General features: G+C 50.0%; 72 protein-coding genes and 1 tRNA gene. 27 read left to right on the forward strand and 46 right to left on the reverse strand.

What is annotated here, in order from left to right; genetic code table 11:
* Window positions 1-131: 131 nt before the first annotated feature.
* The 5 genes from B5G10_RS05885 to B5G10_RS05905 all read right to left on the reverse strand — a co-directional run bounded on the left by B5G10_RS05885 (window position 132) and on the right by B5G10_RS05905 (window position 12,938).
* On the reverse strand, window positions 132-1,967 hold the full coding sequence (locus tag B5G10_RS05885; RefSeq protein WP_087423809.1) for a RagB/SusD family nutrient uptake outer membrane protein: 1,836 nt from the start codon (window positions 1,965-1,967) through the stop codon (window positions 132-134).
* Between the two features lie 13 nt (window positions 1,968-1,980).
* Complete coding sequence (locus tag B5G10_RS05890; protein WP_087423810.1) at window positions 1,981-5,184, reverse strand: TonB-dependent receptor; 3,204 nt, start codon at window positions 5,182-5,184, stop codon at window positions 1,981-1,983.
* Window positions 5,185-5,198: 14 nt separating this feature from the next.
* The gene (locus B5G10_RS05895) at window positions 5,199-7,757 is read right to left on the reverse strand and encodes a LamG-like jellyroll fold domain-containing protein (protein WP_087423811.1); all 2,559 of its coding nucleotides are present in this window, start codon (window positions 7,755-7,757) and stop codon (window positions 5,199-5,201) included.
* 85 nt (window positions 7,758-7,842) lie between these two features.
* Window positions 7,843-8,778: a hypothetical protein gene (locus B5G10_RS05900; RefSeq protein WP_087423812.1), complete on the reverse strand. Its 936-nt coding sequence runs from the start codon at window positions 8,776-8,778 to the stop codon at window positions 7,843-7,845.
* 206 nt (window positions 8,779-8,984) lie between these two features.
* On the reverse strand, window positions 8,985-12,938 hold the full coding sequence (locus tag B5G10_RS05905) for a two-component regulator propeller domain-containing protein (protein ID WP_158098786.1): 3,954 nt from the start codon (window positions 12,936-12,938) through the stop codon (window positions 8,985-8,987).
* Between the two features lie 387 nt (window positions 12,939-13,325).
* Here B5G10_RS05905 and B5G10_RS05910 point away from each other — a divergent pair, with 387 nt between their 5' ends.
* The 6 genes from B5G10_RS05910 to tpx all read left to right on the forward strand — a co-directional run bounded on the left by B5G10_RS05910 (window position 13,326) and on the right by tpx (window position 21,870).
* The gene (locus B5G10_RS05910; RefSeq protein ID WP_087423814.1) at window positions 13,326-13,634 is read left to right on the forward strand and encodes a DUF4286 family protein; all 309 of its coding nucleotides are present in this window, start codon (window positions 13,326-13,328) and stop codon (window positions 13,632-13,634) included.
* Between the two features lie 3 nt (window positions 13,635-13,637).
* Entirely contained in the window at window positions 13,638-14,225 is a 588-nt protein-coding gene (gene ruvC, locus B5G10_RS05915; RefSeq protein ID WP_087423815.1) for a crossover junction endodeoxyribonuclease RuvC, read from the forward strand.
* A 245-nt stretch (window positions 14,226-14,470) separates the two neighbouring features.
* Window positions 14,471-18,157, forward strand: coding sequence for a methionine synthase (gene metH, locus B5G10_RS05920; protein ID WP_087423816.1), 3,687 nt, complete (start codon window positions 14,471-14,473; stop codon window positions 18,155-18,157).
* 215 nt (window positions 18,158-18,372) lie between these two features.
* On the forward strand, window positions 18,373-20,052 hold the full coding sequence (locus tag B5G10_RS05925) for a leucine-rich repeat domain-containing protein (protein ID WP_087423817.1): 1,680 nt from the start codon (window positions 18,373-18,375) through the stop codon (window positions 20,050-20,052).
* Between the two features lie 92 nt (window positions 20,053-20,144).
* Window positions 20,145-21,341, forward strand: a complete 1,197-nt coding sequence (locus tag B5G10_RS05930) for a hypothetical protein (RefSeq protein WP_143241076.1) — start codon at window positions 20,145-20,147, stop codon at window positions 21,339-21,341.
* Window positions 21,342-21,363: 22 nt separating this feature from the next.
* Window positions 21,364-21,870: a thiol peroxidase gene (tpx, locus tag B5G10_RS05935; protein WP_087423819.1), complete on the forward strand. Its 507-nt coding sequence runs from the start codon at window positions 21,364-21,366 to the stop codon at window positions 21,868-21,870.
* A gap of 161 nt (window positions 21,871-22,031) precedes the next feature.
* Here the strand turns inward: tpx and B5G10_RS05940 are convergent, their stop codons facing one another.
* From B5G10_RS05940 to B5G10_RS05960, 5 genes are read right to left on the reverse strand one after another with little or no spacing between them, the layout of a single operon-like run.
* Entirely contained in the window at window positions 22,032-23,153 is a 1,122-nt protein-coding gene (locus tag B5G10_RS05940) for a DegT/DnrJ/EryC1/StrS family aminotransferase (RefSeq protein WP_087423820.1), read from the reverse strand.
* On the reverse strand, window positions 23,150-23,572 hold the full coding sequence (locus tag B5G10_RS05945) for an FdtA/QdtA family cupin domain-containing protein (protein ID WP_087423821.1): 423 nt from the start codon (window positions 23,570-23,572) through the stop codon (window positions 23,150-23,152). Before B5G10_RS05945 ends, B5G10_RS05940 begins: the two co-directional genes overlap by 4 nt.
* Window positions 23,565-23,984, reverse strand: coding sequence for an FdtA/QdtA family cupin domain-containing protein (locus B5G10_RS05950; RefSeq protein ID WP_087423822.1), 420 nt, complete (start codon window positions 23,982-23,984; stop codon window positions 23,565-23,567). The genes B5G10_RS05945 and B5G10_RS05950 overlap by 8 nt, the downstream gene beginning before the upstream one ends.
* Window positions 23,974-24,852 (reverse strand): glucose-1-phosphate thymidylyltransferase RfbA, encoded by an 879-nt coding sequence (gene rfbA, locus B5G10_RS05955; protein WP_087423823.1) that lies wholly within the window; start codon window positions 24,850-24,852, stop codon window positions 23,974-23,976. Before rfbA ends, B5G10_RS05950 begins: the two co-directional genes overlap by 11 nt.
* 24 nt (window positions 24,853-24,876) lie before the next feature.
* Entirely contained in the window at window positions 24,877-26,079 is a 1,203-nt protein-coding gene (locus B5G10_RS05960; protein ID WP_087423824.1) for a dTDP-glucose 4,6-dehydratase, read from the reverse strand.
* Between the two features lie 335 nt (window positions 26,080-26,414).
* Between B5G10_RS05960 and B5G10_RS05965 the strand changes: the two genes are divergently transcribed.
* The 3 genes from B5G10_RS05965 to B5G10_RS05975 all read left to right on the forward strand — a co-directional run bounded on the left by B5G10_RS05965 (window position 26,415) and on the right by B5G10_RS05975 (window position 31,194).
* Window positions 26,415-28,121 carry a T9SS type A sorting domain-containing protein gene (locus tag B5G10_RS05965; protein WP_087423825.1) on the forward strand — a complete coding sequence of 569 codons (1,707 nt, stop codon included), beginning with the start codon at window positions 26,415-26,417 and terminating at the stop codon, window positions 28,119-28,121.
* A 67-nt stretch (window positions 28,122-28,188) separates the two neighbouring features.
* Window positions 28,189-29,766 (forward strand): GEVED domain-containing protein, encoded by a 1,578-nt coding sequence (locus B5G10_RS05970; protein ID WP_087423826.1) that lies wholly within the window; start codon window positions 28,189-28,191, stop codon window positions 29,764-29,766.
* Window positions 29,767-29,784: 18 nt separating this feature from the next.
* Window positions 29,785-31,194, forward strand: coding sequence for an arylsulfatase (locus tag B5G10_RS05975; RefSeq protein WP_087423827.1), 1,410 nt, complete (start codon window positions 29,785-29,787; stop codon window positions 31,192-31,194).
* A 112-nt stretch (window positions 31,195-31,306) separates the two neighbouring features.
* On the opposite strand, the gene B5G10_RS05980 is transcribed toward B5G10_RS05975, so the two are convergent.
* Window positions 31,307-32,308, reverse strand: coding sequence for a malate dehydrogenase (locus tag B5G10_RS05980; RefSeq protein WP_087423828.1), 1,002 nt, complete (start codon window positions 32,306-32,308; stop codon window positions 31,307-31,309).
* Between the two features lie 421 nt (window positions 32,309-32,729).
* Between B5G10_RS05980 and B5G10_RS05985 the strand changes: the two genes are divergently transcribed.
* Together B5G10_RS05985 and B5G10_RS05990 are read left to right on the forward strand one after the other, a co-directional pair.
* A complete protein-coding gene (locus B5G10_RS05985; RefSeq protein ID WP_241147725.1) occupies window positions 32,730-33,347 on the forward strand; it encodes a CDP-alcohol phosphatidyltransferase family protein in 618 nt (205 codons plus the stop codon).
* An 18-nt stretch (window positions 33,348-33,365) separates the two neighbouring features.
* Entirely contained in the window at window positions 33,366-33,851 is a 486-nt protein-coding gene (locus B5G10_RS05990; protein ID WP_206396549.1) for a GtrA family protein, read from the forward strand.
* Between the two features lie 209 nt (window positions 33,852-34,060).
* Here the strand turns inward: B5G10_RS05990 and B5G10_RS05995 are convergent.
* Window positions 34,061-34,134, reverse strand: a tRNA-Arg gene (locus B5G10_RS05995).
* Between the two features lie 97 nt (window positions 34,135-34,231).
* Window positions 34,232-36,535, reverse strand: coding sequence for a BamA/TamA family outer membrane protein (locus tag B5G10_RS06000; protein ID WP_087423880.1), 2,304 nt, complete (start codon window positions 36,533-36,535; stop codon window positions 34,232-34,234).
* A 469-nt stretch (window positions 36,536-37,004) separates the two neighbouring features.
* On the opposite strand from B5G10_RS06000, the gene ilvD reads away from it, so the two are divergent.
* The 5 genes from ilvD to ilvC are packed head-to-tail and all read left to right on the forward strand — an operon-like array spanning window position 37,005 to window position 42,956.
* Complete coding sequence (gene ilvD / locus B5G10_RS06005) at window positions 37,005-38,831, forward strand: dihydroxy-acid dehydratase (protein WP_087423881.1); 1,827 nt, start codon at window positions 37,005-37,007, stop codon at window positions 38,829-38,831.
* Window positions 38,832-38,852: 21 nt separating this feature from the next.
* Window positions 38,853-40,565 (forward strand): biosynthetic-type acetolactate synthase large subunit, encoded by a 1,713-nt coding sequence (ilvB, locus tag B5G10_RS06010; protein ID WP_087423830.1) that lies wholly within the window; start codon window positions 38,853-38,855, stop codon window positions 40,563-40,565.
* 4 nt (window positions 40,566-40,569) lie between these two features.
* The gene (gene ilvN / locus B5G10_RS06015; protein WP_087423831.1) at window positions 40,570-41,115 is read left to right on the forward strand and encodes an acetolactate synthase small subunit; all 546 of its coding nucleotides are present in this window, start codon (window positions 40,570-40,572) and stop codon (window positions 41,113-41,115) included.
* The gene (locus B5G10_RS06020) at window positions 41,112-41,876 is read left to right on the forward strand and encodes an acyl-ACP thioesterase domain-containing protein (protein ID WP_087423832.1); all 765 of its coding nucleotides are present in this window, start codon (window positions 41,112-41,114) and stop codon (window positions 41,874-41,876) included. Before ilvN ends, B5G10_RS06020 begins: the two co-directional genes overlap by 4 nt.
* A 33-nt stretch (window positions 41,877-41,909) precedes the next feature.
* Window positions 41,910-42,956, forward strand: coding sequence for a ketol-acid reductoisomerase (gene ilvC / locus B5G10_RS06025; protein WP_087423833.1), 1,047 nt, complete (start codon window positions 41,910-41,912; stop codon window positions 42,954-42,956).
* A gap of 104 nt (window positions 42,957-43,060) precedes the next feature.
* On the opposite strand, the gene B5G10_RS06030 is transcribed toward ilvC, so the two are convergent.
* From B5G10_RS06030 to B5G10_RS06040, 3 genes are all read right to left on the reverse strand, one after another.
* Window positions 43,061-43,609: a hypothetical protein gene (locus B5G10_RS06030; protein ID WP_143241077.1), complete on the reverse strand. Its 549-nt coding sequence runs from the start codon at window positions 43,607-43,609 to the stop codon at window positions 43,061-43,063.
* Window positions 43,610-43,707: 98 nt separating this feature from the next.
* Complete coding sequence (yidC, locus tag B5G10_RS06035; protein ID WP_087423835.1) at window positions 43,708-45,606, reverse strand: membrane protein insertase YidC; 1,899 nt, start codon at window positions 45,604-45,606, stop codon at window positions 43,708-43,710.
* Window positions 45,607-45,633: 27 nt separating this feature from the next.
* Window positions 45,634-47,238 carry a CTP synthase gene (locus B5G10_RS06040; protein WP_087423836.1) on the reverse strand — a complete coding sequence of 535 codons (1,605 nt, stop codon included), beginning with the start codon at window positions 47,236-47,238 and terminating at the stop codon, window positions 45,634-45,636.
* Between the two features lie 477 nt (window positions 47,239-47,715).
* Between B5G10_RS06040 and B5G10_RS06045 the strand changes: the two genes are divergently transcribed.
* Together B5G10_RS06045 and B5G10_RS06050 are read left to right on the forward strand one after the other, a co-directional pair.
* Complete coding sequence (locus B5G10_RS06045; RefSeq protein WP_087423837.1) at window positions 47,716-49,164, forward strand: DUF3078 domain-containing protein; 1,449 nt, start codon at window positions 47,716-47,718, stop codon at window positions 49,162-49,164.
* The gene (locus B5G10_RS06050; protein WP_087423838.1) at window positions 49,164-49,733 is read left to right on the forward strand and encodes a hypothetical protein; all 570 of its coding nucleotides are present in this window, start codon (window positions 49,164-49,166) and stop codon (window positions 49,731-49,733) included. The genes B5G10_RS06045 and B5G10_RS06050 overlap by 1 nt, the downstream gene beginning before the upstream one ends.
* A gap of 15 nt (window positions 49,734-49,748) precedes the next feature.
* Here B5G10_RS06050 and B5G10_RS06055 read toward each other — a convergent pair whose 3' ends face one another.
* The 13 genes from B5G10_RS06055 to B5G10_RS06115 all read right to left on the reverse strand — a co-directional run bounded on the left by B5G10_RS06055 (window position 49,749) and on the right by B5G10_RS06115 (window position 64,837).
* On the reverse strand, window positions 49,749-50,186 hold the full coding sequence (locus B5G10_RS06055; protein ID WP_158098787.1) for a lipocalin-like domain-containing protein: 438 nt from the start codon (window positions 50,184-50,186) through the stop codon (window positions 49,749-49,751).
* A 2-nt stretch (window positions 50,187-50,188) separates the two neighbouring features.
* Complete coding sequence (locus tag B5G10_RS06060; protein WP_158098788.1) at window positions 50,189-51,748, reverse strand: capsule assembly Wzi family protein; 1,560 nt, start codon at window positions 51,746-51,748, stop codon at window positions 50,189-50,191.
* A gap of 204 nt (window positions 51,749-51,952) precedes the next feature.
* Window positions 51,953-52,582 (reverse strand): outer membrane beta-barrel protein, encoded by a 630-nt coding sequence (locus B5G10_RS06065; protein ID WP_087423841.1) that lies wholly within the window; start codon window positions 52,580-52,582, stop codon window positions 51,953-51,955.
* Between the two features lie 45 nt (window positions 52,583-52,627).
* Window positions 52,628-53,263 carry a DUF4136 domain-containing protein gene (locus B5G10_RS06070; RefSeq protein ID WP_087423842.1) on the reverse strand — a complete coding sequence of 212 codons (636 nt, stop codon included), beginning with the start codon at window positions 53,261-53,263 and terminating at the stop codon, window positions 52,628-52,630.
* A 127-nt stretch (window positions 53,264-53,390) separates the two neighbouring features.
* Entirely contained in the window at window positions 53,391-54,476 is a 1,086-nt protein-coding gene (locus B5G10_RS06075; RefSeq protein ID WP_087423843.1) for a glycosyltransferase family 4 protein, read from the reverse strand.
* Window positions 54,477-54,501: 25 nt separating this feature from the next.
* Window positions 54,502-55,566: a radical SAM protein gene (locus B5G10_RS06080; RefSeq protein WP_087423844.1), complete on the reverse strand. Its 1,065-nt coding sequence runs from the start codon at window positions 55,564-55,566 to the stop codon at window positions 54,502-54,504.
* A 57-nt stretch (window positions 55,567-55,623) separates the two neighbouring features.
* Entirely contained in the window at window positions 55,624-56,841 is a 1,218-nt protein-coding gene (locus B5G10_RS06085; RefSeq protein WP_087423845.1) for a glycosyltransferase, read from the reverse strand.
* Window positions 56,842-56,855: 14 nt separating this feature from the next.
* On the reverse strand, window positions 56,856-57,830 hold the full coding sequence (locus B5G10_RS06090; protein ID WP_087423846.1) for an acyltransferase family protein: 975 nt from the start codon (window positions 57,828-57,830) through the stop codon (window positions 56,856-56,858).
* A gap of 9 nt (window positions 57,831-57,839) precedes the next feature.
* Window positions 57,840-58,949: a glycosyltransferase family 4 protein gene (locus B5G10_RS06095; RefSeq protein WP_143241078.1), complete on the reverse strand. Its 1,110-nt coding sequence runs from the start codon at window positions 58,947-58,949 to the stop codon at window positions 57,840-57,842.
* A 60-nt stretch (window positions 58,950-59,009) separates the two neighbouring features.
* Complete coding sequence (locus tag B5G10_RS06100; RefSeq protein ID WP_087423848.1) at window positions 59,010-60,431, reverse strand: lipopolysaccharide biosynthesis protein; 1,422 nt, start codon at window positions 60,429-60,431, stop codon at window positions 59,010-59,012.
* The gene (locus B5G10_RS06105) at window positions 60,428-61,606 is read right to left on the reverse strand and encodes a hypothetical protein (protein WP_143241079.1); all 1,179 of its coding nucleotides are present in this window, start codon (window positions 61,604-61,606) and stop codon (window positions 60,428-60,430) included. The genes B5G10_RS06100 and B5G10_RS06105 overlap by 4 nt, the downstream gene beginning before the upstream one ends.
* Before the next feature lie 101 nt (window positions 61,607-61,707).
* The gene (locus B5G10_RS06110) at window positions 61,708-64,026 is read right to left on the reverse strand and encodes a tyrosine-protein kinase (protein ID WP_087423850.1); all 2,319 of its coding nucleotides are present in this window, start codon (window positions 64,024-64,026) and stop codon (window positions 61,708-61,710) included.
* Between the two features lie 13 nt (window positions 64,027-64,039).
* Window positions 64,040-64,837, reverse strand: a complete 798-nt coding sequence (locus tag B5G10_RS06115) for a polysaccharide biosynthesis/export family protein (RefSeq protein ID WP_087423851.1) — start codon at window positions 64,835-64,837, stop codon at window positions 64,040-64,042.
* Between the two features lie 320 nt (window positions 64,838-65,157).
* Here B5G10_RS06115 and B5G10_RS06120 point away from each other — a divergent pair, with 320 nt between their 5' ends.
* A complete protein-coding gene (locus tag B5G10_RS06120) occupies window positions 65,158-66,291 on the forward strand; it encodes a glycosyltransferase (protein WP_241147726.1) in 1,134 nt (377 codons plus the stop codon).
* A gap of 119 nt (window positions 66,292-66,410) precedes the next feature.
* On the opposite strand, the gene B5G10_RS06125 is transcribed toward B5G10_RS06120, so the two are convergent.
* The 4 genes from B5G10_RS06125 to B5G10_RS06140 all read right to left on the reverse strand — a co-directional run bounded on the left by B5G10_RS06125 (window position 66,411) and on the right by B5G10_RS06140 (window position 69,976).
* A complete protein-coding gene (locus B5G10_RS06125) occupies window positions 66,411-66,836 on the reverse strand; it encodes an Hsp20/alpha crystallin family protein (protein ID WP_087423852.1) in 426 nt (141 codons plus the stop codon).
* A gap of 136 nt (window positions 66,837-66,972) precedes the next feature.
* Window positions 66,973-67,512 carry a hypothetical protein gene (locus B5G10_RS06130; protein WP_087423853.1) on the reverse strand — a complete coding sequence of 180 codons (540 nt, stop codon included), beginning with the start codon at window positions 67,510-67,512 and terminating at the stop codon, window positions 66,973-66,975.
* Entirely contained in the window at window positions 67,509-68,396 is an 888-nt protein-coding gene (locus tag B5G10_RS06135; RefSeq protein ID WP_087423854.1) for a 1,4-dihydroxy-2-naphthoate polyprenyltransferase, read from the reverse strand. The genes B5G10_RS06130 and B5G10_RS06135 overlap by 4 nt, the downstream gene beginning before the upstream one ends.
* A complete protein-coding gene (locus tag B5G10_RS06140; protein WP_087423855.1) occupies window positions 68,393-69,976 on the reverse strand; it encodes a DUF4435 domain-containing protein in 1,584 nt (527 codons plus the stop codon). Before B5G10_RS06140 ends, B5G10_RS06135 begins: the two co-directional genes overlap by 4 nt.
* Before the next feature lie 127 nt (window positions 69,977-70,103).
* Between B5G10_RS06140 and B5G10_RS06145 the strand changes: the two genes are divergently transcribed.
* Entirely contained in the window at window positions 70,104-70,712 is a 609-nt protein-coding gene (locus B5G10_RS06145) for a riboflavin synthase (protein WP_087423856.1), read from the forward strand.
* 6 nt (window positions 70,713-70,718) lie between these two features.
* Window positions 70,719-71,264: a nitroreductase family protein gene (locus B5G10_RS06150; RefSeq protein WP_087423857.1), complete on the forward strand. Its 546-nt coding sequence runs from the start codon at window positions 70,719-70,721 to the stop codon at window positions 71,262-71,264.
* Between the two features lie 146 nt (window positions 71,265-71,410).
* Here B5G10_RS06150 and B5G10_RS06155 read toward each other — a convergent pair whose 3' ends face one another.
* The 6 genes from B5G10_RS06155 to B5G10_RS06180 all read right to left on the reverse strand — a co-directional run bounded on the left by B5G10_RS06155 (window position 71,411) and on the right by B5G10_RS06180 (window position 75,413).
* Window positions 71,411-72,343: a hypothetical protein gene (locus B5G10_RS06155; protein WP_143241080.1), complete on the reverse strand. Its 933-nt coding sequence runs from the start codon at window positions 72,341-72,343 to the stop codon at window positions 71,411-71,413.
* 7 nt (window positions 72,344-72,350) lie between these two features.
* A complete protein-coding gene (locus tag B5G10_RS06160; RefSeq protein WP_232214001.1) occupies window positions 72,351-73,172 on the reverse strand; it encodes a DUF6175 family protein in 822 nt (273 codons plus the stop codon).
* A 60-nt stretch (window positions 73,173-73,232) separates the two neighbouring features.
* On the reverse strand, window positions 73,233-73,688 hold the full coding sequence (locus B5G10_RS06165) for a hypothetical protein (protein WP_087423859.1): 456 nt from the start codon (window positions 73,686-73,688) through the stop codon (window positions 73,233-73,235).
* Window positions 73,685-74,521 (reverse strand): CsgG/HfaB family protein, encoded by an 837-nt coding sequence (locus tag B5G10_RS06170; RefSeq protein ID WP_087423860.1) that lies wholly within the window; start codon window positions 74,519-74,521, stop codon window positions 73,685-73,687. The genes B5G10_RS06165 and B5G10_RS06170 overlap by 4 nt, the downstream gene beginning before the upstream one ends.
* Before the next feature lie 9 nt (window positions 74,522-74,530).
* Window positions 74,531-75,073: a hypothetical protein gene (locus B5G10_RS06175; RefSeq protein ID WP_143241081.1), complete on the reverse strand. Its 543-nt coding sequence runs from the start codon at window positions 75,071-75,073 to the stop codon at window positions 74,531-74,533.
* 130 nt (window positions 75,074-75,203) lie between these two features.
* Window positions 75,204-75,413 carry a hypothetical protein gene (locus B5G10_RS06180; protein ID WP_087423883.1) on the reverse strand — a complete coding sequence of 70 codons (210 nt, stop codon included), beginning with the start codon at window positions 75,411-75,413 and terminating at the stop codon, window positions 75,204-75,206.
* A gap of 536 nt (window positions 75,414-75,949) precedes the next feature.
* On the opposite strand from B5G10_RS06180, the gene B5G10_RS06185 reads away from it, so the two are divergent.
* Window positions 75,950-76,210 carry a thioredoxin family protein gene (locus B5G10_RS06185; protein WP_087423862.1) on the forward strand — a complete coding sequence of 87 codons (261 nt, stop codon included), beginning with the start codon at window positions 75,950-75,952 and terminating at the stop codon, window positions 76,208-76,210.
* Window positions 76,211-76,308: 98 nt separating this feature from the next.
* On the opposite strand, the gene B5G10_RS06190 is transcribed toward B5G10_RS06185, so the two are convergent.
* Window positions 76,309-77,355 carry a T9SS type A sorting domain-containing protein gene (locus tag B5G10_RS06190; protein WP_087423863.1) on the reverse strand — a complete coding sequence of 349 codons (1,047 nt, stop codon included), beginning with the start codon at window positions 77,353-77,355 and terminating at the stop codon, window positions 76,309-76,311.
* A gap of 447 nt (window positions 77,356-77,802) precedes the next feature.
* Here B5G10_RS06190 and B5G10_RS06195 point away from each other — a divergent pair, with 447 nt between their 5' ends.
* From B5G10_RS06195 to B5G10_RS06210, 4 genes are read left to right on the forward strand one after another with little or no spacing between them, the layout of a single operon-like run.
* Window positions 77,803-78,837, forward strand: a complete 1,035-nt coding sequence (locus tag B5G10_RS06195) for an AAA family ATPase (RefSeq protein ID WP_087423864.1) — start codon at window positions 77,803-77,805, stop codon at window positions 78,835-78,837.
* A 1-nt stretch (window position 78,838) separates the two neighbouring features.
* The gene (locus tag B5G10_RS06200) at window positions 78,839-79,459 is read left to right on the forward strand and encodes a DUF3226 domain-containing protein (protein WP_087423865.1); all 621 of its coding nucleotides are present in this window, start codon (window positions 78,839-78,841) and stop codon (window positions 79,457-79,459) included.
* A 7-nt stretch (window positions 79,460-79,466) separates the two neighbouring features.
* Window positions 79,467-80,021, forward strand: a complete 555-nt coding sequence (locus B5G10_RS06205) for a hypothetical protein (protein ID WP_087423866.1) — start codon at window positions 79,467-79,469, stop codon at window positions 80,019-80,021.
* Window positions 80,018-80,941, forward strand: coding sequence for a hypothetical protein (locus B5G10_RS06210; protein ID WP_087423867.1), 924 nt, complete (start codon window positions 80,018-80,020; stop codon window positions 80,939-80,941). Before B5G10_RS06205 ends, B5G10_RS06210 begins: the two co-directional genes overlap by 4 nt.
* Before the next feature lie 72 nt (window positions 80,942-81,013).
* On the opposite strand, the gene B5G10_RS06215 is transcribed toward B5G10_RS06210, so the two are convergent.
* The 6 genes from B5G10_RS06215 to B5G10_RS06240 form a co-directional block, all read right to left on the reverse strand.
* Window positions 81,014-84,970, reverse strand: coding sequence for an Eco57I restriction-modification methylase domain-containing protein (locus B5G10_RS06215; RefSeq protein WP_087423868.1), 3,957 nt, complete (start codon window positions 84,968-84,970; stop codon window positions 81,014-81,016).
* Entirely contained in the window at window positions 84,967-86,001 is a 1,035-nt protein-coding gene (locus tag B5G10_RS06220) for a restriction endonuclease subunit M (RefSeq protein ID WP_087423869.1), read from the reverse strand. Before B5G10_RS06220 ends, B5G10_RS06215 begins: the two co-directional genes overlap by 4 nt.
* 255 nt (window positions 86,002-86,256) lie before the next feature.
* Entirely contained in the window at window positions 86,257-87,459 is a 1,203-nt protein-coding gene (locus B5G10_RS06225) for a site-specific integrase (RefSeq protein ID WP_087423870.1), read from the reverse strand.
* Between the two features lies 1 nt (window position 87,460).
* On the reverse strand, window positions 87,461-87,940 hold the full coding sequence (locus B5G10_RS06230; RefSeq protein WP_087423871.1) for a hypothetical protein: 480 nt from the start codon (window positions 87,938-87,940) through the stop codon (window positions 87,461-87,463).
* A 3-nt stretch (window positions 87,941-87,943) separates the two neighbouring features.
* Window positions 87,944-88,864, reverse strand: a complete 921-nt coding sequence (locus B5G10_RS06235) for a relaxase/mobilization nuclease domain-containing protein (protein ID WP_087423872.1) — start codon at window positions 88,862-88,864, stop codon at window positions 87,944-87,946.
* Window positions 88,861-89,226, reverse strand: coding sequence for a MobC family plasmid mobilization relaxosome protein (locus tag B5G10_RS06240; protein WP_087423873.1), 366 nt, complete (start codon window positions 89,224-89,226; stop codon window positions 88,861-88,863). Before B5G10_RS06240 ends, B5G10_RS06235 begins: the two co-directional genes overlap by 4 nt.
* Window positions 89,227-90,085: 859 nt before the next feature.
* Here B5G10_RS06240 and B5G10_RS06245 point away from each other — a divergent pair.
* Window positions 90,086-90,400: a helix-turn-helix domain-containing protein gene (locus tag B5G10_RS06245; RefSeq protein WP_087423874.1), complete on the forward strand. Its 315-nt coding sequence runs from the start codon at window positions 90,086-90,088 to the stop codon at window positions 90,398-90,400.
* Window positions 90,401-90,511: the final 111 nt, after the last annotated feature.

Here is a 90,511-nt window from a genome sequence, read left to right on the forward strand (position 1 = left end):
CGAATTGTATCACTGCACGACCAAACAATATATTTGCCTCGATGCAAATAGAGAGGAGTCATTGTTTTTGAAGAAGATAATGAATGGTACAGGCTCATGCCTGTCCATTCATTATCCATTCACAATCAAAATCAATACCCATAATTTTGATCAGCTGCCGAAAGCCCGTCGTTGGAGCTAAGCTCCGAGTGCGGGATAGGCAGGTGCAGATTTTTCTTCAAGAAGCTCTCGTCGGTCACCTTACCGTAGAAGGTAGCATCGGGTCCGAAGTAACGGTCGCGGAAACGCTGATCAGGGTTCTGCTGCTGTCTCTCGCCTTCACAGTGCTCATAGGTAATGTTGTGACGGTTTACAATCTCAAGGGCCTTCTTCAGCGTTTCGGTGCCTCCGCGGCGAATGTCGATATACATATCGGGCTCAGCGGCCAATTCGAACAGACGCTCGTAGAAAATCTTGTCTCTTACCTGGTCTTTCGTGAGGTCGGCAGCAAAGTCGGCAGGCTGTGCGGCAGCCGGCGAAACCGAGTTGCGGGCACGCGTAAGCACCTCGTTGACCAACGAAATGGCCCGGCCGGTCTGGTCGAGTTCGTTATAGACGTCGGCCATCAGCAAGAGGAAATCGGCATAACGGTACAGAATAATGTTGTTGTTACTTTGTTGGGCCTGGCAATTGAAATCGATCTGTTTCTTCCACAACGGCCAACCAGCATGGTCGCCCACCGAGGTTGCAAACTGTCCTACCAGGTTGACTACTGTATGCTCACCCGTAGTGGGATTCTCGGTATAGAACTGCTCTTGCAGAGCGGTCAGTTCCTCGACCGTAGGATTGGTAGGATCGGCCATCTGGTCATACGGGATGTAAGCTACGGCATCGGCTACACGACTGGTCGTCTTGCTCTTGTAGCTCTTGTAGGGATAGGTATAGACCGAGTCGCTCACCAAGTGATAGGAGCTGCCGCTCTTCACATCGTACCAACGGGTCAAGAATGTGGCATCGTAACGGGGGTCGCCCGGATAGGTACCCCGGAAGAGGTCGTGGAATGCCTTGGTGGACCGGATGCGTTGATAGGCCACACCCGGAGTTGCATTATCGGCCGAGAAAATCCAGTTCATACGATTCCACGAATAATCTGACGAGGTGGTAAAGTTGATTTGGAAAATCGATTCTGGCGAGTTTTGTACGTGGTTGACAAAGAGGTCGGCATAACGAGTTTGCAAAGAATATTTACCATACACCATATCGCACCACGTTTTAGCATCGTTCAAGTATTTCTGGCGCTGAGTCTCATCAAAATCGGGATTGCAGGAGAGCAACCAGTTCAACTTGGCCAAATAAGCGGCTACACCCATCTTGTCGATGTATCCATCTTCATGCTGACCATCTTCGGGAAGATTGTCATAGGCATATTTCCAATCAATGAAAATCTGCTCGACCACTTTGGTAAAGGGCGATTTCGGCAACGACACGGCTTCGGAGGTCGATGGGTCGATACGCAGAGGCACATCGCCCCACATCATGGCCAAATAGTAATAGCACAAACCACGGATAAACGAAGCCTGAGCCGTATAATTAACTTTCAGTTCATCACTCAGCGTACCGGCATTCATATTCACGATAAAAGAGTTGCACTCCTGTATCGTCTTGTACAAGCCCCGCCAAGCCCACAGCAGAGCATCACCGGCAGGCATTGCGTTCAACGAGGCATAACGGTCGGCCTCTGCACCGTTGGTTTGGCTCCACGACAAACCCGATCCTCCTACCGAAACTTCATAAAGGCCCTGGCCAAAACAATCGGTCGTAGTCAGATAACCATAACAAGCGTCCAAAGCCTGCTCGGCCGTCTCTTGCGAATCGAAGATCACGGTATTGTCCATCGAATATTTGGGATTCTCTTCGAGCCAGTCCTCACACGACGTCATGGCCAGCCCCATAATCCCTGCAGCAAATATATATTTTATCAATTTCATAACCTACTCTATATTAAAATGAAACATTCAGACCAAATATAAACGAGCGGGCATGCGGGAACGAACTCATATCTACACCCGGACGCAATCCGTCGAAAGCGAAGGAATCGACCTCGGGATCGTAGCCGCTGTACTTGGTAATCAGGAAAGCGTTCTTGACCGAAGCAAACACATTGATCGAGTTGAAACCAATCTTCTTCATCAGTTGCTTAGGCAAGTTGTAGGCCAGTGTGATATCGGTGCAACGCAAGAAACTGGCATCCTCGACATAGCGGTCGAGCACGGCCGGCGTAGGCAACGAATAGTTCACACGCGGATAAGTATTTGAGTGGTTCTCGGCTGTCCAGGCACCTTGCCAGGACTCAGTTCGCAAGTTACCGCCCGTGCGGTTGGGAATTGCCTGGTAACGCAGGTTGGTGTTGATGAGGTCTTTGCCATAGACACCGTTGAACTGGGCCGAAAGGCTGATGCCCCGCCACGAAAGGCTGGTGTGGAAACCATATGTAAAGTCGGGGTTGGGATCGCCTATAATCACACGATCGTCGGTATTGATGATACCATCACCGTTCTGATCGACAATCTTGATATCACCGGCCTGAGGAGCGCCACCCGTACTCAAGTCTTGAGTCACATTATACGAACCGCCATTGGCCGGGAGGTCTGACTCTTGCACGATACCGTCGGTCTCATAACCGAAGAAGAGACCCGGAGCATGTCCTACCCAGAACAGGTGGGCGTTGCCGAAGTGATTGCCCAGCGAGTTACCCTCGTAGGCCAGGATGTCTTTATACACACCGAAGTCGCCACGCGATACACCCAGGTCGAGAATCTTGGCATTGTTCTTACCGATGTTTCCACCAAAAGTCCAGGTAAAGTCTTTCGTTTGAATGATATCGGCATCAAGGCTGAACTCAACACCTTGGTTACGCATGTTTCCCGAGTTGTAATAGATGGTCGAGAATCCGGCCGACGGAGGCAATATACGCGAGATGAGCAGGTCTTTGGTCTCCTTGTTATAGAAGTCCAAGGTACCTCTGAAGCGATTTTTGAATACCCCGAAGTCGAGACCTACGTTCCACGACTCGGTCGTCTCCCAGGTGAGGCCTTCGTTTTGCAGTTTATCCACGGCCATGGCAAGCACCTTGTCGCCCACGGCATTGGCATAATCGATTATCTGGCTATAGTTATAGAAGCTGCTATACGGGTCAATGGCCGAGTTACCGGTCTGACCGTAGCCTACTCTCACCTTCAATTGGTCGAGCCACTCGACATTGTCTTTGATGAAATCTTCCTGCTCCATACGCCAGGCCAGCGAGAACGAGGGGAAGTAAGCCCAACGGTGGCCCTTGGCAAAGCGGCTCGAACCATCGGCACGGAACGAAGCCGTAGCCAGATAGCGGCCCTCGAGGAACGACAGGTTCACACGACCCAGGTATGAAAGCAACTGGTAGTCGCGTTGTATAGGCTCGAGGTAAGAGATGCGCTCGGCCATGTGCAGACCGTCGATACCAAAGCTCATGTTGGAGAACTGGCGTCCTTGGGTACGTTTGTTCAGATAGTTGTAGTCGTCGTAGGTGACGGCACCCGTCACATCGAGATCGAGTAATGTGTCGAACGTCTTGTGATAGTTCAACATGTTCTCGACCGTAATATTGTACTGGTTCAAATCGGTAATACCCAAGGAACCTTTATCGTTGTTACCGCGGAAGGTCTCGGTACCGAACCAGCGGGCACGATACTCGTCGCGCAGGTTACCGCCGGTACGCAGGCTGTAGGTGAGACCATCCCAAATGTTCCACTTCAAATCCATCGAAGCACGGAAGGCATTTTCGTTCGTCTGGTCGTCATAGTCGTTCAACCAGCTGAACACCGTAATACGTTTCTCCATACCGTTGGTACCGCTCAGCGAGGGGTCGTCGGCAGGATATTCAAACGGTTGTGAAGTGATGGCTGTTACCGATACCGAGCCTTGTGCACCACCGTTGGCGTTGCTACCCGACATCATGTCGTTCTTTTTGATAGAACCGCTCAACGAGAGGTCAACCGATACCCGCTTCGAGAGGTCCATCGACAGGTTGGCACGCAGGTCTCCCTGTTGCAAGCCGGTCTGTTTCACAATACCGTTAATGTTCTTGAAGGCAGCCGATACAAAGTAACGCACTTTTTCGGAGCCGCCGTTTACCGATACCGAATAGTTCTGCGAGAAAGCCGTGCGATAGATTTCGCGTTGCCAGTCACGCTCTAACAACACCCGATAGGATTCAGGATCTTCTGCATCGTATTTACCACCCGAGAAGATATAACGTACCTCGTTGCCTTCCTTGAAGAACTGACGGTCGTCGGGGCCCGACTGGGCGTTACGATAGTCGGCATAGTCGCTCAAGTTCAACATGTCATACAGACGGGTAGCATTGGCCACCGTAAAGTTGGCATTAACCGTTACCCGAGGTTTGCCGGTCTTACCTTTCTTGGTCGTGATAAGGATTACACCGTTGGCACCACGCGAACCGTAAATGGCCGTGGCCGAAGCATCCTTGAGAATCTCGATACTCTCGATATCCGAGGGGTTCAAGCTGCTCAACGGGTCGGCGGCTGTCTGATAATCATCGTCGCCAAATGCCGAAGCGGCAAATTCGCCGGTCGAGGCCTGAGGTATATTATCGATTACATACAACGGCTGGTTATCGCCACGCAACGAACTGGCACCACGTATCGTAATTGACGAGGCGGCACCCGGCGTTGCACTGGTAGTTCCTACCACCAAACCAGCCACCTTGCCTTGCAACAGATTGTCGAGCGAGAGACTTGTCGAGGCATCACGCTCGTCGGGGCGAATCGAGGCAATGGCACCCGTCACGTCGCTCTTCTTCACGCTACCGTAACCCACAACCACTACCTCGTCGAGCAGCTGAGCGTTATCGCTCATCTTCACGTTTACCACTGTGCGGTTGCCCACGGCAACCTCTTGTTTCTCATATCCGATGTACGAGAACACCAACACCGCCTTCTTGTCGGGCACGGAGATCGTGTAGTTCCCATCCAAATCGGTGGCCGTCGCCTTGGACGTACCCTTCACCTGTACGGTTACTCCCATGAGGGATTCTTTCCCGTCGCTTACATTACCCTTTATCGTGATATTCTGTGCATACAAAAGGTGCACGCCCAGCAGCAATACCGTCAAAAGAGTGAATGTTCTTTTGAAAATATTTTTTTTCATAGAATCTATGTAATTTACTGTTTAACCCGAAATTTAAAAACATCTATCCCCTCGGTCGATTGTACCCGGGCGATATACACCCCCGAGAGAAGGCCATCGGTCGTCATCACCTGTTGAGCCCCCGATGAGATGGTATCGCGTACCATCATGCCCGAGGTCGAGAAGAGCGACACCCGACGCAGTTCGGCATCGCCGGTCGAGGCTACCACAATGTGGCGAGCCTGCTCGTCGTAGATGAGACTGGTATTCTTCTGAGGCTCCTTCGAGAGTTCATGCAAAGCCGATTCGCCCGAAGTCGTAGTAATAATCGTATCGACATTGGCCGAGATGACCAGATTGGCTGCCCGTATCAAACTCAACGGATCGGATACCGACACGTCGTTACCCATATCGAAATACATCACCGTACCGCTGTTCTGCTCGAGAATGAAATTCATCTTGTCCTTTACACAATCGACCCCGTTGAACGTATAGGTCGAACCCGACATCGTGGCCGTATTCATATCGGGGGTAAGGTCGGGATTGGCGGCCACGATATTTTTGTAGCCCGATACCGTGCTACCCGTACTGGCCGTCGTGGGGAACGACATGCCTATCTTCTCCTTGGGGAATCCCCAAGCGATGAAATCGTTGTAGGCCGATACGTAATTGTCATAAGCAAACCAGGTAACTGCCGGCCCGTAAATCTGGAAGGTATAGTAATCGGGCATATTGATGTACTCGGTAGGCAGATAGTAGGCTACCGGGTGCAGCGACACACTGAACACCTTGTCGGAGGGAATGGCTTCGCGTAACTGCTCCACCATGGGACCATAACCGGTATTCCAGCGGGAGTCGCCGCTGTAAAGCCACTCAAAGTCGATATCTATGCCATCGCAATAGGGCAACAACTCTTTCACATCGGCAACCAACTGTTCACGCCAGGCAGCTTCCGATATGTGCGACAGCCATACTTTATTTCCACTATCGTCCTTGTCCGACGAGATGAGCCCGATGCGTATCTTGTATCCGCGATAGCCCGCGTAAAGCTTGCGAATCTCGCCCAGCATCTCTTTCCAGCTGCGGGTATCCTTGCCGGGATTCTCGGCATCGTCGAACTTCCAATAAGACAACAGATAGATGGCTCCGTCACTCCCGCCCGGGAAAGTCAGGTCGCCCGACGTACCGGCAGCATCCTGAGCCACCTTGTCGGCGCTACGAGAGTTACCCCATACCATCACCTCGTCGAGATATCCTTTGAAGTTCTCGCCAATCACGGCATCGGCCGTCGTGCTCAAGAAGGTAAAGTCGTCCTCGGCAGGAATCGTCGATAGTTGGGTTGCATATAACTGATTGGCCCCGCTGTTGGTATAGAGCACGATACGGGCCTGGGCACGACTCGTACTCGAGACGATAGCCACAGCCACATGTTCCCAACCGTCGGCCTTCAACGCATTCTCAAAATTATAGGTATATCCGTTAATCTCTACGATAAGCTCCTTCTTCGACTCGTCGCCCAGCTTCACGGCCAGTTGATGGTTGTCGTCGCTCTTGTTGAAGATAGCGGCTCCCGTGCGCCACTCCTCGATATTCATCCAAGCCTCGATAGTGGCATAGTTAAGCGTAGGCAACCCCAAGTTGTTGTTCAATACCTTGTCGCCCACATTCATGCCGGCACCTTCGCCCTCGAGATGAAGCACGCCACTGCGGCCGTCATACTCGCTCACATAAGAGGCATTGGCAAAAGTACCCTGGTTGTCGGGGTAGGTCATGGTCACCTCGCCCGTGTAGCCCGACACCTGACCGTCGAGGAAGATGACATCGTTGGTGAGCAGGTGCATGTCGCGATCGATCTGCAAGCGGTCGCTATGGCGTACAAACGATGAATAGCCCGACACAACCCGGTATTTGAAATAGGCGTTGTCGGTCACGGCCTCGCGAGTCACATTCACCGTTTTGCCATGATGAGCCAGTTTGTAATCGACAATATCTTCACATTGGTCTTGATCGAACTTGTAATAAAACAGCAGGTTGTCATATTTGGGGTGGAACTTGTTGACCGTGTTGCGGAACATCAGGTTCTCGGGTTCGGCTCCCGGCATCTCGGTGTTCCAAAAACGAAACTCATCGAGGCGCCCCTTGAAATTCTCACCGATGACAAAGGGCTCGGCCGACTCGGGAATCACAGCTCCTGCAGCATTGGCCTTCCAGGCCTTCTCGCCATTGGTCCACACGTCGATACCATTGCCAAAAGCCGAGATTGTAATTTGGGTCCACTCTCCTACCGGCAATTCGGTCGATGCAGTTATCTCTTGACTGCCGGTCTTATAGACAAGTTGCCCGGTCGTACCCAGCCGCAACGAAAACTCCTCGTCGCCACTACCCCGTTTAAATACATAGGAATTCTCCACCCACTCCGATGGATTTACCAAAAACTGTACAGAATACAAACTCAAGTTATTCAGGTCTTGTATGGTCCCGCAATCGACCCGTCCATCGCCATTGAAGCGCAAGGCATAGTTGGTGGTTTGCGAAAACGCCGACCCGGCATATAATATGCCCAGAAAAATAAGCCAAAAAAACTTTGTTTTCATGTATATTCTATTTAAGTGCTCGTTTCAAAAAAAGGGAAAAGCCGGGGACTTGAGTCCCCGGGCTATTGATCAACAGGATGTGTTGTTAAAGAACAACTTTTGAGGTCTTATTACCGTATTTTACAATATAAGCTCCTTGGTTCATAGGCACTTCCATGAAAGAGTCGGTTACTTCGACCGTCTTTACCAAAGCACCGGTGAGCGAATAGATATAGACCGGGGTACCCATCTCCATCTCGTTGAGGTAGATATTCTGGCTATCCCAGGCTACAAAACCATGAGTGGCCTCTACACTCTCTATGGCCGTAGCCGGACTTCCGTCGGGCGTGTCCCAGCCGTCAAAAACAGGGCTAAATTCGGGGCATTCATCCGAGGGATTTGCCGTGAATTTGATCGTGGCAATGTAAAGAGCACGACCGTTGGCATGAGCTGCGGGAATCGAATACTTAATACGCAAAGGTATCTGATCGTCACCTACCACTGTACTGATGTTCAAGTCTTTGATAACCGGCCACCACTTCGTATCGATGGAACTGTAGGTCGTTGTCTCGGGCAGAGGAATGTTTGAATTCGAACCACCAAAATTATAAATAGCCACCTTATAGTCGCTGGTAATGCCACCTACTACCTTAGAAACGAACTGGAAACGCACCGGGGTGTTTACAGGGAAATCGGTTGTCGTGAACATGTTCAGATTCACATATCCTCCCAGAGCATCGCCTGCGGTTAAATCGGGCTCTTCGGTACTGCCGTTACCTTTAATCAGCAACATGTTGCCATAGTCCGAAGAAACAATGTGGCAGCCCTTGTTGAAACCGGCCACACTGGCATTGTCGTTTTTCACCTGGCCTCCGGTGAGAACTACCGTACCTCCCTCTTTCAAATTCTCGGTAGGATACGGGGTTGCCGGATTGGAACCCGTCGAAGAGTAATGTACAAACTCATAGTTCCCGACTTCTTGAGCCGCAAAATTCAAATGAGCAGGAGTCACATCTTCGTCGGCTGCCCACACGCAATTCATCGACACTAACAATGAAAATGATAAAAATAATACTTTTGTTTTCATACGCAAGAATTAAGAATTTAGATGATTAAAGTTTGTGTTTTTACGATTGCAAATATAAAGGAGGCCCCCTCAAAAGGGGGTTCAAAATCGTCTAAACAAAGTTCGAAATCATCTAATTAAAACCTTACAACCTATTGATTCAGAATGTGCGTATAAACTTCTCACGCCTCTTCCTTGTTCTTGTTCTTTTCCCGATACTCTCGGGGCGTAAAGGAGGTAAACTGCTTGAAGCTGGTGCTGAAATAACGCGAGTTGGAGAAGCCTGTTTTTTCGGCAACCTCGCCTATGGGCAAATCGGTCCCAACCAGCAACTGCATGGCCTGCTCGATTCGCATGCGATTAATCAAATCGTTTACCCCCAAGCCGGTCAAAGCCTTCACCTTGTTATATAATGAAGCGCGGCTCATACCCAACTCGACGGTCAGATACTTCACATCCAAGTCGGGATTACCTATGTTGTCGAGGATCAGTTTGTTCAACTTCAACAAGAACTGCTCGTCGGCATTGCTGAAGGACTGATCCTTCGGTACGATGGTAACCGCCCCGGCCTCTCGATAGTAGTTCTTGATTTGCTCCCGGTTCCACAACAAATTGCGAATAATCGAGAGCAGCACGTCGTCGTCAAAGGGCTTCGACAGATAAAAGTCGGCTCCCAGCTTATAGCCGGCCGATTGGCTTTCGGGATTGTCACGAGCCGTGAGCAGGATAACCGGTATATGGCTTATCTGGATATCGCTCTTCAACTGCCGGCAGAACTCAAAACCATCCATGCGGGGCATCATAATGTCGCAAATGACCAAATCGGGCTGATACTGGTGCACGACCATGAGCCCGTCTTTGCCGTCGTCGGCCGTATATATCTGCTTGAACACATCGGCAAACGAACTCTTGACAAACGACTGTATCTCTTTTTCATCATCGATAATCAAAATCGAATACTCCGTCAGCGGGAAATCCTTCTCCGAAACGTCGGGCTCGGTCACATTTTCCGAGAACTTGATGTCGTTCAAGTACATACCCGGGGCACACACCACCTCCTTATCCTTATAGGAGAGCGGCAGTTCAAACCAGAAAGTGGCTCCCTTCGTCTCGTTGTTATAGGCCCCTATCTCACCACCATGCAACTCGAGCAAGGTCTTGGAATAAGAGAGCCCTATACCGCTGCCGCTCAGGCGATGCTCGCCCTGGTAAAACCGGGTGAATAGATGTTCAAAATCGCTATCCTTCAAGCCAATGCCTTCGTCGGTAACCGATACACGCACCCGCTCTTCCCGCAACTGGGTAGAGACTTTTACCGTCGTACCTTCGTCGCTGAATTTCAGCGCATTCATCAACAGGTTCGAAAGCACAATCTCACACTTCGCCTTATCGAACGAAATTTCATCGATACGCTCGTCGGGAACAAATTGCAGATTTATCTGCTTCGCCTTGAACTCTTCGGTAAAATCATCGACTACCGACTCGACCCAAGGGTTCAACGGATGAGGCAACAGGTGCAGCGCCTCATACCCCACCTCCATGCGACGCATATCCAGCACCATATTGATGATGTTGCGCATCCGCCTGGCCTGCTTGAAAATCGACGTCAGCTGTGTTTTCAACGACTCATCGCCCAGGTCGTTGCGCAACAACCGTTTCAGCGGGGCATAGATAAGAGTAAGTGGTGTGCGCAGTTCGTGGCTCACGTTGATTAGGAAACGCACCTTATCCTCATACATCTTGCGCTCCCGCTCCTTCATCTCGAGTTGCATGCGGGAATTCTTCTTCCGGATAGTATAGGCCATCATCAGCACACATACAGCCACCACGGCCAAAACAACCAGCGCAATAAACCACGATCGTTTCCACCAGGGAGGCACTACCTCGATTTGCAGAATACATTGTGCGGGACTCCATCCTCCATCGGCCGTACTACACGAGACCATCACCCTATAAGTACCCACGGGCAGCGAATAGAGGGTGAGCGTGTGGTCATACGACTCGATTGCCGTACGTCCCAGACCTTGTATATCAAACCGGAACATCTTTTTGCGGAAGATATCTTTCTCGCGCACCATTGTCTTGAGAGTGAGCGAAGTATAATTCCAGGGAATACGTATAGACTGATCTTCGGGATCCACCCGATTCAATACCGTTTTCCCGTCGAGATTGACATCTGACAGCAGGACGACCGGTGCCATCACGGACTTGAACTCTTTGTACATCTCACGATCGATGCGCAGCAACCCCGTGATACCCCCCATGTAAATATCTTTTCCACTACGGGAGAGAAGCGTGGACTTGTGCAGATACTCATTGGGAACAGCCCCATCGGAATCGCCATAGATAAAGATACGGTTCTCGGGTATCGAATAGCGGAAGAGCATACCATCGGCCCCCAGCCACAAACAGTTGTCGGCATAGATTACCGAAGTCACCTCGCGGAACATATTGGTTTTTACCTCTTGCAAAGCACGAGTCTGAATATCGTAATGGAGTAAACCCTTGTCGGTCCCTATCCAAAAGTTACCCCGGTCGTCGCAACAGGCGGCATTGATAATATTGCGATAGCCCAGCGAGAGCAGGCAGACCGCTTCGTTACGGGCATGGTCGAGCCGCAGAATATAATTGCGCCCAAAAAGATAGGTAAACACCTTGCTGGAGTAGAACCGCTGTACCGCCCCATAGTAGCGGGTCGAATCGACTACGTGTGCCATCGAAAAGATTCGGTTCGACTTGTCATAGGTATAGATATTATCGGCAAAGAAATGTATCTTGCCGGTATCGAAATAATCGACATTGACCGATATGCCCGAGTGAATAATCTCTTCGTTGCGCCGCTCGTCGAGAAAAACAAAGGGACGCAGGCTACCCGTGCGCTTATCGAAAATATAGAGCCCGCGAGAAAAGAAATACATGAGCAGTTCATGATCGCTGTAACGGGTAATCGATGCCACTTTGGCTCCAAACGTACCCGGGTAGTGGGTAAACTTGTGAGTAGCCGGGTCGAGCCGGTTCAAACCACCGCCATCGGTACCAATCCATACTGCACCCCCGTCGTCTTCATAGAGACACAACACCGTCTTGTCGCTCATTCCATAGGGGTTGCCCGGCGATACATCGCGATAGGTGCGCATAAACACCTCTTTGATACCAAACAGACCTCCCCGTATCGTACCCGCCCACATATTGTTGTCGCGGTCGCGATAGAGACAGAAGACCGAACTGAGAGGAAACGAATAGACATCGCCCGGGACATAGCGTATGTTGGAAAACGTATGCTCTTCGACATTCAGGATACTGATGCCACCCCCATCGGTAGCCAGCCACAACTCGTTGTCATTCTCCTCGATATCGAGAATTACATCGTTGGTTAAAGCCGAGTTAGTAACATCATAGTGCTTCCGTCCACTCCCATCAAGCGAGTAACAATCCAGCCCCTTTCCATAAGGCGAAATCCATAACCGCCCATGACGGTCCACCTCCATGGCCATAATCTCTTTCTCCCGACAAAAATCCGACCGCTCTATCTGTCCTGTTTTACTGTCAAACAACCACAAACCGTTCCATCGCGACGATAGCACCCAGTAACGGTCGCCCCACCGGGCCATGTGGTTGAAAAACGACCGCGAAGGCTCTGTCCAGTGCATGGGCACCGTATCGAGCGCAGCCTGCTTGTAGTCCCACCGATAGACAATGCCCCGACCGCCCAGATAGAGGGCATCATCGGTGAGCATATAGGAGTGAGCCTGAAGAATTTTGTTTCCCCAGTAAACGGGTTCAAAATCGTCGTTCTCCTGCCGATAGACGCATACGCCACGATCGGTCGAAATCCAGATGCGATTCTGCGCATCCTCGACGATAAACTGAATGAGGTTTCCCGGCAAAGTATTCGACGAGTCGGGCACCGCCGTATAGTTCTTGAATTCGTAGTAGTCATATCGACTCACCCCCGACCGTGTACCTATCCACAAGAACCCCTTGTGGTCAAGCATAATCGTGCGCACGAAATTCTGTAAGAGGCCGTCTCGTTGGGAGAGTTGTTTAAAATAGAAATCGGGAGCCGCCTCGGCAACCAGTTGCCCCAGCACGACACACAACAAAAAGACACAACTATATAGTCTGCTCCTTTTCATCCGATTGACAAAATAATACAAAAACCAAGATAAGCCCTTTACATTAATCAAAAGATAAGGCCAAAAGATATTACGCATAAACCATACATATCCTTGCTTCTCCCAATCCTCTCTCTACAAAAAGCCTCTCTCCTACATTTACATCATGGTATTAGCGTTTTGTATCTAATATTCAAAAGATTAATAGATCCGTTCATCGCAATTATCAAAAAACAAAGATAAACATATTTCTTTTCGATCCCACATATTTGGCATTTTTTCATTTTTATTACATCCCGATTCTATTGGCAAACCCTTCCAGTTCGGCTTTTATCCATCCCGACTACGATGTTACTTTCGCAAAATCTTCTTACCTTTGTCTTATATAAACGTTCAACCCTATTCGAGATGATTATCTTCAACACCACCTACCACGCCGACAATGCCCGCAAAGACGAGTTTATCGGCTGGCTCAAAGAGTCGTACATACCGGCCGTTCTGGAACACGGGCTCCTGCAAGACCCTCAGTTGACCCGCATCTTTGCCGACAATGAGGAGGAGGGCACCAGCCTCTCGCTCCAGTTCAAATCGCCCGATACCGACGCGCTCGAACGCTGGCACGAAGAGTGCGGCGAGGCTTTGCTCAATGAGATGCGCCAGCGGTTCGGCGACCAGGTTTTGGGATTCAGCACCTTGCTCGAAGTAATCGACTTGTAATCCATGACACCCGTCAACGACAGAGTAATCATAGGTATCGACCCCGGCACCAACGTGATGGGATACGGTATCTTGCGCATCGTGGGCAACAAACCCGAGGTGGTGGCGCTGGGGGTTATCCAACTCAACAAATTCGAGAGTCACTACCTGCGATTGCGACGTATCTTCGAACGGGTGCTCGGCCTCATCGAGCAGTACCTGCCCGACGAAATGGCCATCGAGGCTCCCTTCTTCGGCAAAAACGTGCAGTCGATGCTCAAGCTCGGCCGAGCCCAGGGAGTGGCCATGGCGGCGGCTCTCTCGCGCGACATACCCATCACCGAATACGCTCCCCTCAAAATAAAGATGTCGATTACCGGCAACGGTGCCGCCTCGAAAGAGCAGGTGGCCGCCATGTTGCAACGCATACTCCACATCCCCGACGAGAATATGCTGCCCCAACTCGATGCCACCGATGGATTGGCGGCTGCCCTCTGCCACTTCTACCAGACCAACCGCCCCCAGGTGGCCAAGAGCTACAACAGCTGGAAAGACTTCATCAGCAAAAATCCCGACAAGGTTTCGACGGGAAAATCTTCGCCCAAGAAATAGGGCCGGCCTGTTCCGCCCACACCAACCTCCCGATTGCATCGGGGCATACATTGTCCATACAGTATATCCAATCCTGGCAGAAAATTCATTTGTTTTATCTATCATTTCATCCTCGAAACAGAATATTTCTCCACCATATCCCCACGAAAGAAGAAATAAATTCGAGCCCTCATACAACAAATAGCGTTATCTTTGTAAAGATGGAATTCTATTTTCCATATTCATCCCATACATTATTATAGGATATGACTACACTGAAACAGCTACTCGACCAACGCATCCTCATACTCGACGGAGCCATGGGGACCATGATACAGCGCTACGGCTTGAGCGAACAGGAGTTCAGGGGCAAACGCTTTGCCCACACCGACGTGGAACTGAAAGGCAACAACGACCTGCTTTGCCTCACTGCCCCGCAGATTATCGACGAGATACACCGGGCCTATCTCGAGGCCGGTGCCGATATCATCGAGACCAACAGTTTCAATGCCAACGCCATATCGATGGCCGATTACCGGCTCGAAGGGCTCGTGCGCGAGATGAATCTTGCCGCGGCCCGCATCGCCCGTCGGACTGCCGACGCCTACTCCACCCCCGAGAAGCCTCGCTTCGTTGCGGGATCGGTAGGCCCCACGAACAAAAGTTGCTCCATGTCGCCCGACGTGGAGAACCCCGCCCTGCGCAGTCTCCATTTCGATACCCTTGCCGCAGCCTACCGCGAGCAGATGGAGGCCCTCATCGAGGGAGGGGTCGATTTGCTGCTTGTCGAGACCATCTTCGACACGCTCAATGCCAAAGCGGCCCTTTGGGGAGCCCGACAGGCCATGGAATCAACAGATCGGGAAGTCCCCATCGCACTTTCGGTTACCGTGACCGAGAGCGGTCGCACCCTCTCGGGACAGACTCTCGAAGCCTTTCTCACCGCGGTATCTCATGCCCCCATCCTCTCCGTAGGGCTCAACTGCTCGTTTGGAGCCCGCGACATGAAAACCTGGCTGCAACGCCTGGCGGCCATAGCCCCCTGTTACGTGAGTGCCTATCCCAACGCCGGGCTGCCCAACCAGCTGGGCGAATATGACGAGACGCCCCAGTCGATGGCGGTACAAATCAAAGAGTTCATCGACGAGGGGCTGGTCAACATCGTAGGCGGTTGCTGCGGTACCACTCCCGAACATATCGCAGCCTACCAGACTCTCGTGGCGGGCACTGCTCCCCGACGACCGGCAGCTAAGGACAACCGCCTGCACCTGTGCGGACTCGACGACCTCATCGTCTCGCGCGAGAACAACTTTGTGAACATAGGCGAACGCTGCAACGTGGCAGGTTCGCGCAAATTCCTGCGACTCATCCACGAGAAGAGTTATGCCGAAGCTCTCGAAATAGCCCGTCAGCAAGTCGAGGCTGGAGCTCAAATCATCGATATCAACATGGACGATGCCATGCTCGACGCCCGCGACGAGATGGTCAACTTCCTGAACCTCATCGTTTCCGAGCCCGACATTTACCGGGTACCCGTCATGATCGACTCGTCGAAATGGGAGGTTATCTCGGCCGGACTCAAATGTCTGCAAGGCAAAGCCATTGTCAACTCCATCAGCCTCAAAGAGGGCGAAGAGCTGTTTCTGCAACACGCCCGCGAAATAAAACAGATGGGGGCCGCCATGGTGGTGATGGCCTTCGACGAACAGGGTCAGGCCGATACCTTCGAACGTAAAATCGAAGTCTGCGCCCGGGCCTACCGCCTGCTCACCGAGGTAGCCGATGTGGCCCCCTGCGACATCATCTTCGACCCCAACGTGCTGGCCATTGCCACCGGCATCGAAAGCCACGACAACTATGCCGTCGATTTCATCCGGGCCACCGCCTGGATTCACCACAATCTGCCTGGAGCCAAAGTGAGCGGCGGGGTAAGCAACCTCTCCTTCTCCTTCCGGGGCAACAACTACATACGCGAGGCCATGCATGCCGTCTTTCTCTACCACGCCATTGCCAACGGTCTCGACATGGCCATCGTCAACCCGGCCACCTCGGTGACCTACGACGACCTGCCCGCCGAGACGCTCGAGCTCATCGAGGATGTGGTGCTGAACCGCCGGCCCGACGCAACCGAACGTCTCATCGAGTTTGCCGCCCGATATCGCAACGAGGCCGGCAACCACGACACAGCCGCCGAAACCGACCGCCACAGCCAACCCGTGGCCGACCGCCTGCGACAGGCTCTTGTCAAAGGGCTATCGACCCACCTCGAGAGCGACCTGTCCGAAGCCGTAGCTCAATACGGGTCGGCCATTGCCGTCATCGAACAACCGCTCATGGAGGGGATGAACCGGGTGGGTCAACTCTTTGGCGAAGGGAAAATGTTCCTCCCCCAGGTGGTCAAGAGCGCCCGCACCATGAAACAGGCCGTGGCTATCCTGCAACCCCTCATCGAGCAGGAGAACGCCCGCACCGGCGAGACAACCAAACGGGGCAAATTCATCGTGGCCACAGTCAAGGGCGACGTGCACGACATCGGCAAGAACATTGTTGCCGTCATCCTCGCCTGCAACAATTTCGAAGTGATAGACCTGGGCGTAATGGTTCCCGCCGAACGCATCGTCGAACGGGCCATCGCCGAAAAGGCCGATTTCGTAGGCTTGAGCGGACTCATCACCCCCTCGCTCGAAGAGATGGGACACGTAGTCGCCGAGATGGAAAAGGCCGGTCTGCGCATCCCCGTCATCATCGGGGGAGCCACCACCTCACGCCTGCACACCGCCGTGAAGATAGCCCCCCGATACAGCGGTCCCGTCATCCACGCCGGCGACGCTTCGCAAAATCCGCTCATTGCCGCACAACTGCTCAACCCCAACACCCGCCAGAGTTTCATCGACTCGCTGCATGCCGAACAGGAGGCGCTGCGCCTGTCGCTGAAACCGGCCGATACCTTGCCTCTGGCCGAGGCTACAGCTCGGGCCCCCCGCATCGACTGGGAGGGCTACACATCACCTCGTCCCCGACAGTTGGGCCGCCACACAATCGCCCCCACCATCACGGATATTCGCCCCTACATCAACTGGCGGGCCTTCTTTGCCGTATGGAAGATAGGTGCACAATATGCCGCCATAGCCGACATGCGGGGCTGCGACCACTGCCGGGCCGCCTGGCTGGCCGCCTTCCCCACGGCCGACCGGGCCAAAGCCGCCGAAGCCCTGCAACTCTACAAGGAGGCCAACCGATTGCTCGACACGCTCGAACACGAAAACAACGATTCGCCTCAAGGAGTCTATCTGCTCACCCGGGCCTCGAGTCGCGACAACCTCATACGTCTGCAACTGCCCGAGGGCGACGTGCTCGAAATACCCACCCTGCGGCAACAGGTGCGCAATCCCGAGGCCGATGCCTGCTACTATGCCTTGAGCGACTTTGTGCGTCCCGAACAGACAGACCTTCCCGACTATGCGGGACTCTTTGCCGTCACTGCCGGCGGCGACATACAACGGCGCATCGAACGGCTGCGACTCACGGGCGACGACTACGGGAGCCTGCTGTTGCAATCGCTGGCCGACCGACTGGCCGAAGCAGCCTCGGAATGGCTGCACCTGAAAATACGGCGCGAACTGTGGGGGTATGCCCCCGACGAGCCCACACTCGGCCTGCCAGCTCTCCTGGCCGGTGACTACCGTGGCATACGTCCGGCCGTGGGCTACCCCTCTCTGCCCGACCACTCGCTGTTCTTCGACTGGAACCGAGCCCTCAACCTCGAACAGATAGAGATTTTCCTCACCGAAAACGGGGCCATGTATCCCAACGCCTCGACCGCCGGGCTCTATCTGGCCCACCCCGACGCCCGTTATTTCCACATCGGCCACATCGGCACCGACCAACGCGAACTGTATGCCCGCCAACGGGGACTCTCGCCCGACGAGACTTCCAAATGGCTCTCGGTATAACTTGATACATAATCATCAAGGAGAGAAGCACCGCATAATCATGCGGTGCTTCTCTCCTTAATCTTTTCATAAACAGACAGGCACCTCACCACCACCCAATAATATTAAGAAATTCAAAGATTTATCATACCTCTCATACTGAATTTTCTAAAACTTTAATATCTTTGTTACAAGATAAACCAAAATTTCATTATCCCCCCAAAAACTCTTATACTATGAAACAAGCACGACGCAGATTGAAGACGCTGATTATCGGCCTATTATCTATTTCATTCATACAAGCAGCCGAGTTTAAGGATGGCAATATCTTCTACCGTACACTCTCCGACAACGAGGTGGCCGTCATCTACCCTACCGACAACAGCTCCACATACAGTGGCTCGATAGTCCTGCCCGAGAGCGTTACCTACGAAAGCGCCGAATACCGGGTCACCACCATCGCCCAGCAGGCCTTTTTCATGTCTGAAATAACCTCTATCACGATACCCAACAGTGTCACCGAGATTCAGCAATATGCCTTTGCTGCATGCCGGGAGCTCTCATCGATCACCCTGCCCGAAGGAATCTCGAAGATAGCCTACCGTTCTTTCTCCCAGTGTATCAAACTCACCGAAATAGCCCTGCCCGAGAGTATAACCGAAATCGAGGACTTCGCCTTTCGCGACTGCACCGGACTCACCGCTATCGCCTTGGGCAAGCAGGTAACCCAGATAGGGAACAATGCCTTTTACTACTGCCCGGCTCTGCAACAATTCACCGTGGCCGAAGATAACCCCGCCTATGCCTCGATTGACGGCGTTCTGTTCGACAAGGCAAAAACCACCCTGTTCGCCTATCCCAACGCCAAAGGTTCAACCTATACCATCCCCGGCGAAGTAACCGTCATCGGCCCCGGAGCATTTCAGGGGTGCAACGCTCTCGCCTCGATTACCCTCGGGAAAGGAGTCGCCTCGCTGGGTAGCAATCCCTTCATGAGTTGCACTCGTCTGCAAGAGATTCTCGTCGATGCAGAGAATGTACACTTTACCTCGGTCGATGGAGTGCTGTTCGACAAATCGCAAGAGACCATTATCCAATATCCCCTAAGCCGCAGCGGATTCTACGAAATACCCCTCGGGGTAACTGCAATAGGCGATTATGCCTTTTGCAACTGTGCCCAATTAAGCGGCATCGACATACCCACGAGCGTAACCCGTGTGGGCGAATCGGCCTTTGCAACCTGTACCAAACTCTCTACGGCAACCCTCCCCGACGCGGTAACCACCATCGGCAACTCGGCCTTCAACCAATGCAGCAACCTCTATCGGGTAACCTTCGGGACCAACCTTCAAACCATAGGCAGCAACGCATTTGCCTATACCCTGATATCTTCACTGACTATCCCCGACCGAGTCACCTCGATAGGCGAAAATGCCTTCTCTCAATGCCCTCATTTAGAGTATATCACTCTCGGGAGCAGCCTGCAGGAGATAGGCCAGTCGGCTTTTGCCTGGAGTCAATTGATACGCCAAATCGAGTGCCGCTCACTCTATCCACCTGTTTGCGGGAACGACTGCTTCAACGGGGTATCGGTGAGCCAATGTACCTTGACCGTACCCAGCAACGCCTACGACTACTATGTGGCCAATTCGCCCTGGAACCAGTTCGACATCCAAGGCACCGGTAGTCCGGCCGCAACCGACGAACTGCGCACTCACCAGGTATCGATACACACGACCGGCAACTCGATAGTAATCCGCAACCTTCCTGCCGATACCGAGGTCATCATCTACAACCTGTCCGGGCAGACTGTCCAATCGCTCCACGCCACCACCCAAGAGGTAGAGATAGAGCTCCCCAAGGGTGCCATCTACATCGTGCACACAGGTGACCAGACACAGAAAGTGAAGCTATAACGAAGAGCCTTTACCCCCGAGGCTGACGAGGGGAATGAACCAAAATCCGTTACGATTGTTATATTCGGGACAGACCAATCATCACCACGACTATGACACATCATCGCCTTTGGGTTCTCCTCCTCGCACTATCGGTGGGTATTGCGGCAACACAGGCTCAAGCACCGATGGACATCCTCATCGCCCGACTCGACTCGTTACACACCTATCGGGCCTCGCTGACCTACCGGGTGACACTGCCCATCAACGACTCCGAAATCGAATACCGGGCCCGGCTCGACTACCGTAGAGAACCGACCGATACCTTGTGCGGATACAGCTACACCATCGACTACAAGGCCGAGAATGACACCTGTCCCTACCCCAACTTCACCGCCTACGATCGGGGCCACTGCTTCCGTTTCGACCGCAACCGGCTGCGAGAGTATCACTACGATGCCAACCCCGAGCCTTTTGCCCGACAGGGAAATTACCCCGGTATTCACCGCTCGGGCCTCTTTGCCGAACTTCTCCCCGCCGAGATAGCCCGACAACTGAACGGCTATCGCACTAAAGCCGACTGCCGGGTACAGCTCTTCCCCGACACACTGGTGCAGGGGAGCCACTGCCTCGCCATCGTGGTAACCGACTCGACGCGGGGCGAAGTGGCACGCACCGTACTATACACGTTCGACCCGGCTACCGGCCTGCCCCTCTACCGCGAGACCGAGAACAATCCCGGTCACCTGGGTTCGCAGACGGTTACCGTAAAATACATCGATAGCGAAACGGGGATACCGTTCCCGCCCGGACACTTCGGCGAAGAGCAGCTCCTGCGCGACTACGGCGAGGTGTTCCTCCTCTATCGCGAGGGTACCTATGCCGCTGGCGACCGCGTAGGACAGAAAGCACCCCGATTCGACCAGCCCTGGGGGAAGCTACGCTTCACCTCCGACCAGCTGAAGGGGCAGAACAGCCTGCTTCTGTTTCTCGACGACCGGGGCGAATTCTGTGTACCGGTGCGGCAAACAGCCGAAGCACTGTCGCTGCAAGAGGGGCTCACCCCGGTATTTCTCTATGCCGGGCAAGAGCCTGTCGCCACCCCCAATTCCTCCGGAGCCATCGTACTGGAACATACCGGCAAGACGGCCGGCGCGTATGGTGTGACCGGCTACCCCACCCTCTTCCTGCTCGACCCCACAGGCACAATCCGTTGGGTCAAGATAGGCTACACCCCCTCGCTCGCCGAGGAGTTGAGGCAAGCCATCGCGAAGATGCAGGGCACCGCCTTACAACAGCCTCCACAGTAAAAACATCTATAAATTCACTACAATGGAAACAACAGCTTTCAAGGGCACACCCGTACACATCTGCGGCCAGATGCCCCACGTCGGGAGCATCGCTCCCCGGTTCACCCTCACCCGCGGCAACCTGACCGAACTGCGCAGCGAAGAGCTGAAGGGCCGACGCATCGTCCTGAACATCTTCCCCAGCCTCGACACCGCCGTCTGCGCCACCTCGGTACGGCGATTCAACCAACTGGCAGCATCGCTCGACAACACCTCCGTCGTGGCCGTATCGAAAGACCTGCCTTTCGCCCAATCGCGATTCTGCACCACCGAGGGCATCGAGAACCTCATCGCCGCCTCGGCCTTCCGTTCGCCCGAATTCTCCAAAGCGTATGGCGTGGAGATGGTCGATGGCCCCCTGGCCAGTCTGCTGGCCCGCGCCGTAGTGGTAATCGATGAGACCGGGCGAGTAGTCTATACCGAGCTCGTGCCCGAGATTACCCACGAACCCAATTACGAAGCGGCTCTCAGAAGCCTGAAAACAGAATAACTCGAGGCCATTGGTAAATCTCCTGGAGGATAGTTCTGAAACCACTCTGTTTCACGGCCAACCTCGAGAACCAGACCTCGACACCTCCCCTATTTACCAACAGAGGCGCACCGCATGGTGCGCCTCTGTTCTTTTCCTATTATTCATATAGCCGATTCTACTCACGCAAACCGGTTGACAATCGAGGCTATCTCGCGTACCTCGTCGTCGCTCAGGTAGGACGACATGGGCAGACTCAACACCTCGCGGGCCAACTGCTCGGTGAGCGGCAGATGCAGGTGATTATACTCCCGGTAACACTGCTGCTTGTGCGGGGGTATGGGGTAATGAATGAGGCTACCCACCCCTTGAGACTCAAGATAGTGCATCAGGCGGTCGCGATGAGCACAGCGCACCACATACTGGTGCCAGATGTGCTCGCCGGGCTCCCCGGCCTGCGGGGTAATAATCTGCTCGTTGTCAATCGACCGGGTATAAAGATGTGCAATCTCGGCCCGACGACGATTCTCGGCATCGAGGTATTTCATCTTGACCAGGAGAAAGGCCGCCTGCAAATCATCCATGCGACTGTTCACCCCCTTGTACACGTTGACATAACGCACGGCCGACCCGTAATTTCCCAACGCCCGCACCACCTCGGCCAACTTCGGGTCATCGGTCGTCACGGCACCGGCATCGCCCAATGCGCCCAAGTTTTTCGTGGGATAGAAGCTCTGTCCCGACGCATGGCCCAATGCCCCGGTGTGGAACGACCCGTGCATCCCAGCCACCGTCGAGACAGCTCCGAAGGCCTGGGCATTATCCTCGACCACCTTCAAGCCATGGCGGGCGGCCACGGCTTTCAACGTCTCGTCCCAACAGGCCCACCCATACAGGTGCACCACCATAATGGCTCGCGTGCGCGGCGTAATGGCCTGCTCGACCAGCGAGGTATCGAGGTTATAGGTTTGAGCCGAAGGCTCTACAAATACCGGCACCAATCCGTTGTCGGTAATGGCAAGAACCGAGGCTACATAGGTATTGGCCGGCACGATTACCTCGTCGCCCGGCTGCATGACACCCATCTCGACATAGGCCCGCAACATGAGCCGCAGGGCGTCCAGTCCGTTGCCGGTAGCCACGGCATGGGCACAACCCAGGTAGCGGCACAACTGCTCTTCAAGTTGCGACACATATTTTCCCCGGATGTACCAACCGCCTTCGATGACCTCGGCGGCAACGGCCTTCATCTCGGCCATATAGGGCTCATTGGCCCGCTGCAAAGAGAGATGGGGATATTTCATTGATCGGTACAATTGTTCTTAAAATCGTCATACTCGCGCACATAATCAGACTCGTCGTAGTAGTCGGAAGTAAGGACCAGACACACCGATCCCGACGAGAAGTTGTTCAGCACCCGCCAGATACCCGGGACTATGAGCAACCCGTAATAGGGACGGTTCAGTGTCACCGTGCGCGTGTGTTCGCCGTCGTCGAGCAACACATCGAACGAACCGCCGGCAGCCACCAGAAACTCGTACAACTGCTTGTGCGAATGGCCACCACGCTCCTCGCCACCCGGTACATCGTAGAGGTAATAGACCCGCTTTACGGCAAAAGGCAACTCGCGGTTGTTCTCAACCACCGTAATGTTGCCGCTATCCTGCTCGTTCTTGGGCAATTGAACAAGGCAACAATCGTCCACCGATGCCCGTTTACTCATGACTACCTCCTTTCAACAGAGAGCGATACTCCTCAAAATCTTCTATATAATCGGCAGCGTCGTAGGGCGTCGATGAGAGAACGAGAGCCAGCGAATTGGTCGAGAAGTTGTCCAACTCGCGCCACATCATACGCGGCACATACAGGCCGTAGTACGACCGGGCCATGTGATAGCGACGAGTCTCACCACCATCGTTCAGCACCACATCGAAACTACCCGAGAGCGCCACGATAAACTCCTCTTGCTGACGAAAGGCGTGCCCGTTGCGACGCTCGTCGCCCGGCACATCGTAGAGCCAGTAGGTGCGCGCTATCTCAAAGGGGATGTGGCGTGCACTCTCGATGAACGACAGGTTGCCCCGCTTGTCGGCCACCTTGGGCAAATCGATAAGTCGCACCCGATCAAAGCTCATTGTTGGCCAACCGTATGAGATATTGTCCGTATTGATTCTTCTTCATGGGTTCGGCCAAAGTGAGCAGATGCTCGCGGTCGATCCATCCCATGCGGTAGGCAACCTCCTCGAGCGAAGCGACCTTAAGCCCTTGGCGATGCTCGATGGTCTCGATAAAGTTGGAGGCCTCGTAGAGCGATTCGTGTGTGCCGGTATCGAGCCAGGCAAAACCACGGCCCATCAACTGCACGCCCAGCGTGTGCGACTCGAGAAAAGCCTGGTTGACCGAGGTGATTTCCAACTCGCCACGAGCCGACGGCTTCACTTGCTTGGCCACCTCGACCACCCGGTTGGGGTAGAAATAGAGGCCTACCACGGCATAATTCGAACGAGGTTTGGCCGGTTTCTCTTCGATACTTAGCGCATGGCCCTGTTCGTCAAACTCGACCACACCGTAGCGCTCGGGGTCGCCTACCCGGTAACCAAAGACCGTAGCCATACCCTTGTCGGCCTCGGCTACAGCCTGCCGCAACATGCGGGTAAAGCTCTGCCCGTAGAAAATGTTGTCGCCCAGCACCAGGCATACGGTATCGTTGCCGATAAACTGCTCGCCGATGATGAAGGCCTGGGCCAACCCGTCGGGCGAGGGTTGCTCGGCATACTCAAACTTGACTCCAAACTGGCTGCCGTCGCCCAACAAACGTTTGAAACCCGGCAAATCGGTGGGAGTACTGATGATGAGTATGTCGCGAATCCCCGACAGCATCAGGACCGATATGGGATAATAAATCATAGGTTTGTCATACACGGGCAACATCTGTTTCGACACACCTCGCGTAATGGGATACAATCTCGTACCGGAACCTCCGGCCAATACTATGCCTTTCATTGTGTTACATTATTTTGAAAGCAATCAACGATTGCCATACATTTGTTCATAATACTTTTGATAATCGCCACTCACCACTTCATTAACCCAGTCCTGGTGGTCGAGATACCAGCGCACGGTCTTCTCGATACCTACCTTGAAGGGAGTCTCGGGATACCAGCCCAACTCACGGGCAATCTTCGAGGGATCGATGGCATAACGCATGTCGTGTCCCGGGCGGTCGCCTACAAATGTAATGAGCCCCTCGTTGATATTCTCGACATCGGTCTTCAATACCCGGCGATACTCGGGCTCCTCGCGCATGATGCGGGCAATAATCGCAATCACAAGTTTCACGATATTGATATTCTTCTCTTCGTTAAAGCCACCCACGTTATAGACCTCGCCGATGCGCCCATGCTGCAACACGGCATCGATGGCCTTGGCGTGATCCTCGACATAGAGCCAGTCGCGCACGTTCTCGCCCTTGCCATAGACCGGCAGTTTCTGACCGGCCAGAATATTCTTTATAATCAGCGGAATAAGTTTCTCGGGGAAGTGATACGGCCCATAGTTGTTGGAGCAGCGGGTAATGTTTACCGGCATGCCATAGGTCTCGTGATAAGCCCGCACAAACAGGTCGGCGCTGGTTTTCGAGGCCGAATAGGGCGAACGGGGATCGAGCGGCGTCGTCTCGGTAAAGAAGCGTTTGCCATAGGTGTGCAGATCGGTACGTCCACTCACCACCTTGCGCACATCGGGATCAGTAATCTCGAGCGGGTGCGGCTCGTCATAATCTTTGGTGAGCGAACCATACACCTCGTCGGTCGATACCTGTAAAAATTTCTTGCCCTCGGCATAGACCGGCTTGCCCTCGGCATCTTTACCCCGATACCAAGCCTTGCGGGCGCAGTCGAGCATGTTCTGTGCACCCAATATATTGGTTTCCAAAAAGAGTTGCGGATTGGTGATACTGCGATCGACATGCGACTCGGCGGCAAAATTGACCACATAATCGATATCGGTCTCGGCAAAAATATTTGCCACCAACTCGGTATTGCGTATATCCCCTTTGATAAAACGAACCCGGGGATCGGCAATCTCTTCCTTGATTGTCCCCAGATTACCGGCATAAGTGAGCTTGTCCAAGACCACTACATAAATATCGTCTCCATACTTTTTCAACAAGTATTTCAAGAAGTTAGCCCCAATAAAACCGGCGGCACCGGTAACCAAATATTTTTTCATAACCTGAAATTTTAAAATCTGCCGCAAGTTACAACTTTTTTAAGAAATAAGCACCTATGTATATCACATTGTTTTAAACACATCACGTAATCACATGCATATTCATCATCGATAAGCGGTAACAATCTATTCCCTTTCCACATTTGTGAAAATATAATAACAAAGCAAACTTTACATTAAATTATTGATAAAATTCTTACTCCTCACTAGGGAACTCCCTATACACACAGTTTATCCTATGTGAAGTTTTACATTCCATGAAGCACATTTTTACCATTTTTATAAACCAAATAAAACAATTATCAAAACCAATTGCCCATAAAAACACTTTTCTTATGAAAAAAAATCTATTTCTTTCATTACTTTTTGTAACCGGTTTATTCGTTGCCAACGAGGCAAAAGCCGCAGTAACCCCCATTGCTGGTGCCGTTGATCCCGAAGTCAGCACTGCCGACTCACCCAAATGGTACACCATGATGTCATCGCACCTCACAGACAACACTCGTCAAAACCGCTTCCTCAAGTTGGACGGCACCACATTGAAAACCGAGCAGTTTGCTACGGGAATTCCTGCCGACCAAGTAACCGAAGCCTTCTTGTGGCGCTTGGAGTCGGCAAACGACGGGACCGACTCACACGTCTATCTGGTCAACTGCAACGGACAACGCGTATTTGTACCCAGCACGGCCACGGCCGAAGATGGATCGACCTATATCAACACTCCTCTCGAAATGAACGAAACCGGTAGTGTGTGGGACCTTACGACCAGTCTCGCTACCGGAATTACCACCGACTGTGCCGACAAACAATATGCCCTTCGATTTGTCAATTACAGCGGTGCCCGCGCTTTCATGAATGCCATGGACGGCGGTACGAACTTCGGTATCACCATCTATGCCGCCGGTGTTCACCAAGCCTCTGGCTGGTTCTTCTATCCGGCAGAATATACCGCTCCTGCCGCTACCAAGACCGTTGCAGTAGCATCGAGCGACAATGAAAAGGGCTCGGTAGCCATCGAAGGTAGCGAAGAGAGCAGCATAGAGGTTACAGCCACCGACTCTGTAGTCGTAAAAGCCACTGCCGCAGAAGGTTTTATGTTCTCGCGCTGGCTTGAACAAACTACCGACAGCGTGGTAAGTTATCGCCACACCTACACCTACAAAGGGAGCGAAAGCATCAACCTCGTGGCCGAATTCGTAGAAAAAGGCTATCCCATCATGACCCGCTTCTATGTAGTGGATTTGGATCAACAAAACCGCTACTTGGGCTCGGCCTCGTATATAGCAGGCGGTGAAACTCACGAGTTGTTTACTTGCCAAACCGAGAGTGACCTCCCCTTTACCGCCTATAAGACTCTGCACATTCCTCAAGTCGAAGGAGCCGTCATTGACAAAACCAAGACCCCCATCGAGCTGACCGAAGACATGACTTCGTTTATTCTGAAATTTACCCAATACAACAGTAACATTACCTACAACAACGGTAAAACCGACTTCGTTTGCCAGCCCGAACTGGTATGGACTCGCCAAGCACTGTATATCGACTGGAACAACGACATGAACTTCGAAGGTGCCAACGAGATTTACGAATCGGTAGGCGACAACAGCGCCAGCAACAACTTTGGCGATCCCAACGGCAGTATTCCCGAAGGTTGGCAAAGGACCATAAACATTCCGCAGGGAACAAAGGCCGGAACCTACCGCATGCGCCTGGTTCACATGGCCCCCAATCCCTATACCGAGAATTGGCCTTCGAAACTGTTTACCGAATTCTACAACGAGTTGAGAAACGGTATTGCCTATGACTTCGACATCCACATCTCCGAAGTATCGGGCATCAATGCCGTGGCTGCCGAAGCTATCTACTACGATGCACAGGCACAGACCCTCGTAGCACCTCACATGGAGCGAGTTGTCGTTTACAACCTGGCAGGCCAAGCCGTACTGCAAGCCGGTGATGCTTCTGAGGTTTCGGTAGCGTCGCTTGCTCGGGGCGTATATATCGCCCACATCGACGGAAAGGTGATTAAATTCATGAAATAAGACAACGGGGGGAGGAGATATCTCCTTCCCCTCCTTTATTCTATTCCAAACCATAAAGAAAACACCCATGAACAAGTTTTTCAAATTCCTATTCATCGTACCGCTTGTAGTTTTGGCTTTACCTCTGACAGCAGCCGATACCACAGATAGCTACATCACGAGCGACCCGTTCGAGACGATGGTACGCCTGGGACGCATCAGCGAAAAGAGCCCCATCTACCAGATGCCGGCAGGCTCGGCCAATGGTGGTTATATCTCGTCGGCCACGACCTCGGGCAACGCCATCATCTATCCGCTGGGCTATGTCAAATCGAGTGCCCCGAACAACTACTTCACCGTAGTATCGAGAGAGACCTCTCTGCTAATTGCCGGCGAAAGTTTCGAGTTCAACGCAACAATGACCGTTGACCCTTCGAATTATGTAATCACAGCCTATACCGATTGGGATCGCAATGGCGTGTATGAGAAAGAAGCACAAGAAGCTCAGGTAACAGCATCGAGCAAGAGTTTCGTGCAGCCCATCAGTATCCCCGAAACAGCAGCGTTGGGTAAGACCCGAGTGCGCATACGCATAGATTCATCGACACCCTCATCGGCCGACGCATCGGTTTCGGGCCGGGTATATGATTTCGTAGTCTATGTCATGGAGGCATCAAGCCGCACCGACTGTTTCATCAGCGTAACCTCAAACAACAACGACCTGGGTACGGCACTCATCGAGACCACCCCCAACGAAGCCGGCCGCTACGAGATTGGCAGCCAAGTCACCGTTAAAGCCGTTGTCAACGAAGAGTCTGACGCCGTAATCGAATTCAAGGGCTGGCAAGAAGGCGGAGAGATTGTGAGCAAAGAACCGGTCTATACATTTACGGTTACCAAAAGCACAAGCCTCATAGCCATATTTGAAGCAGCCGTTCCCGAACTGGCAACACCCGAAGTAAGTACCGCCGATGACCCCATCTGGTACCAAATCATGAATGCCCATACGTCAGAAACCCGTAAAGAGCGTTACATCGCCTACGATACCAACATCGGTGGCGACTACACGACCAAATTACGCGTTGAGAAACCGGCCAACCAAACCGACAAGTTCTTGTGGCGGCTCGAAGATGCCGGCAACGGACAAGTGTATATCGTAAACCGCGGGACCGACCTGCGCATATCGGGCTCGAAAGTACTCGAGACTGTAAACTTTGACGCAACGGAAACGGGTAGCCGATTTGAAATCGCTCCCAGCGGTAATACCAACGGCAGTTACTCGATCAAATACGAGGGCGACAACTCCTACCTGCTCAATGCCAAAGACGGTGTATGGAGCATAGTACTTTACAACGCTGGTATAGGCACAGGATCGGGATGGTATTTCTACGAGGTACCCATCAAAGTGCCCACTGCTATCGAAGACGAAGCTCAGAGCGTAACTCCCCGAGGACGACTTTATGACGGTCACCTCACTATTACCGGGCTCGAAGGCCGCAACCAGGTGAGAGTCGTAAGTCTGTCGGGACAATTGCTGGGCAATTTCCTGGCCACCGACACCACATTCGAAGGCGACCTGCGATATGCCGAAAGATTCATTATCGCAGTCATCGAATCGGAAACCGGACAAATCACTTCACTCAAACTTCTCGACAGCAAATTCTAAATATCAAATAACACCAACATGAATACCAGTAAATTTATATATCCGGCCAGCGGCTTGCTCCTCACCTCGGGCATGTGCTTTGCTCAAGGTCAAGAGAGAGATGCCGTGGCCACCACCGAACGCCCCAACGTCATCTACCTGCTTTGCGACGACATGGGATACAGCGATATCGAGGCTTATGGGCAACAGATGATATCGACCCCCAACCTCAACCGACTCGTAAACCAGGGCATGACCTTCACGCAATTCTATGCCAGTACCGCCGTGAGCGCTCCCTCGAGAGCCTCGCTGATGACCGGGCAACACACCGGCCACACCAAGATCCGTGGCAACAAAGAGATTCAGCCCGAGGGCCAGGAACCCCTCGACCCCAATGTAGAGACCTTGGGACAGCTCTTCCAGAAAAACGGCTACGTGACCGGCTGCTTCGGCAAATGGGGCATGGGCTATCCCGGCTCGGGAGGCGAAGCCAACGACATGGGATTCGACGTGTTCTATGGCTACAACTGCCAACGCAAAGCCCACTCCTACTACCCCGAATACCTGTGGGACAACAAGACCAAAGAGTATCAGAACGGACGCTACTCGCAGGATGCCATCCACGAACATGCCATGCAGTTCATCGAGGACAACAAAGACAAAGCCTTCTTTGGCTACTTTACCTATACCATTCCACACGCCGAGCTACGTCAACCCCAAGACAGCATCGTGGACATGTATAAAGGCAAGTTCCAGGAACCCAAGCCTTGGTATAACGACGGAGACTACGGAACGGCAACCGACCCGCGCACTCAATTTGCAGCCATGATCACCCGTCTCGACACCTATGTAGGACAAATTATCGACAAACTCGAAGAGCTGGGTATCGCCGACAAGACCCTCTTTATCTTCACCAGCGACAACGGCCCTCACAACGAAGGTGGTGCCGACCCCACATTCTTCAATACCGAAGAACGGCTCAGAGGTCTGAAACGTGCCTTGTACGAAGGCGGCATGCGTGTGCCCTACATCGCCTACTGGCCCGGGACCATCGAAGCGGGTTCGATTACCGACTTGATGGCTGCCGGCTGGGACATGATGCCCACATTTGTCGAACTGCTGGGCGAGGATACCAACTGGCGCGACGAAGCCATGGACGGTCTGTCGATTCTCCCCACCCTCACGGGTAAAGGCGAGCAACAACAGCACGAGTTCCTCTACTGGGAATTCCACGAAGAGAACGGACGCCAGGCCGTGAGAGCCGGCGACTGGAAACTGATACGCCAGAATATCAAGAGTGGCAATCCCACACACGAACTCTACAACATCGCCGAGGATCCGCACGAAGATAACAACCTGGCCAATACCTACCCCGACAAAGTAGAGGAGTTGAAAGTTATCATGGATCGGGAACACACCCCCTCAACGATCTTCAACTTCGGTCGATAAGAAGAGACCTTCTTCAACTTGATAAAACCAAAACAAAACAAATAGCGGTCCCGAAAAATCGGGGCCGCTATTTTATTTATACCCATCGGGGGTATTCCTACCCAACCGGAAATCAGTCGATATTGGCATTGAGCTTGTGCCACTCGGCGATGGGCGGGATGATGCCCATGGCGATAACCTCGTCGCGCAATTCGCACAAGTGCTTGTAGCTGTTCTCCAGCTCCTTCTCCTCCTCGGAAGTACCGTAAACCGGGTTGTAGTGCACGCCGTTGCGGTCGATAATCGTCTCCATAGCCATGAGAATGTGGTTGAACTTCCCTTCCGAGAGATAAACACCGGCCGGCCAGGTAAAGGGATTTCCACCCATGGCAGCGGCAATCATCTCGATCGAGAGATAGGCCGGGCTCTGGAACGAAGAGCGACCACGCAGGTCGATAATGTGTTTACCCCCTTGAACTACCTGATGACGAATCTTCTCCCAATCTTCGGCAGGCAACTTGTCGGTACCGATCAGGTCGGTAAGCGGCGTACCTTTTACCTTGGTTGTCGAGGCAAATACGGCCATCTGCTCGCCATGGCCACCATAGGTGCGGCAATTTTCAATCTCGTCGGCTACGGCGTGGAAATACTTGGCCAGTTCACTCTGCAAGCGAGTGCTGTCGAGAGCGGCCAGCGTCGATACCTGCGAAGGTTTCAAACCCGAGTAAAGCAACACGATGAGACCGGTGATATCGGCCGGGTTGAAGATAACGACTACGTGTTTTACATCGGGGCAATAGCTGCGCAGGTTCTTACCGAACTCGGCAGCAATCTCGGCGTTACCCTTGAGCAAGTCCTCGCGAGTCATGCCGGCCTTGCGGGCAGCACCACCCGACGATACCACATAAGCAGCACCCGTAAGAGCCTCTTTCACATCGCTCGTATAGGTGAGATTCACCCCTTTGAAAGCGCAGTGGCGCAACTCCTCGGCTACCCCTTCGAGTGCCGGAGCATAGGGGTCATACAAACATACGTTGGGGGTCAGATGCATCATCAACGCCGTTTGAGCCATGTTCGAACCAATCATTCCGGCAGCGCCGACGATTGTCAATTTCTCGTTTGTCAAAAATTCCATAATCGTTTTATTTTAAGTATGTATTTTGTCTTGAATGGCATTACAAATATAACAAGTAAAATGAGATTTTGATTATCATTCTTTTTTACTTCCTATAACATTTTGTTATCATGGCCAGAAGCTAATCTCTCCCGAGATTACTAACCCATTCATTCAAAAACAATTATGTCTCCACATCCTTTCAAGATCCCTATAAACAGGATTTCTCAAAAAATTTCTATCCCCCTTGTTGCCCCGATACATTCCCTCTGAAACAGGATTTTCAAATCTTTTACATACCCCTGTAAATTCATCGCCTTTTTTTATTCGATTTTCCAAATTATCTGTACTTTTGTACAAAATTTAGGATATGGGGAAAGAAACATCAGAAAGAATTCAGACCTCTTTGCTCAATGCAGCAGAGAAAAAAGCATTAGTATGGTTGGCTCAACGTCAACCCGCGTGGGTGACGTCGGACTTTCTCACCTATACCGGTCTGGTAGGTGCAGTAATATGTGCAGTAGGTTTTGTACTGGCACACATCGACACGAACTATTTGTGGCTCTCATCGTTTGGTCTGTTTGTCAACTGGTATGGCGACAGCCTCGACGGTACACTGGCCCGTGTGCGTAATACCCAAAGACCCGTTTACGGATTCTTTATCGACCACTCGCTCGATGCCATCACCATCTGCATCATGTGTATCGGAGCCGGTTTGTCACCCATGTTCCGTCTCGATGTAGCCATGCTGGTACTGGCCGGTTATCTGGTTCTTTCGATCTACACCTATATCTCGACAATCGTCAAAGGGAAGTTCCTGCTCACCTATGGCAAACTGGGCCCCACCGAGTTGCGGTTGGTTATTATCATCATTAACACCATCTTTATCTACACATCGCTGGGAAGTATCAACTGGACAATCTACGGACAGACGTTGGGATTGTGCGACATAGCCGGCCTGTTTATTGCCTGCTTCCTCTTCATCGCCTGGCTGGTACAGTTTGTAACCGATCGCCGCGCCTTGGCTCAGCAAGACCCGTTGAAGCCCTTCAAAAAATAAATAAACAACGCGAAGGCCGTGAAAGCTGGGGTATTAAAACTGCGCATCTATCTGCAATTCGTAGTCAGCCGCCTGTTTGGTACGGGGGTCGATACATTTGTATTGTGGATATGCTCCGACTATATCTTCAGCAGCTACTTCGGCAGAGTCATACTCTCGCCCACCATCAGCTTCGAATTTGCCGTACTGAGCAACTTCATGTGCTCCTACTTCTGGATATGGAAAAGCCGGTTGGAGCATCGCTCTGCCCGCGACTTCGTCCACAGGTTCATCGTATTCAACATCTCATCGGGAGCCGGATTCCTGATCAAGATGGTATTCCTGCTCATCTTTGAGCGCATCTTCATGTGGGATGTAATCTATTGCAACCTGGCCGCACTGCTTATCTCGGGGCTCTTTAATTATCTGGTGGCCGATATGCTGGTATTCAAATCGCGCAAGCAAGTAAAAGTCAGCAATATTGGCGAGAGCGGCAACGAAGAGTGCGACTCCATGGGCGCATGACCCGCTGCAAAACAGTAAATACAAAGACATATTCAGGGGCTGTACAAAACAACGCTTTGTTTTGTACAGCCCTTGAAGTTTCTCGGCACAACATTTCTCTGGATCAACAAGAGCAATTCGCCCTACTCTATTGCACGAATCGCACCTAAAACAGTATATAGAATATAGAAATAAAAAAGGGAGTAAACTTGCGTTCACTCCCTCGAGGGTGATTGAGTTGGGATTCGAACCCAAGACCCACAGCTTAGAAGGCTGTTGCTCTATCCAGCTGAGCTACTCAACCGACCTTTCATAAAAAGGTGCTGCAAAGTTAGGGATATTTCGCGATATTCCAAATATATAATTCCACTTTTTTTAGTGAAAAGAGCAGCTTTGAAAGTTTAGAAAGGATAGCCTACGGTAAAATGGAAGGCCGAGTCGCGCTTGAAATTCTGCGACGCAATGGCCCAGTGCTCCTGACCCGATGCCGGGTTGTAGGCCTTCATACCCAAGTCGAAGCGGAGCAGGAAATAGTTGAAGTCGAGACGGATACCCAGTCCATAGGCCAGAGCTATCTCCTTGTAGAACGAGTCGAGGCGGAACTGCCCACCGGGCTGTGCTTCGTAGTTGCGTATGGTCCAGATGTTACCTGCATCGATAAAGGCACCCAGCTCCACTTTCCAGAAGAGTTTGGCCCGATACTCGAGGTTCATGTCGAAGCGGATATCGCCACACTGGTTGATAAACTCCGACACCGAGTTGTTGCCGTTGTAGCTACCGGGACCCAGGGTCCGCACCGACCATCCCCGCACACTGTTGGCACCACCCGAGTAGTACCGTTTCTCAAACGGCAAGATATCGGAGTTTCCATACGGTATGCCTATCCCCCCGCCCACATGAAAAGCCACCGAATTGCGCTCGTCGATAAGGTGGGTAAAGCTGTAATCGAAGTCAAACTTGGCATACTGCGAATAGCGTATCCCGAAAATCTTATACCCGTCGGCCGGCTGCGACTTCGAGGTGAGTCTCGAAAAGGCATTGAGCACATTGCCCGCCACCTCGCCGGCAGCCCGCAGAGTATAGACGTTGGTGCGCCGCTGCACGGGATTGGAGGGGTTGAGGTTGGAGCAATAGAAGGTATATCCCATGCGCATGATGAAGTGGTCTTCGTAGCTGTATCGCAGCAGCGGGTTGTCGGGTGCGATGGTCTCGAGGAAGTCGTCGGTCTTGTGAGGCAGATATACGTAATTGATATCGATCAAATCGTAATTGTGACGGAAGAACCCCCTATTGGTTGTCCACTTGTATTTCCAGGCCGTTCCCCAAATGACACGGGTATATTCGGGTCGCTGCTGGAAGTTGAAGTTCACGCTATACTCGGTGCTGGCCTTCATGCGGCGACGGAAATCGGTGCGCAGGAAGGGGAAGAGGAACTTGGGATAGGTGATGCCGACCTCGCCACCCAACTCGGTATAACGGTCGTTGATGAGTCCGCTCAAATCGCCCGAAAGGCTCTCGTAGGCACCACGCACTTTGGTCGAGAAGGTCTCGGAGCCCTTGAAGATATTGCGATGCTCATAGGTAGCCCCCACGGCAAACCCCAGGTCGCCCTCGGAGTTCGTACCCTCGACCTCGAGCGATACCGACTGGGCTTTGTCTTCGCTGAGCAGAATGTAGCAGTCGAGTGCATTTCTGCCCTCAGCATCCTGGCCGGCCGGCTCAAACCGGATATTTACATACTTGACAATGCGCAACCGGCCAAAAGCGGTATAGGTATTATCGACATCGCGGCTGCTGAAGAGGAGCCCCGGCCTGATAAAGCAGTTCTCCACGAGCGTCTCGCGACGGATGTAGGGTCGCTCGCCCTCGATAAAATAGTAGTTCTTATACTCCCCGGCATTGGACACATCGATGGCGTCGGTCGCCGTAGGGTCATAGGAAAGCACAAAGTAGATATTGCGCATGTAGTAGCGTTCGTAGGGACGGTAGCCCGAAGCGTTGACCGCCGAATCGGGACGGATATTCATGGTCAGATCGACCGCCTTGGAGTGGTCGGCTGTATCGGCCGTATAGGTAATAAGCTCCTTGTTAAAGGCATAAAAACCGTCGCGGCGCAAGATATCGGAGATGCGCTGCCGCTCCTCGTCGAGCACGTTCCGGTCGAAATTGTCGCCCTTTTTCAGGAGCGAATGGCGCGAGAAACGCCGTTCGATCAGTCGCGAAAGGGTGTCGTTGTCAATCTGGTAGTTGATATCATCGATGTAGTGCGGCATATTGGCCGAGACCCGATAGACCACATCCATGCGTTTGCCGTGCGAGGTGGTATCGGCCTCTACCCGGGCCGCCATGTATCCCTTGTTGTACATGGCCTTCTCCATCTGCAACCGAGAATTCTCCATCAGCAACGGGTCATAGATAACCGGCGGCGTACCCACATTCCTCACCCACCGGTTGAACCACTTGGTCGAGTCGTTGCCCGAGAGATTATACATGCCCAGCGAAAAACGGAAGAGACCAAACATGCGATGGTTGGGTTCCTGCCGCAGATACGACTTCAGGTCCGAAGGTTTCACCCCTTTATCGTCGGTCTCTATCTTCACATGGTCGAGCAGATAGCTACCGTCTGGGACATGACGGGTAGGGCTACACGCCACCATCGCCACACAGGCAACAGCGACCCCACAAGCAGTTATGAAACGACGCATGTTCAAGGTTCCCCGAATAAATTGATTAAACCTATTTCTTTCTTGTCAATAAAACCTTGCAAATATACACTTTATTTTTTCAAATTCCGCCTTTTCACCGAGAGATGCTTAGCCGAAAGGAGCCATCCGATCGACCCCCCAAACACGACAAACTACACAATATATATACGTGATTGAAAAACCGGCAAAACAAAAGCAAAATTTAACCTCTATCGCAATTTTTCTTTCAAAAAACTTGTTTATCTCACAAATTAGTTATACGTTTGCAATACCATTAATCACATAGCTTGATTTTATGATACTACATGTCATTTCACTATCGGTCATTATTAGCGAACTTATTGTCGTGAGTCGGTAAGGTGGAAAGGCGTATGTAGTTACTTATTCGTAGATATAATTAATTAAGAGTAATTGTAAAACCTTTCCACCTTGGCGGAAAGGTTTTTCTTTTTTGAAAACAAAACGTATGATGAAACATCAGTTACGAAGCGCAACCAGTACAACCGGGCGACGGATGGCCGGAGCCCGGGCCCTATGGCGAGCCAACGGCATGAAAGCCGAGCAGATGGGACGTCCCGTCATTGCCATTGTCAACTCGTTTACCCAGTTTGTTCCCGGTCATGTACATCTGCACGAGATAGGGCAACGTGTGAAACAGGAGATTGAGAAACTGGGGTGCTTCGCCGCCGAGTTCAACACCATTGCCATCGACGACGGCATAGCCATGGGGCACGACGGCATGCTCTACTCGCTGCCCTCGCGCGACCTCATCGCCGACAGCGTGGAATATATGGTCAATGCCCACAAAGCCGACGCCATGGTGTGCATAAGCAACTGCGACAAAATTACACCGGGCATGCTCATGGCAGCCATGCGGCTGAATATCCCCACCCTCTTCGTGTCGGGAGGTCCCATGGAGGCAGGGCAACTCGACGGTCGGGGACTCGACCTGATCGATGCCATGGTCGAATCGGCCGACGAGAGTATTGACGACGAGCAGGTGCGCCGGGTTGAACATGCCGCCTGCCCCACTTGCGGCTCCTGCTCGGGCATGTTCACTGCCAACTCGATGAACTGCCTCAACGAGGCCATCGGCCTCGCCCTGCCGGGCAACGGTACCATCGTGGCTACCCACCGCAACCGAGAACGTCTCTTTGTCGAAGCGGCCCGACAGATTGTCGAGAACAGCTATGCCTACTATCGCGACGGCGACGAGAGCGTGTTGCCTCGATCGATAGCAACCCGGGCCGCCTTCCTCAACGCCATGACCCTCGACATCGCCATGGGAGGCTCGACCAACACGGTGCTGCACCTGCTGGCCATCGCCCACGAGGCCGGTGTCGATTTCACGATAAGCGATATCGACCGCCTTTCGCGTCGGTCGCCGGTGCTCTGCAAGGTAGCCCCCAACTCGCACTACCACATACAGGATGTAAATCGGGCCGGCGGTATCCTCTCGATACTGGCCATCCTGGCCGACCAGGGCCTCATCGACACCACCGTGCATCGGGTCGATCGCAAAAGCCTGGCCCAGACCATCGAAGCCTACGCCATACGCAACGGTAACTGCCCGCCCGAAGCCCGGCAGCTGTGGAGCAGCGCCCCGGGCAACCGCTTCAACCTGGTGCTGGGATCACAGGAGAATTACTACGACACACTCGATACCGACCGCCAGAACGGTTGCATACGAGACTTTGAGCACGCCTATGTGAAAGACGGAGGCTTGGCCGTACTCTTCGGCAACATCGCCCAAGACGGCTGCATTGTCAAGACCGCCGGAGTCGATGAAAAGATATTCCATTTCAAAGGCCGGGCCAAAGTGTTCGAATCGCAGGAAGAGGCTTGCCAGGGGATACTCGGCGGCCAGGTCGAGAGCGGCGACGTGGTTGTGATTACCCACGAGGGACCCAAGGGTGGCCCCGGCATGCAGGAGATGCTCTATCCTACCTCCTACATCAAGTCGAAACACCTGGGGAAGGCTTGTGCCCTCATCACCGACGGACGTTTCTCGGGAGGCACCTCGGGACTGTCGATTGGTCACATCTCGCCCGAAGCCGCGGCGGGTGGCAACATCGGGCTCGTGCGCGACGGCGACCTCATCGAGATAGACATTCCCCGTCGCAGCATCACGCTACTGGTCGATGACACCGAACTCGACCGCCGACGAGCCGACGAACTGGCCCGAGGCAAAGAGGCATTTACCCCCCGGCGCCGGGAACGCACCATATCGAAAGCCCTTCAGGCCTATGCGGCTCTGGTAAGCTCGGCCGACAAAGGAGCCGTTCGCATCATCTAAACTCTATCACTACACGAAACTATGGCAAAAGAAAAAATAAGCGGAGCCGAGGCTCTCATCAGAGCCTTGATTGCAGAACATACAGAATATATCTTCGGATATCCGGGCGGAGCCATCATGCCGGTATTCGACGTGCTTTACGACTATCGCGACCGGGTGAACCACATCCTCGTGCGCCACGAACAGGGAGCGACCCATGCCGCCCAAGGGTATGCCCGGGTATCGGGCAAAACAGGCGTAGTGCTGGTCACCTCGGGACCGGCGGCGACCAACATCATCACCGGCCTGTCGGATGCCATGATGGACAGCACACCGCTCATCGTCATCACCGGGCAGGTGGGCTCGTCGTTGCTGGGGTCCGACGCTTTCCAGGAGACCGACGTGGTGGGTATCACCCAACCGGTCACGAAATGGAGCTACCAGATACGTCACAGCGAAGAGATTGCCTGGGCCGTGGCTCGAGCCTTCTACATCGCCGGTAACGGACGTCCCGGGCCCGTTGTACTCGACATCGCCAAGGATGCCCAGACGGGATTGACCGAGTTTGACTACCAACCCTGCCAGTTCATCCGCAGCTACAACCCCAACCCGGCCATCAACATGAACGAAATCGACGAGGCGGCCCGTCTCATCAACCAGGCCCGCAAGCCCTTTATCCTGGCCGGCCAAGGGGTAATCATAGCACAAGCCGAAGCCGAACTGGCCGAACTGGCCGAGAAGGCCGACATCCCGGTGGGATGCACCCTGCTGGGGCTCTCGGCCATGCCTACCGACCACCCGCTCTACAAGGGTATGCTGGGCATGCACGGCAGCGTGGCCGCCAACATCAAGACCAACGAGTGTGACCTGCTCATCGCCATAGGCATGCGGTTTGACGACCGGGTGACGGGCGACGTGAACCAATATGCCCGCCAGGCCCGCATCATCCACATCGACATAGACCCCTCGGAGATCAACAAGAACATAAGATGCGACGTGTCGGTACTGGGCGATGCCCGTGCCGTGCTGCAGGCCCTGAATCCACGGGTCGAGCCGGCTCGCCACACCGAGTGGCTCGAGTCGTTTGCCCCATGCGAAGAGGTGGAACAGGCCAAGGTAATCGAACCCGAAATACACCCGCAAAAGCCGCTGATGAACATGGGCGAGGTGGCCCGCAAGGTATCGGAGGCCACCGGCAACGACAGTATTCTGGTAACCGACGTGGGTCAGAACCAGATGCTATCGGCCCGCTACTACCGATTCAAACGTCCGCGCAGCCTCGTCACTTCGGGCGGACTGGGCACGATGGGATTCGGTCTCCCAGCGGCCATCGGCGCCAAGATAGGTGCCCCCGACCGCACCGTCTGCTTCTTCACCGGCGACGGTGGCATACAGATGACCATCCAGGAGCTGGGTACCATCATGCAGTATGGCGTGGATGTGAAGATTATCATTCTCAACAACAATTTCCTGGGTATGGTGCGACAGTGGCAGGCACTCTTCTTCGACCACCGCTACTCCGAGACTCCCATGCTCAACCCCGATTTCACCGAGATTGCCGCCGCCTATGGCATCGATGGCGAACGGGTAGCCACCCGCGAAGAGCTCGACGGCGCCATCGACCGCATGCTCTCCCACAAGGGCTCCTACCTGCTCGACGTGCAAATCGACCCCGACGGTATGGTATTCCCCATGACTCCCGCCGGAGCCTGTGTGACCCACATCATGCTCAACGCTACCGAAAAATATGAATAGACCTATGACAGACAAGACATTATATACCGTAACCGTTTACTCCGAGAATCAGGTGGGCCTGCTCAACCAGATCTCGACTATCTTCACACGACGACAGCTCAACATCGAGAGCCTGTCGGTATCGGCCTCGGCCATCGAGGGAATACACAAATTCACCATCACCACCTACAGCAATCGCGACATGATGGAGAAGCTGGTCAAGCAAATCGAAAAACGCATCGACGTGCTGCGAGCCTTCTTCTACACCGACGACGAAATCGTGTTCCAGGAGGTAGCGCTCTACAAAGTCCCTACCGACAAGCTGCTCGACGACAGTCACATCGAAGAGCTGGTGCGCAAACACAATGCCCGCATACTCGAGGTAAACCGCACCTACACGGTTATCGAGAAGTCGGGGCACACCGACGAAACCCAAGCCCTTTTCGAGGAGTTGAGCCGGTATGAACTGATGCAGTTCGTACGGTCGGGCCGCGTGGCCATCACCAAATCGACCGTCGAGCACGTGAGTCTGTTTCTACAAGAACAACAATATCGACAAAACCAACTATGAAAGAGAATCAAGAACTATCGGAATCGCCCGTTCAACCGGTTTATACCCACAGCTATACCGTAGAGCCGGCCGAGGGAAACGCCCAGCAGGAACTGCCTTTGCCCCTGCTGGTAAAACGAATTCTCGAGGTGGCCACCCTGCACGCCGAGTCGTGGGGCATCGGCTACAGCGACCTCATCAAGAAACAACAGGTGTGGGTACTCTCGCGCCTGAGCATCGAGATGTCCCGCTACCCGCGCATCCACGAGTGCTATACGCTCGAGACCTGGATCGAGGGATACAACAAGCACTTCTCGTCGCGTAACTTTGCCATCTACGACGCCAACGGCAATCCCTGCGGCTATGCCCGCACGATATGGGTAGTTATCGACCTGGCTACCCGGGCTTCGGTCGATCTCAGCCAGCTCGAATACATCACCCGCAACATCACCGACCGCCCCTGCCCCATCGACAAGCAATCGCGGGTGCGCGACGTGCACGACGACTCTCCCGCTACCCATCGGGTGGGCTACATCGACATCGACCTCAACCGGCACGTCAACAGCGTGAAGTATATCGAGCATCTGCTCGACCTCTTCGACCTCGAGCGGTATGACCGCCAACGGGTACACCGGTTCGAGATAAGCTACGCCAACGAGGCCCGCTACGGTACCCCGCTGCAACTGCTCAAAGCCGAGGAGGCTCCCGACAACTTTGCTCTGGAGATACGCGACGACAAAACGGTTTACTGCAAAGGACGCATTATTTTTGAAAACAGATAAATACAATTCAATAACCTCAAAACAAAAAAGAACATGGCTATCATGAATTTTGGCGGTGTTGACGAGAACGTAGTCACCCGCGAAGAGTTTCCCTTGGAGAAAGCAAGAGAAGTACTTAAGAACGAAACAATCGCTGTCATCGGCTATGGCGTACAGGGCCCGGGACAGAGTATGAACCTGCGCGACAACGGCTTCAACGTGATTGTGGGCCAACGTAAAAATTCCAAGACCTGGGACAAGGCTGTGGCCGACGGCTGGGTACCCGGCGAAACCCTCTTCGAAATCGAGGAGGCCTGCAAGCGGGGCACGATTATCGAATACCTGCTCTCCGACGCCGCTCAAATCGAGCTGTGGCCTGTGGTGAAGAAGCACCTCACAGCAGGCAAAACACTCTACTTCTCGCACGGCTTTGCCATCACCTACAAGGAGCGCACGGGCATCATACCGCCGGCCGACATCGATGTAGTGCTGGTTGCTCCCAAGGGTTCGGGTACAAGTCTGCGCCGCATGTTCCTGCAAGGTCGTGGCCTCAACTCGAGCTATGCCGTATTCCAGGATGCTACCGGACACGCCAAGGAGAAAGTGCTGGCACTGGGTATCGGGGTAGGCAGCGGCTATCTGTTCGAGACCACCTTCAAACGCGAGGTTTACTCTGACCTTACCGGCGAACGCGGTACCCTCATGGGAGCCATCCAAGGTATCTTTGCCGCCCAATACGACACGCTGCGGGCCCACGGGCACAGCCCCTCGGAGGCCTTCAACGAAACCGTCGAAGAACTCACCCAATCGCTCATGCCGCTTATTGCCGAGAACGGTATGGACTGGATGTATGCCAATTGCTCGACTACGGCTCAGCGGGGTGCCCTCGACTGGTGGAAGCGTTTCCGCGATGCCACCAAACCGGTATTCGAAGAACTGTATGACGAGGTAGCCAAAGGCAACGAGGCTCAACGCTCAATCGATGCCAACAGCAAAGAGGGATACCGCGATGGATTGAACCAGGAGCTGAAGGAGTTGCGCGAAAGCGAAATGTGGCAAGCCGGTGTCACCGTGCGCAAGCTGCGTCCCGAGAACAACTAATCAAGGCCATAGGTTAAGTTTATATAGCGAGAGGCTCCCGATTCCCCAACCTGGGGGAACGGGAGCCTCTCTCATTTTTTACAACCCCTTAGAAACAGATTAAACTAAAACAGATACCCCAACCGCACATTGAAAGCCGGACCAACCGATACGCTTTTGAAATCGGTCGAGATAAGGTTCAGCCCCCCGCCCAGTTCGAACAGGAGGTGACGATACCACACCCGCCGGAATCCCCAAAAGGGAGTCACTACAAAGCCTCCCTGGCTCTCGACATGACGGCGGTAATAGGGCGGGAAATAATACTGCACATTGCAGGAAAGGAATCCGCCGCTGTTCTTGAACGTATTCTTCCCCGCCTCGTAGCGTTTCGAGAGGTTGTAATAATAGCGCGGCTCTACCGAGAGCGTGGGATAGAGGGCTACACTCCAGCGACGTTCGCTCACCCCCAAAAAGCTATACGACGAATATTGAATACCAGCCTGGGTACCAACCCGGGCCACGAGCGAAAACCGGTTGCCCAGCGGGCACTCATAGGCATACATCAGTCCGGCTATCTCGACCGATACCGAATGGGTGGAGACTACCTGTTGTGCCGCAAGGGGCGAAAGACTCAAAACAGAGACAACGACATAGACAAGTTTTTTCAATCGCATGGCTATTCCATATATTCAGTTCCATAGCTATAACGAAAAAAGAGAGGCGCTCCCCTACTCGGGAGAGCGCCTCTCTACTCAATAAAATATCGATACGCTTATCGGCGACGTTGCTGTTTGGCGCGTTGTTTCTGTTGCTCGCGCAGGGCAGCCTGTTGTTGGCGTTGAGCCTCTTCGAGGCGAGCCATGAAGCCACTCTTTTTGCGCGGTTTCTTCTGGTTCTCTTTCAACTCGGCCAACACCTTCTCTTCGTTGATACTCTTGCGGAAAATATAGGTTTGGATAATCGTAATCAACAGCGAGAGGAAGTAGTAGTAGCTCAAGCCGGCCGAATAGTTGTTGAAGAATACGAGGAACATGATGGGCATGAGATACATCATGAATTTCATACCGGGCATCTGCTGCTGGCCGGCCGTATTCTGCATGTTGATTTTGGTGTAAATCAAGTTGGTGATGGTCATCAACAGACAGAAGAGGCTGATGTGATTGCCAAAGTAGGGAGTGATGAGCGGTATGTAGGTATCCCAACTAACAATGGCATCGTAGGTCGAGAGGTCTTTAACCCACAAGAACGGTTCACCCCGCAGTTCAATTGATGAGGGGAAGAAGGTGAACATGGCAATGAGGATAGGCATCTGCAACAGCAGCGGCAGACAGCCACCCATGGGGTTGACCCCGGCCTTGCTGTAAAGGTCCATCGTGAGGCGTTGACGCTCCATGGCATTCTCCTGTCCCGGATACTTGTCGTTAATCTCCTTGACTTGCGGAGCCAGCACCCGCATGCGGGCCTGCGACTTGTATGACTTGTAGGTGAAGGGGAACAGCACGAGTTTGATGAATATCGTCAACAACAGGATGATAATACCGTAGTTGCTGAAGAACTTGCCCAGGAAGGTAAATACGGGGATAACGATGAGGGTGTTGATCCAGCGGAAGAACTTGTATCCCAGCGGCACGAGCTTGTCGAGATCGAGGGTCTGATCGCCCGAACGCCCGTCGTCATACGACGACAACAGCGGATAGGAGTTGGGGCCCAGGAAAATCGTAAACCCGGCTACCTGCGGCTCTTTCGAATCGTAGTCGATGGTACTCTCGGCATGGAACAGTTTCAGATACTTGTCCTCTTTGAGGGCCTGTGAAGTGAAGGCTCCATCGTTAAACTTGTTGTCGGCAATGAAAGCGGTCGAGAAGAACTGGTTCTTAAACCCGATCCATTTGAGGCTGGTGGTTGCCTTCTCCTCGTCACTACCCGACTCTTTCAAATGCTCCACATCGTCGCCCACAAATTTGTAGTAGAGGGCACTGTTGCGCTCCTCGAACATGCGGCCCTGCTCCTGACGGCGCATCTTCTGGTCCCACATGAAGTCCCAATAGACCACGCTCGAGGGAATTACCCGGTCCATATCCTTCTGCCAAATATCCATCTTGAGCATATAGCTGTCCTCGGGCAAGGTGTAGCGGATACCCAGGCGGCTGCCGTTGGCCAGCGTGAGGGTCATATCGACCGTACTGTCATTGACCACAGGCTCGAAGTAGAGATCGCGGGTGTCGATTACCCGGGCATTGGTGCGCACGATAAAGCCGTAGTCGTTCTCATCGCCGGTGAAGAGAGTCACCTGCGTCGAGTCATAGGCCATATAGTCGTTGAGCACGGCCTCGTAGAGGCGACCGCCCTTATTGGAAAATTTCAACGTAACCTTGTTGTTGGAGAGTGTCGTAAACTCTTCGGTACCCTCGGCACAGGGAGCGAACTCGCCAAACTGGGCAACCAGTCCGGCCTGTTTGAGCGAGTCGGCCATCTCGGGCGACAGGGTATCGGTTTGAGCCGGAGCGGCTGCCTCAGCGGCTTCGGCCATACGTTCTGCCTCGACGGCAGCAATGGAGTCGTTGTACCGGCGTTGAGCTTCCAACTGCTCGGGCGAGGGTTGCATCCACCACGAGAAGAGCAGTACAACCACCACCATCAGTACAAGACCATAAATCGTGTTCTTATCCATTCTTCGGTTTTGAAGTTACTAAAAAATTTATTTTTTCGAAATTGCGGCTTTAATGAAATCGACAAAAATGGGGTTGGGATTGAGCACGGTGCTGTTGTACTCGGGGTGATATTGCACACCTACATACCAACGCAACGAGGGTACCTCTACGACCTCGACCAAGTGGGTCTCGGGGTTCTCGCCCACGCAACGCATACCGGCATCTTCAAAGGCTTTGCGATACTCGTTGTTGAACTCGAAACGGTGACGGTGACGCTCGCGTATGTGAGTAGTGCCATAGGCCTTGGCAGCGATAGAGTCTTCGGCCAACACGCAGTCGTAGGCACCCAAACGCATCGTGCCACCCATGTTGGTGATGCTCTTCTGCTCCTCCATCAGGTCTATGACGTTGTGTTTGGTGGTCACATCCATCTCGGTCGAGTTGGCATCGGCATAACCCAGCACGTCGCGGGCATACTCGATAACCATGCACTGCATACCCAGGCAAATGCCAAAGGTGGGAATGTCGTGTTCACGGGCATACTTGAGGGCGACAAACTTGCCTTCGATACCTCGCTGCCCGAATCCCGGGGCTATCACCACACCGTCGAGCGACGAGAGCATCTCCTCGACATTGCTGCTGTTCAGCTTCTCGGAGTGAATGTATTGCAAATCGAGTTTGCGATCGTTGTATGTGGCGGCCTGGAAGAGCGATTCGTTAATCGACTTGTAGGCGTCGGGGAGTTCGACATACTTGCCCACCAACCCGATGCGCACCATTTCGGTAGCATTCTTCATGCGGTGGAGGAAGTTCATCCACGGCTCCAAGTGGGGCTCGCCATTGATAGGCACTCCCGTCTTGGTGAGTACAATCTCGTCGAGGTGCTGCTGGTGCATCTTCAAAGGCACTTCGTAGATCGAAGGCACATCGATCGACTGGATTACGGCTGCCGGATCGACGTTGCAGAAGAGGGCTACCTTCTTACGCAGATTCAACGAAAGATCGTGTTCGGTGCGCAATACCAGAATATCGGGCTGGATACCCACCTCTTGCAGTTGTTTTACCGAGTGTTGTGTAGGTTTGGTCTTCAGCTCCTTGGCGGCAGCGATATAGGGTACATAGGTAAGGTGTATGCACACACAGTTCTTGCCCAGCTCCCAACGCAACTGACGCACACTCTCGAGATAGGGCAGCGACTCGATATCGCCTACCGTACCACCAATCTCGGTGATGACAAAATCGAACTGGTTTTTGGAACCCAGCAGCTTGATATTGCGTTTAATCTCGTCGGTAATGTGCGGAATGATTTGTACCGTTTTCCCTAAATAGTCGCCACGGCGCTCCTTGTCGATCACATTCTGATAGATACGACCGGTGGTGATGTTGTTGGCCCGAGTCGTGGGCGTATTGGTGAACCGCTCGTAGTGGCCCAAATCCAAGTCGGCTTCATGACCGTCAACTGTCACATAACACTCCCCATGTTCATAGGGGTTCAGAGTTCCTGGGTCGATGTTGATATAGGGGTCGAATTTCTGAATCGTCACCTTGTATCCACGAGCCAAAAGCAACCGGGCCAAAGAAGCCGAAATAATACCTTTTCCCAACGACGAGGTCACACCTCCCGTAACGAATATATATTTAGTTTCCACGATAAAATATGGTTTTATGTATTTACACTACGGGGTACAAAATTAGAAAAAATAATCTACATACCGGCACAATGTACACGATAATTATTTCTTTTCGAGCCGAACACCCACAGACTGCAGACACCAAGCCCCTACCCAAGACTCCCGAATGGCAAAACCTTGTGACTCCCAGGCCGACTTTTGTCTCTCTTGTTCAAGATGGATTCTCTATCTTTTCAGAAGCAAGGAGACGGTTCGGCATAGCCAAACGTCGAAAACTTCGTTTTCCGTTTGCCTCTACGCTCACCTTTCACTATCTTTCCAGAAGAAAGGAGGCGGTTCGGTATAGTCAAACGTCGAAAACTTCGTTTTCCGTTTGCCTCTACGCTCACCTTTCACTATCTTTGCATTAAATACATAAGAGGAGACTCCCCAAGAGGCTTCACAACGTGCTTGTGGTCCCGGGAGAATAAATTCACGATACACAAAAATATACGACCTATGGGCTCACGAATCGCCACTATTCTCGTCAGTATTCTTTCCATAACCGGTTTATCGGCCATGCCGGTCAGCCCGGCCGATAGTACGGCTCATACCCCCCAACCTCTCGCCCCCGAGGTAAAAGTGGTAAAGGCCGATTCAACTACTGCCCCTCTCACGGCCATCGATTCGATACAATATCAGCAAGAGGCCAACCAGAAACTGCTCTTGCTGATGGAGACCGACTCGACCAACGAAGAGCTGCCGGTTATCCAAATGCTGCACATGCTCGAATATGCCGACAGCCTGAAGGCGGTTCAAGGGGCAAACGAAATGCCGGTCAACCCGCTGTTCCTGCCCATCGTATTTAAAGAGCAGATGTCCACCCCCCTGCAACACTTGTCGATTCCCAAGGACGACCCCTTCAAACCCAAGGAGCTCTCGGTGAATGACCAATGGCTGCAAAAAGAGGCGCAAAGCGAAAAGACTCGCAACATGGCTCAAAACTATGTCATTGTCAATTACCCCAAGATGATTCGATACAACCTTGACAATCTGCCCGACGTGCCCAAGCAATATATCATCGAGAACGATCCGGTGAAGCATATTCTCTCTATCAAGGAGAAGCCCTTGATTATCAAGAACAATGTAGGAAAAGAGAAGATTAAGTTGAAACGTTGGATCATCAACTTCCAGTCGTCGGTACAGTTCTCGCAGGTCTATGTGTCGGAAAACTGGTATCAGGGAGGTACCAGCAACGTGAACCTGCTGAGCGACCAACAGTTCTCGATCAAATACAACGACCCCAAGGAGCAACGCATCTTGTTTGAGAATCTGGTGCAGTGGAGGCTGAATATAAACAGTGCCCCCGAGGATACCTTACGCTCGGTGAGAATAAGCGAGGATCTGTTCCAGATAAACTCCAAGTTTGGTCTCAAAGCCTACAACAAATGGTACTACACGGCTACACTGAACTTCAAGACGCAGTTCTTCTCGAACTACACGGCCAATACCAACGACAAGGTTGCGGCATTTCTTTCTCCGGCCGAGCTGAATATCGGTTTAGGTATGTCGTACCAGTATAAGAACGAGAAGAAACAGTTCGACTCTTCGGTATCGCTGTCGCCGCTCTCCTACAACCTGCAATTCATCATCGACAACGACATGGCCCCCACCAGCTTCGGCATCAAGTCGGGCAAAAGCATCAACCAGTACGGTTCGTCGTTCGAGGGGCGCTTTACATGGGAGTTCTACCACAACATGGTGTGGACCTGCCGGCTGTTCTACTTCACCAGCTACGACCATGTACAGGGCGACTTGGAGAATACGTTCGACTTCATTCTCAACCGGTTCTTCTCTACCCGACTGTTTGTGCACCTGCGCTACGACGACGCCCTGGCGCTGAACAAAGACCTGGGGCACTTCCAGTTGAAAGAGCTGCTCAGTTTTGGATTTAACTATAAGTTCTGATGAAACCGGCGGCCTGGCTTTTGATTTGTGCGGGATTTATACTCAGTGCCTCGTCGATAACCGACGAGGAGTGCCGCTATGAAAGCAAACCGCCCTACCGCAGTTTTATTCTCGAAGGATACAGCGAGCCGAGTGCCCGCCACTATTTCGATACCGCTCCCATCGACAATTGGGAAGGGATATGGCTCATGACCGAAAACGGCATGCGGGTGTCGATCGAGCGATTCAAAGATGTGAGATTTTCCGAAATCTTTACCCACCGCATTGTCAAACTCGACACGATTGTACAAAGCGAAACTCCCGTGGGCACCGTCGTAGGCTATCTGAGCCGGGGCGTGGCGGCCAACACCTGTTTCGTGTGGCTGTATAAACACAAACTCACGGGCTCCATTCTCTTCAAGCCCGAGCGGTTTTCGGCTCGACTCACAACCGATTTGAACGGTATTATTTTTTCGGGAAACAGGGCCAAGAATCTCGAAGATCTCTTCGACCCCCGATCGGGTTTTGTCAAGATATACCCCAAACAGATTTCGGACGAAACCGAGAACCGCGACATCCGATATCTGTAAATCGTCGTTGCGGAATCAGAATTTACGGAATACAAAACGCTCGTCTTCCCCGCGGGTAAGAATCATCTTCGACGAGTTAAGCGTTTCGATATGAAACACATTCATGTGTTCGGCCCCCACCGGCTCCAGCTTCAGGACCGAAGGCAACACGAATTCCACCCACGACGGCTCCATGATGTTGAAGCGCAACTCACCGTTCTCCTTCACAAAGTTTCCATAGAAGTTGTCTGTCGAGTTGTTTAGGCCCGACCGGTGAACCAGCTGTATCTGGATAATACTGGTCTGGAAATTATAGAAGATACTGTCGTGTGGGGTCATCGTACCGTTCTCCCACATCTCGGTCAGTTGCCACTTGCCAAAAATAGGGCCTATGTACCCGTCGTTCTGAGTACACGAAGTGATGGCCACGCCTAAAACCAGGCCCAACAGAATACGATATATGGTCTTTTTCATGTTCATTTCCCGATTGTTAAAATTCCACTTTTCTTAATACCGATAGAGACACCCCACTTATCGCCATAAAGTTTGCCATAGTCACCGGTCAACGAGAGGGAGAAGGTCCACCCCGGCAGTTTCACAGGAGTATAGCGACACTCGATCAATCCCGACAAATCGTGCTGGGTATCGGCCAACGGAAGTTGCATCGAGCCCCACGAGGTGCGATACGAGGCAAGCACCTTGTACATCCATTCGGGGGCGATATACCCCATGGCTCCCAGGTGAACAGCCCGCATGCGATTATACTTGTATCGCATATAGCCATCGGTATTGTAGAGGGGCGACTTGGCCATGGGGGTACCGTTGGAGAGGCCATAGTGCATCCAACCGTTGTAGAAATAGTTGTTGTAATAGTCGTCAAACCCGGTTGCCTCGGTAGTCAGTTGGGGGTTGTCATAGTCGGTCGGACACCAGTTCAAGGGGCCACCCTGATTGGTGAAATCGACATACTCGACCACCAGGTCGGAGAGCCAGTTCTGCCGGCCGCTCTTGTACTCGACGCCCCACAGGCCATCCCAGCCGTTGAGCTTACCCATGCCCGAGGCATCGTCGTAGTACCACTCGAAATAGCCTCGCACCGACGATTTGTTCTTGAACGTATATTCGGCCGACAGGTTCCAATGCCCCACATGGTTGCCATAGTAGTAGGCCTGATCGCCTACATTGGTCGAGCCGTCGCCCGACGAAGGGAAAAGAATCTGCAAGAAGTCTTTCAACCGAGTAGGACTTTTGGTCGTGAGTGAATCGATGCGGACTCCCTTGAGATAATAGTGCTTGGTGCCCCCGAACTGGGCTGCCAACTCGGCCCCGATAGTCACGACAAAAGGCTTGTTGGGATTGGTGCGGAACGAAATCGACTTGTGGTGATACAGCGCACCGGTAGTAATATAGTGGTTGTAATAGTTGTAATGCTCTTTATAGAAATTGTCGTCCATGAATTTACCGTAGGCCAGGTCGCCCTTGATCTGCACCCACCCCTTGGTAAAGGGAATATCGACAAAATCGATAAAGCCGGCTCTCACCTGCGGTATGGGGCGTGAGTTGCCCGACCACACCAGACCTCCCGAACTCAACTCAAAGTTGACTACCGGGTCGGTGAGTTCGCGACTGCCGGCCGAGATGAAAATCTTGCGATACTTGATGCCGGCATACAGTTGCTGGATGAGAAAGGCCGAGACCTGCGGACGTCGCTGCGACACTCCCTGGGTGGCATCGTAGTAGGTAACCGGCGAGGTCGATGAGAGTAGCCCCACCAGATCGACCCCGAATTCATAGGAGAACCGTTTGTCCATCTCGATGTCGCGCGAGAGTGCAGCCCGCAGATAGCCGCTCTTGCTGTGGGTTACCAGGCCATGTTTGTTGGCCGAGAAGTAGTAGGGGGCAAAAGTGCCATTCCCGGCATTGCCTACCATCGACACGGCATAGTCCATCGAATATTGGGCATAAGAGTAGGAAGAGCTGCCCAACCACCACACCAGGACAGGGATGAGCAAGTTCCAAAAACGACGATATCTCATATATGAATTTCTATAATACTGTTGTTTCGAATCGTCAGGAGGGCAGACAATCTGCAACGGCAGACCTCCCGACGGGAACAAAAGTAATATATAAATCATTATGCAGCAACCGGCTTCTCCATATTTAACAAAACCGGGGGAGAAAATGCCTTTTCCAGGCACCTCCTCCCCCGGTCTGTTATGACGGGTCACGAATCGAGAGCATCAGAAGGTGACACCCACGCGGAATCCCAAATTGCTGCGGCCATCGATTTCATACGTGAGCACCTTGCTCTTATTGGTGGCATAGTTGTAATACATGGCCAGGTGCAAGCCATAGCGATAATTGGGACTGGGGAAAATGCTGATACCAATCTCGGGCGAGACGGCAAAGCCCCAGGTGTCGTGATAGAGTTCCCAAGCCTGCATATAGGAAGACATGCGGCTGTAATTGGCGCCCATCTTCAATGTCATGTAGGGCTCGAACATACCGCTGGTCGTAACACGATATTTGGCCAAAATACCAAAAGGCAACTGGAACAAGGAGTGTTGCTGGTCGGTCGTGAGAGCCGAGCTGGAACTCAAGGCCAACGTCTGGCGATCGATATACTTGTTGTTGGTATGATAGGCAATATAGGCACCAATGGCCAACCGGGGCATGACATAATATCCGCCCTCGAAGTTCATACCCCACCCGCTCGCCTTATCGGCATAGCTGTTTCCCATGGGGGCATTGAACTGCCAATCGACATTGAAATAGGTTTTCGAAACGGCTTGCGCGTTTCCACGGGTCGGCACAACCACCATACAAGCAGCAGCTACCACCCATAACGATATTTGTTTAATAGTTTTCATAATTCGATTTTCTTTTTATTGGATATACAAAATGGGGTAGTCTCGTTATTGATTGGTCAAGTAGGGCGACTGGTTGAAGGCCTGGTCGATGGCACGAATGACCAAAGTCTGGTTCACCCGGGGAGAGCTGCTTTGCAAACCGGCCATATAGGTATCCCACAGTACCGGCAACCGTTTGCTCGTACCGGTCTGATCGGTCAGATCGACCAACTCGGCCAGGAATGAGTTCACACTGTAACTATACACGACCGGATAGGGATAGTACCAACTGCTCCAGTAGGGACCCCAGTAGCCGGGCCCCCAGTAGCCGGGATAGCCCCACCACCAGTTGGGACTGGGATAGTTGACAAAATAGTGCACATCCTCGATGTAGCTAACCTGCAAACCCAGGTCGGCCTCTTCCTTGGAATCGACCAGCATAAAGCCTCGGGCCGCCATGTTCTCGGCAAAGGTCTCGAGGATATAGTTGGCCTCGTCGTTGGTCCAGTAGGTGGCTTTCTCGCTGTCGGTGATAAGCAGGACGCTATCGGGCATGTAGTAGGTGAGATAGTCTCCGAAGCTGGCCGATTTATCATAATCGGTAAACACCACATAATCGTCATCCAGCTTGGAGAGGCTGGGCTCTTTCTGGCACGCAGTGATTGCTGCTACGACAAAAAGAATCGGGATTAGTTTTTTCATAATCGTTCTGTTTTTGATTGTTTTGTGAAAACATAATTGTTATACCTCAAAAACAAAACAGGCCCGAGATGGTTCGAAATCGGGCCGACTTTTTAGTATGGCAGAATTTCTTTTTAGGAGAAGAGCATCAGAGCCGATGATACACGGCATCGACCTGGCGGGCAATATAGTCCCAGTTGTAGGGCGAGAGGTCGTACTGGCAACGCACATCGGCCTGTGCCAGTTTGCGTGCGAGAGCCTCTTCGAGTGAACCGATATCGCCCGTGGTAAAGAAATCGTCGGTGGGGAGACAGGCAAGCCGGTTGGCCGGGATGTCGCTCACCAATACCGGCAGACGGTAGCTCAAGGCCTCAAGCAGAACGATGGGTAACCCTTCGTGAAACGAGGGTAGCACAAAGAGCCGGGCGTGCGAAAAGAGTTCGTTCAGTTTGGCACCCCGTATGAAACCGGTGAGCACCACGCCTCGCTCCCGAGCCAGCTGCTTCAGCGAGGTCGAGTAACGGTCTTCATGGTCGGCATCGCCGGCAATCACCAGTTTATAGCCTTCGGGCAAGAGATGGTCAAAAGCCTTGACAAGCAGATCGAATCCCTTCTCCTCGACAAACCGCCCTACGGCCAGCACATATTTATGAGGCTCCAACCCCAACGAGGCAATGTAATCGGTCGTCTGAGCCGGAGTGGGTGTATTCACACCGTTGTAAATGAGATGGGCATTGCAGCGATGATACTTCTCGCGCAGGATATTGTCGATGACGGTCGAGATGACAATAACCTCGTTGGCATACCGCGCCCCCATGCGCTCGCCCATGCGCAGGACGGTCTTGGCCAACTTGTTCCACTTCTGCCGGTCATAGTCGGGCCCGTGGTGCGTCATCACCACCTTCAATCCCAAAAGCCGGGCAAAGGGGGTGAGCAGAGCCGGCCCGATGGCATGGATATGCAGCACATCGGCCTTGACCCGACGGGCATAGAGAATGGCCAGGAAGGTGTGGACAATGGCTTCTATGCTCTTCTTGCGAGGAGCATAGATATCTTTGAGCCGAACGCCTTTATAAGATTGGAGCTTGTTTTGCGGAGTTACATAGCACGAGCGTCGCACCACCGTGACATCGTGGCCCATAGCAGCCAACCGCGGATAGAGTTCCTCGCAATGAGTCTCTACCCCACCCTGTATATTGGGAATTCCACGAGTCCCTGCCACGACTATCTTCATCGCCACGAGCCTCCTTTCTGCGGGTTTATGAACGATTGAGGTTCCCTTGCCGGGGATCTTGCCCTACATCGTACCACTTCTTGTCGATGCAGACCGGTTTTCCCAGCAGCGAACGCAACTTATTCTTGAGTATCCACCCCATGGGGTGACGCACATACGAGAGCTTTTTCATCACCGGCGAAACGGTACCTACCATCCAGCAGTTCTTGGGGCATCGGCGCACCAGTTCGCGCACATGTTGAGCCCGGTCACTGTTCCATATCTCGTCGAAGGAGCCGGCCTTTCTGATATTGCCCATACTCTCTTTCCAGTACTTCGACTCCAGTCCGTTGCAGGGATATACCTCGCCATAGGGATCGATGAAACAGTTCATGAGACCAGCCTCACAAGGCAACAAGCGGCGATTCCCCTCGATGTAGTTGATGAGCCCCATGTTGAAGAAAGCCCGAGCCCACGACTTGGGATGCTTCTCCCGCATCTGCATATCGATGAGTTTGGCGAAATTGGCGCACACCGTCTCCCGATTGGTGATGACGTTATCATCTTTATGGAAATAATACGAATTGTGAAAGGCGGCCGTGGCAAACTCCATGTCGAGCGCTTTGGAAAGGTGGTACAACGAGAGCATATCTTCGGAGTTGTTGTTGGAAACGGTAATACCGAAACCAATATCCTTCACGCCCATCTCTCTCAATTTCAAGAGAGTGCGCAATCCTTTGTCGAAACCGCCGGGACGACCGCGCAGCTCGTCGTTCTTTTGTGAAAGGCCTTCGATGCTGATGCGGATGCCTATCTTGGGGAATTTCTTGGCCAGCTCGATAACCCGGTTCTCGAACCACCCCGAGGTCGAAATGACCACTCGCGGCGCTTTACGAAACGCTACTTCTATAATCTTATCCAAATCTTCCCGCACAAAAGGCTCTCCCCCCGTGATGTTGATAAACTTAACCCGGGGCAAAATCTCCAACTCCTCGGGGCGAATTTCCTGCCGGGGATCGGTGGGATTTTTCCAGATATTACACATCTTGCACTGCATGGGGCAGCGATAGGTGGTAATGATACTTATATCGGTAGGTGCAGAAATCTTCATTTTTTATAAATATCGTGCAAAGATATATCTTTTTCCGGGTCTATCAAATTTTATTATTTACTCTTCGATGCCATATACTTTCTTCAACTCTCGCCAGTAGCGCTCCTCCGAGAAACGCTCCCGGGCCCGCCGCGAAATGGCCTGCCTGTCGGCTTCGTCGGCCGACATTCGAGCGACGATAGCCTCCTCCAGTTCTCGCTTATCGCCCATACTAAACAAGGTTCCGTCGCCGTCGCGTATCAGTTCGGGGATTCCCCCTACCTCCGATCCCACGACCGGGGTTCCCATACACAACGACTCGATGATACTCAGCGGGTTGTTCTCGTACCATACCGAGGGGACAACCAGTGTGCGGGCATACTTGACCAACTGGACCACCTCGCGCGAAGAGAGGTGTCCCAGAAAGTGTATTTTCTCCGAGGCATATTTCTCTCGCAGTTCGTCGGCAAGCGGGCCATCGCCAGCCACATAGAGCGGATAGGGCAACGACTGGGCCACCTCGAGCAGCAGCCGCACCCCTTTCTCCTCCGAGAGACGCCCCACATAACAGTAGTAGGGAGCGGTCTCCTGCCGAGCCAACGGTTCGGCCTGATCGAAGAAATCGAGCTTCTCCTTCTCTATGAAATTGCAAACGACTGCCAACTTGGTGTAGTCGTAGTGACACGCCCTCATCTTTTGTGCCATAAAGGAACTGGGACAAACGAAGGTATCGACCCACCGCTGCAACTTCGACCGGTTCCACCACAAAGCCTCACCATAGGCCAAAGCACTGGCCACCCCACTCTCTTTCATGCACTTGCGTCGAAGTACCTGAGAGCGGTCGGTAAAGCAGGCTTCGCATATCTCGCCACGACACAGACAGTTGTACGACGGGCACAGCAGTTTGTAGTCGTGCATGGTCCACACCGTGCGGCACCCCTGCTCGTGAGCCAATTTGACCACGATGGGCGACAGATAGGAATGAATGTTGTGGAAGTGAACAATCTGAGGGCGGAAGTCATCGAGCAGTCTTTGGAACGAGCGGATAATATCACCCGCACCAAACAGCCGGTTGGCAGCTTTCACTTTATCAACGAAGTCTCCGGAGAAAGAGACTTCCGAGGCAAAATAGCGGGAAGTTTCGCAGGGCAGATTCTGCGGGTATTTCATTGCATAAACGGCCACTTCATATCCCAAACGACGCAACAAGGCCTCGAGATTGATCATGCTGATGCAATCTCCGCCTCTTGGATAGTAAAACTTGTTGACCAACAGAATGCGTAGCGGTTGTTTCATGGGCAGCGTTCAGGTTATTTAAATATCCGGGAAGTAAATTTGTTCTTAGCCCACACCCACTGGTACAACCATATGGGGAAGACTATTCCCGTTCCTATTATAAATAACGCAGAAAATATGAATTCTATTATATTTCCGCCCGATAATATGTGTGTTAAAATTGCTTTTTCTCCTCCCATAATCCAGGTATGGAAAAGATAGATGGTCATCGACATGATTCCCAGCCGATTCAGTACTCGGGCAAACACTCGGCCCTGTTGCGAAACGAGCTGCGAAACCGACATCACCATGAAACTGCCGGTTACTCCCAGGACAATCGAGAGGGCCGAAGTAATCGCTCCCAATGGAAGCCGGGCATAGGCAACAGCCAGGGCAACGGTAAGGCCGAGCCAAAGCAACGAACCGCGATACATCACGCGCTCGAGCCACGACGTGCGGGCAATCCACATGCCGGCAACAAAGAAAATGAGATTGCGACTCAACTGAGCGAGGCAAAGCCAGTTGGGAGCCTCACGCCAGAATGCCAACCCCACGGCGAGTAGAGACAAAACAATCAGCCGCTTGCCGGGTTTGAAAAGGGGTGCAATGCAGAAGATGAGGAACAGCACATAGACAAACCACAGGAAATAGCCGGCCTCGGGGAGATACAGCACCCGATACAGGGCATCGAATGTAACCGGGTGATCTACCTGCAAATAGTTGCTCACCCCTATTTTGGTCCCTATGATTGCCCACGAAAGGATAAAATAGGGGTACATCAGTCGCTGGAATTTTCCCCACACCAAGGCTCGATATGACTCCTGTCGGGTAGAACGCTCGTAAAAGAATCCGGCAATCAGAAAAAAAAGCGGCATATGAAAGTGATAGAAAAAACGAATGAAGAGTTCATACCACTCAGGAGCACCAGCGGGAATGTAATGACCGATGACCACCAGTATAATACCGATTCCCTTAGCTATGTCGAACGTAACGTCTCTCCTCTTTTCCATCAGCTTTCTCTATTTCTTTCGCGAAGCCTCCTCAAACGACTCGACAAGACGCCGGGCCACGGCATCGACTGTAATCAAAGGCGCATAGTTTTTACAATTCTCGACATAAAAATCATTCTGCTCTATCACCCGAGCTATATCATCTTCATTCCAGTTGTCTCGAGCAATGCCCAATTGCTCCTTCTCCACGACTTCGCTATCGAACGGTACCCGATTGGTCACAACCGGAGTCGATAAAGCAACCGACTCCATGAGGGCCAACATATTGAGTTCACGCAACGAATCGAAAAGCGAAGCCTTTGACTCTCGGTAATAGCGGAAAAGCTCTTCATGAGGAAGTTTCCCCAACAGAACAATCTGCTTCTCACGTCCCATATCTGCAATCTGTCGGGCATAATCGTTTCGCAAAGCCCCATCGCCTGCGACATACAATATATAGTCGCTATACTGTGGATATTTCGACAGGAAAGCGACGAACTTGCGAATGACCGAAATCACATTTTTCTCCCAAAAAAGACGTCCTACCGTAAGCAACTGTTTTTTCTTAACCGTCGGGAGATCGGTCTGCCCTACCACGATTCCATGCCCAACAGGCTCACTCACTCGTGGCATGTATCGCCCGATAAAACGCTGTGCAACATACGACCGAGGTATCACCCACACCCTGCGCATCAATAAGCGGGCTATCACATTATACCACACATGAGAGGGTATCGATTTCATCTTGCGGTTGTGAGCTCCCAGTTCCTGCCATACGACCGTTTTATGAGGTAATACAAGCGAAGCCATCAATGAAGAAACGGAGAAAATCTCGCTCGTCAACACCATATCGACCTCGCGCCGACGCTTGCGTAAATAGCTCCATACCCCCGGCATAAAAGGCAACACACTGGGCTGGAATATACGTCGCCACACCGATTTCAAAAAAACAACTTTTATCTCATACGATTCTTCCTTTTCAGGTGCATAATCGGCCGCAGCAATCAATGTAACTTCGTGCTCGGCTCGAAGATAGGCCATACACAAATCGTATATCATCGTCTCTTTTATCGATTTTACACGAGGTATAACCCCATTCTCATGCGTGAAAAGTATAGGATTGATTACTATGATTTTCATATGGCTTCTATTTCGAAATACAAAGATAGTGAAAGAAGACAAATAGGCATAGCCTTAATATCAACTGTCTATTCTTTTTCTGGCATATCCTCGCAACTTCTCACCAATCTCCTGTTTCACCTTTTTGGGCTGAATCAAGTAGCTGAGGATAATCACGCTCCCCACATACCCTATCTGACCAACAGCCGAATCAACTTTATAAAAGACCACGGCTCCACCCAACAGGAACAAGATAGGGTACACAATTTCAAGCGATACTCTCACGGGGAAGAACTTCCAGGTATCGATCATTCTGAATCCCAACATAAACAGGTAGGAAAGTATCGACGAGAGTACAATACCCCAAATACCCCACAGCCCGATAAAGAGATAGTTCATGACCAGATTCAGCATGGTGGTAATGATGACTCCTGGCAGGTTGCGAACAGTCTGTTTGGAACACTGATACCCCAAATCGTAGAACGACGCCAAGGCAAAGCAAATAACCGAGACAAACATCGGGTATAGATATTGCAGGCTATCTTGATAACGAGCATCGACCAGCCATGAATAATTGAGTTTCAGCACAAAGACAAAAACCAAAGCCAACACGGTAAGTATCACCGTGTATGTATTGAATATACGAGAGAAAAACTTCTCCCTGTCAGGAGCCTTGTACTGTTTGATTGCCGTCTCCTGCCAAGCTTGATAAACGATAACCGAGAATGTCTCAAGTATGGTCGAGAATTTCATACCCACGGCAAAAATACCATTGGCCTCCAAACCCAAAAAACGCTCGATAAACAATCGGCACGAACTACCCAACAGCCACCAACAAATGGCATTGGGAAGCAACGGCAACGAATATTTCAAAAGAGCCCTATTCAGAGCCTTATCTTTGAAATTGGCCACAAAATAGCGTTTGAATACCCGTGTCTGCAATTCGATAACAATCATTGAAACCAATCGAGCCAATATGTTTGAACAGAAGATTCCACCAATACCCATCTTCAGCCAGGCTACGAAAATCAGGCTGTACAACCCTATCTGGAAAGCGGTGAGAATACCCGCAAAAACGAACTGCTTATTGCGACCCAATCCTCGCACAATCTGTATTTCGACCTCATACAGCGAAAGAGTAATGACAAAGGCAATAATCCATCCCCAATCACGTATCTCGTAAAAAAAGGAGAAGACAATGCCTGCTACCAAAACTACCAGAGACGACTGACTCAGTAATTTATACGAAAACGACACAACACTCTTGCGAGTATATTCATCCTCGTTATCAAGCAAGAACCTGAAGGTACCATCGCGCAGCTGGAAGGTAATGAACCCCATAGCCAGAAACGTAAGCGTGAGCACAATATCGTAGTATCCGAAATCGTCGGGCGAAATGAAATAGGTATATAGAGGTACCAGCAGGAAGGTAATGAGCTTGGAGCCCAAATTCCCTATGGCATAGATAAATATATCGTTGATAAACTTCGCACCTCTGCTCATACTTCTATCTGCCTTTCGGTCTTTGCCTGCTTCTCGGCCAGCGCATGGCGCTCCTTGATTACCGAGATATCCCTAACTATAAATCCCAACAATATCATGGCTACAATACCCGAGCCTTGCAAAAAGACACTACCAGCTATCGACTCGATAGCGAGGAACAAGACAATAAGTATCCCACCCTTATAAAGAGAGATAGCATAGGAGTCTATTACACTGGGTTTTATTTTTCTATATACCCATATCCAGAAATAGAAAAATAAAATAATTCCCACCAGACCAAACTGAACCAGCTCGGGGAAATAGGTATCGGAAACAAAAGGACAATCATCCTCCAACAATCCCCAAACCTCGTCGATACCATACTCTTTGTACAACTGCGAATAACTTACTATACCCGACGAAAAAGTGGCATAGGAGGCCAAGCCCGATCCCAAAAAGGGATGATCGATAAACACTTGAGGCGAACGCACATAGAGTACGGCCCGAGCAAAGGAATCGTCCATATCCTCCGCCCCCGAAAAAAATCCCGACGAAATGAAATAGTAATTTATTTTCCCCCAAGCCACATACAACACGGCACAGAAGACAACCACCATCATGAGCCACTGTTTAAGTTTGACCCTCGACAGGATTCCTGGTTTATACATAAAAAGTATATAAATCGCCACCACAAAAAATCCGTAAAACTTAGCACGAGTACTGAACAATCCAACGGCAAGCATCAGCAGCATAATAATTCGGTCTTTACGGGTCTGGTTTTGACAGGTACAATAGTAATAGATGAGGAATAATATTGTACTGATAATACCAAAATAAGCCACATGGAAAAACGCCACCTCGCCAAATCCGGCTGCAATAATAACAAACATAATGACACTGAGCACAATACTCAGCCGCTTCAGGAACCGTTTCTGTGAAGCATCGAATCGCACCCCCATGGAATAAGCGACATAAAAGGCAATGAAAGGCTTGAGTTGAATAAAAAAGTCGTACATGATTGCCTTTGCCGTATTGTAATGGACAAAAACAAGGGAATAGAGTACATAAAAGAGCATCACTCCAACAACAAAGAAGAGACCTTTGTAGCGCTGATGATTATGATTGCCTAAAATATCGATCATACACAACAAGGCCAGCAACAATGTAATGAGCTCGTCGGAGCTTTTAAACCACATCAACTGATAGGTATAAACCCCGACAATAAGCATCAAAACAAACAGTCCATAGAATATTTTATTCAAGGAAACCATTGCTATCCTCTTCTCGTATGTTTCTCTTAATAACCGTAAGTATGTTTTATTTCTGTGTCGTTCAATACAAATATGACATTTTTCAAAGAACCTTCTGCGGCATAATCCATTGCATTGAACACGCTGTTCTTAGGCGTATAGTTGGCTCGACAAACATAGAGTGTAGCATCGGCAAAACGTGTCAGCGAGAAGGTGTCGGATACCCGCTCTACCGGTGCCGTATCGACAATAATGCAATCATATTTGGCTCGCAGACCGGCAATCAGATCATCCAAACGGCTCGACAACAGTAACTCCGACGGGTTGGGTGGCACGGGCCCCGAGGTAATGACGTCGAGCGACTCGGTCTGCGACAAAATCAACGACGACTCGTCCATACCGTTCTTGGAAATCAAATAGTTGGTAAACCCGGTCTGTGACGAAAGTCCCAGATAGTTGGCTATTTGCGGACTGCGCAAATCCAAGTCAATCAACAGGGTGCGCTTGCCGGTCATGGCAATGGCATAGGCCAGGTTGAGACTGACAAACGATTTGCCTTCGCCCGGCTCGGACGAGGTCACCAGCAATACCCGGGTATCGCTACCGGGCAGGATAAACTGCAAGTTGGAGCGCAACAGACGGAACATCTCGGCCACCGGCTGGTGACTGTTGTTTTTCATCACGAGAGAGTCGGGCAATGCATTGTGTCCTATCTCACCGGCAATGGGCAAGTTGGTCAAACGGCGCAAATCGTTGCGCGAGGCAAACTTAACCGAGAAGATGGTCTTCCCATACAGATAGAAGACAGGCAATATCAATCCTATTCCGAAGGCAATGGCCAGGAGCAACAGCGACTGTGGCGCCACCGGTTTGTTCTTGCTGTATGCAGCGTTGACAATGCGGCACTTGGGCGAGGTAGAGGCCAAAGTCATGGCGCTCTCCTCACGTCGCTTCATCAAGAAGGTATAGAGTTCGTTTTTGATCATCTGGTTACGCTTGATATCCATATAGGCGCGCTCCTGCTCGGGGAAGCCACGAAGTCGGTTTCTGAAATCGACCTCCTGTTTTCTCAAGTCGGCCCGGGCAATCTCCGAACTCTCCTTGGCTTTGGATACCGTATTGAGGATATTGTCGCGCATGGCATCGATCTGTGCCGTGAGGGTACGCAACGAAAGGTTGGAATCCTTGGCGGTGCGCAACAGACGCATACGTTCCAACAACAGCTTGTTGTACTCGTTGATTGCCTCGGCAGCACCCCTGTCGGGCAAACCGGTGGTAATAGGAACCAGCGAATATTTATTCTCGGGACTGTTCATGAAACTATCTACCATCGAGATTATCGAATATTGAGTCTCGGCCTCGAGCAACAGTTTGCGATACTCACTGTTCGCCTCGAGAATAATCTTGGCCTCGGTGTCGATATCCGAGAGGTCGTTTTCTCGCTTGTACTGCTCGATGACGCGCTCGGCCTCATGAAGTTCATTCTCGACCGTAGCCAGACGGTCGTCGATGAACGAAAGCATGTTTTGTGCCTTCAAGTTTTTGTTCAATACGGCATCCTCGTTGTAACATTCGATGAGGGTATCGAGGATGTCTTGGCCCCGTTTACGGTTCGAATCTTTGATTTTTAGAGAGATACCATTGGCTTTTTTGTCCGACAAATCGATTTCGAGACGTTTCTCCAGGAGTTCCGTCTGGGTATCATAGCCATTGATATGAGCTACAAAACGCAATTTCTTATCCGGATTGTAATAGCGAGTCGTGTCGATAACGATGCCCTCACCATAATCGACTCTTATGGGGAAAGAGGTTGCTTCGGTCTCGGCCAGTGTCGTAAAGAAGCCCTGTTTCAAGAGTACTTTGATTTTATCGCTGCCCTTGTTGGTCTGTACCTTTACCACAAACCCCGAAACCAGGGTATCCAACATCGACTCGGGTACATCGACCGTAATCGGTGAATTGCCATAATACTCGACCTTGTTGAAGAAATTTTTCTTGCTCGTATAGATTTTGTTCAATTCGAGGCGTTGCACCATCTCGCGAATGATGGTATGAGACGAGATAACCAGAATCTCGTCGTTTACCGAACCACCGCCAATCATGCCATCCAACGAGAATCCTCCTCCCGTCACATCGCCTACCAGCGAAGAGAGAGCTCCGCCCCCACCCTGCTTATCGTCCTCATTGACAAGAATATCGGCCGAAATTGCATACTGAGGCTTGGCAATCTTCAAATAACAAGCTACCAGAACCACACAAATAAACACCGACCCGGCAAAGAGATACCATCTCTTACGGGCAGCACGCCACAAGGCTAATACATCGACACTATCGTTTCTTCTTTCGGAGGTATAATTTTCTTCCATAAACAGCTTTTTCTTATTTGATAAACAGAGCTATGGCCAACGACGCCAACACCGAGATAGCACTCACAATAGTTCCTGCCACCGATATACGATACGAAGCCAACTGGTTATAATTCGAGTTGTTGCGTTGAGCCTTATTGGGCATCACATAAACTACATCATTTTGTTTCAAGTAGAAATAGGGCGATTCGAACAGGGACTTGTCAGTCAAGTCGAAACGGTGATAGATGCGCTTACCGTTCTCCTCGCGTATCAGCAATACATTGGTACGCTCGCCATAGATGGTCAAGTCGCCGGCCGCACCAATGGCATCGAGTATCGACACCCGCTCGGTCTGTACCTTGATTTGACCCGGATACTTCACCTCGCCCAGCACCACAACCTTGAAATTCATAAACTGGACCAACACAAAGGGGTCTTTCAACTCGGGACGTATCTTATCCTCGATATAATTGGCCAACTCGGTACGAGTGAGACCGGCCGCATGAATACGCCCGACAATAGGGAAATCGATATTGCCTTCGCGGCTCACGGTATATACTTGCAGGTTGGGAACAATGGTGAGTTCCTGCTTCCCGGGCTCGGAGTAGGAAACCGCCGGCAGATTATAGGGAGATGCCGCATCGGGGACTACCGACGAAACCGTAATGGAGAGCATATCGTCGGGGGCTATGCGCAATTCATAATTGCCCACATCGACCTGACCGCTCATCTGTTCGACATCCAAATTTTCGAAATACGTTGCTTTGTTGGTAGCGCATGAAGTCACGAGTAACAACAATGCCAAGATACTTAACTGGTTTATTTTCATTACACTATTTTTTCCTACCAGATTGGCCCGGTATAATTCTAATTTATAACGATAGGATAGCCCCTTTTATTATATGCTACGCCTCAACTTTTGATGCTTTTATTGCAGTTTTTTGCATATAATTTTTCACCTGTTTCGAAACCATCTTGCTCACAGTCGTTTAATACAAGCTCCTCGACCGACATCTCATAAAAAAGATAGATTTAAACGAGCCAGAGGGCGCCTTGTTTGAAAAAGTTTATGTACGTTTGTAACACTTTTTGATATACATTATGAACTTGAACTTTTCTTGGGATTTCTCTACCCCCGAAATATATGGAATGGGGATATTTGTTTTGTTCTGGATTATCGAACTGGTATATCAGTTTTACCTGTTTGATCGTCCGTTCCGTTTCTACAAGAAAAGTGAAAAGGGGAAAACCGACTATTCCTCGGAACGTCCTCCTCTATCGGTCATCGTCTATGCCCAAAACGATGCCGAAAACCTCATCCAGTTCATGCCCCGCATCTTGAATCAGGACTATCCGCAATTCGAGGTGATTGTGGTCAACGACGACTCGACCGACGACTCGAAAGACATTCTGGCCTCGCTCGAAACCCAGTACGACAACCTGTATCACACCTATGTGCCCGAGGGGTCGCGCAACCTGAGCCACAAAAAGCTGGCCCTCACCCTGGGTGTGAAGGCTGCCCAATACGACATCGTGGTATTTACCAACGCCAACTGTTGCCCGTCGGGTAACCAGTGGCTGGCGACCATCGCCCGCAACTTCGTCACCGGCACCGACATCGTGCTGGGCTACACGGCCATGGCCCGCAAGAAGAGAGAACGGCTGTCGTTTTGGTATTGCTCCTACGACAAACTGCTCTTTACCCTGCGTTATCTCTCGTTTGCCCTCATTGGTCGGCCCTTCATGGGCGAGAGTTCCAACCTGGCCTACCGCAAAGCTCTCTTCTTCGAGAACAAGGGATTCTCGAAATACCTGCATCTGCACTATGGCGACGACGACCTGTTTATCAACGAAATAGCCAATCGTGAGAATACTCGGGTCGAACTCTCTGAGGCGGCTCAAATGACTGCCAGCTACGACGACAACTACGAAGCCTGGAAGGAGTTGAAACTGCAATACGACTTCACCTCGAAGTATCTGCACACGGCAGCCAAAGCCATATTTGGTCTCGGCAAGGTGTGTGACTATGCCTTTAACCTCCTGTTTATTTTTCTGTTGGTATGGGGTATCCTGTACAACTGGCTTCTCGTGATTGTAGCTTTGGTACCGGCTCTGTCGATCTTTACCGTCAAAGCTGTGATTTACCGACGCGCAGCCAAAATACTACACTCGCCCCGACTCTTTTTCGCCCTCCCGCTCTTCTCGTTTCTGCAACCGTGGGTAAATCTCTATTTCAACATCATAGGGTCGGCCTCACGGAAGAAGAATTTCACGTGGCGATAAGCGGCCCGATATGGTGCGGACAAAGGCCTACGGCGAAAGCGCATCTTCTGCTCGATACGAAAAAGGTCGCGCCACAACCGTGACACGACCTCTTCTCTACCGGAGACTTTATAAAGGTTTTATTTGACAGCAATTTTCTTTTTCTCCGAGACGGCAGGCATGGTCTTTTTGGGAATCTTCACCGTCAATACCCCATTGTTCTGACAAGCCTCGATGGCGTCGGTATTGACATTATCGGGCAAAATGAGCGTTTGCTGGAACTGCGAGTAAGAGAATTCGCGACGCAGATAACGCCCCTTCTTGTCCTTCTCGTCCTCTTCTTGCTTGCGCTCGACGGTGACTACCAGGTGGTTGTCCTTATCGACCGTAATTTCAAAATCGTCTTTGGTAATGCCGGGTGCGGCAATCTCTACTTCATACTCCTTTTCGGTCTCCACAATATTGATGGCCGGAGCGGCACTGTTGGTCTTGGCAATCCATTCGTTCCCGAAAAAGTCGTTGAAAATACTGGGGAGCCAGTTTTGCTGATGCTTTGCAGGTGTCATAATCTTTTCCTCCTAAATAAGTTTTATACGTTAGTCAACGACGAGGATTTCCCGTCGTCCACCCATAACAACAAGGAGGTCTGCCCTTTGGCTCAGATGCAGGGCGTTAAAGTTGGCGAGAAAAGTACAAAAAGCGTTATGGCTCCACCACCACATCGTAACGCAGCACCTGGTAACTCACCTTGAAGGGACGCCCCGATACCCGTGCCGGCGGGGAATCGACATGATAGTAGTTGCGCGAACGGTCGAAGCTGTCGATCTCGCATTTGCGCGTAGATCCAGGCAGCAAATCACACTCGACCGTACAGGTGCGATAGTCAATCATCTGCCCGTCGGGAGCCCGATAAACGAGTTTGAGCACCACCCGCGAGAGGTGATAAGGCGAATTGTTGCGCAGGAGGAAACTCTCACGAGTATCGCTCATGCGCTTGTCGAAAGCCAGCATATCGACGGCTGTCGGCGAAAAAGCCGGGCGAACGGCCTCCACCGAATCGGTCGTGACCACCGGCTCCCGTTCTACGGGAGTAGCGACAGTCTCACCCGACGGCCCGGTCAAGCACTGTACCGGGATTCGCACCGTCGCACTCTTGCGGGGCATGATGCCCGACGACTGACTCCACAACGGCCCCATCGCCAGCCCTACCCCGAGGAGTGTGAGTATCAAGATCTTTCTCATAACATCAAGGCTTTGCATATCCACACCATCGAGACCAGCAACGTAAAGACGAGCAGATTACGTGCCGTCCCGCCCAACAGCGGGTTCAAGGCCACTCCGCTGCGACGCCCCATCTCCACCCAGGTTCCCAAGTGCAGAAACAGATACAGTACCACAGGCACAAGCCCCTCGTAATAGGGGCCGAGCGGAAGCAGCGAAGGCAACACCAGCCCCACGGCCAGGAAACCATTCACCAGATACCACCAGCGGGCAAAGGGCCGGCCGAAGAGAACCACCGTCGTGCGCTTGTTGGCCGCGGCATCCTCCTCCATATCGCGATAGTTGTTCACCAACAAGATATTGATCGAGAGCAACCCCATGGCCATGGAGAGGAGCAATACCATCGTATCGAAATGCAACGCCTGCACATAGTAGGTGAAGTTGACGGCTATCAACCCGAAGAAGAGAAAAACCGTGGCATCGCCCAACCCGTGATAAGCCAGCGGATAAGGACCCGCCGTATAGGCCAGGGCAAACAGGGCTATGACCACGCCCACCGGTATCAGCTGCCACCCGGCAAAAAAGACAAGTCCCAGCCCCACCACACAGGCCAGCCCCAGTACCACAAAGGTACCCACAAGCATGGCCCGGGGCGAGATGTCGCCCGAAGCGACCGCCCTGCGGGGGCCTACCCGCTGAGCCGTATCGCCCCCTTTGACGAAATCGAAATAGTCGTTGGCCATGTTCGAGGCAATCTGTGCCAACAGGGCAAACAACAGACACAGCAGTGCCGGTGCCCATCGAAAGGAGCCGTCGTAAAATGCGTATGCCGAGGCGGCTATTACCGGGCTTGCCGATGCCGGCAAGGTGCGGGGACGGGCCGCCGAAATCCAACTTTTAATCATTTCTTTTCTTCTTTTTCTTCTTTCTCATCGATTTTGAAACAAGCCCGTATCGCACGGCGTATGCTGTCGGCTTCGGGGCGGTCGTCCCTCAAAATCGTGAGGATTACCCGCAGATACTTGTCTTTATTGGCCAACCCGCACAAGTTGCACACATTGCTGTTGGTGACCATCGATTTTTGGTTATAGACTTTCAGCACCGCCCGATAGTCTCGACTCTTGACATAGGAACGGAACTGACTGCAAATGCTGTTGTAGAGCCCTCGCACATCGGTATCGTCGGTCAAGTGACCTATATGGTCTTCAAATGCCGATATGTCGTTGAAGCGCCGGTCGATCTTGTACTCCAGATTACGCCGTATGCGGTGCCGCGTATGCAGCAGGGCCTGCGACTCGATCTCTTGTGCAAAGAGTTGGATAACGTTGTTTTTCACAATCTCAAACACCTTGTTCTCGTTGCGTTTCATGCGGCGGGCCACAGCCCTGATTACCCCCTCGAGCATCAGCAGATTCTCGACCTCAGCCACCTCGGGCACATAGATGTGACGACTACGCAAATATTCGACTTCGCGATCGGTGCGACGGTCGCGATCAACAATGCCTCGCGATTCGAGGTGATGTATCTCCTTCAAATCGGCAAAGGCCCGGGTCGCCTCGATTACCTTGTTGCAGCCCCCCAGCGGCTTCACGATATACTCGGGGAAAATATAGGGATAGAGCTTCACGTCGATGCTGCCCGTAGCGGCTCCCTCGATAAAGAGTACCGGCTTGCGGCTACCCAGGATATCGAGATACATGCCCTCGGGGAAGGAGTCGTCGTCGTGGATAAACTCGTAGTCCCAGGTCATATGCTCGGCATCGAACGAACGCACCCAAATACAGGTGCTCTCGACCCGCGACGCGGCAAAGTCGATGTCGTGCGTGAGATAGACAAAGGTACAATCCTTGCGCAGACTCTCAATGGAATCCCACAACGATTTCAAAATGGAGTGATGCAGATAAAACTCGGGATCCTCGACGAGAATCACGGCATCGGGCATGGCATAGAGCACGCCGGCAATGTAGTACAGCACCGCCTTCTCGCCCGAGCTCAACCGCAAGGGATTAAAGGGTTCGGAGTCTTCGCTCTGGATAAGCAGCTTACCCTCGGCCCGCAACATCTTGTTCTTGGGAAAGATGCGTTCCCACAACTGCTGTGCCCGGTCGAGGCGGGTGCGAGGCAGCTCGACATGACCTCCATTCTGGACCTCAAATTTGTAGTTAAACAAGTTGCGAAACTCCTCGCTCAACAACAAATAAAGCAGTTGGTCAAACTCGGTAGGAGTCTCTTTCGAAACATAGTGCGAACGCTCGATGGCCTCTTTGTATTGCGCCTCGATAGAGCCTGGCCACACCTCGTGCGGCGGCATGAGACACAGCGCCTTCTGCGCCGAAAGCCAAAAAGCGTGCTCCTTGATCTGGCGGGCTATCTCCAGGCCAAAACGGCTCTTGCCCGCACCATTGGCACCAATCACCGTCACAGTTCGCGACGACAACTTTTCGCCCGGCGAACTGTTGTTTTTTTTCGGGAGCAGTATTTCCATGGTAGCACTTTTTAACGTTATAGAAATCCTTTCTCAAAAATAACTATTTTCGGGAATAATCGGCACAAGATACCGAACTATTTTTCTATTTTTGGGAACTATTTGTAACTGCTAACCCCAAAAGATTATGTTTTCAGGAATTGTCGAAGAAGCCGCTCCTATCGTAGCTCTCACCCACGATAACGGCAATTTGCATCTCACTCTCAAAAGCTCGTTTACTCACGAATTGAAAATAGACCAAAGCGTCGCACACAACGGCGTATGCCTCACCGTGGTCGATATCGACGGCGACTGCTACACTGTCACCGCCATACAGGAGACTCTCGACCGCACCAATCTGGGCTCGCTCAAGGTGGGCGACAAGGTGAACCTCGAGCGCAGCATGCTCATGAACGGCCGCCTCGACGGCCACATCGTGCAAGGCCATGTGGACCAGACGGCCCGCTGCGAAAAGATAGATCTGGTCGATGGCAGCCGCTACTACACGTTTGTCTATGACCTCGATCCCAAGATGGCCGCCAAAGGCTACATGACTGTCGAGAAGGGTTCGGTCACGGTCAACGGCGTGAGCCTCACCGTGTGCAACTCGCAGGACAACAGTTTCCAGGTGGCTATCATCCCCTATACCTATGAGCACACCAACTTCTACCAGATCGAAGTAGGCAGCATCGTCAACCTCGAGTTCGACATCATAGGCAAATACATCAGCCGCATCATGCACTTCGAAAAAGCCTAACCCGCCATGAACGATATCTATGAACTCATAGCCCACCGGCAGAGCGACCGCCAGTACGACCCCAACCGTCCGGTCGAGCCCGAGAAGGTTGCCCGCATCGTCGAGGCCGCCCGCCTGGCCCCCTCGGCCTGCAACGCCCAGCCGTGGCACTTTATCGTGGTCGATGATCCCGAATTGCGCAACCAGGTGGCCGATGCCGTAGCCAGCCGTCTGCTGGGCATGAACCACTTTACCAAACAGGCCCCTGTACACATACTGGTAGTGGAGGAACGGCCCAACTTCACCGCGGGTATCGGCGGCATTATCAAGGACAAACAGTTTCCGCTGCTCGACATTGGCATCGCCGCCGCCCACATCACCCTCGCAGCCACCGCCGAAGGACTGGGCAGTTGCATACTCGGGTGGTTCGACGAGAAGGCCGTGCGCCGTCTGCTCCATATCCCCGACAAGAAACGTGTACTGCTCGACATCGTGCTGGGATACTCCACCCAACCCTTGCGCGAGAAGAAACGCAAACCGGCCAGCGAGGTGATTTCGTATAACAAATACTGATTGCACCCGCCTCACAACACATCTATCCACTAAAGAAAAAAAATGCAGCCGAGCAGGACTCCCCTCCTACCCGGCTGCTCGATTTTATACTAAAATCGATCTTCCCATGAATAGCCCGGCCGCCACACATACCGGCGCCACGACAGCTATTTTATAATCTGCGTATAGGTTATGCGCGGCTGATGATTCTTAGCATACTCGACCCCTATCTCCCGAATCGCATCTATGCGTTTACTCTCGAGAGTCATGGCATTGTCAATGAGTTTATTCTGCATTTCGAGTTCTCGTTTCTGCTCATCCCGAATTTCCGCACCAATCTGCTCGATCAGTTTCAACGACTCTTCATGACAGGCCGACTCGCTATCGACGGTGGCCAGGATGTCGATGGCAGCCTCATAGTCCTGTGTAGAGATGGAACCCCGAGCCTGAGCAATCTTGGCCGAACAGGTAGCGTCTTGATATTTCTTGTAAATTTCAATCGCTACATCCTGCACCTCATCGCTCCCCTCCATCGACGACGGATAGGTCATGAGTAAAGCGAAGGCCTGTTCATACTGCTGCTGCGCAGCCATAGTCCGGGCACTCTTTATCATCTTCTCCTTGTTTTCACGATAATACTGCTTTATCTTGTCCTTGACATCGGTAAAGAAATAGGCATACGTATTATCGTTGGGTGAAATCTTGGAGAAGGCGTTTTTCACCGCATCGGAGATTGTGTTGCCGCTACCCTTCAGGGTTTTCGAGCAACTGCCAAAACCCACATTCGTGTCAAACTGTTTTACAAAAAGAGTCATCTCCAACTCGACGATGTTTATATTCTTCAGTCCCCCCTCGACAAGCGCATTATCGATAATATTGATTTGGGGATACATGACAAAAGAGCCATACGAATCGGAAAAAATTCCATTCCGAGCAGCTACAGATTTCAGCTTGGTCTCCAACAGCTTGAATGATTTAGCATTAATATCTGCCTGCTGCTCGGGAAGTACAATTCCAATTACAATGCTATTGTCTTGTTGCTGGGCAAAACCGATGAGAGAATACCCCAATAATATAAGAGACAGGATGCGTGCTTTCATCGCAAAACTACATAATGGTTATATAAATCGTGGTCCCCTTGATATCTCGTTGTATCTGCAACCCAAGCGAGCGCATGAACTTAAATATCTCCAACCCAAATTTGTTGGGATTGTAATTCGACTGATTCTTGGGATCCTTAAGCGGAATACGAACCTCATCGAATATCATCTGCGTATCGGTAGTGCCCTGGATATGATAATTGTTTTTGTAGGCGTGCTCCTCCATCCACAACTCTATTTCATCGGAGAGCTGCAATCCCTGATTCCCCACTTCGGAAGACATGGAATAGGCCGAGTTCTGATCGAAACCGAAGTTAATCATCACCGAGCGTCCGTTCTCGACGATATCATTGAACTTCATTTGAATCGTATTGAGGAACTCTTCGGCACACGACTCGATGGCCTTGCTGGCCAGTTTGCCGATATCGTCGGTATAGAACTTACCGCTCTCTCCCACCTTATTGGCCAAAGAAGCTCCTGTCGAAATATCATAGGCCGAGACAATGACCTTCACCGAATTTCCCGTATTGGACAACAAGATATCCATCTCGGCCTCTACATAGATATCGGCACCCGACAGCTCTATCAATTGTGCTTTCAAATCGCTCTGATTCTCCTCTTTGAAGACAGCACTTTGCGAGGCCGCCTTGAGTCTCGCGGTAAAATCGACCGTGGTAAATCCCCTGCTGTCAAAGGCCTCCTTTATCTTTGCCAACGTTATGCGCTTGTTGACATCCTGCTCCAGGATAGTGCGTATATCCTCACCCGCCTTGGTGTAAGGGATGACCATGATTTTAGGTTGTACCGTGACTACATCTTGTGCCCACATACCAAGGACACTCATGCAACAAAATAGCACAGATAATATACTCTTTTTCATACTCAATACTTAGAATCCAAACTTTCTTACAATCCCATTCTGCTCCAAATCGAGGCGCAAGGCTCTAATATTCACCTTCACATCCACGATTATCCGTTTCTTTTTGGTAGCATCCTTCTCAAACTGGGAGATAGGGACATTCGATATTATAAAACTATGATAGCGCTCTTTATCAAACAGCTCCTTAAAATAAGCTCCATGCTGCTCTTGAATAGCCTTTTCATTGACCCCGACCAAGGGATACTCTACCTGATTCGAGCCCGGAATACCCCGGAACAGAATCGTCTGTATAGCCACTTTCTCGGCATTATTCATTGCCTCTTTGCTTTTCTTTCCATACGAAAGTACGCGCAAAGAGATGGTTCCGGTCCCATCGGATACATAAGTGACTTTGTCTTGCCCTCTCAATCCAAAGGCAACAATCAACGAGAGAAGCAATAAAAGATTTCGTACTATCAGTCTCATTTGATAATCATTTTACAAACGACATTCGCATTCGAAGCCAATCGGGAGGCCAGCTCTTCGCCCATTTTCGAGGGTACCTTACATTCCGAGAAAGCCTCACCCGACAGTTTAACGACCTCGATCTCACCCAAATCTACGGGATAAGGCTCACCCTCGAGCATCTCGACATATTGCACGGCAAACCGGTCGCCCTGGCTCACGCCCTGCTTTTTCCCAACATTGAGCAAGACTACCTCGGCCTTATTCTTCTTCTCTTTCAGCACCTTGATAATCTTTCCCGAAATGGGGAAATTTTTCTTGAAATACTCATAAATCTCATCTTGAAGAGACTGCATGGCCTGGTTCACCGCACTCTCGGGCGAAAGCATCAGGTCGCTGGCTTTTCCTTCAAAACTAACAGCTTCGGTACTCAATCCGGTAGCGACATCGACTACCTTCATCTGGAACGAAACGCTCCCTTTATATCCTTTTATACTGCCATTGGCATTCTTCATGGCATAAATAGGTATCTTATTGATATGCCCCGTTATCAACTTTTCGGCAGCGACAGCAATATCCTGTTCCACAAGATTCTTGCTATCCAGAAAAGCCTCGCTCTTCTGAAGCTCCAGCTCCTCCTTGATTTTGTCGTGACTAGTGCGATCCACTACTTGGAAACGCTTGGTATTCGTGAGCATCTCGACAACCTTCTCCGTCACCAACCCGGCATACTTGCTATCGGTTTCGCAAGTAAACTGGGCAACCCCGACAACGGGCCTGATATCTGATGATGTTTGTGCATAGGCACAAATCCCACACACAAACATCATCAAGGACCAAAAACATCTTTTCATGTTCCTACCCTATAAGTTATCCGATGTTTTAGCCGTTTCTATCATCTCGGCAATTGCCTTTGTCTGCAAAGCCGACTCCTCTACAAGAATAGGATAAGCATCTTTTGTAAAGGCCAAAGCTGCAGCTATCTTGGCTGCTTTCATCGGATTCTTTTCTCCCTTGGAAGCCTGCACGGCGGCTTCGGCCGACTTGGCTGCACCCGTAATCGAAACAGCTTGCGCAGCAATCGTCGCACTGAGACTGGTCAACTCTTCAAGAGTAGGCTTCTTTACCGTCACATCTGTAACCCCATCTTTCGATTCCCCTATCTGTCGGTAATACAAGCCTTGCAACTGTTCGGTTGTAGCAGCCGCAGCAACAGCCGACGTATAGACACTCGTCACATAGGTATCGACCTCCGGGATATTGGTCTTTTTAGGTTCTTTCTTGCACAGTTTAACCAATTTCTCATAACGTGCTTGAGATGCCTCCATCTCTTCTTTAGTCTGAGCGTTTGCTACATTTCCCATCAACAGAAAAAGAGCAGGGATAATCCATAATAATTTTTTCATAATACAATTTAATTAAAAATTTATTATGCAAAGAAATCTAAAATCGACTACTATTCCTATGAATAGCGAGTTCCTATTCATCGACACTTCTGTATCCTTTTTTTTGTCAATAGTGTCACCCCCGGTCTCCTCACTCCTCTTTCAAATGATCGGAGAAATACTGAAAAAAGTCATAGTCCAGTATTCGCGAAATGCGCGTAAGCAATTCGGTATCGATATACTCCTTGCGGAATATCTTATATACATTGGCACGGCTGCAAGACAACTTGCGGGCAAACCAGGCGACACTGCGCTCCTCGGCTTTCAACCGCTCCTGAATAAGTTCCCCTATCGGTTTCATGGCCTTCAAAAAAAATCTTCTTATCGTCCCTCCTAAGAAGTTATATATACACCAAAGCGTGGAACTGAATACTCATACCGCAGTTTGAAGGCCGTAGGAAAAACCCGAGATACAGATATGAGATAGCAGCCCACGCCATGATGCGTGAGAACCACTATGCCTAACCTTGTATCTCGTTTAGAAAATTTCCTACGTTTTCAAACTACAAGATAAGCATAACGCTTCTTATTAATATGTCATTGATTGAACTTTGCCAATCTTCTTGCAAAAATAGGAAAAAAGTTATCATTCAAAACTATCGGGATAGATAACTTTTTCTTTTCTCCTCTCCGACAGTTCTCATTGATGCAGAATCGCAGATACAAACGGTTTTCGTTCCCACTTTTCATCGGCCTCTATCAAGCCATACTACTCCCTTCTCCATAATAATATATCGTAAAAAGAGAGTACAGCATGTAATAATACTCGACTGAATCCAGGAAAAAGAACAATTATACCGTATATTTGTTCCGACAAAAAACCAATACATTGATGCAATGAAACCGATTAAACTTTTCTACCAAACACGCTGCCCCTTCTGCAAACGGGCATTCAGCTATATCGATGAACTGAAGAAACGGCCCGAATACAAAGATATCGTTATCGAAACTATCGAAGAGACCGAGCATCCCGATATCGCCGACCAATATGACTACTACTATGTACCCACCTTCTACATAGGCGACGAAAAGGTTCACGAGGGTGGCATCTTCCCCAACGAGGTGGAGGCTATCTTCAAAAAGGCTCTGGAGGCATAAGCGGTATCTCACCGTAGAAAAAGCAGCGCCCCAAAAGCATTTTGAATGACTTTTGGGGCACTAATTATAAAGGTTTACTGTATTTTCAACAGAGGGCTCTATTTCACAAGTTTTATTTGGGCCTTACCATATCCCGTGAACTGAATCACATAGATACCCCGTGAGAGGTTGCCTTTGTCGATAGTCAAGTAACTGTCGGCAATGTGGCCCGACTCTATGTGCCGCCCCGAAACATCGAACAATTCATAGCGAGTATAGCTTTGTGGATTGACCGAGAACTGCCATTCGGCATCGTTGCTCGATACCAACTTGGCGCCTGCCTCGGCTTCAGTCTCGGTTATACCGCTGAACTCTTTTGCCTGAACCACGGTAATGGATGTCTTACAGGCCGGCCCCGAAATGTTGAGCTGATAGGTTCGCTTCTCCTTGTCGGCCGGGAGCGGATCCACCTCGACATCCAAGAGATATTTACCCTCGGCATTTTGCGTGAGTTCGCCTCGTTTTATCCACGACGGCAGGTTGTTGAACTTCAGGCTGTCGGCAGGGAAATAGCTGTCGATGGTGAAGGTCTGTTTGCCACCATCGGCCAGCACCTCAAAGCGATTGCCGGGATTGACTACCGACAAATAGGGACAGGTGACATCCATGTTGATAAAGAACGACGTGTTCAAATCGCTGAACAGTGCGGGCAATGCATACTCATACTCAGACCCATTGGAGTTTTGTGCCTGAAGCAGATGCACATAGGCATAGTTCTTGTTGTTGTCGTGATTGTTGTACTGGTAGCAGAACCCGATGGAGTTGAAGTTGTCGTTGTTGAAATTGCGAATGGAGACCAAAATCTCGTCATCAATCTCTACCGGCTGCTCAAATACAAATGGTGCAGAATACATGCTGATACCCGAGGAGGGATCGGTTTGGCGCAACTGGATATCACTGCTCTTGCACACGGCCGTAGCAATTGCCTCTTTGGACGAACCGTTTTCGGAGCGATAGATAGTCAGTGCCAACTGTGTGTCGGTTTTGGGATCTACGTTTACACACAAGGCCCAAATGCTGTTAATCAGATAAGGACTGCTGGGCTTCTCAAAAAGATTGGCCACACCGTTCAACTTCCAGGTGCCCCAGCTCGATTCGGAACCCACGCCAAAGATATAGGCATTGTTTCCACCAGGAATCGTAATTTAACGATAAGTGGCTGAATATCTTTGATGTATCTTTTAGCTAAAGAAGTAATCTCCCGCTATTGCTCCACCTGAAGCTTGCTGTATTTTGCACAATTTTACGTGGAAGTTTCTTGTTGCAAAGATACTAAAACTATCATAATTTATGTATTAAAATGAAGTGTTATATTTATTAATTTGTGTTTTGATGAAGTTTCTTAAATATTTTAATAGAAATGTTTCTACCTATCTGTCCTTTCACTTTGATTATAGGTATTTTTTGAGAATTCATTTTTCCCGCATAAAATTATATAGTGCAATTTTATCAAGAATGACCTTCTTATATAAAAAACTATGCAGGACACAATTTTATTCTAGATATTTTTGTAACTTTGTATACGAATTTGGAATGGAATAACTGCAGAAACAATGTTTAATAAAATCGAAATAGAACGATTCAGAGGTATAAAGTATGCTTCTATAGAAGGCTTCAAACAGATTAATCTTTTCTTTGGAAAGAATAATTGTGGAAAGTCTTCATTGTTGGAATCGTTGTTTTTAGCTAGTGGATTATCAAATCCATTGTTACCTATCCATGTGAACTTTATGCGTGGTTATAACAAAGCCCGTTTGAATGATCTTAAATTAGATTTCTATAATTTAGAATCAAGCCAACCTATCCATATTCGAGTAGAAAACAAGGAAAAACGTGATTTGAAGATAAGGCTCTTTGAACAAAATCAAAGTAACATATCTTTAAATGCTGATGATACAAATATTCTTTCGAATGTTGAAGAGGGGAAATATGGATTAAAATTTAATTTTAAGATTGATGAAAAATGTTTTGAATCACAGTTACGTTTTGATTCTGCAAATTCAACTGATGCAACACGTATTGTATCGAAACAATATGTCGAATCATTACGATGTACATATTTAAGTCCTAAATATGATTTTAGTGCATCAATACAAGGATTAAAAAATATTCTTCAAAATAAAGATGAGCATTTTATTGTAGAAGGTCTTCAATTGATAGAACCTCGTGTAAAAGACTTTATTTTTACAGACAAGGAGATGCTTGTTGACGTTGGTCTTTCAAGGCGTATTCCTGTAAATATGATGGGAGATGGTGCAAGAAAGATTGTCTCTCTTCTAACTGCTGTATATGATTGCAAGGATGGTGCTTTACTTGTTGATGAGATTAGTAACGGTTTTCATTATTCTGTAATGTGTAGTTTATGGAAAGTCCTTATCAATGCAGCTATTAGGAACAATACCCAATTGTTTATAACAACTCACGATGTTGACTCTATAAAAGGGTTACGAGATGCTGCACTTGAAAATTATAAAGATATTGTTGCGACCTTTAAACTATTGAAAACAGATGATGATGAATTAAAGGCATATCACTATTCTTTAGAAAGTCTAGATTATTCTATTAACCAAGAAATTGAAATAAGGTAATATGACTAAAATTTTCATAGAAGCCGAGGATAAAACAACACCAGAGTACAATTTCCTTAAAGCATTTATAGATATGCATTTTCCTACAAAGGACATCGATTTTATATGCATTGGAGGAATCGGTAACCTTTTTAATGAAACAAATATCAATCAGATTTCTCAAGCTCAAGCTGTTGGAGAACAAGTGCTTATTTTAATAGACGCAGATACTGTTGCCAAAGGATATGGGTTCGCAAAGCGTAAAGCAGATATAGATAATAAGTTGCAGATACTAAAACTTTCTGTACCATACTTCATCTATCCAAACAATACTGATGATGGAGAAGTAGAGACTTTAATGGAATCTGCTGCTCGGCGTGATTTGCACCAAGTTTTTTTTGATTGTTTTGAGGATTATGAGAAATGTGTTTCAGGTGTAAAAGATAAATTAGGGCAGCCATTATACAATACTCCTAATTTAAAAGGAAAGTTGCATACCTATATTAATGCCCAAAAGTTGAGTAATAAATTGCGAAGAAAATTGGGGACTGGAAATTGGTTATTTGACAATATCAATTATTGGGATTTGAATGCAGTAACCTTACAACCTTTGAAAGATTTTTTAACTAATAATATTAAATAGTATAAAATTGATACCTCCTTTTAACCATAACTATGTGCTTCCGCCTTATATTGGAGATAATCCAGCTCTTCCTGTTGCGCAATCTCCATATCGTACGGATATTTTAGATTTGTGTAAACATTTTGGTACAACACGCTCTAGAGTTGATATTCTGAAAGGATTTATACAATTTAGATTGGAAGCGTACACCCATGGTATATATAATACAATACAATGGATTGATGGGAGTTTTGTTGAGGACAAGTTGAAAAGAGAAAATGTAGAGCCTAATGATATTGATGTCGTAACATTTGTAAATATGCCACAACCCGTTCAGCAGGCAATATTAGTCGCTTTTCCTGACTTTGTAAATTGTATAGCTTCTAAACAAAAATATCATGTAGACCATTATATAATAGACATTAGTACGCCAACAGCTGCTGTTAGAAACACCCAATATTGGCTTCAACTTTTTAGCCATAATCGTTATGGTGTTTGGAAAGGGATGCTTGAGATTCCATTGTATCAAGATAATACAAAGGACTTAATGGCTATGGACTTTTTAAACTCATTGAGCTTATGAAAACATATTCAGAATATATATGGCTTAAACGTCAGTTAGCAGAAATGGAAGAAGTTTTAAAGCTGAATATTGACAGTCCGTTAATGCGGGTTTCATTAGAGAAACGTATTGAATGTATACAAACTGAATTAAATTCGATAGATGCTGTTGAATATTTTGATACATCTTTAAAATTGTGGTTTGGAGGAGAGGCTGTATATGGTTCTATGGGTATATTTTCGGATTTTGCTTCTAAAACATCCGTTATTTTATCCAATATGATAGCTACCAAATATACAGAAATAATTAGTGGAAAACTTAATCAATCAGAACGAGGTAAAATTAAGGGGCTAAGAAAAGGTAAAATGTACATATCCAATATTTTACATGGTTCTTTTGGTTATGAAATGGGATGGGCTAGAAATGATCTGTTTTCGGAGCAAAATGCATCACAGGCGATAGGAGAAGTTATTAGTTTGATAGATTTGGCTGCTAAAGATGAGGAGCATTTGGATGATGTTTTAAAAAATGAATCTCCAAGAACTGTTACATATCTGAGAAATTTCTATAAAACGGTTTCTGAAACAAGTAATATATTGAGAATGGAATCGGGAATGAATCATACGGAATTATCAAAAACTGAATTACAGATAGGATATAGCAGGGTGAAACAGTCAAATATTACAGAAACATATATAACAATGGAGGCTCTTTTATCTGGAATATTTACTGATTCTGGAACATTCGAGTTTGTGGATAATGAAGGTCATAGACGAATAGGAAGTACCGCAGAAGATTTAGATGATGAACAATTAGCTGAATATGCTCGTCGTTATACAAATACAAAGTGTAAATTGGTAATGAAAGAATATAAAAAAATTCCAACTCATGGAAAGTCGAAAGTAACCTATGAACTTCTTCAAATCCAAGAAATAGAATAAGGAAATTATATTTATGAAGTATATCCTGTAAATTCGCAGGCTATACTTCATTTAGTTACTCTTTATATTATTTTAAATTGATTTTATTCTATTTTCAATGAATGTTATTTCCTCGTTAGTAAGATAATACTTTTCATAAAGCTGTCTATCTATTACCGTAATTGATTTATTCCAGTTTATATCACTTTGATTACTAAAGTTTTGTAATGGAATAAATCTAAAGACATCTTGTGACACCTGCATAGTACCTCGACCAAAAAACAATAATGCCTTAAAAAAGTTTGTGCAAATGTATTTATAACAATTTTTCTGTTCTATCTCAGTGTCAAATGGCCCAATCAAAAGGAAAGTCTCTGTACAGACTGAGTTTTGTTCTCCTATGATGGTTTCAGGGGGATTGAAAGCATTTGTAGAATAACTGGTTGTAAAAAATAATTTATACTTGTTTACTGCTGCTTTGTTTTTTGTTATAATTTCAGGTGAAATATATCCAATTGTCCTTCTTGCTCCTCCTTTAATTCCTTTAACACCATAAATTTTTACACACCCATAGAAAGGCTCCGCTTGTAAATTAGACTGTGGATATCTTTCTGGCGAATTAAATAAATCTTTTCTGATTCCAAACGGCTGGGTTAATGAGACTATCTCCTTAAATAAGGAGCAATTTGTCGAAGTTTTAGCAATAATAGATTGACGACGGTTGTCACGTATAACGATATCAGAATTTCCATCGGATAAGAATCTTGTAGATACAAGAAACTCTTTATTTGCAGAAATATAAGTATAACGCAACTTGCCATTGTGTTTATTACTCCAAAGAAAATAACAGACTCCACCATCTATATGCTGTCCGTTAAAGCATTCGCCAGAATCCTCATAATCATAGATGGATGCAATATGTTTATCTTCCATCATTTCTTTTCTGAATGGTTTGAGAACTGCTTTTCCTCCAATCATCCATTTTGAAGGCATAATCAGGGAAAAGTATTCAGGTCTGATCTGTTTTGCTATCCGTACAAATATTTGGTATATAGGATTTGCAGCATCGTCAGATGCACCACTTCCATCATTGATTTGGTATGGAGGATTACCGACTATAGCATTAATCTTCATGTCTTTGCCTATTAAGTCATGTACTTTTTTAATGAATAATTCTGATTGATTCTTTACCTTGTTGACAAGATCTTCCGGAGCCCACATATTTATCTTTGCTTTATGAAACCCAACAAGCGTACGTTTGGTAATACTCTTAGCCATTGGAGTCTTACAGATGACAAAGATGTTTTCAGCTATGACCTTGTTCCATACAGCCTGCTGCTCTTCTATTGTTTCTACAGCGAAAAGAGAAGCCTTTGCCCTTGCTCGGTAAATGCCGTATGCCATATAGAGCGGATAAAGTCCGGATTTGGAATTGATTTCCAGAATACGGGATTCAGGAGAGAAAACTTCTGCGGTAACTTCTCCCTTGTCTATAAACCGTGGTTCAGAAATCACATTCTGATACTCCATGTCATAGAAGTTATAGCCTCCCAGACAATCTCCGAGATGCATGTTTACCACGCGCCACGGAGTAAGCACCGTTTCCTTGTCCGGATTACGGAAAGTACTGAAGATGTCCGTAATCCGTTCGATTCGTTCCTCTATACTCAGTTTGTCCGCGGCACGGGCCATCGCACGGATTCGTTTTCCGGCAGCACAGAATATTTCCGGGTCATAGTATTTTTTGAAGCTGTTGAATTTCTGCTTGGTCACTCCCTTGGGCATGAACTCTTCCCACGACTGTGGGTCAATGAGTGAGGCGAAATTATCAATCGTGATTTCCTGATTCTCATCACTCAGTTCCGCACCATAAATCAACAGGGGCATACGGATGGAGATGCCTCGGAGTATGGAAATGGCCGCTTCCCGGTTCTTGGTCTTCTTTTTCAGTTCTTCCAGCCGTTTCAGTTCTTCCTCCGTAAGTTCCTTCTTGGGTTTCTTTTCCAGCTTCTCCTTTTCCTCGTATTCCTCATTGTTCAGGCCTTGACTGTTGATGTCCACCTGGTTGGTCTTGGGCATGGCTTTGGTCTGGCCGATGATCTTTTTCAGGTCATCGAATTCTTGCAGTTCCAGATCATCCAGTTTCATCAGCTCATCGTTATACAGACTGTTGTCTTCAAACCCGTTACGGACGACACGTTCCACATATACCCGTTTCAACTGTTCCAACATACGGGGTACATCAAAGCGGTTCATCTGTGAGCCCTCTATGGATATGATGGGACAGAAATTGATAAACTCTCCCATGGCCTTACGGTCACTTTGTGAAGTTTTTCCGGCTTTGGCCGATATTTTGGCGGTTTCGGCTATCACTTTTAGGGTACGGTCAGGGGCAAAATCAAAAACGTAGCACTGCTCCTTCATCCGTCCGTTGATGGTGGCCGGTGTCTGTACGCGGAAGATGGTCTGCATATAACTGGATGCGGCTGTATTATAGGAACCGGACAGCATGAATACGGCAGTCCATGCCTTTACACTTACTCCGGTCGTCAACCGTCCGCAAGAAAGGGTAATGGTCCGTGTTGTATCCGGATCTTTTCCGATAGCCTGTTCCACGGCTTCTAGGGCATCATGGCTCTCTTCATCCTTATCGCCGTCACCGGCTACATTGACCACCTTGAAATGCTGGAACACCGGATGTGTCTGGAGCATGGCACTCAGTGCCCGTGCTTCCTTCACGCCGGGCACCATCCAGAGTGTATGGCGGAAAATATTTCGATATTCCTCGTTGGCATATGGATAAAAGCTGTCCTTGTCCTCCTTGGTAAGAAGATTCAGAAAAGCCCGCACATCTTTTTCATGACAGAAACCGCCAGCCTCATTGACTCGGAAAAATTCCCTGAAGTTAAAGGCGACATCCTCATCTACAAAGTCATGAAGCAGCCGTCCCAGATCGTAGGTATATATATTGAGTGTAGGCAGTGAAGCATACGGATTGGGGTCACCAAAATGGAGCTCATCCCAGTTTATCTTGGCCCGTTGTTCCATCACATAATCCCATGTATAGATTTCATCCTCTTTGAAATCATCCAGCAGGTTGAATGGAGTACCTGACAGGCGTAATACTTTGGTCTGTTCCTTGACCAGCTCTCCCATAACCGCTTTACCCAGTTCGGTCTGGGTGCCTTCGTGCGCTTCATCAACGATAATCAGGTCCCAATCGGTAGCAAAAACCTTGTTATTCTTGTCAAAGTTACCACCTACAAGTTCAGAACCGCGCAAATCCTGCATGGAGGCAAAATAGACATAATGCAATCCGTGACTTTCTGCCTGCCGTTCAAGACTGTCGTAACTTTCCCCGTTGTTCTTGGAACCGTATGCAAAATCCTTGCGGTCGTAAAATATCTTACCGAAATCCTCAAACCATCCGGCATCCACCACAGGACGATGAGTCAGAATCAAAGTACGCTGAAACTCCATATCCTTGACAACCTGTAGGGCAGAAAGTGTCTTTCCGAAACGCATCTTTGCGTTCCAGAGCATCTGGTTGCCTTTCTTAAACTGCTTCTTGGTCTTGTTGATGGCTTCCTGCTGTTCCGGCCGGAATACAATCGGGGAATATTCACGGGTAACTTCCGCTGATGAAAGGGAACTCCGCCCTTCCTTGACAGCCGCAATGGCACGCTTGACTGTTTCCAGATCGGTGATGAACCATTCATTGGCCTTGTTGACTGTATCGAATACTTTCTTTTTGATACCGGAGCGTTCCAAGACATTGTGTACCTCTTTGTCGTTGAACGAACGAAGTCCGCCACGGTTATAAACGGTCAGTTCCGTATATAGCAGATCGTATGCGATGCCTGCCGTCTGTGTGTACTGGTTGATACGCTTTCTTGCCGCTTCATTGAGCGCCTTGCTGTTAGGAGACAGACCGAACACGTTTTCATCCTCACAGGTAGCCTCGCCAATCTTTAGGCATCCACGGTGTGCCGCATCATTGATACGGAACACATAGATCAGTTTTAGTTTCAGGGACGATGTGAATCTCATGCTTCTTCATTTATGAGGTCGATAAATCGGATTCGTTTCCCCTTTTTGCCTGTTGCCTTGTCTGTAGCCCGCCAGTCCTTGATAATGCAGTAAATGCCATTGTGCTTGGCCAGGTCATTTTTCAGACAGCCCTCGCACGGTTCCCGTCTTTCAATCGTACCGAACAGGCCCAGTTCCGTCCGTACACGTTCTCCGCAACTGTCCGGAACAACACCTTTCAGTCCGTCCATCTGCCATACATTCCAGGAGATGATATAGGCTATATGGTTGATGGATTTAATTTGTGGATCTTTACCGAACTTGTTCCGGTAATATTCGATGAAGGATAAGAGAAGGGCTTCACGGGCAAGAAGAAGACTGTCACCCTGCCATTCATAGGCGTAGATGCTTCTGTAAGCATCCTTGGCTGCCTCCAGCCATTCACGCGTTGTCGCAGTATTCTCACTGACAATACGGAGCTTACGGTCAAGCAGGCCGATACGTTTCTCCACGGGAATGAATGTTCCGGTAGTCGTATCATACCTGCTTACCAGATAAGGAGCTTCTCCACAGGTGATTTCCAACCGGTTTTCCCGTACATAGTCTTTCCATGTCCTGCCTTCAGGAAAAGCAATCTTATCCGGATTGATTTCCCATGAATGTGTACCGTCTTTAGATGTCACTTCATGGTTAAATACATCCTTTCTGCCAAACCAAGCCTCGTCAATAAGGTTGTTCTGGGCATTACATATCCAGGACGGAGTAAATACCTCCGCCATTTCCCGGGAACGTGTGCTTTGGGTATCCCTGTGTTTCAAAACACGGGGCATGACCACATGACCGTTCTCTCCGGTTATCAGCTCCGGAAGAATCTGCGATCCGTATTCATAACCTCTGCCGAGCGCTTCATAATCGGAAGTAGCCCAGAATATGTTACACTGTTTTCCTTCCTTGCTCGTTGTATGATCTTTGAGCAAGGTATTCAGCAAGTCGGGTGAAAGTTCTTTCAGCTTGTTCTCCTGTATGTCGGCTTCTCCGGTCGTTCTCTCCATCTTCTTTCTGTGCGTAAAGGGGATGAGAAAGTCCCGGTGTCTGCGTCTTTCTTAGACAGAGGGAGATTTCGGGCTATAAGGCTGATTTGCTGATGAATTATATGTAGAGTTGCTAAACAACAGTTGAAATTCAATGACTTCCGGATGAAAATCCAACGGCCGGAATTGCAGGATTTTCAATAAAATGTATAACTTTGCGCAAGAGTGAGTCCCTCTGTCTAAGAAATGAATGCTTTTGCTAAACGTTCTCCAGTCCTACAGACTTTTCAGAATTTGTGCGTTGGCTTTGTCCACTACGGAGTTATCCAATGAGGCCAGATAAATTTGTGTAGTCGCCTCGGAATCATGTCCCATTCCTTCACTGATAACCGAAATCGGAATGTTCTTGCCTTTGGCTGCGCTTGCCCATGAATGACGGGCACAGTACATACTCAGAGGAACGGATATATCGGCCAGTCTGGCTATTTCTTTCAGGTTCCTGTTTATTCCAGACATGACATTCCTGTAATGCTTGTGCGTATCCTTAAAAGGATATTTCAATACCGGCAAAAGATAAGGACTGAGGCTGTCTTCCAGGTATTTGCCGACAATTTCCTGCATACATTTTTCCCACCTGATAACCAGCTGCTGCCCGGTCTTTCGTCTGCGATACGATAAAAATCCGTTCTGAAGATCTTTCTTTTTCAGGTGAGCCATATCTATGAATGACATGCCACGGGTATAGAAGCTGAACAGGAACATGTCCCTTGCAAATTCCAGATTAGGCTGTAAGGACAGATCCAGATTCTTCATACGCTTGATGGCGGATAAGGGAACGGCACGCTTGACGGTCTTGTCCACTCCCGTATAGACATGCCTGAAAGGATTGCCTTGTTCCATCAGTTCTTTTTCCAGGGCACGGTTATATACCGCCCGAAGGATACGCATGTAGAATGAACTGGTATTCCGTACGATACCTTTTCCATGAAGGTAGGCTTCATAAAGCTGCATCAAATCCGAATCAATTTCGGACAGCAGAACATCCCTGTCTCCTCTGAACTGCATGAAACTTTTCAGAGTGCAGGAATAATTTTCAGCCGTGCGTATCTTGCCCATCTGTTTGAGACGGGCTATGATGCCCTGCATGAAGTTGAAAAGCGACTGTCCCTCTGTGTTGCTTTGAAAAGAAATGACAATATCATCTGCCGTATATCCGGCTTTCCGGTTATCCAGTTGTCGGATAATCATGTCCAGCCGCTTTAGGTCCCATTCCATGCGTTCCTGCACGGAAAGGAGCAGATTGCTTCGTTCCGAACTACCGACAATGATACAGCTTCCTGCTTCGTTCCATTCATCCGTAAATATCCGGTAATCCGTCTTTAACTGACGGATTACACGGTTCTGGATAATCTGATAATAGACGGTACCTTCCTTTCCTTCTATGGTGGAAGGTCTGAATTTCACTTTAACACTGGCCATATCAATCGGATTCAGATTCTACCTGTAACTTAAGTTTCTCTTGCATCAGGCTGTCGGAAACAACTTTCAGCTCGTTTTCGTACTCGTCAGCCTGTTTTCTGACCCATTCGATGGCCTTCTCGTCACGATGAATATCGAAAACCTTGTTCAGCCAGAGAATATCTTCCGGAGTACACCCGCTCCAGGAACGGATGGCACGGAACTTCATAGCATCGTCTGCATATTGCCGGTTGGACTGCCAAAGTCTGATATTTCCCCATAAGGACAGGCTGCATACCACTCCCATTCCGACCAAAAGAGAAAATACTTTGCTTGACCTGATGTCAAAACTATGCCGGTGAATATGCCTTACACATGTCGGGATCACTTCTTCTGCCTGTCCGTCAGTAGGTGTTCCGGCCTTCTGTTCCAGCTTCCCGTTTATCATCTCAATTTTGTTCTTGATTTCTTCAAACAAAACATATACATTGTCTTTTTCCATACTTTACCATCTTATTTTACGTTGTTTTTTCTTTTTCTTCTTTCTCAAATAATCGTCCGGATAACCTTCAGGTTGTTCCGGTTGCGGGTTAGGTGTGAACAGACCTAAAGAACCGCTGTATAATTCATAGCCATGCGGTTCCTGTTGCCATGTTGGTTCACTCTGAACCACCACCTGTCTATGGGTTTCCGAATGTGACGGTGTCTTTAACGCGGCATCTATTTTGGAATAGCTGAACTGCCTGTCAATTTTGGAACCGCTGAAGGAATAGCCGTTCATGATGAACACGATACCCTGTATTTCATCCGAATTTCCCTTGTATTTGAACCGTACATCCACTCCCTTTTCGTTTAATCCGGCAATCAGCTCCTTCCAGTTATCAGATCTTCTGACTTCCGTTTTAAGCAGACTGTAAAGTTCATACTTTGTCTTGTCCGGTTCTCTTAAGCGTTCAGTCTTGACATGATCCTTGCCTTTGGCCATGTGCAGACCATATTTCAAGGTCAGTTCCTTGCAGATGCGTGCACTCCGTAACCGCTCGTTTTTGTCGGATATGGTCCTGCCATCATTGTCTATCCGGTTGTAGGCGATATGTATATGAGGATGCTCCTTGTCGAAATGTCTGGCTATAAAGAACTGTGTGTTCCTTATGCCCATCCGTCCCATGTATTCCAAAGCTATTTCTGCCATAATCCGGCTGGTCAGCCTGCTTTCATCCTCTTTGGAAAATCCCAGTGCAATGTGTCCGACCGGTCTGGATACTTTCGGATTCATGCCGGCCTGTGCTTCGAAAGACTTTGTAATTGTGGCAACATCCTCAATAAACAAGTCGGCATGTGCGATAATCCTGGCATCCTTTTTACTGTCAATGATATAGCCGGTAACCTCACGGAATCCGCTTCCCTTTACAATCTTGGCAATCATAGCAGGATATGGTTCAGCAGTTCTTCGATTCTTGCCACCTGTACACGGCATTCCAGCTTTTCCGTATCGAAACCTCCGGCATTTGCCTTATGAGCCAGCTGGTTCAGATTGTTTGCCATACCGCATAGCTTACGGATATAGTCGGAATGTTCCGCTGTAAGTCTTTGCCGTACATATCCCTTACGGAAACATTCCCTCAGGTATTCGCTTGCCGATATGCCTGCGCTTCTTGCCCTGCTTTTCAGCGTGTAGTAATCCGGTGTCGCCAGTTTCACGGTAACACGGTATTTCAGTTTGTCGGCCGTACTCTTGGGAGGACGGCCGCCCTTGTTGTTTCGTTCTGTATTCTGTTTCTTTTCCATCTGTTGACTATTGTATAAAATGAATGTACTGATTAGACCAGCGGGATGAACCTCTCACTGCGTCCAGTAATGGGAGCAAGCGGTTTCGGTCTGCCCGAAACACAAACTTGCCCCACTAAAAACCAGAATCCCGCTATTTTGAGCAGCTCTGAATATGCCCTCTATAAATTCGGGAGAAATAATACCGTTGTCTGTATCATCTTATGGAGGGGACAGGCCTGTTTTTCCGTTTCTGTTCATAATGTATTTTCTCATTTTGTTTGCCATGTTCCGATATATCTCGGAATGAATTGTCTGGCAAAAAAAGAATATAAGTTTCCAATAGTCAAACAGTTGGTCGGGATGTGGCAACAATGTGGCCTGTTGCAGTTTGCATGAAGGGCAATCGGTGTGGAATGCGGTATTTTTCCTGTTTGATGAAACAATGAACCGGGGAGTCAAACAGTTACTGATCTATTGACTTGAATATTTACTGACTTAATGTCGTATTGTCGTACTGTAGTAAATATTCATGTCTGTGAATCATTGAAGGAACACTTCTTTGCTTCCTTATCTAATCAATGGCTTGGAAAAGTGATGAAGTAAGGTTACATGGAAATAAACCATTCCTTATCCATTGCTATGGACCTTTATTGAATCAGGTTCATAGATCTTTTATTCTGTAATTCATTATTGGATGGAGTCCCTGAATGTAGGAATATTTGCAGAAAAATGATATGAATGTGACCTCATAACTAGGATAATCAGCGCCACATGCTGCCAGTTAAGCGGAAACCATTGCCTTTCAGAATATATGGCTTTTCTTTGTTGCAAACAACTAAAAAAAGAATAAACATCAATCAACAAAAAAGGCAACGATATGGAATTTGTAGGAATAGAAAAACAACTGTTTGAAGAATTGGTGCGTAAGTTTGAATACTTTGAGCATCGGGTCATGGAAATTTGCAACCGGGAGAACGACAGGACGCTGCACAAGTGGATGGACAATCAGGACGTGTGCCGGTATCTGAACATTTCGCCCCGTACCTTGCAGACACTCCGTGATAACGGTACCCTGCCTTTTTCTCAAATCAATCACAAGATATTCTACAAGCCGGAAGATGTACAGGGTATCGTCAAGAAAGTTAAGGACAGAAGAAAAGAGGCTCTTTACAGAGGCCGTAATATAACGTGAGTTCGACGAATTGTAAGTGTTTGTAAATTTGGTGATTAGCGAAAATTGTTGTATCTTTATAGTACTGAATTACAAAGAATTACAAACAATAATCGCTATGATCACCGAAAG

This window comes from Barnesiella sp. An55 (assembly GCF_002161555.1).
GTDB lineage: Bacteria > Bacteroidota > Bacteroidia > Bacteroidales > Barnesiellaceae > Barnesiella > Barnesiella merdipullorum.

Bases quoted from the DNA above. Each gene is read 5' to 3' on its own strand.
- B5G10_RS06080 (WP_087423844.1), bottom strand. From the start codon at position 55,566: ATGAAGATTTCTGCACCTACCGATATAAGTATCATTACCACCTATCGC.
- B5G10_RS06050 (WP_087423838.1), top strand. From the start codon at position 49,164: ATGAAACCGGCGGCCTGGCTTTTGATTTGTGCGGGATTTATACTCAGT.
- B5G10_RS06030 (WP_143241077.1), bottom strand. From the start codon at position 43,609: ATGCGATTGAAAAAACTTGTCTATGTCGTTGTCTCTGTTTTGAGTCTT.
- B5G10_RS05885 (WP_087423809.1), bottom strand. From the start codon at position 1,967: ATGAAATTGATAAAATATATATTTGCTGCAGGGATTATGGGGCTGGCC.
- ilvN (WP_087423831.1), top strand. From the start codon at position 40,570: ATGACAGACAAGACATTATATACCGTAACCGTTTACTCCGAGAATCAG.
- B5G10_RS06245 (WP_087423874.1), top strand. From the start codon at position 90,086: ATGGAATTTGTAGGAATAGAAAAACAACTGTTTGAAGAATTGGTGCGT.
- B5G10_RS06210 (WP_087423867.1), top strand. From the start codon at position 80,018: ATGAAAACATATTCAGAATATATATGGCTTAAACGTCAGTTAGCAGAA.
- B5G10_RS06060 (WP_158098788.1), bottom strand. From the start codon at position 51,748: ATGAGATATCGTCGTTTTTGGAACTTGCTCATCCCTGTCCTGGTGTGG.
- B5G10_RS06160 (WP_232214001.1), bottom strand. From the start codon at position 73,172: ATGTGGGCACAAGATGTAGTCACGGTACAACCTAAAATCATGGTCATC.
- B5G10_RS05900 (WP_087423812.1), bottom strand. From the start codon at position 8,778: ATGAATTGCGTGTGGGCAGCCGACGAAGATGTGACTCCTGCTCATTTG.
- B5G10_RS05975 (WP_087423827.1), top strand. From the start codon at position 29,785: ATGAATACCAGTAAATTTATATATCCGGCCAGCGGCTTGCTCCTCACC.
- B5G10_RS06215 (WP_087423868.1), bottom strand. From the start codon at position 84,970: ATGAGATTCACATCGTCCCTGAAACTAAAACTGATCTATGTGTTCCGT.
- B5G10_RS06085 (WP_087423845.1), bottom strand. From the start codon at position 56,841: ATGAAACAACCGCTACGCATTCTGTTGGTCAACAAGTTTTACTATCCA.
- yidC (WP_087423835.1), bottom strand. From the start codon at position 45,606: ATGGATAAGAACACGATTTATGGTCTTGTACTGATGGTGGTGGTTGTA.
- B5G10_RS05970 (WP_087423826.1), top strand. From the start codon at position 28,189: ATGAACAAGTTTTTCAAATTCCTATTCATCGTACCGCTTGTAGTTTTG.
- B5G10_RS05950 (WP_087423822.1), bottom strand. From the start codon at position 23,984: ATGAGCTTTGATCGGGTGCGACTTATCGATTTGCCCAAGGTGGCCGAC.
- B5G10_RS06110 (WP_087423850.1), bottom strand. From the start codon at position 64,026: ATGGAAGAAAATTATACCTCCGAAAGAAGAAACGATAGTGTCGATGTA.
- B5G10_RS05965 (WP_087423825.1), top strand. From the start codon at position 26,415: ATGAAAAAAAATCTATTTCTTTCATTACTTTTTGTAACCGGTTTATTC.
- B5G10_RS06185 (WP_087423862.1), top strand. From the start codon at position 75,950: ATGAAACCGATTAAACTTTTCTACCAAACACGCTGCCCCTTCTGCAAA.
- B5G10_RS06230 (WP_087423871.1), bottom strand. From the start codon at position 87,940: ATGGAAAAAGACAATGTATATGTTTTGTTTGAAGAAATCAAGAACAAA.
- B5G10_RS05905 (WP_158098786.1), bottom strand. From the start codon at position 12,938: ATGAAAAGGAGCAGACTATATAGTTGTGTCTTTTTGTTGTGTGTCGTG.
- B5G10_RS06045 (WP_087423837.1), top strand. From the start codon at position 47,716: ATGGGCTCACGAATCGCCACTATTCTCGTCAGTATTCTTTCCATAACC.
- B5G10_RS05890 (WP_087423810.1), bottom strand. From the start codon at position 5,184: ATGAAAAAAAATATTTTCAAAAGAACATTCACTCTTTTGACGGTATTG.
- B5G10_RS06140 (WP_087423855.1), bottom strand. From the start codon at position 69,976: ATGGAAATACTGCTCCCGAAAAAAAACAACAGTTCGCCGGGCGAAAAG.
- B5G10_RS05930 (WP_143241076.1), top strand. From the start codon at position 20,145: ATGACACATCATCGCCTTTGGGTTCTCCTCCTCGCACTATCGGTGGGT.
- ruvC (WP_087423815.1), top strand. From the start codon at position 13,638: ATGACACCCGTCAACGACAGAGTAATCATAGGTATCGACCCCGGCACC.
- B5G10_RS05910 (WP_087423814.1), top strand. From the start codon at position 13,326: ATGATTATCTTCAACACCACCTACCACGCCGACAATGCCCGCAAAGAC.
- B5G10_RS06135 (WP_087423854.1), bottom strand. From the start codon at position 68,396: ATGATTAAAAGTTGGATTTCGGCGGCCCGTCCCCGCACCTTGCCGGCA.
- B5G10_RS06235 (WP_087423872.1), bottom strand. From the start codon at position 88,864: ATGATTGCCAAGATTGTAAAGGGAAGCGGATTCCGTGAGGTTACCGGC.
- B5G10_RS06055 (WP_158098787.1), bottom strand. From the start codon at position 50,186: ATGAAAAAGACCATATATCGTATTCTGTTGGGCCTGGTTTTAGGCGTG.
- B5G10_RS06220 (WP_087423869.1), bottom strand. From the start codon at position 86,001: ATGGAGAGAACGACCGGAGAAGCCGACATACAGGAGAACAAGCTGAAA.
- B5G10_RS06225 (WP_087423870.1), bottom strand. From the start codon at position 87,459: ATGGCCAGTGTTAAAGTGAAATTCAGACCTTCCACCATAGAAGGAAAG.
- B5G10_RS06065 (WP_087423841.1), bottom strand. From the start codon at position 52,582: ATGAAAACTATTAAACAAATATCGTTATGGGTGGTAGCTGCTGCTTGT.
- B5G10_RS05980 (WP_087423828.1), bottom strand. From the start codon at position 32,308: ATGGAATTTTTGACAAACGAGAAATTGACAATCGTCGGCGCTGCCGGA.
- B5G10_RS06125 (WP_087423852.1), bottom strand. From the start codon at position 66,836: ATGACACCTGCAAAGCATCAGCAAAACTGGCTCCCCAGTATTTTCAAC.
- B5G10_RS06095 (WP_143241078.1), bottom strand. From the start codon at position 58,949: ATGAAAATCATAGTAATCAATCCTATACTTTTCACGCATGAGAATGGG.
- B5G10_RS06165 (WP_087423859.1), bottom strand. From the start codon at position 73,688: ATGAGACTGATAGTACGAAATCTTTTATTGCTTCTCTCGTTGATTGTT.
- B5G10_RS06170 (WP_087423860.1), bottom strand. From the start codon at position 74,521: ATGAAAAGATGTTTTTGGTCCTTGATGATGTTTGTGTGTGGGATTTGT.
- B5G10_RS06075 (WP_087423843.1), bottom strand. From the start codon at position 54,476: ATGAAGATAGTCGTGGCAGGGACTCGTGGAATTCCCAATATACAGGGT.
- B5G10_RS06090 (WP_087423846.1), bottom strand. From the start codon at position 57,830: ATGGAAAAGAGGAGAGACGTTACGTTCGACATAGCTAAGGGAATCGGT.
- B5G10_RS06070 (WP_087423842.1), bottom strand. From the start codon at position 53,263: ATGAAAAAACTAATCCCGATTCTTTTTGTCGTAGCAGCAATCACTGCG.
- tpx (WP_087423819.1), top strand. From the start codon at position 21,364: ATGGAAACAACAGCTTTCAAGGGCACACCCGTACACATCTGCGGCCAG.
- B5G10_RS05945 (WP_087423821.1), bottom strand. From the start codon at position 23,572: ATGAGTAAACGGGCATCGGTGGACGATTGTTGCCTTGTTCAATTGCCC.
- B5G10_RS06130 (WP_087423853.1), bottom strand. From the start codon at position 67,512: ATGAGAAAGATCTTGATACTCACACTCCTCGGGGTAGGGCTGGCGATG.
- B5G10_RS06115 (WP_087423851.1), bottom strand. From the start codon at position 64,837: ATGAAAATAAACCAGTTAAGTATCTTGGCATTGTTGTTACTCGTGACT.
- B5G10_RS06200 (WP_087423865.1), top strand. From the start codon at position 78,839: ATGACTAAAATTTTCATAGAAGCCGAGGATAAAACAACACCAGAGTAC.
- B5G10_RS06105 (WP_143241079.1), bottom strand. From the start codon at position 61,606: ATGTGGTTTAAAAGCTCCGACGAGCTCATTACATTGTTGCTGGCCTTG.
- ilvD (WP_087423881.1), top strand. From the start codon at position 37,005: ATGAAACATCAGTTACGAAGCGCAACCAGTACAACCGGGCGACGGATG.
- B5G10_RS06000 (WP_087423880.1), bottom strand. From the start codon at position 36,535: ATGCGTCGTTTCATAACTGCTTGTGGGGTCGCTGTTGCCTGTGTGGCG.
- B5G10_RS06195 (WP_087423864.1), top strand. From the start codon at position 77,803: ATGTTTAATAAAATCGAAATAGAACGATTCAGAGGTATAAAGTATGCT.
- B5G10_RS06155 (WP_143241080.1), bottom strand. From the start codon at position 72,343: ATGAAAGCACGCATCCTGTCTCTTATATTATTGGGGTATTCTCTCATC.
- B5G10_RS06145 (WP_087423856.1), top strand. From the start codon at position 70,104: ATGTTTTCAGGAATTGTCGAAGAAGCCGCTCCTATCGTAGCTCTCACC.
- B5G10_RS06150 (WP_087423857.1), top strand. From the start codon at position 70,719: ATGAACGATATCTATGAACTCATAGCCCACCGGCAGAGCGACCGCCAG.
- metH (WP_087423816.1), top strand. From the start codon at position 14,471: ATGACTACACTGAAACAGCTACTCGACCAACGCATCCTCATACTCGAC.
- B5G10_RS06020 (WP_087423832.1), top strand. From the start codon at position 41,112: ATGAAAGAGAATCAAGAACTATCGGAATCGCCCGTTCAACCGGTTTAT.
- B5G10_RS06120 (WP_241147726.1), top strand. From the start codon at position 65,158: ATGGGGATATTTGTTTTGTTCTGGATTATCGAACTGGTATATCAGTTT.
- B5G10_RS05895 (WP_087423811.1), bottom strand. From the start codon at position 7,757: ATGAAAACAAAGTTTTTTTGGCTTATTTTTCTGGGCATATTATATGCC.
- ilvB (WP_087423830.1), top strand. From the start codon at position 38,853: ATGGCAAAAGAAAAAATAAGCGGAGCCGAGGCTCTCATCAGAGCCTTG.
- B5G10_RS05940 (WP_087423820.1), bottom strand. From the start codon at position 23,153: ATGAAATATCCCCATCTCTCTTTGCAGCGGGCCAATGAGCCCTATATG.
- B5G10_RS05960 (WP_087423824.1), bottom strand. From the start codon at position 26,079: ATGAAAAAATATTTGGTTACCGGTGCCGCCGGTTTTATTGGGGCTAAC.
- B5G10_RS06100 (WP_087423848.1), bottom strand. From the start codon at position 60,431: ATGAGCAGAGGTGCGAAGTTTATCAACGATATATTTATCTATGCCATA.
- B5G10_RS06175 (WP_143241081.1), bottom strand. From the start codon at position 75,073: ATGAAAAAATTATTATGGATTATCCCTGCTCTTTTTCTGTTGATGGGA.
- rfbA (WP_087423823.1), bottom strand. From the start codon at position 24,852: ATGAAAGGCATAGTATTGGCCGGAGGTTCCGGTACGAGATTGTATCCC.
- B5G10_RS06240 (WP_087423873.1), bottom strand. From the start codon at position 89,226: ATGGAAAAGAAACAGAATACAGAACGAAACAACAAGGGCGGCCGTCCT.
- B5G10_RS06180 (WP_087423883.1), bottom strand. From the start codon at position 75,413: ATGAAACCGATAGGGGAACTTATTCAGGAGCGGTTGAAAGCCGAGGAG.
- B5G10_RS05925 (WP_087423817.1), top strand. From the start codon at position 18,373: ATGAAACAAGCACGACGCAGATTGAAGACGCTGATTATCGGCCTATTA.
- ilvC (WP_087423833.1), top strand. From the start codon at position 41,910: ATGGCTATCATGAATTTTGGCGGTGTTGACGAGAACGTAGTCACCCGC.